Source organism: Terrihabitans aquatilis, from assembly GCF_052542005.1.
The window spans coordinates 400,637-509,655 of record NZ_JBOCUO010000003.1 but is presented as its reverse complement, the minus strand read 5'-3'; the positions used below and the strand labels follow the sequence as shown (position 1 = coordinate 509,655).

General features: G+C 63.6%; 116 protein-coding genes, 2 tRNA genes and 4 pseudogenes (2 of these 122 running past the window's edge). 64 read left to right on the top strand and 58 right to left on the bottom strand.

Features of this window, described 5'->3' with window-relative positions:
- Together ACQ6S1_RS13410 and ACQ6S1_RS13405 are read right to left on the bottom strand one after the other, a co-directional pair.
- Positions 1-52 carry the start of a hypothetical protein gene (locus ACQ6S1_RS13410; RefSeq protein ID WP_445041710.1) on the bottom strand. Its footprint begins 221 nt before the window's first position, so 52 of the gene's 273 nt are visible here — the first part of the coding sequence; its start codon is at positions 50-52; the stop codon falls past the left edge of the window.
- A gap of 38 nt (positions 53-90) precedes the next feature.
- Positions 91-963: a YihY/virulence factor BrkB family protein gene (locus tag ACQ6S1_RS13405; RefSeq protein ID WP_445042026.1), complete on the bottom strand. Its 873-nt coding sequence runs from the start codon at positions 961-963 to the stop codon at positions 91-93.
- Between the two features lie 149 nt (positions 964-1,112).
- Between ACQ6S1_RS13405 and ACQ6S1_RS13400 the strand changes: the two genes are divergently transcribed.
- From ACQ6S1_RS13400 to ACQ6S1_RS13385, 4 genes are all read left to right on the top strand, one after another.
- The gene (locus tag ACQ6S1_RS13400) at positions 1,113-1,619 is read left to right on the top strand and encodes a TspO/MBR family protein (protein WP_445041709.1); all 507 of its coding nucleotides are present in this window, start codon (positions 1,113-1,115) and stop codon (positions 1,617-1,619) included.
- 17 nt (positions 1,620-1,636) lie between these two features.
- Entirely contained in the window at positions 1,637-1,831 is a 195-nt protein-coding gene (locus tag ACQ6S1_RS13395) for a twin transmembrane helix small protein (RefSeq protein WP_445041708.1), read from the top strand.
- A 68-nt stretch (positions 1,832-1,899) separates the two neighbouring features.
- Complete coding sequence (locus ACQ6S1_RS13390) at positions 1,900-2,637, top strand: rhomboid family intramembrane serine protease (RefSeq protein WP_445041707.1); 738 nt, start codon at positions 1,900-1,902, stop codon at positions 2,635-2,637.
- A 94-nt stretch (positions 2,638-2,731) separates the two neighbouring features.
- Positions 2,732-3,613 (top strand): 3-hydroxybutyryl-CoA dehydrogenase, encoded by an 882-nt coding sequence (locus tag ACQ6S1_RS13385; RefSeq protein WP_445041706.1) that lies wholly within the window; start codon positions 2,732-2,734, stop codon positions 3,611-3,613.
- Positions 3,614-3,623: 10 nt separating this feature from the next.
- Here ACQ6S1_RS13385 and tlpA read toward each other — a convergent pair whose 3' ends face one another.
- Positions 3,624-4,274 carry a thiol:disulfide interchange protein TlpA gene (tlpA, locus tag ACQ6S1_RS13380; RefSeq protein WP_445041705.1) on the bottom strand — a complete coding sequence of 217 codons (651 nt, stop codon included), beginning with the start codon at positions 4,272-4,274 and terminating at the stop codon, positions 3,624-3,626.
- A gap of 38 nt (positions 4,275-4,312) precedes the next feature.
- Between tlpA and argH the strand changes: the two genes are divergently transcribed.
- The 4 genes from argH (at position 4,313) to ACQ6S1_RS13360 (ending at position 10,141) form a co-directional block, all read left to right on the top strand.
- Positions 4,313-5,701, top strand: coding sequence for an argininosuccinate lyase (gene argH / locus ACQ6S1_RS13375; protein ID WP_445041704.1), 1,389 nt, complete (start codon positions 4,313-4,315; stop codon positions 5,699-5,701).
- A 97-nt stretch (positions 5,702-5,798) separates the two neighbouring features.
- Complete coding sequence (lptM, locus tag ACQ6S1_RS13370) at positions 5,799-6,137, top strand: LPS translocon maturation chaperone LptM (protein ID WP_445041703.1); 339 nt, start codon at positions 5,799-5,801, stop codon at positions 6,135-6,137.
- Positions 6,138-6,152: 15 nt separating this feature from the next.
- On the top strand, positions 6,153-7,421 hold the full coding sequence (gene lysA / locus ACQ6S1_RS13365) for a diaminopimelate decarboxylase (protein ID WP_445041702.1): 1,269 nt from the start codon (positions 6,153-6,155) through the stop codon (positions 7,419-7,421).
- A 125-nt stretch (positions 7,422-7,546) separates the two neighbouring features.
- On the top strand, positions 7,547-10,141 hold the full coding sequence (locus tag ACQ6S1_RS13360) for a TIGR02302 family protein (RefSeq protein ID WP_445041701.1): 2,595 nt from the start codon (positions 7,547-7,549) through the stop codon (positions 10,139-10,141).
- Between the two features lie 10 nt (positions 10,142-10,151).
- Here the strand turns inward: ACQ6S1_RS13360 and ACQ6S1_RS13355 are convergent, their stop codons facing one another.
- The 4 genes and pseudogenes from ACQ6S1_RS13355 to ACQ6S1_RS13340 all read right to left on the bottom strand — a co-directional run.
- Entirely contained in the window at positions 10,152-10,532 is a 381-nt protein-coding gene (locus tag ACQ6S1_RS13355) for a response regulator (RefSeq protein WP_445041700.1), read from the bottom strand.
- A 1-nt stretch (position 10,533) separates the two neighbouring features.
- Entirely contained in the window at positions 10,534-11,097 is a 564-nt protein-coding gene (hpt, locus tag ACQ6S1_RS13350; RefSeq protein WP_445041699.1) for a hypoxanthine phosphoribosyltransferase, read from the bottom strand.
- Positions 11,094-11,675, bottom strand: a complete 582-nt coding sequence (locus tag ACQ6S1_RS13345; protein WP_445042025.1) for an FxLYD domain-containing protein — start codon at positions 11,673-11,675, stop codon at positions 11,094-11,096. Before ACQ6S1_RS13345 ends, hpt begins: the two co-directional genes overlap by 4 nt.
- Positions 11,676-11,774: pseudogene (locus ACQ6S1_RS13340) on the bottom strand (zinc-ribbon domain-containing protein); the annotation flags it as partial.
- A 142-nt stretch (positions 11,775-11,916) separates the two neighbouring features.
- Between ACQ6S1_RS13340 and ftsE the strand changes: the two are divergent.
- The 4 genes from ftsE to ACQ6S1_RS13320 are packed head-to-tail and all read left to right on the top strand — an operon-like array spanning position 11,917 to position 14,934.
- Positions 11,917-12,576, top strand: a complete 660-nt coding sequence (gene ftsE, locus ACQ6S1_RS13335) for a cell division ATP-binding protein FtsE (protein ID WP_445041698.1) — start codon at positions 11,917-11,919, stop codon at positions 12,574-12,576.
- Positions 12,576-13,520 (top strand): cell division protein FtsX, encoded by a 945-nt coding sequence (locus tag ACQ6S1_RS13330; RefSeq protein WP_445041697.1) that lies wholly within the window; start codon positions 12,576-12,578, stop codon positions 13,518-13,520. The genes ftsE and ACQ6S1_RS13330 overlap by 1 nt, the downstream gene beginning before the upstream one ends.
- The gene (locus ACQ6S1_RS13325) at positions 13,520-14,167 is read left to right on the top strand and encodes a YdcF family protein (protein WP_445041696.1); all 648 of its coding nucleotides are present in this window, start codon (positions 13,520-13,522) and stop codon (positions 14,165-14,167) included. Before ACQ6S1_RS13330 ends, ACQ6S1_RS13325 begins: the two co-directional genes overlap by 1 nt.
- Positions 14,164-14,934: a lysophospholipid acyltransferase family protein gene (locus ACQ6S1_RS13320; protein ID WP_445041695.1), complete on the top strand. Its 771-nt coding sequence runs from the start codon at positions 14,164-14,166 to the stop codon at positions 14,932-14,934. The genes ACQ6S1_RS13325 and ACQ6S1_RS13320 overlap by 4 nt, the downstream gene beginning before the upstream one ends.
- 42 nt (positions 14,935-14,976) lie before the next feature.
- Here the strand turns inward: ACQ6S1_RS13320 and ACQ6S1_RS13315 are convergent, their stop codons facing one another.
- A complete protein-coding gene (locus ACQ6S1_RS13315) occupies positions 14,977-15,723 on the bottom strand; it encodes an SDR family oxidoreductase (protein WP_445041694.1) in 747 nt (248 codons plus the stop codon).
- Between the two features lie 125 nt (positions 15,724-15,848).
- Between ACQ6S1_RS13315 and ACQ6S1_RS13310 the strand changes: the two genes are divergently transcribed.
- The 4 genes from ACQ6S1_RS13310 to ACQ6S1_RS13295 all read left to right on the top strand — a co-directional run bounded on the left by ACQ6S1_RS13310 (position 15,849) and on the right by ACQ6S1_RS13295 (position 18,545).
- Positions 15,849-16,226 (top strand): winged helix-turn-helix transcriptional regulator, encoded by a 378-nt coding sequence (locus tag ACQ6S1_RS13310; RefSeq protein WP_445041693.1) that lies wholly within the window; start codon positions 15,849-15,851, stop codon positions 16,224-16,226.
- A 134-nt stretch (positions 16,227-16,360) separates the two neighbouring features.
- A complete protein-coding gene (locus ACQ6S1_RS13305; protein WP_445041692.1) occupies positions 16,361-17,407 on the top strand; it encodes a hypothetical protein in 1,047 nt (348 codons plus the stop codon).
- Positions 17,404-18,003, top strand: a complete 600-nt coding sequence (locus tag ACQ6S1_RS13300; RefSeq protein WP_445041691.1) for a hypothetical protein — start codon at positions 17,404-17,406, stop codon at positions 18,001-18,003. Before ACQ6S1_RS13305 ends, ACQ6S1_RS13300 begins: the two co-directional genes overlap by 4 nt.
- Positions 18,004-18,020: 17 nt before the next feature.
- Positions 18,021-18,545, top strand: a complete 525-nt coding sequence (locus ACQ6S1_RS13295) for a YcxB family protein (protein WP_445041690.1) — start codon at positions 18,021-18,023, stop codon at positions 18,543-18,545.
- Between the two features lie 6 nt (positions 18,546-18,551).
- Here the strand turns inward: ACQ6S1_RS13295 and ACQ6S1_RS13290 are convergent, their stop codons facing one another.
- Both ACQ6S1_RS13290 and ACQ6S1_RS13285 read right to left on the bottom strand, forming a co-directional pair.
- Positions 18,552-19,823, bottom strand: a complete 1,272-nt coding sequence (locus tag ACQ6S1_RS13290) for an MFS transporter (protein ID WP_445041689.1) — start codon at positions 19,821-19,823, stop codon at positions 18,552-18,554.
- 74 nt (positions 19,824-19,897) lie between these two features.
- The gene (locus tag ACQ6S1_RS13285) at positions 19,898-20,362 is read right to left on the bottom strand and encodes an Lrp/AsnC family transcriptional regulator (RefSeq protein ID WP_445041688.1); all 465 of its coding nucleotides are present in this window, start codon (positions 20,360-20,362) and stop codon (positions 19,898-19,900) included.
- Between the two features lie 111 nt (positions 20,363-20,473).
- Between ACQ6S1_RS13285 and ACQ6S1_RS13280 the strand changes: the two genes are divergently transcribed.
- Complete coding sequence (locus ACQ6S1_RS13280; RefSeq protein WP_445041687.1) at positions 20,474-21,376, top strand: EamA family transporter; 903 nt, start codon at positions 20,474-20,476, stop codon at positions 21,374-21,376.
- A gap of 49 nt (positions 21,377-21,425) precedes the next feature.
- A complete protein-coding gene (locus ACQ6S1_RS13275) occupies positions 21,426-21,857 on the top strand; it encodes a GNAT family acetyltransferase (protein WP_445041686.1) in 432 nt (143 codons plus the stop codon).
- A gap of 4 nt (positions 21,858-21,861) precedes the next feature.
- On the opposite strand, the gene ACQ6S1_RS13270 is transcribed toward ACQ6S1_RS13275, so the two are convergent.
- From ACQ6S1_RS13270 to ACQ6S1_RS13255, 4 genes are all read right to left on the bottom strand, one after another.
- Complete coding sequence (locus ACQ6S1_RS13270) at positions 21,862-22,401, bottom strand: gamma-glutamylcyclotransferase (protein ID WP_445041685.1); 540 nt, start codon at positions 22,399-22,401, stop codon at positions 21,862-21,864.
- A gap of 110 nt (positions 22,402-22,511) precedes the next feature.
- Positions 22,512-23,435, bottom strand: coding sequence for a prephenate/arogenate dehydrogenase family protein (locus ACQ6S1_RS13265; RefSeq protein WP_445041684.1), 924 nt, complete (start codon positions 23,433-23,435; stop codon positions 22,512-22,514).
- Positions 23,428-24,537, bottom strand: coding sequence for a pyridoxal phosphate-dependent aminotransferase (locus ACQ6S1_RS13260; RefSeq protein ID WP_445041683.1), 1,110 nt, complete (start codon positions 24,535-24,537; stop codon positions 23,428-23,430). The genes ACQ6S1_RS13265 and ACQ6S1_RS13260 overlap by 8 nt, the downstream gene beginning before the upstream one ends.
- Positions 24,538-24,545: 8 nt before the next feature.
- Positions 24,546-25,319, bottom strand: coding sequence for a chorismate mutase (locus tag ACQ6S1_RS13255; protein WP_445041682.1), 774 nt, complete (start codon positions 25,317-25,319; stop codon positions 24,546-24,548).
- A gap of 142 nt (positions 25,320-25,461) precedes the next feature.
- Between ACQ6S1_RS13255 and metX the strand changes: the two genes are divergently transcribed.
- Together metX and metW are read left to right on the top strand one after the other, a co-directional pair.
- Positions 25,462-26,637 (top strand): homoserine O-acetyltransferase MetX, encoded by a 1,176-nt coding sequence (gene metX, locus ACQ6S1_RS13250; RefSeq protein ID WP_445041681.1) that lies wholly within the window; start codon positions 25,462-25,464, stop codon positions 26,635-26,637.
- Positions 26,634-27,302 (top strand): methionine biosynthesis protein MetW, encoded by a 669-nt coding sequence (gene metW / locus ACQ6S1_RS13245; RefSeq protein ID WP_445041680.1) that lies wholly within the window; start codon positions 26,634-26,636, stop codon positions 27,300-27,302. The genes metX and metW overlap by 4 nt, the downstream gene beginning before the upstream one ends.
- Before the next feature lie 72 nt (positions 27,303-27,374).
- Here the strand turns inward: metW and ACQ6S1_RS13240 are convergent, their stop codons facing one another.
- Positions 27,375-28,049, bottom strand: coding sequence for a helix-turn-helix transcriptional regulator (locus ACQ6S1_RS13240; RefSeq protein WP_445041679.1), 675 nt, complete (start codon positions 28,047-28,049; stop codon positions 27,375-27,377).
- A gap of 183 nt (positions 28,050-28,232) precedes the next feature.
- Between ACQ6S1_RS13240 and ACQ6S1_RS13235 the strand changes: the two genes are divergently transcribed.
- A complete protein-coding gene (locus ACQ6S1_RS13235) occupies positions 28,233-28,835 on the top strand; it encodes a hypothetical protein (RefSeq protein ID WP_445041677.1) in 603 nt (200 codons plus the stop codon).
- A 26-nt stretch (positions 28,836-28,861) separates the two neighbouring features.
- Here ACQ6S1_RS13235 and ACQ6S1_RS13230 read toward each other — a convergent pair whose 3' ends face one another.
- Positions 28,862-29,740 (bottom strand): aldo/keto reductase family oxidoreductase, encoded by an 879-nt coding sequence (locus tag ACQ6S1_RS13230; RefSeq protein ID WP_445041676.1) that lies wholly within the window; start codon positions 29,738-29,740, stop codon positions 28,862-28,864.
- 94 nt (positions 29,741-29,834) lie between these two features.
- On the opposite strand from ACQ6S1_RS13230, the gene ACQ6S1_RS13225 reads away from it, so the two are divergent.
- Positions 29,835-30,737: a LysR family transcriptional regulator gene (locus ACQ6S1_RS13225; protein ID WP_445041675.1), complete on the top strand. Its 903-nt coding sequence runs from the start codon at positions 29,835-29,837 to the stop codon at positions 30,735-30,737.
- A gap of 20 nt (positions 30,738-30,757) precedes the next feature.
- Here the strand turns inward: ACQ6S1_RS13225 and ACQ6S1_RS13220 are convergent, their stop codons facing one another.
- Complete coding sequence (locus ACQ6S1_RS13220; protein ID WP_445041674.1) at positions 30,758-31,366, bottom strand: class I SAM-dependent methyltransferase; 609 nt, start codon at positions 31,364-31,366, stop codon at positions 30,758-30,760.
- A gap of 129 nt (positions 31,367-31,495) precedes the next feature.
- On the opposite strand from ACQ6S1_RS13220, the gene ACQ6S1_RS13215 reads away from it, so the two are divergent.
- Positions 31,496-32,809: an alpha/beta hydrolase gene (locus ACQ6S1_RS13215; RefSeq protein ID WP_445041673.1), complete on the top strand. Its 1,314-nt coding sequence runs from the start codon at positions 31,496-31,498 to the stop codon at positions 32,807-32,809.
- Between the two features lie 3 nt (positions 32,810-32,812).
- Here ACQ6S1_RS13215 and ACQ6S1_RS13210 read toward each other — a convergent pair whose 3' ends face one another.
- Positions 32,813-34,207: an aminotransferase-like domain-containing protein gene (locus ACQ6S1_RS13210; RefSeq protein WP_445041672.1), complete on the bottom strand. Its 1,395-nt coding sequence runs from the start codon at positions 34,205-34,207 to the stop codon at positions 32,813-32,815.
- A 112-nt stretch (positions 34,208-34,319) separates the two neighbouring features.
- On the opposite strand from ACQ6S1_RS13210, the gene ACQ6S1_RS13205 reads away from it, so the two are divergent.
- The 5 genes and pseudogenes from ACQ6S1_RS13205 (at position 34,320) to ACQ6S1_RS13185 (ending at position 38,073) form a co-directional block, all read left to right on the top strand.
- Positions 34,320-35,180: a DMT family transporter gene (locus ACQ6S1_RS13205; RefSeq protein ID WP_445041671.1), complete on the top strand. Its 861-nt coding sequence runs from the start codon at positions 34,320-34,322 to the stop codon at positions 35,178-35,180.
- 49 nt (positions 35,181-35,229) lie between these two features.
- Complete coding sequence (gene comJ, locus ACQ6S1_RS13200; RefSeq protein ID WP_445041670.1) at positions 35,230-35,730, top strand: competence protein ComJ; 501 nt, start codon at positions 35,230-35,232, stop codon at positions 35,728-35,730.
- A gap of 82 nt (positions 35,731-35,812) precedes the next feature.
- The gene (locus tag ACQ6S1_RS13195) at positions 35,813-36,205 is read left to right on the top strand and encodes a hypothetical protein (RefSeq protein WP_445041669.1); all 393 of its coding nucleotides are present in this window, start codon (positions 35,813-35,815) and stop codon (positions 36,203-36,205) included.
- A 227-nt stretch (positions 36,206-36,432) separates the two neighbouring features.
- A pseudogene (locus tag ACQ6S1_RS13190) lies at positions 36,433-37,008 on the top strand (EAL domain-containing protein); the annotation flags it as partial.
- 78 nt (positions 37,009-37,086) lie between these two features.
- Positions 37,087-38,073, top strand: a complete 987-nt coding sequence (locus ACQ6S1_RS13185; protein WP_445042024.1) for a GGDEF domain-containing protein — start codon at positions 37,087-37,089, stop codon at positions 38,071-38,073.
- 23 nt (positions 38,074-38,096) lie between these two features.
- Here ACQ6S1_RS13185 and ACQ6S1_RS13180 read toward each other — a convergent pair whose 3' ends face one another.
- The 3 genes from ACQ6S1_RS13180 to ACQ6S1_RS13170 form a co-directional block, all read right to left on the bottom strand.
- The gene (locus tag ACQ6S1_RS13180; RefSeq protein WP_445041668.1) at positions 38,097-40,241 is read right to left on the bottom strand and encodes a TonB-dependent siderophore receptor; all 2,145 of its coding nucleotides are present in this window, start codon (positions 40,239-40,241) and stop codon (positions 38,097-38,099) included.
- A gap of 187 nt (positions 40,242-40,428) precedes the next feature.
- Positions 40,429-41,820, bottom strand: a complete 1,392-nt coding sequence (locus ACQ6S1_RS13175) for an NAD-dependent succinate-semialdehyde dehydrogenase (protein WP_445041667.1) — start codon at positions 41,818-41,820, stop codon at positions 40,429-40,431.
- A gap of 294 nt (positions 41,821-42,114) precedes the next feature.
- Positions 42,115-42,423 (bottom strand): alkylphosphonate utilization protein, encoded by a 309-nt coding sequence (locus tag ACQ6S1_RS13170; protein WP_445041666.1) that lies wholly within the window; start codon positions 42,421-42,423, stop codon positions 42,115-42,117.
- Positions 42,424-42,710: 287 nt separating this feature from the next.
- Between ACQ6S1_RS13170 and ACQ6S1_RS13165 the strand changes: the two genes are divergently transcribed.
- A complete protein-coding gene (locus ACQ6S1_RS13165) occupies positions 42,711-44,807 on the top strand; it encodes a TonB-dependent siderophore receptor (RefSeq protein WP_445041665.1) in 2,097 nt (698 codons plus the stop codon).
- Positions 44,808-44,829: 22 nt separating this feature from the next.
- Here ACQ6S1_RS13165 and ACQ6S1_RS13160 read toward each other — a convergent pair whose 3' ends face one another.
- Positions 44,830-47,028 (bottom strand): heavy metal translocating P-type ATPase, encoded by a 2,199-nt coding sequence (locus ACQ6S1_RS13160; RefSeq protein ID WP_445041664.1) that lies wholly within the window; start codon positions 47,026-47,028, stop codon positions 44,830-44,832.
- 61 nt (positions 47,029-47,089) lie between these two features.
- On the opposite strand from ACQ6S1_RS13160, the gene ACQ6S1_RS13155 reads away from it, so the two are divergent.
- Positions 47,090-47,512: a MerR family transcriptional regulator gene (locus tag ACQ6S1_RS13155; protein WP_445041663.1), complete on the top strand. Its 423-nt coding sequence runs from the start codon at positions 47,090-47,092 to the stop codon at positions 47,510-47,512.
- 88 nt (positions 47,513-47,600) lie between these two features.
- Here ACQ6S1_RS13155 and ACQ6S1_RS13150 read toward each other — a convergent pair whose 3' ends face one another.
- Positions 47,601-48,176 carry a cupredoxin domain-containing protein gene (locus tag ACQ6S1_RS13150; RefSeq protein ID WP_445041662.1) on the bottom strand — a complete coding sequence of 192 codons (576 nt, stop codon included), beginning with the start codon at positions 48,174-48,176 and terminating at the stop codon, positions 47,601-47,603.
- Between the two features lie 159 nt (positions 48,177-48,335).
- Between ACQ6S1_RS13150 and ACQ6S1_RS13145 the strand changes: the two genes are divergently transcribed.
- Positions 48,336-49,316 carry a threonine ammonia-lyase gene (locus tag ACQ6S1_RS13145; protein WP_445041661.1) on the top strand — a complete coding sequence of 327 codons (981 nt, stop codon included), beginning with the start codon at positions 48,336-48,338 and terminating at the stop codon, positions 49,314-49,316.
- An 8-nt stretch (positions 49,317-49,324) separates the two neighbouring features.
- Here ACQ6S1_RS13145 and ACQ6S1_RS13140 read toward each other — a convergent pair whose 3' ends face one another.
- Together ACQ6S1_RS13140 and ACQ6S1_RS13135 are read right to left on the bottom strand one after the other, a co-directional pair.
- Positions 49,325-49,618 (bottom strand): hypothetical protein, encoded by a 294-nt coding sequence (locus tag ACQ6S1_RS13140; protein ID WP_445041660.1) that lies wholly within the window; start codon positions 49,616-49,618, stop codon positions 49,325-49,327.
- 132 nt (positions 49,619-49,750) lie between these two features.
- Entirely contained in the window at positions 49,751-50,449 is a 699-nt protein-coding gene (locus ACQ6S1_RS13135; protein WP_445041659.1) for a type 1 glutamine amidotransferase domain-containing protein, read from the bottom strand.
- Positions 50,450-50,611: 162 nt separating this feature from the next.
- Here ACQ6S1_RS13135 and ACQ6S1_RS13130 point away from each other — a divergent pair, with 162 nt between their 5' ends.
- The gene (locus ACQ6S1_RS13130; RefSeq protein ID WP_445041658.1) at positions 50,612-51,517 is read left to right on the top strand and encodes a LysR family transcriptional regulator; all 906 of its coding nucleotides are present in this window, start codon (positions 50,612-50,614) and stop codon (positions 51,515-51,517) included.
- A gap of 19 nt (positions 51,518-51,536) precedes the next feature.
- Here ACQ6S1_RS13130 and ACQ6S1_RS13125 read toward each other — a convergent pair whose 3' ends face one another.
- Positions 51,537-52,313 carry a class I SAM-dependent methyltransferase gene (locus tag ACQ6S1_RS13125; RefSeq protein ID WP_445041657.1) on the bottom strand — a complete coding sequence of 259 codons (777 nt, stop codon included), beginning with the start codon at positions 52,311-52,313 and terminating at the stop codon, positions 51,537-51,539.
- A 56-nt stretch (positions 52,314-52,369) separates the two neighbouring features.
- The gene (locus ACQ6S1_RS13120) at positions 52,370-53,890 is read right to left on the bottom strand and encodes a sensor histidine kinase (RefSeq protein WP_445041656.1); all 1,521 of its coding nucleotides are present in this window, start codon (positions 53,888-53,890) and stop codon (positions 52,370-52,372) included.
- Between the two features lie 121 nt (positions 53,891-54,011).
- Between ACQ6S1_RS13120 and ACQ6S1_RS13115 the strand changes: the two genes are divergently transcribed.
- Positions 54,012-54,668 (top strand): HAD hydrolase-like protein, encoded by a 657-nt coding sequence (locus tag ACQ6S1_RS13115; RefSeq protein ID WP_445041655.1) that lies wholly within the window; start codon positions 54,012-54,014, stop codon positions 54,666-54,668.
- Between the two features lie 387 nt (positions 54,669-55,055).
- On the opposite strand, the gene ACQ6S1_RS13110 is transcribed toward ACQ6S1_RS13115, so the two are convergent.
- The 3 genes from ACQ6S1_RS13110 to ACQ6S1_RS13100 form a co-directional block, all read right to left on the bottom strand.
- Entirely contained in the window at positions 55,056-55,586 is a 531-nt protein-coding gene (locus tag ACQ6S1_RS13110; protein ID WP_445041654.1) for a hypothetical protein, read from the bottom strand.
- Between the two features lie 190 nt (positions 55,587-55,776).
- Entirely contained in the window at positions 55,777-56,655 is an 879-nt protein-coding gene (locus ACQ6S1_RS13105) for an NAD(P)/FAD-dependent oxidoreductase (protein ID WP_445041653.1), read from the bottom strand.
- Positions 56,645-57,094 carry an Rrf2 family transcriptional regulator gene (locus tag ACQ6S1_RS13100; RefSeq protein ID WP_445041652.1) on the bottom strand — a complete coding sequence of 150 codons (450 nt, stop codon included), beginning with the start codon at positions 57,092-57,094 and terminating at the stop codon, positions 56,645-56,647. The genes ACQ6S1_RS13105 and ACQ6S1_RS13100 overlap by 11 nt, the downstream gene beginning before the upstream one ends.
- Before the next feature lie 468 nt (positions 57,095-57,562).
- Between ACQ6S1_RS13100 and ACQ6S1_RS13095 the strand changes: the two genes are divergently transcribed.
- The 7 genes from ACQ6S1_RS13095 to ACQ6S1_RS13065 all read left to right on the top strand — a co-directional run bounded on the left by ACQ6S1_RS13095 (position 57,563) and on the right by ACQ6S1_RS13065 (position 61,399).
- Positions 57,563-58,156, top strand: a complete 594-nt coding sequence (locus tag ACQ6S1_RS13095; protein ID WP_445041651.1) for a hypothetical protein — start codon at positions 57,563-57,565, stop codon at positions 58,154-58,156.
- On the top strand, positions 58,102-58,860 hold the full coding sequence (gene gloB, locus ACQ6S1_RS13090; RefSeq protein ID WP_445041650.1) for a hydroxyacylglutathione hydrolase: 759 nt from the start codon (positions 58,102-58,104) through the stop codon (positions 58,858-58,860). The genes ACQ6S1_RS13095 and gloB overlap by 55 nt, the downstream gene beginning before the upstream one ends.
- A 79-nt stretch (positions 58,861-58,939) precedes the next feature.
- A tRNA-Gly gene (locus ACQ6S1_RS13085) sits at positions 58,940-59,014 on the top strand.
- Positions 59,015-59,162: 148 nt separating this feature from the next.
- Positions 59,163-59,519: a hypothetical protein gene (locus tag ACQ6S1_RS13080; protein WP_445041649.1), complete on the top strand. Its 357-nt coding sequence runs from the start codon at positions 59,163-59,165 to the stop codon at positions 59,517-59,519.
- A gap of 151 nt (positions 59,520-59,670) precedes the next feature.
- On the top strand, positions 59,671-60,228 hold the full coding sequence (locus tag ACQ6S1_RS13075) for a DUF6932 family protein (RefSeq protein ID WP_445041648.1): 558 nt from the start codon (positions 59,671-59,673) through the stop codon (positions 60,226-60,228).
- Complete coding sequence (locus ACQ6S1_RS13070; RefSeq protein WP_445041647.1) at positions 60,221-61,150, top strand: hypothetical protein; 930 nt, start codon at positions 60,221-60,223, stop codon at positions 61,148-61,150. The genes ACQ6S1_RS13075 and ACQ6S1_RS13070 overlap by 8 nt, the downstream gene beginning before the upstream one ends.
- Before the next feature lie 81 nt (positions 61,151-61,231).
- Positions 61,232-61,399, top strand: a complete 168-nt coding sequence (locus ACQ6S1_RS13065) for a hypothetical protein (RefSeq protein ID WP_445041646.1) — start codon at positions 61,232-61,234, stop codon at positions 61,397-61,399.
- Positions 61,400-61,493: 94 nt separating this feature from the next.
- On the opposite strand, the gene ACQ6S1_RS13060 is transcribed toward ACQ6S1_RS13065, so the two are convergent.
- The 3 genes from ACQ6S1_RS13060 to ACQ6S1_RS13050 are packed head-to-tail and all read right to left on the bottom strand — an operon-like array spanning position 61,494 to position 62,634.
- Positions 61,494-61,868, bottom strand: coding sequence for a hypothetical protein (locus ACQ6S1_RS13060; RefSeq protein WP_445041645.1), 375 nt, complete (start codon positions 61,866-61,868; stop codon positions 61,494-61,496).
- A gap of 26 nt (positions 61,869-61,894) precedes the next feature.
- Positions 61,895-62,110, bottom strand: a complete 216-nt coding sequence (locus tag ACQ6S1_RS13055; RefSeq protein ID WP_445041644.1) for a hypothetical protein — start codon at positions 62,108-62,110, stop codon at positions 61,895-61,897.
- Entirely contained in the window at positions 62,107-62,634 is a 528-nt protein-coding gene (locus ACQ6S1_RS13050; RefSeq protein ID WP_445041643.1) for a hypothetical protein, read from the bottom strand. Before ACQ6S1_RS13050 ends, ACQ6S1_RS13055 begins: the two co-directional genes overlap by 4 nt.
- A 179-nt stretch (positions 62,635-62,813) precedes the next feature.
- Here ACQ6S1_RS13050 and ACQ6S1_RS13045 point away from each other — a divergent pair, with 179 nt between their 5' ends.
- A complete protein-coding gene (locus ACQ6S1_RS13045) occupies positions 62,814-63,056 on the top strand; it encodes a helix-turn-helix domain-containing protein (protein ID WP_445041642.1) in 243 nt (80 codons plus the stop codon).
- 221 nt (positions 63,057-63,277) lie between these two features.
- Here the strand turns inward: ACQ6S1_RS13045 and ACQ6S1_RS13040 are convergent, their stop codons facing one another.
- From ACQ6S1_RS13040 to ACQ6S1_RS13030, 3 genes are read right to left on the bottom strand one after another with little or no spacing between them, the layout of a single operon-like run.
- The gene (locus tag ACQ6S1_RS13040; protein ID WP_445041641.1) at positions 63,278-65,722 is read right to left on the bottom strand and encodes a hypothetical protein; all 2,445 of its coding nucleotides are present in this window, start codon (positions 65,720-65,722) and stop codon (positions 63,278-63,280) included.
- Positions 65,719-67,767 (bottom strand): hypothetical protein, encoded by a 2,049-nt coding sequence (locus ACQ6S1_RS13035; protein ID WP_445041640.1) that lies wholly within the window; start codon positions 67,765-67,767, stop codon positions 65,719-65,721. The genes ACQ6S1_RS13040 and ACQ6S1_RS13035 overlap by 4 nt, the downstream gene beginning before the upstream one ends.
- Entirely contained in the window at positions 67,764-70,616 is a 2,853-nt protein-coding gene (locus tag ACQ6S1_RS13030; RefSeq protein ID WP_445041639.1) for a hypothetical protein, read from the bottom strand. Before ACQ6S1_RS13030 ends, ACQ6S1_RS13035 begins: the two co-directional genes overlap by 4 nt.
- Before the next feature lie 388 nt (positions 70,617-71,004).
- On the opposite strand from ACQ6S1_RS13030, the gene ACQ6S1_RS13025 reads away from it, so the two are divergent.
- The 6 genes from ACQ6S1_RS13025 to ACQ6S1_RS13000 all read left to right on the top strand — a co-directional run bounded on the left by ACQ6S1_RS13025 (position 71,005) and on the right by ACQ6S1_RS13000 (position 73,263).
- Positions 71,005-71,283, top strand: coding sequence for a hypothetical protein (locus tag ACQ6S1_RS13025; RefSeq protein WP_445041638.1), 279 nt, complete (start codon positions 71,005-71,007; stop codon positions 71,281-71,283).
- A gap of 172 nt (positions 71,284-71,455) precedes the next feature.
- A complete protein-coding gene (locus ACQ6S1_RS13020; protein ID WP_445041637.1) occupies positions 71,456-71,698 on the top strand; it encodes a hypothetical protein in 243 nt (80 codons plus the stop codon).
- Between the two features lie 68 nt (positions 71,699-71,766).
- Positions 71,767-71,988 carry a hypothetical protein gene (locus ACQ6S1_RS13015; RefSeq protein WP_445041636.1) on the top strand — a complete coding sequence of 74 codons (222 nt, stop codon included), beginning with the start codon at positions 71,767-71,769 and terminating at the stop codon, positions 71,986-71,988.
- 8 nt (positions 71,989-71,996) lie between these two features.
- Entirely contained in the window at positions 71,997-72,497 is a 501-nt protein-coding gene (locus ACQ6S1_RS13010; RefSeq protein WP_445041635.1) for a thermonuclease family protein, read from the top strand.
- A 49-nt stretch (positions 72,498-72,546) separates the two neighbouring features.
- On the top strand, positions 72,547-72,798 hold the full coding sequence (locus ACQ6S1_RS13005) for a hypothetical protein (protein ID WP_445041634.1): 252 nt from the start codon (positions 72,547-72,549) through the stop codon (positions 72,796-72,798).
- Positions 72,799-72,999: 201 nt separating this feature from the next.
- On the top strand, positions 73,000-73,263 hold the full coding sequence (locus ACQ6S1_RS13000) for a hypothetical protein (protein WP_445041633.1): 264 nt from the start codon (positions 73,000-73,002) through the stop codon (positions 73,261-73,263).
- Positions 73,264-73,316: 53 nt separating this feature from the next.
- On the opposite strand, the gene ACQ6S1_RS12995 is transcribed toward ACQ6S1_RS13000, so the two are convergent.
- Positions 73,317-73,393 (bottom strand) — tRNA-Met (locus ACQ6S1_RS12995).
- Positions 73,394-73,544: 151 nt separating this feature from the next.
- Between ACQ6S1_RS12995 and ACQ6S1_RS12990 the strand changes: the two genes are divergently transcribed.
- Positions 73,545-73,751, top strand: coding sequence for a hypothetical protein (locus ACQ6S1_RS12990; RefSeq protein ID WP_445041632.1), 207 nt, complete (start codon positions 73,545-73,547; stop codon positions 73,749-73,751).
- 13 nt (positions 73,752-73,764) lie between these two features.
- On the opposite strand, the gene ACQ6S1_RS12985 is transcribed toward ACQ6S1_RS12990, so the two are convergent.
- The 10 genes and pseudogenes from ACQ6S1_RS12985 to ACQ6S1_RS12940 all read right to left on the bottom strand — a co-directional run bounded on the left by ACQ6S1_RS12985 (position 73,765) and on the right by ACQ6S1_RS12940 (position 82,204).
- The gene (locus ACQ6S1_RS12985; RefSeq protein ID WP_445041631.1) at positions 73,765-74,004 is read right to left on the bottom strand and encodes a hypothetical protein; all 240 of its coding nucleotides are present in this window, start codon (positions 74,002-74,004) and stop codon (positions 73,765-73,767) included.
- 242 nt (positions 74,005-74,246) lie between these two features.
- Entirely contained in the window at positions 74,247-74,822 is a 576-nt protein-coding gene (locus ACQ6S1_RS12980; RefSeq protein ID WP_445041630.1) for a recombinase family protein, read from the bottom strand.
- Between the two features lie 149 nt (positions 74,823-74,971).
- Positions 74,972-75,412 carry a hypothetical protein gene (locus tag ACQ6S1_RS12975; protein ID WP_445041629.1) on the bottom strand — a complete coding sequence of 147 codons (441 nt, stop codon included), beginning with the start codon at positions 75,410-75,412 and terminating at the stop codon, positions 74,972-74,974.
- A 293-nt stretch (positions 75,413-75,705) separates the two neighbouring features.
- Complete coding sequence (locus ACQ6S1_RS12970) at positions 75,706-77,109, bottom strand: phage/plasmid primase, P4 family (protein WP_445041628.1); 1,404 nt, start codon at positions 77,107-77,109, stop codon at positions 75,706-75,708.
- A complete protein-coding gene (locus ACQ6S1_RS12965; protein ID WP_445041627.1) occupies positions 77,106-78,020 on the bottom strand; it encodes a DUF7146 domain-containing protein in 915 nt (304 codons plus the stop codon). Before ACQ6S1_RS12965 ends, ACQ6S1_RS12970 begins: the two co-directional genes overlap by 4 nt.
- Before the next feature lie 767 nt (positions 78,021-78,787).
- Positions 78,788-79,354, bottom strand: coding sequence for a hypothetical protein (locus ACQ6S1_RS12960; RefSeq protein WP_445041626.1), 567 nt, complete (start codon positions 79,352-79,354; stop codon positions 78,788-78,790).
- Positions 79,354-80,250 (bottom strand): tyrosine-type recombinase/integrase, encoded by an 897-nt coding sequence (locus ACQ6S1_RS12955; RefSeq protein ID WP_508162247.1) that lies wholly within the window; start codon positions 80,248-80,250, stop codon positions 79,354-79,356. The genes ACQ6S1_RS12960 and ACQ6S1_RS12955 overlap by 1 nt, the downstream gene beginning before the upstream one ends.
- Before the next feature lie 153 nt (positions 80,251-80,403).
- Positions 80,404-80,562: pseudogene (locus ACQ6S1_RS15405) on the bottom strand (Arm DNA-binding domain-containing protein); the annotation flags it as partial.
- 1,059 nt (positions 80,563-81,621) lie between these two features.
- Positions 81,622-81,810 (bottom strand): annotated as a pseudogene (locus ACQ6S1_RS12945) (helix-turn-helix domain-containing protein); the annotation flags it as partial.
- Positions 81,811-82,024: 214 nt separating this feature from the next.
- Positions 82,025-82,204 (bottom strand): hypothetical protein, encoded by a 180-nt coding sequence (locus ACQ6S1_RS12940; protein WP_445041625.1) that lies wholly within the window; start codon positions 82,202-82,204, stop codon positions 82,025-82,027.
- 6 nt (positions 82,205-82,210) lie between these two features.
- Between ACQ6S1_RS12940 and ACQ6S1_RS12935 the strand changes: the two genes are divergently transcribed.
- Positions 82,211-82,597 carry a hypothetical protein gene (locus tag ACQ6S1_RS12935; RefSeq protein ID WP_445041624.1) on the top strand — a complete coding sequence of 129 codons (387 nt, stop codon included), beginning with the start codon at positions 82,211-82,213 and terminating at the stop codon, positions 82,595-82,597.
- Between the two features lie 52 nt (positions 82,598-82,649).
- Positions 82,650-83,204: a hypothetical protein gene (locus ACQ6S1_RS12930; protein WP_445041623.1), complete on the top strand. Its 555-nt coding sequence runs from the start codon at positions 82,650-82,652 to the stop codon at positions 83,202-83,204.
- 400 nt (positions 83,205-83,604) lie between these two features.
- Here the strand turns inward: ACQ6S1_RS12930 and ACQ6S1_RS12925 are convergent, their stop codons facing one another.
- A complete protein-coding gene (locus tag ACQ6S1_RS12925) occupies positions 83,605-84,333 on the bottom strand; it encodes a FadR/GntR family transcriptional regulator (protein ID WP_445041622.1) in 729 nt (242 codons plus the stop codon).
- Between the two features lie 155 nt (positions 84,334-84,488).
- Here ACQ6S1_RS12925 and ACQ6S1_RS12920 point away from each other — a divergent pair, with 155 nt between their 5' ends.
- The 9 genes from ACQ6S1_RS12920 (at position 84,489) to ACQ6S1_RS12880 (ending at position 93,561) form a co-directional block, all read left to right on the top strand.
- A complete protein-coding gene (locus ACQ6S1_RS12920) occupies positions 84,489-85,442 on the top strand; it encodes a LysR family transcriptional regulator (RefSeq protein WP_445041621.1) in 954 nt (317 codons plus the stop codon).
- Between the two features lie 150 nt (positions 85,443-85,592).
- Positions 85,593-86,708: an ABC transporter substrate-binding protein gene (locus ACQ6S1_RS12915; RefSeq protein ID WP_445041620.1), complete on the top strand. Its 1,116-nt coding sequence runs from the start codon at positions 85,593-85,595 to the stop codon at positions 86,706-86,708.
- Positions 86,709-86,744: 36 nt separating this feature from the next.
- The gene (locus ACQ6S1_RS12910) at positions 86,745-87,659 is read left to right on the top strand and encodes a branched-chain amino acid ABC transporter permease (protein ID WP_445041619.1); all 915 of its coding nucleotides are present in this window, start codon (positions 86,745-86,747) and stop codon (positions 87,657-87,659) included.
- 68 nt (positions 87,660-87,727) lie between these two features.
- Positions 87,728-89,485, top strand: coding sequence for a branched-chain amino acid ABC transporter ATP-binding protein/permease (locus ACQ6S1_RS12905; RefSeq protein WP_445041618.1), 1,758 nt, complete (start codon positions 87,728-87,730; stop codon positions 89,483-89,485).
- Positions 89,482-90,198: an ABC transporter ATP-binding protein gene (locus ACQ6S1_RS12900; protein ID WP_445041617.1), complete on the top strand. Its 717-nt coding sequence runs from the start codon at positions 89,482-89,484 to the stop codon at positions 90,196-90,198. Before ACQ6S1_RS12905 ends, ACQ6S1_RS12900 begins: the two co-directional genes overlap by 4 nt.
- Positions 90,199-90,202: 4 nt before the next feature.
- Entirely contained in the window at positions 90,203-90,964 is a 762-nt protein-coding gene (locus ACQ6S1_RS12895) for a nitroreductase (protein ID WP_445041616.1), read from the top strand.
- Entirely contained in the window at positions 90,951-92,492 is a 1,542-nt protein-coding gene (locus ACQ6S1_RS12890) for a class I adenylate-forming enzyme family protein (protein WP_445041615.1), read from the top strand. The genes ACQ6S1_RS12895 and ACQ6S1_RS12890 overlap by 14 nt, the downstream gene beginning before the upstream one ends.
- 94 nt (positions 92,493-92,586) lie before the next feature.
- Complete coding sequence (locus ACQ6S1_RS12885) at positions 92,587-92,976, top strand: nuclear transport factor 2 family protein (protein WP_445041614.1); 390 nt, start codon at positions 92,587-92,589, stop codon at positions 92,974-92,976.
- Positions 92,977-92,994: 18 nt separating this feature from the next.
- Positions 92,995-93,561 (top strand): gamma carbonic anhydrase family protein, encoded by a 567-nt coding sequence (locus tag ACQ6S1_RS12880; RefSeq protein ID WP_445041613.1) that lies wholly within the window; start codon positions 92,995-92,997, stop codon positions 93,559-93,561.
- Positions 93,562-93,930: 369 nt separating this feature from the next.
- On the opposite strand, the gene ACQ6S1_RS12875 is transcribed toward ACQ6S1_RS12880, so the two are convergent.
- The 5 genes from ACQ6S1_RS12875 to ACQ6S1_RS12855 form a co-directional block, all read right to left on the bottom strand.
- A complete protein-coding gene (locus tag ACQ6S1_RS12875; protein ID WP_445041612.1) occupies positions 93,931-94,416 on the bottom strand; it encodes a tyrosine-type recombinase/integrase in 486 nt (161 codons plus the stop codon).
- The gene (locus ACQ6S1_RS12870; protein WP_445041611.1) at positions 94,352-95,161 is read right to left on the bottom strand and encodes a hypothetical protein; all 810 of its coding nucleotides are present in this window, start codon (positions 95,159-95,161) and stop codon (positions 94,352-94,354) included. The genes ACQ6S1_RS12875 and ACQ6S1_RS12870 overlap by 65 nt, the downstream gene beginning before the upstream one ends.
- 349 nt (positions 95,162-95,510) lie before the next feature.
- Positions 95,511-97,721, bottom strand: coding sequence for a bifunctional DNA primase/polymerase (locus ACQ6S1_RS12865; protein ID WP_445041610.1), 2,211 nt, complete (start codon positions 97,719-97,721; stop codon positions 95,511-95,513).
- Entirely contained in the window at positions 97,718-97,942 is a 225-nt protein-coding gene (locus ACQ6S1_RS12860; protein ID WP_445041609.1) for a hypothetical protein, read from the bottom strand. The genes ACQ6S1_RS12865 and ACQ6S1_RS12860 overlap by 4 nt, the downstream gene beginning before the upstream one ends.
- Before the next feature lie 99 nt (positions 97,943-98,041).
- On the bottom strand, positions 98,042-98,866 hold the full coding sequence (locus ACQ6S1_RS12855) for a hypothetical protein (RefSeq protein ID WP_445041608.1): 825 nt from the start codon (positions 98,864-98,866) through the stop codon (positions 98,042-98,044).
- Positions 98,867-99,435: 569 nt separating this feature from the next.
- On the opposite strand from ACQ6S1_RS12855, the gene bioB reads away from it, so the two are divergent.
- From bioB to ACQ6S1_RS12830, 5 genes are read left to right on the top strand one after another with little or no spacing between them, the layout of a single operon-like run.
- Positions 99,436-100,428 carry a biotin synthase BioB gene (gene bioB, locus ACQ6S1_RS12850; RefSeq protein ID WP_445042022.1) on the top strand — a complete coding sequence of 331 codons (993 nt, stop codon included), beginning with the start codon at positions 99,436-99,438 and terminating at the stop codon, positions 100,426-100,428.
- Positions 100,425-101,567, top strand: a complete 1,143-nt coding sequence (locus ACQ6S1_RS12845; protein ID WP_445041607.1) for an 8-amino-7-oxononanoate synthase — start codon at positions 100,425-100,427, stop codon at positions 101,565-101,567. Before bioB ends, ACQ6S1_RS12845 begins: the two co-directional genes overlap by 4 nt.
- The gene (gene bioD, locus ACQ6S1_RS12840; protein WP_445041606.1) at positions 101,564-102,190 is read left to right on the top strand and encodes a dethiobiotin synthase; all 627 of its coding nucleotides are present in this window, start codon (positions 101,564-101,566) and stop codon (positions 102,188-102,190) included. Before ACQ6S1_RS12845 ends, bioD begins: the two co-directional genes overlap by 4 nt.
- Positions 102,187-103,440 carry an adenosylmethionine--8-amino-7-oxononanoate transaminase gene (locus ACQ6S1_RS12835; RefSeq protein WP_445041605.1) on the top strand — a complete coding sequence of 418 codons (1,254 nt, stop codon included), beginning with the start codon at positions 102,187-102,189 and terminating at the stop codon, positions 103,438-103,440. The genes bioD and ACQ6S1_RS12835 overlap by 4 nt, the downstream gene beginning before the upstream one ends.
- The gene (locus tag ACQ6S1_RS12830) at positions 103,437-104,426 is read left to right on the top strand and encodes a beta-ketoacyl-ACP synthase III (protein WP_445041604.1); all 990 of its coding nucleotides are present in this window, start codon (positions 103,437-103,439) and stop codon (positions 104,424-104,426) included. Before ACQ6S1_RS12835 ends, ACQ6S1_RS12830 begins: the two co-directional genes overlap by 4 nt.
- A gap of 330 nt (positions 104,427-104,756) precedes the next feature.
- Here the strand turns inward: ACQ6S1_RS12830 and ACQ6S1_RS12825 are convergent, their stop codons facing one another.
- The 5 genes from ACQ6S1_RS12825 to ACQ6S1_RS12805 all read right to left on the bottom strand — a co-directional run.
- The gene (locus ACQ6S1_RS12825; protein WP_445041603.1) at positions 104,757-105,656 is read right to left on the bottom strand and encodes a GntR family transcriptional regulator; all 900 of its coding nucleotides are present in this window, start codon (positions 105,654-105,656) and stop codon (positions 104,757-104,759) included.
- A gap of 84 nt (positions 105,657-105,740) precedes the next feature.
- Complete coding sequence (locus tag ACQ6S1_RS12820; RefSeq protein WP_445041602.1) at positions 105,741-107,246, bottom strand: tripartite tricarboxylate transporter permease; 1,506 nt, start codon at positions 107,244-107,246, stop codon at positions 105,741-105,743.
- The gene (locus ACQ6S1_RS12815) at positions 107,234-107,671 is read right to left on the bottom strand and encodes a tripartite tricarboxylate transporter TctB family protein (RefSeq protein ID WP_445041601.1); all 438 of its coding nucleotides are present in this window, start codon (positions 107,669-107,671) and stop codon (positions 107,234-107,236) included. Before ACQ6S1_RS12815 ends, ACQ6S1_RS12820 begins: the two co-directional genes overlap by 13 nt.
- Before the next feature lie 60 nt (positions 107,672-107,731).
- Positions 107,732-108,688 carry a Bug family tripartite tricarboxylate transporter substrate binding protein gene (locus ACQ6S1_RS12810; RefSeq protein WP_445041600.1) on the bottom strand — a complete coding sequence of 319 codons (957 nt, stop codon included), beginning with the start codon at positions 108,686-108,688 and terminating at the stop codon, positions 107,732-107,734.
- A gap of 35 nt (positions 108,689-108,723) precedes the next feature.
- A protein-coding gene (locus ACQ6S1_RS12805) for a hydantoinase B/oxoprolinase family protein (RefSeq protein WP_445041599.1) crosses the window boundary here: on the bottom strand, positions 108,724-109,019 show its 3' end. Its footprint extends 1,267 nt past the window's final position; 296 of the gene's 1,563 nt are visible here — the last part of the coding sequence; its start codon lies off the right edge, out of view; it ends in the stop codon at positions 108,724-108,726.

Genomic DNA, 109,019 nt, shown 5'->3' with positions numbered 1-109,019 from the left:
CGTCGGTGGGGGTCTTCACGGCGTTCGAATCGTGCGGATGCTGGTGGCTCACGATGATGTCTCCCTCTTTGGGGAAAGAACGCTCGTTCCTCAGGCCGGTTCCGCCATTTTCGCATCCGCTTGCCGGGCGGCGTCGCGTTTCTTGCGGAACGCCAGCAGCACGGCGTTCAGCTCTCCGCCAAGGATGAACGAGGCCGAGTTGATGTACAGGAAGAAGATCACGGCCATGATGCCGCCGAGCCCGGCATAGGTGGAGGCATAATTGGCGAAGCCCGCCAGCCAGAATCCGAACACGCTGGCGCTCAGCAGCCACAGGAACAACGTCAGAAGCGTGCCCGGCAGCACGCACACGATGGAGATGCGCTGCGGCGGCAGCCACAGATGCGCAAGGACCAATCCGCCGGCCAGGAAAAGCCCGGTGCCGGCATAGCGCACGCTGTCGGCCGTGCCGGTGATGAGGCGCAGCGGCGGCGTGAACGACGTCGCGAAATCCCAGATCGGCGTCCACAGCACCACCGTCACGGACAGCAGCAGCATGCCGAAGGCGCCCAGCAGCATGAAGCCGATGCTCTGGATGCGGTTCAGCCACCATGCGCGCGTGTCCGGCAGGCCGTAGGCGCGCACAAGGGCGATCCGCATGGCCTCCACGGCCGACGACGCCGTCCACAGCAGCAGGAGCACGCCGATGGTCAGCACGTCGATGCGCCGTCCGGTCAGCACCCGTGTCACCTCGCTCGACAGCGGATCGGCCAGAACTCCCGGCCAGCCCTCGAAGGCAAGGCCCACCACCTCGTTGGCGGCTTCCGGCGTGCCGATGAGACTGGCAAGCGCGGTCACCACGATCAGGAACGGGAAGATCGCCAGCAGCACGCCCAGCGCCACATGGCTGGAAATGGCCCAGGCATCATGCGCCTCGAAGCGCACATAGACCGAATAGAAGATGCTCCAGAGAGATTTCAGCACTTGGGGCAAGGGTGATTCCTGCGGCGCGGCGGGCGGTCGGATTTTACTACAGCTTTAGAGGCGCGGAGGTTCCATGGCCACCTTCGGCTGGATCGATGCCGCGGCGGGGTCTATGTCTTGGCGCCGCCGGGTCAGGATAGGAGATGCGCATGAACGTGACGCGAAGCTTCACCATCGAGCGGCTGCGCTCGCCGCTTGCTCTTCTGGTCAGCGCCCTGGTCTGCTTCGCCGCGTTGCGGCTCGGCTCCATCTTCACGGTGCCCAATATCGGGCCGTGGTATTCGGGCCTCGCCAAGCCGTTCTTCACGCCGCCGAACTGGGCGTTTCCCGTGGTGTGGCCCATCCTGTTCATCCTCATGGCGCTCGCTTTGTGGCGGGTCGTGACGCGCCCCGGCATCCCCCTCACCCGCAACGGCGCGCTCGGCCCGTTCGCCCTTCAGCTCGCGCTTAACGTTCTGTGGTCCTACGCCTTTTTCGCCAGCCGCAGCCCGGCTTTCGGCCTCGTGGTTATCCTGGCGCTCCTCGCCGCCATCGTCTGGACCATCATCGCCTTTCGCCGTCTCGATCGTGTGGCGGCGTGGATGCTTGCTCCCTATCTCGTATGGGTGGGCTATGCGACCGCCCTCAACGCCGCCATTTGGCAGCTCAATTCCTGAGCGCCCGAGGTCCGATCATGCTGTCCTACGTCCTCCTGCCCATTGCGGCCGCCTCGGTCGCCGTCGTGCTCGTGCTCGGCCTCGTCAACATGATGCGCGCCGGCAGCGCCGAACGCTCGCAGAGCCTGATGCGCTGGCGTGTGCTGCTGCAATTCGGCGCCATCGCGGTCGCCATGGCCGCCATCTGGGCCTCGGGGCGCGGCCCGGGCTGATTCGGGTCGGCCAGGCGAATCAGTTACGTAATGGGGAAGGTCGGCCAGACCCGTTCACGAGGCGCGCCTTGGTCTTCATCCCGCTCAGCGACGACAATCCGCGGCTTCTGATCCGCTACCCCTTCGTCACCTGGGGCCTGATCGCGGCCAATCTTCTCGTCTATCTGCTGTTCCAGTCCGGCTTCGTCCTCGAAACGAGTCCGGGCTTTGCCATGTCGTGGGGCATGATTCCCTCCGTCGTGTTCGGCAAAGCGGTGCTGCCGCCCGAGCTGCACTACATGCCCGCCCTCGCCGGCTTCGTCACATCGCTCTTCCTCCATGGCGATCTCGTCCACCTCGTCGGCAATCTGTTGTTCCTGTGGGTGTTCGCCGACAACATCGAGGATTCGATGGGGCATATTCGCTTCACCGCCTTCTATCTCCTGTGCGGGATCGCGGGCGGCGCGGCCCACGCCTTCGTGATGCCGCTGTCGAACGCCCCTCTGATCGGGGCCTCCAGCGCGGTATCGGGCGTCATCGCCGCCTATCTCCTGCTGCACCCGCGCGTGAAGCTGTGGATCCTACTGTTCGGCCGCTTGCCGCTGCGGGTCACCGCCGTGTGGATCATCCTCGTCTGGTTTCTCGTCCAGATCGCCGGCTTTTATTTCGGCGGCGACGAAGCGGTCGGCTGGTGGGCCCACCTCGGCGGATTTGCCGCAGGCGCGGTTCTCACCCTCATTTTCAAGCGTGGAATGGTTCCACTCTTCAGCCATCCGCCCAAGACATTGACGGCACCCGGACCCTCCACTCGCTTGGAAGATGTCTAGTTACCTTTGACGTTTACGTTTGCGTGCTCTTAGGTTTCCACGCCGGGTTTTCGCGTAATGCGAAACGATCCGGCCCTTCCCGGATTGTGGTTGCATGGCAGGTTCAATTCGCACGGTCGGAGTGGTCGGTGCAGGCCAGATGGGCACGGGTATCGCGCAAGTGTGCGCGCTGGCCGGCCTGAACGTCCGTCTCAACGACATCGATCCCCAAAAGCTCGACGCCAGCATCGAGACCATTGCGGCCAAGCTCGACCGTCAGGTTGCGCGCGGCGAGCTTTCGGAGGCCGACAGGACATCGGTCTTCGGCCGCATTCAAAAGGCCGAGACGCTGGAGGCCCTGGCCGATTGCGATCTCGCCATCGAAACGGCGGTGGAAGACGAGGCCGCCAAGCGCACGATCTTCCGCGACCTGTGCGCGGTGCTGGGGCCGCAGGCCATCATCGCCTCGAATTCCTCCTCGCTGTCGATCACCCGCCTTGCCTCCTCGACCGACCGGCCCGAGCAGTTCATCGGCATCCATTTCATGAACCCCGTGCCGAAGATGCAGCTCGTCGAGCTGGTGCGCGGCATCGCCACGGATGAGCCGACCTTCGAGGCGGTGCGCGATTTCGTGGCGCAGCTCGGCAAGACCATCACGGTCGCCGAGGATTTCCCGGCCTTTATCGTCAACCGCATCCTGCTGCCGATGATCAACGAGGCGATCTACACGCTCTACGAGGGCGTGGGCACGGTGGACGCTATCGACACCGCCATGCGGCTCGGCGCCAATCACCCGATGGGCCCGCTCCAGCTCGCCGATTTCATCGGTCTCGACACCTGTCTTCACATCATGCAGGTGCTGCACGACGGGCTGGCGGATTCGAAATACCGGCCCTGCCCGCTGCTGGTGAAATACGTCGAGGCCGGCTGGCTCGGCCGCAAGACCGACCGCGGCTTCTACGATTATCGCGGCGAAAAGCCCGTGCCCACGCGCTGATCCAGGCCGGTCAGCTGCCCGTCGCCGCCCGGATCAATGCCTTGCCATCGTCGGAATCCCATTCCGCCGGTCCGGGCAGATAGCCGATCTCGCAGCCATTGCCGTCGATCAATATCGTGGTCGGCAGGCCCACGGCGCGGCCGGCGCGCTTCAGCGTCTGGAACACGTTGGTGGAGCGGTCGGCATAGAATTTCAGGTGCTCCACCTTCAGCTCGGCCAGGAAGTCGCGCGCCTTCTGCTCGTCCTGGGTGTCGATCGTCACCGCCACCACGTCGAACGCCTCGTTGCTCAGCTCGCCCTGCAGCCGGTCGAGCGCGGGCATCTCCTCGCGGCAGGGTGCGCACCACGTCGCCCAGATGTTCAGCAGCACGGTTCTGCCGGCGAAATCCTTCAGCGTCTTCGGCTGTCCGTCGGTGTCGGTGAAGGCAAGTTCGGGCAGCGGGCGCGGAGCGTCCGGCACCAGCACGCCGGCCACCTCACCCCTCGCCAGGGGCTTCATGCGCGCGAGAACGGCCGGGTCGCCGGCACAGGTTGCCGCGCTCTCGTTGCCTCCGAAGCCGGTTTTCACATATACCGCGCCAACGCCGACAGCCGCACCCAGAACTGCCAGAAGCGCGATCGTGCGCAATGTGTTTCGGGGCCTGTGCGTTTCGTCGGTCATGATGATGTCTGCTGCACTGCGTCGATGGGGGCCGGGGGATGAGCAACAAGATGTGGGGCGGGCGTTTTTCCGCCGGGCCGGATGCCGCCCTTGAGGCAATCAACGCCTCGATCGATTTCGACCGCCGGTTTTATGCGCAGGATATCAGGGGCTCGCAAGCCCATGTGGCCATGCTGGCCAAGCAGGGCATCGTCACGGACGAGGACGCCGCCGCCATCTCCAGGGGGCTGACGGAGATCCTCGCCGAGATCGAGGACGGCACGTTCACATTCTCGCGCGCGCTGGAAGACATCCACCTCAACATCGAATCGCGCCTTGCCGAGAAGATCGGCGCTTCCGCCGGCCGCCTCCACACCGCCCGCTCGCGCAACGACCAGGTCGCCACCGATTTCCGGCTGTGGACGCGCGACACCATCGACGAGATCGACGCCGCTCTGGCCTCCCTCCAGACCGCGCTGGCCGGCAAGGCGCTGCCAAACGCCACCACCGTCATGCCGGGCTTCACCCATCTCCAAAGCGCCCAGCCCGTCACCTTCGGCCACCACCTTCTCGCTTATGTCGAGATGTTCGGCCGCGACCGTGGCCGCTTCAGGGATGCCCGCGCCCGCCTCAACGAGAGCCCGCTCGGCGCGGCGGCCCTGGCCGGCACCGGTTTCCCCATCAATCGCCACGCCACGGCCGAGGCGCTCGGCTTCGCCCGCCCGATGGCGAACTCGCTCGACGCCGTCTCGGCGCGCGATTTCGCCCTCGAAGTCCTGTCCGCCGCCGCCATCGCCGCCACGCACCTCTCACGCCTCGCGGAAGAGATTGTGCTGTGGACCACGGCGCAGTTCGCCTTCGTGAAGCTTTCGGATCGCTTCACCACCGGCTCCTCCATCATGCCGCAGAAGAAAAACCCGGACGCGGCCGAGCTGGTGCGCGGCAAGACGGGCCGCGTCATCGGCGCGCTGGTCGGCCTTCTCACGGTCATCAAGGGCCTGCCGCTCGCCTATTCCAAGGACATGCAGGAGGACAAGGAAGGCACGTTCGACGCTTTGGACACGCTCGGTCTCTGCCTCACGGCCATGACCGGCATGATCGATGATCTGGAGCCGGTGGCCGAGACCATGAAGGCCGCCGCCGGCTCGGGCTATTCCACCGCCACCGACCTTGCCGACTGGCTGGTGCGGGAGCTGAAGCTGCCGTTCCGCGAGGCCCACCACGTCACAGGCCGCATCGTCGCGCGCGCCGTGGAGACCGGCAAAACGCTGGACGCTCTGCCGCTTGCCGACCTTCAGGCCGTCGAGCCACGCATCAGCGAGGCGGTGTTCGACGTGCTCAGCGTCGAGAAGAGCATCACCAGCCGCACCTCGTTCGGCGGCACCGCGCCCGCCAATGTGGAGCGCGAAGCGCGCCGCTGGCTCGATCAACTCGGTGCGAAGTTCTGAACGCGTTGGCCAAGCGGCTTGCGTTCTCCTTCCTCTTCCGGGAAAGTGCGCGGCCATGAACCCCCATGCGTTCCCCGCTCCGAACGGAGATCCGGCCTTGACCCGTCGTGCCATCGTCACCGGTGCAATGGTCGCGCTCGTCCTGATCGCCGTCGCCGGCTGCGGCCGCAAGGGTCCGCTTGAACTGCCGGAGGCGGCAACGCCCGCCCGCGAGCAGGCGGCGCCCGCCGCGCTCATTCCCGCGCCCACGGCCTATTCGTCGCCGCAGGCGTCGTCATCCAGCCTGTTGCCGCCGCCGACCAATACCGCCGCCGGCGCAGCAGAATGGTCCTACCAGCAGCCGCGGGATCCGTTGCCCGTGGCCGAGAAGCCGGCCAAACCCGCGAAACGGACCAAGCCCGATCGGCCGTTCATCCTTGATTCCCTGCTGAACTGACGCAGGCCCTTCGCAATGCATCATTTCGTCCATCGCGACGGCGTGCTTCACGCCGAGGATGTCGCTCTTCCTGCTCTGGCCAACGAGGTGGGCACCCCGCTCTACGTCTATTCCAGCGCTACCCTTGAGCGGCATTACCGCGTCTTTTCCGAAGCCTTCGCCTCGGTGCCCAGCCTCGTCTGCTATGCGGTCAAGGCCAATTCCAACCAGGCCGTGCTCGCCACGCTCGCCCGGCTCGGTGCGGGCATGGACGTCGTCTCTGGCGGCGAGCTGAAGCGGGCGCTTGCCGCCGGCGTTCCCGGCAGCCGCATCACCTTCTCCGGCGTCGGCAAGACCGAGGCCGAGATGGCCGCCGCGCTCGATGCCGGCATCCTGTGCTTCAACGTCGAGTCCGAGCCCGAACTGCACCGCCTGTCGGAAGTCGCATCCGCACGCGGCGCGATTGCCCGCATCGCGCTCCGCGTCAATCCCGACGTGGACGCCCGCACCCACGCCAAGATCTCGACCGGCAAGGCCGAGAACAAGTTCGGCGTGGCCTATGCCGCGGCTCGCGCGCTCTATGCCAAAGCGGCCCACCTGCCCGGCATCAAGGTGTCCGGCGTCGACATGCACATCGGCAGCCAGATCACCGAGATGGCGCCTTTCGACGCCGCCTTCGCATTGCTGGCCGACCTCGTCCGAGACCTGCGCGCCGATGGCCACGAGATCGATCACGTCGATGCCGGCGGTGGCCTCGGCATTCCCTATCGCCATGCCGAGCAGGCGCCGCCGCTGCCCATCGATTACGCCGGGATCGTACTGCGCCATCTCGGGCCGCTCGGCGTCACCATCGTGTTGGAACCCGGACGCCTCATTGCCGGCAATGCGGGCATCCTGCTCACCCGCGTGCTCTACGTAAAGGACGGCGCGAACAAGAGCTTCGTCATCGTCGATGCGGCAATGAACGACCTCATCCGCCCCACTCTGTACGAGGCCCATCACGACATCGTGCCCGTGGCGGCGCCCGCGCCGGGCACGCCGGAAATTGTCGCGGATGTCGTCGGCCCGGTCTGCGAGACCGGCGATTACCTCGCGCTTGGCCGCAATATGCCCCGCCCGCAGCCGGGCGATCTGCTGGCCATCATGACGGCAGGCGCCTATGGCGCTACCCAAAGCTCCACCTACAACACCCGCGCGCTCGTGCCGGAAGTTCTGGTGCGCGGTGGCGAGAGCGCGATCGTCCGTCCCCGCCTCGATGTCGATGCCCTCATCGCGCTCGACCGCCCGGCGCCCTGGCTGGACTGATCGTCAAAGCCGCCGAAGGTTCGCCGCATTCCGGGCCCACGCTGTGCCCGGTGTCACTTCGGCGCGAGCCTGCTGCCAAGCAGCGTCCCGCCTGCTAAGGTCGGGCACATGAAAAGGCAGGCCGCGTGACGGACCACCACATCGCCCCTTCCCCGCCGCCGGATCTCGAGCGTCTGCTTGGCCGCGCCCGGCTGGCGATGCTGTGGGAAGCGGCGTGGCCCCCGCTCGCTTTCTTCGGCACGATCGTCCTCGTCTTTCTCGCGGTCTCCTGGTTCGGCGTGTGGGACATGGTTCCGCCGTGGGGCCGCATTGTCGGCGTCGTGCTGTTCGCGGCGCTGGCCGGGCTCGCTTTGTTCCCGCTCGTTCGGCTGCGCCCACCCAGCCGCGCCGGGCTTCTCGCCCGCGTCGATCGCGCCAGCGGCCGCATTCATCGACCAGCCACCGCTCTGGCCGAGCCGCTTGCCAGCCCCGGCGATGATCCCGTCACACGCGCTTTGTGGGATGCGCACCGCGCCCGCGCGGCACAAGCGGCGCGCAACCTGACCTCCGGCCCCGTCCGGCCCGGCCTGACGGCACGCGATCCACGCGCGTTTCGTTTCCTCGCAATCCTCGTGGCGTTCATCGCCTTCGCACAGGCAGGCGGCGAGCACGGCGCGCGCATTGCCGCCGCCTTCGACTGGCGCTCCCCGGCCGGCGCCACCACCACGCCGCCGCGCCTCGACGCCTGGGTCACGCCGCCGGCCTATACCGGCCGCCCGCCCATCTTCCTCACCAACGCCCAGCCGGCAGACACCGAACGCGCCGCGATCACCGATCAGCCTGCGGCCCTGTCCGTGCCGGCCGGCAGCGTGCTCGTCATCCGCACCAGCGGCGGCGGGGCCGAAATCGAGGCCACGGGCGGCGCGCGCGCGGTCGAGGTCGATGCCGCGCAGACCACATCCGGCGCACCGCCGGTCGCCGCCGGTACCGCCATCGCCGAGCACCGCTTCTCGCTCGATTCCGACGCCCAAATCAGCGCCCGGCCTCGGTCAGGCGACACGCGGCACTGGCGCTTCGCCATCGTGCCCGACCGCGCGCCAGAGATCGCCTTCCAGTCCGTTCCGCGCCTCGATGAGCGCGGCGCGCTCGTGCTCGAAACCCGCATGGAGGACGATTACGGCATCACCGGCGCACAGGCCGAGATCGCCCGCACGGAACCCGTCCCCGCGCGTCGCAAGGCCGATGCCGTCCCGCCGCGTCCGCTCTACGGCGCCCCGGAAATTCGCCTCGCTTTGCCGCAGGGCCGCACCCGTTCCGGGCCGGCCACGACGACCTATCACGGCATCGACCATCCCTGGGCCGGCGCCCGGGTTCTGATCACTCTGGTGGCGCGGGACGAAGCCGGACAGGAAGGCCGCAGCGAGCAGCTCGAAGCCGTGCTTCCCTCGCGCACGTTCAGCCATCCCCTCGCTCGCGCGCTCGTCGAGCAGCGCCGTATTTTGGCGCTCGACGCCCGCTCCCGCGACCGCGTGGCCGAGACGCTCGACGCGCTGGCCCTGTTCCCGGAGAAGTTCACGCCGCAATCGGGCATCTATCTCGGCCTGCGCGCGGCCTATTGGCGGTTGGCCAAGGCGCGCTCCGACGACGATCTGCGCACCGCCGCCGATTACCTGTGGGAAATGGCTCTCCAGCTTGAGGAGGGCAATCTGCCGGGCCTCGGCAAGGATCTGCAGGCGGCCGAGAAGGCGCTGCGCGACGCGCTCGACCGCAATGCGCCCGACGACGAGATCAAACGCCTGATGGACGAGCTGCGCTCGGCGCTCAACCAGTTCATGCAGGAATTCGCCCGTCAGGCGCAGCAGAACCCGCAGCGTCAGGCCCAGATCCCACCCAACGCCCGTGTCCTCACCCCGCAGGACATGAAGGACATGATGGACCGGCTGGAAAATCTGGCGCGCGGCGGCGACAAACAGGCCGCCAAGGACATGCTGTCCGAACTGCGCGACCTTCTGAACAACCTCCAGCAGGGCCAGACCGCGCAGCAGCAAGGCGGCGAGAGCGGGCAGGACCCGCAATCGCAGGCCCTCGACGAGCTCGGCCGCATGATCCGCGAACAGAGCGAGCTGCGCGACAAGACCTTCCAGCAAGGCCAACAGGGCGATGGCCAGCAGGGCCAGGAAAACGGCGAAGGCCAGCAGCAGGGCCAACAGGGTCAGCAGAACGAGCAAGGCCGACAGGGCCAGAACGGCATGGGCCAGCTCGGCCAGCAGCAGGGGGCGCTGCAGAAGCGCCTGCAAGAGCTGATGCGCAGCATGGAAGGCCAGGGCATGGAGGGCGAAGGCGCACTCGGCGAGGCCGGCGAGGCCATGGGCCGCGCGCAGGGCCAGATGGGCGATGGCGATGCCGAGGGCGCGGTGGGCCAGCAGGGCCGCGCGCTCGACGCCCTGCGTCAGGGCGCGCGCAACATGGCCGAGCGCATGCAGCAGGGTCAGGGCCAGGGGCAAGGTCAGGCGCAGGGCCGGCCCGGGCAGCGCGGCCAATCGGCCAATGGCGAAGACACAGATCCGCTCGGCCGCCCCACCCGCGCCCGCCGTTACGATCCGGGCTCCAATGTCCGCGTGCCCGGTGAGATCGAGGCCCAGCGCGCCCGCCGCATCCAGGAGGAGCTGCGCCGCCGCGTGGGCGAGCCGTCACGCCCGCAGGACGAGATCGATTATCTGGAGCGCCTGCTGCGCGAGTAGGCCACCCGGCTCAGGCGGCCGCGCGGCGCGCCTGCAATGCGCCCAGCACCGCGCCGCGAATGTCGGCCAGGCTGAACGGCTTCGACACCACGTCGTGCACCACCCGGTCAAGCTCCTCGCCGCGCTCGCGCTGGAAGGCATAGCCCGTCATCAGCAGGATGGTCAGCGCCGGGCAGTCGCGCGCGGCCGATTTCGCCAGATCGATGCCGTCCATCAGCGGCATGCGGATGTCCGACAGCAGAAGATCGTAGCCGTCCGGATCGGCGCTCAGCGTATCGAACGCTTCGGCCCCGTCGCAGGCGATCTCCACCTTGTGGCCGTCGAGTTGCAAGGCCCGGCTGACGAAGCCGCGGATCGATTCTTCATCATCGACGACAAGAATGCGCGCCATCTCACAATCTCCCCGGATCGTCGGAAGGCTTGGAACTCGTATGGTCGATCACGCCCACGAACGGCAGCTGGCGGTAGGAATGGCCCACGTCCATGCCATAGCCAACGACGAACAGGTCCGGGCATTCAAACCCGACGAAATCGGCATCGAGGTTGACGGCACGCTTGTTCGGCTTGTCGAGCAGCACGCAGGTCAGCACCTTGTTGGCGCCCCGCGCGGCCAGCAGGTCCTTCGCGAAGGCCAGGGTGCGGCCGGATTCGAGAATGTCGTCGATCAGCATCACATCGCGGCCCTCGACGTCGCTGTCGATGTCGCGCACCACTTCCACCTGACCGGACGACACCATCGCCTTGCGATAGCTCGACAGCTGGATGAACTCGATCTCGGGCTCCAGCCCAGCATAATGCAGGGAACGGATCAGATCGGCGGCGAACACGAAGCTGCCGCGCAGCACGGCGATGACCAGGAGGTTGTTGAACGTCTGCCCGGCAATTTCTTGCGCCAGCTCATGATTGCGCTTGGCCAGCACATCGACGTCGAAGAGAACCCGCACGTTCCTGTTCATCGAACCCTCTCATTGGCGGCCAGCAGCGCCTCGCCCTTGTCGGCAAAGCGCACCGCCACCGCCTGCCCGTCCGGCGGGGGTGCCGCCAGCCTGGCCCAGAATCGTTGCGCGTCGCCGGGGGCCAGATGGTCCCGGGCCGGCGCTTCGGCCCACACATAAATCTCGCGGCCTGAAGCTTCTCTTACCGCAAAGCGCAGTTTTGGAACGTTCACAGGCCGTGTCCGCACGTTCTGGATCGTACCGCTGACGATCAGGACAGGCGTCCCGTTTTCGTTCATCTCCACAGTTTTAAGGTCGCGCAGGGCCAGTCCGCGCAGGTTCACGGGCAGGCCGAGGGCTTCGAACAAGCCCGCGCTCACCGGCAAAGCCGCCACCACCCGCTCGCGCTGCAACATTGTGCCGGCCATCACCAGCACGGCCATGAGGCAGATCGCGGCCGCGCCCCAGCGCCCCAACAGGTTGCGCGGCGCGGGGTTCTTGCGCATCGCCTTCGGCACGGGTCCGGGAAGAAGAACGTCCTCGGCCGAATCGGCCCGGATCAGGCGGCGGCCTTTTTCGGGCGCCGACGCATGCCACACCGTCCGGCAGGCTCCGCACCTCACCTTTCGGCCCGACGGCCCCAATGCGGCGGCGTCCACGGAGTGCTCGGACTTGCAGTGAACGCATGTGATCAGCATGGTGGCCGGAATCGAGCCTTCGGGGGTCGCGCGCGTAGACAGCGCCGAGGAAATTTCGCCTCGTTAACCCTCCGCGTTTACGGTTAATGTTCGGTTAACCGGCCTGCGCGATGATCCCCGTCCGCGCATTCAGGATGAGAGTTTGGTCCGTTTCGAGAATGTCGGCCTGCGTTACGGCCCGGGTCAGGAAGTGTTGAGGGACCTGACGTTCCGCATCGACAGCCATTCCTTCCAGTTTCTCACCGGGCCCTCGGGCGCCGGCAAGACGTCGTTGTTGCGTCTGCTCTTCCTGTCGCTGAAACCCACGCGCGGGCTCATCAGCCTGTTCGGGCGCGACGCCACCGCCATCGCTCGCCACGATCTTCCGGACATTCGCCGCCGCATCGGCATCGTGTTCCAGGATTTCCGCCTGCTCGACCATCTCACCACATTCGAGAACGTGGCTTTGCCGCTGCGTGTCGCGGGGCGCGAGGAATCGGTCTACCGCGCCGAGGTCACCGAGCTTCTGCGCTGGGTAGGCCTGGGCGAGCGCATCCATGCCTATCCGCCGGTTCTGTCGGGCGGTGAGAAGCAGCGCGCCGCCATTGCGCGCGCCGTCATCGCACGGCCGGAATTCCTGCTGGCCGACGAGCCGACGGGCAATGTCGATCCCCATCTCGCCCGCCGCCTGCTGCGCCTGTTCGTCGAACTGCACAAAACAGGTACCTCGGTTCTCATCGCAACCCATGATATCGCCCTGATGGATCTGTACGACGCGCGCCGCTTCATGCTCGAAGACGGCCGCCTTACCATTCACGATTGATGGCACACGATACGACCCGCGCGCGCCGCGCCCCCACTTCCGAAGACCCGACGGAGAACCGGCGGCCGCCTTCGCTCGTGCCCAGCGGCTCGCTGGCGGGCAGCGCGCTCATCGTCATCATCGCCATCATGACGTTCCTCGCCTCGCTCGCGGTCGGCGGCGTCGACATCGTGCGCGCGGCGGCCGACAGCTGGCGCAGCGGCGTCCTGCAGGAGGTCACCATCCAGGTCCGCCCGGTCGAGGGCGGCGATCTGGAGGCCGGCATCGCTCGCGCCGTCGAACTTGCGCGGGAGACGCCCGGCATCGCCTCCGCCCAGCCCTATTCGGAAGCCGAGATGGCCGGCCTGCTGGAGCCCTGGCTCGGCACCGGCGTCACGCTCGATCAATTGCCCACGCCGCGCCTCATCGTGGTGCGGATGGAGGAAGGCGCCCAGCCGGATTTCGAGGCCTTGGCCGCGCGCCTCACCGATCAGGTGCCCGGAGCCAGCCTCGACGATCATCGCGCCTGGCTGGAACGCCTGCGCCTCACCGGGCGCACGCTCACGGGCTTCGGCCTTGCCATCCTCGTTCTCGTCGTCTGCGCCACGGCGTTGTCGGTGCTGTTCGCCACGCGCGGCGCGGTCAACGCCAATCGCGACGTGGTGGAGGTGCTTCATCTCGTCGGCGCGCGCGATCGCTACGTGGCCGGCGCCTTCTCGCGTCGTTTCCTCAGCCTCGGCCTGCGCGGCGGGCTCATCGGCGGGGCGGCGGCGCTCGTGCTGTTCGTGCTGGCCGGCATGTTCGGCACCAGCGGCGGCGACCCGGGCTCGGATCTCCTGCTCGGCCGGCTCGACATGACCGTCCGGGGCTATATCGGCATCGTCGGCACGGCCCTGTTCATCGCAGCCCTCACCGCCGTCACGTCGCGGCTCACGGTGATGGCCCATCTGCGGCGGCTCGACTGATGTCGGAGAGGCAAAAGCGCAGACAGGCCGGATGGGGCCTGCGCTTCGTGCGCACCGTGCTGATGTTCGGCATGCTGGCGGTGGTCGGCCTCGCCATCGGCTTCGCCGCCTTCATCGCCGATATCCCGGAACGCGAGCCGACCCCACCCAAGGGCGACGCCATCGTGGTGCTGACCGGCGGCGCCGAGCGCATCGGCGATGCCATCAACCTTCTGGCCGACGGGCGCGCCCGTCGCCTGCTTATCTCGGGCGTCAATCCGGAGACCACGAAGCCCGAGATCGCCCGGCTGCATCCACGCGCCGAGCGCTGGATCGATTGCTGCGTCGATCTGGGCCGCCGCGCGCTGAACACAGCCGGCAACGCCGCAGAGACCCGGCAATGGGTACGCCGCCATGGGTTCGAGACCATCATCGTGGTCACCTCCGGCTGGCACATGCGCCGCTCGCTGCTCGAATTGCAGCGCGCTTTGCCGGAATCGATCCTGCTGCCCTATCCCGTGGTGCCCCGCAACGGAGCAGATAATGAATGGTGGCGCGAGCCCCGGACCATTCGCCTCATCGTCGCGGAATATGTGAAATATCTCGCCGCCATCATCGAAGTGCGGCTGGCGCCCCGCCTGTCGAGCGACGAGGAGGAGATCACGTGATCGCGCTGCGCTCGCTCGTCTTCAATGCCGTCTTCTACGGCAGTTTCCTCGGCCTGGCCGTGCTGGGCCTGCCCATGCTTCTCGTGCCCGACGGCGCGCAGAAGATGGCGCGGGTCTGGGCGCGCATGAACCTCTGGACGCTGCGCCATGTCGCCGGCATCCGCGTCGACTTCCGCGGCCTGGAAAACCTGCCGCGCGAGGGCTGCCTCATCGCCGCCAAGCACCAGTCCGAGCTCGAGACGTTCGGGATGGTGCCTGTCATCGGCCCCTTCGCCTTCATCCTGAAGCAGGAGCTGAACCGCATACCCGTCTTCGGCTGGTACACGACACGCGCCGGCATGATCGGCGTCGATCGCTCGGCCGGCGCCTCGGCCCTGCGCCAGATGGTGGCCGACGGCCGCGCGGCGCTCGACGCCGGCCGCAAGGTCGTCATCTTCCCGGAAGGCACGCGCCGGCCGCCCGGCGCCGAACCCGATTACAAGCCCGGCATCGCCCAGCTCTACACCAAGCTCGGCACGGCCTGCGTGCCGGTCGCGGTCAACACCGGCCTGTTCTGGCCGCGCAGCACGTGGCTGCGCTATCCGGGCACCGCTGTCGTGGAATTCCTGCCGCCGATCGAACCGGGGCTCGATGGCCGCTCCTTCCGCACCGTGCTGCAGGACGTGCTGGAGACCAACACCGATCGTCTTGTGGCCGAAGCCCGGGCGCGCCGCGAAGGCATCCCGGCCGACCGGCTCGACCCCGCCGCCACCGACGCCCTGCCCTGATGCCTGCCGTTGCGCGGCACACACCGCGCAACGGGAGCTTGGTCAATTGGCCGGGTTGAGCTGCGCCAGAACCTGATCGAACGTTCCGCGGACTTCGGCGAAACGAAGACCCCCGACCCGCTCCACCAGGATCTCCGGAGCGTCGGGCTGCCGCTTCATCAGCGCCAGAACCTCGTCGGCAAAATCGTTGAGCGGCAGATAGCCCTCGCGGCTTTCCTGTCCCGGCGTCAGCGTCGTCTGCACGGCAGGCGGTGCAAGCTCGATCACCTCCACCTTTCCCTTCAGCGCCTCGCGCAGCGACACGGTATAGGAGTGCAGCGCGGCCTTGGTCGCGGAATAGGTCGGCGTCGACACCAGCGGCACGAAGGCCAGCCCGGACGTCACGTTGACGATCGCCGCATCCTTTTGAGCGGCGAGGTGCTCCACCAAAGCGTTCGTCAGGCGGATCGGTCCCAGCAGATTGGTATTGATGGTGGCTTCCGCGTCAGCGAGATCGCGGCGGCCTGCCAGCTTCTCGAAGCGCATGATGCCGGCATTGTTGACGACGACGTTCAGCGCCGGATGCTCGGCCAGCACGCGGCGGGCAAAGTCCTCGATACCCTCGGCATTGTCTATATCGAGCGTCACCGGGAAGATGTTCTCGCGCCCCTCCGCCGCCTTCTTCAGCGTCTCCGCGTTACGGCCCGCGACGATGATGGTGTTGCCGAGATCGTGGAGGCGGTGCGCCAGCGCTTCGCCGATGCCCGAGCCGCCGCCGGTAATGAGGATGGTGTTGCCTGTGAGCTTCATGGATCGTCTCCATCGAGGTTGATGCGGGGTTATGTATCCGTGTAGTCTCCAAACGAAAGAAGGCACCTGAAAGAATTATACTTACCTTTTGGAGAGTGTAACCGTTGGACGCGCGAAAGACCCCTTTGCCGAAACCTTGGCCGGACAGCACGCCGGAGGTCGATGCCCTCGTCACCGACGTCATCGGCCGGGTTGCCGACAAATGGACCATGCTGATCCTCGAAGAGCTCGCCGACCACGGCACGCTCCGTTTCAGCCAGATCGGCCGGCAGGTGCCCGGCATCAGCCAGAAAATGCTCACCCAGACGCTGCGCCAGATGGAGCGCGACGGCCTCGTGGACCGCGTCGTCCACCCGGTCATCCCACCGCATGTCGATTATCGCCTCACCGATCTGGGCCTCAGCCTCGGCGCGGCCTTCTGCGGGGTGTGGGCCTGGGCGGAGGAGAATCTGCGCCGCATCCAGACCGCGCGCACGGAATTCGACAGCCGTCAGACGCGCTGACCCATACCCTGCTTGGGTTGACCCCAGGTCAGTTTCAGGCGACTTGGCCTCGTGGGTTTGGGGCAGCACAGATGAGTTCACCGCCGGCAAGGTTCTGGTCCCTCTCGAATTTCAACGTGCGGAACGCCGCCGCAATGGCCGGAACGGTCCTCGTCGTCGCGCTTGGTTCCCGCCTGCCCCTGCCGGGTGTCGATCTCGCGGCGCTGACCTTTAAACTCCCCGATCTGTCGAGCGGCAGCGTCGGCCGCATTTCGATCTTCGCGCTTGGGATCACGCCGTTCTTCACGGCGCTGGCCTATGCGGAAATCCTCAAACTGGCCTTCCCCTCCATTCCGAGACGAATGGCCGCTTCGGCGCGTTACCGGGATGGCGTGAATCTGGCCATCCGCGTCCTTGCTCTCCTCATGGCGGGGTTTCAGGGATGGGCGATCACGATCGCGCTGCAACAGTCCGGATTGGTGGCGGACACCGCCATTGCCTTCGTCCCCGTCGGCATCGCCTGCTTCGTCAGCAGCACGGCTTTTCTGATCTGGCTTGCCGACCGCGTGGAACTGCCGGGTGTCGGCCACGGAGTCTGGCTGCTGGTCTGTCTTCCGCTGCTGACATCGCTTCCCGCTGTGTTCAGCTCCGCAATCGAGCTCATGCAATTCGGAGCGCTGCAGCCCTTCCACCTGCTGATCGCCCTCGCCGCCCTCATCGTCGCGACGGTTTTGATCGTTCTGGTCAACAGGCTTCTGGCCGGGACCGAGGATGGCCGCGCGGCGCCGATCCCAATCACCATCCTGCTCTGGCCGCCGTTCCTCGCCGGCATCGTCGCGGGGCACGTCATCTCGCTGCCACTCATGTTCGTGCCCGACGATTTGTCCCGCGCAGCCTGGAACGTCATCGAAATGTCCGTCCCGGTCCTGAGCGGCCTCCTGATCCCCGTCTTCGTCTACGCCTATTTCCACGTCCTGGGACTCGACCGACTGCCCGCCTCCCGACGCGGCCGGGCGCTCCTCGTCGCCACGCTCGTCGCCTGCGTTCAGATCGTGCTCGCCGTGGGAGCCGAAGCTCTGGAGATCGCCCTGAACATGCCGCTCGGCCTGCACGGCGGGTTGTTGATCGTTTTCGTCACGGTGCTGACGCTGTTTCGCCGGCCCGTCGAAAGCCGCAAAGAAATTGCCGGAGAACACTCATGAACATGTCCGGACGTCTGCTATTCCTCGCGGCCGCCCTGTGTCTGGCCCAGCCTGTCGCCGCCGAACCCATTCAGCCGAACGGAGATCTGGTGATGCGGCTCATCTTCGAGGACTGCCTGGGCTACATCCGCCACGGCCGGCAGCCGTTCACAGGGCTTGAGACGCGCCAAGCCTCGCCGGAGGCTTTGCAGGGCTTGCACTCTCCGGCCACCAGCCGCGCGGGCACGGTGCAACTTCTCTCGCCGCGCTACGTGGCCGATTGGGGCTCGGACGCCAGCGCCAGCTTCTGCATGATCCAGACGGTCCGCGACGACAAAGGCGAGCCGATTTCCCCATCGGGCCATCTCGGCGTCGAGCCGAAGGGCTTCATCGGCCGTGTCACCGAACGCGCGGTGCGGGAGGGCTTCACCGAGCGCGATGTCGGCGAGGAATTGTCGCCCCTTTTTATCAGCACGTGGCGGCAGCCGGATAATGGCCAGGAAATTGGCCCCGAAAGCCCGATCCGGTTCGTGATCATGCCGACCGGCGAGGACGACGCGAACGGCCTCGTGGACGCCGGGCTCATCGTCATGCGCGGCCCGCCGCGGTCGCATTGATCATCCGAGGGCCGACAATGTCCGATATTATCAACACCGCCCAGTTCACCCTGACCGAGGATGATATGGCGGACGCCTCCGATCTCTACATCCGCACCAATCTGATGAACTGGCGCGCCATCGTCGCAATGGTGCTCTGCGTGGGCGGCATCATGACGGCGATGGCCTATATCTCGGACAAGGAGATCGGCCCGTTCGACCTCATCACCTTCTTCGTCTTCGCTCCGATCGGCTGCTTGATCGGGTTGTGGCTCTATCGGTTCGCGGCGCGCGGCGGGGCCCGCAAGCAATTGCGCGAATTCAAGGCGCTGGCCGCACCGACCACGATCTCCTGGACGCCCGATTCCATACGTTTCGACCGGGAGGGCGCCTATGAGGACATGCCTTGGGCCGACGTGCACAAATTCGCCGTGAACGAGCACATGCTCCAGCTTTACCGCACCAGCCGCCTCTACATCCCGATACCGATGCGCGCGCTGTCTCCCGCCCAGCGGGATAGCCTGATAGAAGCGGTCGAGCGCGCCCGGTCAAAGACACGCTGACCCGCCTCACACAGCCGGCTCCGGCACGGTCTCCACCGTCTGGCGCGCGGGCGGCGCATGCCTCTCCTCCACATGGAGCGGCACGCCGGCCGGCGTCGTCGGCGCCTGAACCTGCAGCGTGCTCTGCCGTTCCACGGGAACGCCGGCGGCAACGCGGATGCGCCACAGGCCGAAGCCCAGCACCAGCAGGGCCACGAGGCCGGTGAAGACAAACAATCCTCCGGCACCCATTCCGCTCATCAGGCCGGACGACAGGATCGGGCCGAAGGTCGCGCCCGAGGAATAGGCCAGAACGAGACCGCCGCTGGCCGCCACCCGCTGATCGCGCGCCAGATAATCGTTGGTCAGCGCCACGCACAGCGGATAGAGCACGAAAGCCGCCCCGCCGAACAGCGCGGCCGTAGCCAGCAGCACGAAAAAGCCGAACGGCATCGAGAAGAGCATCGCCCCGCTCGCCAGCGCGATCGCGACGAGAACACCCGCGATAACGCGGCGCCGTTCCAGCCGGTCCGACAGGCGCCCCACCGGCCATTGCAGCGCCACCCCACCCAGAATGGCCACGCCCATGAACAGCGCGGTGCCCGGCACATCCACCCCTTCGGCCGCGGCGAACACGGGGCCGAGCGTGAACAGCGAGCCCAGCACGAGCCCGCTGCCGATGGCCCCAATCACGCCCAGAGGCGAAACCCCGTACAGCCGTTTCAGGCTCATCGAGGCCACGTCGGGCAGCGGCGGCGGAGCCATGCGCGTCAGCGCCACCGGAAGCACAGCCATGGAAAACAGCACCGAGATGACGATGCAGGCGACGAAGCCGGTCGGGTCGGGGATGTTCAAAACGCTCTGGCCCAGCGCCTGCCCCAGATAAAGCGCCGACATATAGAACGCGAGCAGCCGCCCCCGCGTCGCGGGCGTGGCATGGTCGTTCAGCCAGCTCTCCATGCAGATGAACAGGCCCGCCATGCAGAAGCCCTCGATGAAGCGCAGGCCGCCCCAGAGCGCCACCACGTCCGACATCGGATAGACCAGCACGCTGGCCGAGCTCAGCGTGGCGAAGCTGGCGAAGGCGCGGATATGACCGGCCCGCACCACCACGTGGAAGGCCAGCAGCGCGCCCGCCACCAGCCCCGCAAAATAGGCGGCCGAGACCAGTCCCACCACCAGCGGCGGCGCGATCGCGCTCAGCCGCAGCGCCAGAAGCGAGAGCAGCGCGCCGCTGGCCGCGTTGATGAGAAAGGCGGCGGCAAGCAGCACAGAGGCGGAGCGGAGGGAGCCGGGCATTTCGAAAAACCAGCGAGGGACAGATTGCCACCGGGCAGATGGCGCACCGGCATGGTCAAACAATGGCGTAAATCTCAGGAAGAAAGCCCGTCCGGGATCGGCGCCATCCGCTTCGGCTGCTGCAGGACGACGAGGGTCTGGAAGCTGCGAACATGCTCTTCGGCATGGAGCGTTTCGCGCGTCACGCGGTTATAGGCCTCCATGTCGCGCGCGATCATGTGCAGCACCAGATCGTGGTCGCCCGTCACTGACCAGATGTCGATCACTTCCGGCGTGCGCCGCAGGCGGGCCACCACCTCGTCGACGATGTGCCCCCGGTCTCGTTCCAAAGTCACCAGAACGATCATCGAGATGGGCCAGCCCATCGTCTTCGGCGCAACGACGGCGATCTCGCGCTGGATCGCGCCCGATTCCCGCAGAGCCCGCACCCGGCGATAGCAGGCCGGTGCCGACAGGCCCACCCGCTCGGCCAGCTTGGCCATCGGAATCTGCGCGTCCTCCTGCATCAGGCGAAGGATCGCCCTGTCGAACCGGTCCATTGCGTGCCCCTCCCTCAGTGACGATAAAGTTTATCACTCATCGGCAATCTGAGACCGCTTTTATCGCGTCGTCTTGATAATTCCTGCCGCGTCTTCTCCCCGGTTCGGATCATGGCAAGCCCGTCGCTCTCCCTTCCCTCCCGCGATCTCGAATTCGCACCCATGGGGGCCATGCTGCTCGGCATGGTTTCGATCACGTCGGGCGCGAGTTTCGCCAAGACCCTGTTTCCGCTCGTCGGGCCGGTCGGCGTCACCACGCTCCGGGTCGTCATGGCGGCCCTCATCCTGGCGGTCATCCAGCGGGTCTGGCGCGCACGCATCACCCGCGCAAACCTGCCCGCGGCCCTGGCCTATGGTTGTGCCATGGGCGGCATGAACCTGCTGTTCTACATGGCCATCGCCCGCATTCCGCTGGGCATCGCCCTCGCCTTTGAGTTCGTCGGCCCGCTCACCATCGCTGTCGCCTTCTCGCGCAGGGCATCCGACATCGCCTGGGTGGTTCTGGCGGTCGCGGGTCTGTTGCTGCTCCTGCCCCTGCAGCACAACGACATCGCGCTGGACCCGATCGGCATCGCCCTGGCGCTCGCGGCGGGCGCGTGCTGGGGCGCCTATATTCTCGCCGGCAAGCGCGCGGGCGCGGCGTTCGGGCCGCAGGCCGCGGCGCTGGGCATGGCCATCGCGGCCTGCCTCACGCTGCCCTTCGGCATCGTGTTCGCCGGTTCCTCGCTGCTCCAGCCCTCCATTCTCCTGGCCGGTCTCGTCGTCGCCGTTCTGTCGAGCGCCATCCCGCAATCTTTGGCCATGTTCGCCCTGAAGCGCCTCCCGTCGAAAAGCTTCAGCGTGCTCACCAGCGGCGAGCCGGCCGTCGGCGCCGTGATGGGCATGCTGCTGCTGGGCGAGCATTTGCCGCTCACGAAATGGCTGGGCATCGCGGCCATCGTCGCGGCCTCGCTCGGCACCACGCTGAGCGGACGTTCCCGCCCCGCCCGGACCGAGGACGCACAGCAATCGTAAGGCATGCTAGGGGGCGGCTCTTGCGCCCCGCAACGGAACCGACGCACCCATGTCCTTCAACATTCGCCCCGCATCGCCGCAGGATGAAGCAGAGGTCGTCGCGCTGTGGCGTGCCTGCGACCTCGTCGTCGCCTACAACGATCCCGGCGCCGATTTTCGCTTCGCCCTCGCCGGCCCCTCGTCCACCGTTCTCGTCGGCACCGATGAAGCGATAAACCGCATCGCGGGCAGCGTCATGGCAGGGCATGACGGCCATCGCGGCTGGCTCTATTACGTGGCCTCGGCGCCGGATGCGCGCGGCGCAAAAATCGGGCGCCGCATGGTGGAAGCAGGAGAGGACTGGCTGCGCCAAAAGAGCGTTGCGAAGGTCCAGCTTCTGGTGCGCGAGACGAATACGGGCGTCATCGGCTTCTACGAGCATCTCGGCTACGAAACCGCGCCGCGAATCATCATGAGCAAATGGCTGGTAGACCCGGCTTGACGCCTCAGGCCGCGGCCGCCACCAGCCGCTCGGCCATCCATTCCAGTTCCTCGTCGTGCACGCCCAGCTGGCGCAGATGCGCCACCGTGTTCAGCACGTAATCGAGGTTGGAGCCGGCGGTGCCGTGGCTGCGCGTGATCATGGCCAGCCGCTCTTCCGGCAGCAGCGCACCGGCATATTGCACATGGGTCGCGTCGGCCACATAGGCCAGGGCCTCGGCCGTGTCGCCGCTCTCGCAGAAGGTCACCTTCTGCCGGGTCTCGTGATAGACGCGGTTGCGCAGCTCGCGCTCATGCAGATAGGCGAGGGTCTCGTCCACCCGCTCGCGCGCCACGCGGAAGGCCACACCGTGGCAGGTGTCGCCCGCATCCAGCCCGAGAACGAGGCCCGGCGCTTCCGGCGTGCCGCGCCAGTGCTGCGAGTAAATGCACAATGCGCGATGATAGCCCGAGAGCACCGCCGGGCGCGCCTCGTCGAACACGAAGCCCGGCCGCCACATCAGCGAGCCATAGCCAAAGACCCAGAGATCCGAAGAGGTGTCCATCGTCCTGCGGCTGACGGGGGGTGCGCGGCTCCCGTCACCGAATCAAGTCAACCAATGACCTGCGGCAAGAGCAAGGCAAATAATATTACACCCACCGAAAAAATGTGGTTTCAGACCCGGCCGCGCTGCCGTCCGAAATCCGGCTCGGCCGTGTCCTGGCCCTGCTGCACGATCCCGCGTCTGATGTCGCGCGTGCGGCTGAACTGATCGAACAGGGCATCGCCATCGCCGCGCCGGATCGCGCGCTGAAGCGCGGTGAGGTCCTCGGTGAAGCGTCCGAGCATTTCCAGCACGGCGGTCTTGTTGTGCAGGAAGATGTCGCGCCACATCGTCGGGTCCGACGCTGCGATGCGGGTGAAATCGCGAAAGCCCGAGGCCGAGAACTTGATGACCTCGGAGCGCACGCTCTCCTCCATGTCGGCGGCGGTGCCGACGATGTTGTAGGCGATGAGATGCGGGATGTGGCTCGTGATCGCCAGCACCAGATCGTGATGCTCGGGCGTCATCACCTCCACATTAGCGCCGATGCCCTGCCAGAAAAGCTGCAGCCGCTCCACCGCCGCCGCATCCGTTTCCGCAGGCGGCGTCAAGATGCACCAGCGATTGCGGAACAGCTCGGCGAAGCCGGCATCCGGCCCGGAATGCTCGGTGCCCGCGATCGGATGCGCCGGCACGAAATGCGCGCCCTTCGGCAGATGGGGCTGCATCTGCCGCACCACGGAGGTCTTCACCGAGCCGACGTCGGACACGATGGCGCCCGGCTTCAGTGCAGGCGCGATGGCTTTCGCCACGGCCTCGGAGGCGCCCACCGGCACGCAGGCGATGACGAGATCGGCGCCCCCCGCCGCCTCCGCCATGTCGAGCGTGTAGGCATCGCCCAGCCCCAGTTCCCGCGCGCGCTCCAGTGTCTCGGGGCGGCGCGTCTGCACCACGATCTCGCGCACCAACCCGAACTCGCGGGCCGCGCGCGCGATCGAGGAGCCGATCAGGCCTATGCCGATCAGCGCCAGCCGTTCGAAAACGGGTTCAGCCATGGCTGGGGCTCATGAACTCTCGGAGCACGTCGACCACAAGGCGGTTGGCCTCCTCAGAGCCGATCGACAGGCGCAGCGCGTGCGGCAAGCCGTAATTCTCCAGCCGCCGCAGGATAAGCCCGCGCGACGTCAGGAAATCGTCGGCCTCGGCGGCGGTGCGGCCGGCCTCTTCCGGGAAATGGATCAGCAGGAAGTTCGCCACGCTCGGCGTCACATGCAGGCCGAGCTCGGCGATCTCGAGTTCCAGCCAGCTGCGCCATGCGGCGTTGAATTCCACCGATTGTTCCAGAAACTCCCGGTCCTCGGCTGCCGCGACACCCGCCGCGATCGCCGCGCCGCTGACGTTGAACGGTCCGCGGATGCGGTTCACCACATCCACCACGGCCTCGGGGCCATACATCCAGCCGATGCGCAGATTGGCGAGGCCGAACACCTTCGAGAAGGTGTGAGTCACCACCACGTTCGTCGCCGCATCCACGAGCTCGCGCCCGTCGTCGTAATCGTTGCGGCCGACATATTCGGAATAGGCGGCGTCGAGCACCAACAGCACATGGCCCGGCAGGCCGGCATGCAGGCGGCGCACCTCTTCCACCGGCAGATAGGTGCCGGTCGGGTTGTTCGGATTGGCCAGGAACACGATCTTCGTGCGCTCGGTCACGCAGGAGAGGATGGCGTCGACGTCGGCCGTGAACGAGGTTTCCGGCACGGAGACGGGCACACCACCGCGCCCCATGATGGCGATCTTGTAGACCAGGAAGCCGTGCTCGGTGAAAATGCCTTCATCGCCCGGCCCCACATAAGCGTGCGCCAGCAAATTGAGGATCTCGTCCGATCCCGCCCCGCAGACGATACGCGCCGGGTCGAGCCCCTGAGCCCGTCCGATGGCTTCGCGCAGCAGGTGCGAGGAACCGTCGGGATAGGCGGCCAGCTTGGCCGCGGTCCTGGCATAAGCCTCGATGGCGCGCGGGCTCGGGCCCAGCGGCGTCTCGTTCGAGGACAGCTTGAAGACCCGCGCCACGCCCGGCGCTCCGGACTTGCCGGGAACGTAGGGGTCGATGTCGAGAATGCCCGGACGCGGCTGCGGCCCGGAAGAGTTCGTCATGTTCGTGCTCATAGACGTGCACCGTTTGCGTCCAGGCCGATGGGCTGGGCGTAGGAGCCGGCCTTGCGCGCGCCGTCCGGCACCCGCATCGCCTCCAGCGCCACCAGTCCCCGCCAGCGGTCGGACAGATTGTAGGCCAGCACCTCGAACGCGCCATCGGGCGGCGGCGCGGCCAGATCGAGGAACACCACCGCCATTTCATCGACCGCCGCGTCGCCGAGCGGCTTGGCGATCACCACGGCGTCGGCCCCCGCCGGCCGGTTCGGATAAATGAGGAAAGGCAGCCGCGCCATCACCTGGGGCTGGCCTTCCTGGCCGAGATCGGTCCACCACACGTCCGGGCTCGCGCCGATGCCGATCAGGCCAAGATCGCCCGGTGAGGCCGACACCGCGTCGATCACCGCCCGCGCGCTGTCATGCATCACCAGCGGCACGTCGAAGCCCATCTGGAAGCGTGCCAGATCGCGCATCGCGCCCATATCGCCCGAGCCGTCGACATGCACCGTGTAAGGCGCCTGCACGTGCGTGAAACCGGAAATGATCGTGCGCCAGATGTGCTCCACCGCCGAAAAAGGCAGCCGCCCGCTATGGCGCGCCACGAGGCGGCGCATCATATCGGCCTCGCGTCCCGGCCGGAACGCGGAGCCGGTCTCGCCGGTGCGCTTCACCCGCACCAATTCGTCGATGATCGCGCCGCGCTCGATCAGGAGGCGGTGCATGGCCTCGTCGAGGCGGTCGATCTCGGTGCGCAGTTCGTCGAGCGTGTTCGGTTGGTCGGTCATCGTCCGGGCAGGTCTGGCGCGGCATGGCGCGGGCGCCCCTTGATAAAGCGCCCTTCGCCGATGTCAAAGAAACGTTGACTTCGTCGGGAGGCGGTATCTAGCTGTCCGCCCCGTGAGGGATGGCAGGAATACAGGCAGGTTTATGCAGTCGATCAAGGACGTGGCGCGTCTTGAGGCGGATCATCCGAGCAGCGAGATCGTGCGTTTCGGAGCGGATCGTCCGCTCGCGCTCGATTGCGGGATGTCGTTCTCGCCGCTGCAGATCGGCTACCAGACCTATGGCCGCCTCAACGCCGACCGCTCCAACGCCATCCTTATCTGTCACGCGCTGACGGGCGATCAGCACGCGGCCAACACCAACCCCGTCACCGGGCGCGGCGGCTGGTGGCAGACCATGATCGGCCCCGGCCGGCCGATCGACACCACCCGCTATTTCGTCATCTGCTCCAACGTGCTGGGCGGCTGCATGGGCACGTCCGGCCCGGCCTCGCTCAATCCCGACACTGGCCATGCGTGGGGTCTCGATTTCCCCGTCGTCACCATCGCCGACATCGTGCGCGCCCAGGCCATGCTGGTCGATCATCTGGGCATCGACCAGCTGTTCGCGGTCATCGGCGGCTCCATGGGCGGCCTTCAGGTGCTGCAATGGGCAGCGGCCTATCCCGAGCGTGTGTTCGCGGCCATCCCCATGGCCTGCGCGGCCAAGCATTCGGCCCAGAACATTGCCTTCAACGAGGTTGGCCGCCAGGCCATCATGGCCGACCCAGACTGGTCCGGCGGCCGCTATCTCGACGAGGGTCAGCTGCCGCGCAAAGGCCTCGCGGTGGCCCGCATGGCCGCGCACATCACCTATCTGTCGGAGCCCGCATTGCAGCGGAAGTTCGGTCGCGAATTGCAGGACCGCGAACGCCCTACCTTCACCTTCGACGCCGATTTCCAGATCGAGAGCTATCTGCGCCATCAGGGCTCGACCTTCGTCGAGCGGTTCGACGCCAATTCCTATCTCTATTGCACCCGCGCGATGGATTATTTCGACCTCGCGGCGGATCATGACGGCGTCTTGTCGCGCGCGTTCCAGGGCTCGAAGACGCGCTTCTGCCTCATCAGCTTCTCGTCGGACTGGCTGTTTCCCACCGCCGACACCCGCGCCATCGTCAAGGCGCTCAACGCCGCTGCCGCCAACGTGTCGTTCGTCGAGATCGCCTCCGACAAGGGGCATGACGCCTTTCTGCTGGACGAGCCGGAATTGTTCGCCACCACACGCGGCTTCCTCGCCGGCGCGGCGCGGGCGCGCGGCCTGCCGGAGGCCGAGGCATGAGCCCCACCAAGCGCGAAGGCGCGCCGCTCGCCGCGGGTCCCGTCAAATCGGCTTTGCCGGATGCCGTCCGCCCGGACCACCTCCTCATCGCCGATATGGTGCGTGAGGGCGCCCGCGTGCTCGATGTCGGCTCCGGCGACGGCCAATTGCTGCGCCTGTTGATCGAGAAGAAGAACGTCGACGGCCGCGGCATCGAGCTCAGCCGCGCGGGCGTCAACGCCGCCGTGGCCCACGGCCTGTCCGTCATAGAAGGCGACGCCGACACCGACCTCGACGATTACCCGGACGACAGCTTCGACTACGTCATCCTCTCGCAGACCTTGCAGGCCACGCGCCAGCCGAAGCGCGTTATGGAAAACCTTCTGCGCATCGGCCGCAAGGCCATTGTCTCGGTGCCGAATTTCGGCCATTGGCGCATGCGCTCGCAGCTCATCTTCCTCGGCCGCATGCCCGTCACGCCGACCCTGCCGGCCACCTGGTACGACACGCCCAACATCCACCTCTGCACGATCCGCGATTTCGTGGATCTATGCGACGCCACGGGCGCCCGCATGGTCCGCGCCGTGGCGCTCGACAGCCACGGCCAGCCTGTGCGCGTCAACGCTCCGTGGTGGTTCTGGAACCTGTTCGGCGCCCAGGCGGTGTTCCTGCTCTCGCGGCAATAGGCAGAGTATACCGCCTTTTCGGCCATGCCGGGGGTTGCATTTTGCAAGCTAGCGTCGCGGAAAAGGCGGCTGCTATTCAGGGGTCAGCAACCCCAGTGATGCCGCCTTCACGAGAGCCGACGAGATGGAGCGGGCTCCCAATCTCCTGCGCGCGGCATGAAGATGAGAGCGAACCATGGCCCCCGAAATACCAAGCTCTGCCGCGATCTGTTTTGCCGTGTTTCCGTTGGCCAGACACTCAAAACATCGCTTCTGCCGCGCGGTCAGTATCGGCTGGCCCTCGACCAAAATCGACGATCGCTGCAGGCGGAACACGACATCGTGGATATACGGCCCCAGAACGCTGCCTATCCCTCGACACATCCATTCACCCCGCTCCCATTCTCGCGCAGACTGGAAAGTGGTGAGTGAGAGCACCCCAGCGGTGCCCAGACCGCCTCGCACAGGAATACTGACGCCCTGCCGGCCCACGCCATAACTTTCGGCTTCCCGGAAAAGCCACGAGATTGTGGGGCAGCCTTGCGGGAAGGCGGTCCAGGAGATGGGCGACGTCCGGAAAGGATCGAAGCGGGCCACAGGATCGATCCGATCGTATTCCTTGCTCACATAGCGCTCTGCCCACTCGCTCGCATACGTGAAGACGGAATTGGCGGCACCTAGTTCCAGTCCTGATATTCCGGGGACGCAAAATGAAAGGTTTGCCACCCCAAGTCTTTCCCGAGCACCGAGAAGATATGATTCCAACATTTCGTAAGAAATTATCTTATCGATTTCTGAAATCTCATTCTTTGCTGAATGAAAAGATAGGTCGATTTCAATTTTATCTTCCTAATACTTCTGACCCATTGCGTTGATGAGATCGGCAACGCGTCGGCATGTGGATCGCCATCGTCTGCCCGCTGGGGCACCCTCAAACTAAAGGAACAAGTTATGTCGAGAACTGCACGAAAATATGGTCTCGCCCTCGTGCTCGTACTCTGGTTGCAGCCGGCATCGGCCGAAACAGGCCTCTCGAAACTGGATGGTGAATGGGTGTCCGATTGCGTGTCGATCGGTAAGGGCGGCCGGCACGGCACGATCGTGCGCCTTGCTATACGCAATGGCTCGCTGCAGGCAGACGCTCAATTGTACGCTCGCAATACATGTCAGCAACCCACCGTCCGGTCGGTGTTCGCGGGCGATTTGACCTCGGGTGGCAGCAGCGACAACCCGCATCTGCAGATCGACATGGTCGTCGGCAAAATGCTGACCACCGCGAACGCTGTCGATGTCGTGGCCCATTACAATATGCCGACCAAGGACCAGGCCGGCTGCGGCCTGACCAATTGGGAACTGAACGTCCCAAAATCTACCGCCGGCCTGAAATGTGGTGCATTCCAGTGGCCGGCTTCGGGGGCAAAAATGTATGAGAGCGTCTGGATAAGCGGCAACGAGCTCCGCTTCGGCGCGCTTCCATTCATCTGGAACAACACGTCCCCCGAGGCACGCCCGGAGCGCCCCTCGGAGGTTATCTTCTACAGAACGGGGTTCTGAAAAAGCCTCAAATCGTTGCGCCGCCCTCAGCCCGCGCCCGTCCCGATCCCGTTCAGGGCTTCCATCGCATCCTCCGGCAGGTCGAGCGCGGCGGCGGCGATGTTCTCCCGCAGATGCGCCACTGACGAGGTTCCGGGGATCAGCAGAATGTTCGGCGCGCGGCGCAGCAGCCAGGCCAGGGCCACCTGCATGGGCGTTCGGTCCAGCCGGCGCGCGACATCGGAAAGCGCGGCTGATTGCAGCGGCGCAAACCCGCCGAGCGGGAAGAACGGCACGTAGGCAATGCCCACCTCCGCAAGCGTGTCGATCAGGGCATCGTCGTTCCGGTGCGCCAGATTGTACTGGTTCTGCACACACACGATCTCGCAGATGCCGCGCGCCTCATCAACCTGAGCGGCGGTGACGTTGCTCAGCCCGATCTGCCGCACGAGGCCCTGCTCCTGAAGCTCCGCCAGCACGTCAAGCTGCGGCGCGACCGTTCCCTCGGCCGGGCTGCGGCCCTCATCGCCCCAGAAGCGCATGTTCACCACGTCGAGGGCCTCGACGCCCAGATTGCGTAGATTGTCGTGCACCGCCTGCCGCAATTCGTCGGGAGCCGGAGCCGGCAGCCAGGACGCATCGTCACCCCGGCGGGCGCCGATTTTAGTCACGATCACGAGGTCGTCGGGATAGGGCGACAGCGCTTCGCGGATCAGCTGGTTGGTGACGTGCGGGCCGTAGAAATCGCTGGTGTCGATGTGGTCGACGCCCTGTTCGACCGCCTCGCGCAGAACGGCGATCGCAGCGTCCCGGTCGCGTGGCGGCCCGAACACGCCGGGTCCGGCGAGCTGCATCGCACCATAGCCGAGGCGCTTCACGACATGGCCGCCAAGATGAAACGTACCGGCCTGATCGATGATGGACATGGGGAATTCTCCTGTTGATGTCCTCTCACCTAAACACTGGAAGCCCGTACGATTAGCCGCCACAATCCGCACGGCCTGTGCGGAAACCTGAACAATGCGTGTCAACCTCCCCGATCTGAACGCCTTCCTCGCTGTCGCCCGTGCAAGGGGCTTTCGCGAAGGGGCGCGCACCAGCGGCATCAGCGCCTCGGGGCTCAGCGAGGCGGTGCGGCGGCTGGAAGCCGATCTCGGCGTGCGCCTCCTCAACCGCACCACCCGCAGTGTCGTTCCGACCGAGGCCGGCGAACGATTGCTGGCCCGACTCCAGCCCGCCCTGCTCGAAGTCGATGCCGCGCTCGATGTCGTCAACGGCTTTCGGGAGCGGCCGGCCGGCACGCTGCGGCTCAACGTACCCGTCAGCGTCGCCCGGCTGGTGCTGCCCGCCATCGTGCCGCGCTTCCTCGCGGCCTATCCCGACATCCGGCTGGAACTGGTCGCGGAAGACAGCTTCGTCGATGTGCTCGCGGCCGGCTGCGACGCCGGCATCCGCTATGACGAGCGGCTGGAACAGGACATGATCGCCGTGCCCATCGGCCCGCACCGGCAGCGCTTCGCCACGGCCGCCGCCCCGTCCTATCTCGACGCCCGAGGCCGGCCCGGCCATCCCCGCGATCTCCTGAACCATGCCTGCCTGCGCGGCCGCTTCGCCAGCGGCGCCCTGCTTCCGTGGGAATTCGTGCGCGACGGAGAGGTGGTGCGGGTCGATCCGCCGAGCCCGCTCGTGGTCAGCCCCAGCGCCGCGATCGATCTCGCCGTGGAGGCCGCCATCGCCGGCCTCGGCATCGTCCATCTGTTCGAGGACTGGCTGCGCCCTCATCTCGACAGCGGCGCGCTGGAGCCGGTGCTGGAACCCTGGTGGGAAGCCTTCTCCGGCCCTTTTCTGTATTATCCGGGTCGGCGGCTCGTCCCGGCCCCGCTCCGCGCCTTTCTCGATTTCATCAAGACCGCGCCGGGCTGAACCTTCCACAGCTCGCGGCGTCAGGGCTCTTTCCGCAAGGCAAGCCACGTCCAGCTTACGCCCATCGCCCTGTTGCCCGGCTGGACGGATTCCACGTCGGTCCGCCGCACGAGGCGGAAGCCGGATAAACCCGCCTCCGCAATCGTGCGATCCGCCGAAACCGGAAACGCATGCCGACCGGGTGCGCCCGGCCCGTGGCGCAGCGACATCACCAACAGCCCGCCAGCCGCCATCATCCGGCCGAGCTGCACGATCGCAACGGATCGCGCCGCATCGTCGATGTGCTGCCACACCCCGCACAGGGTCACGAGATCGAACGGCCCATGCCCCACGGTCGCTGAAAGATCCGGAAGCCGGTCGTCCAGCCAGGCGATCGCCTCGCCCGCATGCAGCGCCATTCCCGCTTCGCGCAGCTCCCTCACGGGCTCCACCGCCAAAACCTCATGGCCCCTCGCCGCGAACCAGGCGGCGTCCCGGCCGGTCCCGGCGCCTATATCGGCCGCACGCACGGGGCGCGCGGGCATGAGATCGAGCACGCAGGCATAGAGGGCTTCCGGCTCGAAGGCCTCATAGGCTGCGATCAGCGAGGGTGTGGCCGCTTCCGCATAGCCTTCCAGAATGTCGTTCACTGCTTGTTTGCCCTGTCCGTGCCTTGATTACATGTCACTCGATCATTTCAGATTCTTTCCCGAGATCGGACCGGCTTCGTTTCACCCGGCCCTTTGGTGCGCTTCATGTTTGCAGTTCCGGTCCCAGCCATGGCCCGTTCCTTTCGTCGCCTGTGCGCCGTCACGCTCCTCGCGGCGGGTGTCGCGGGCTGCGCGGGAATGGACAACAGCAACATCAATCCCGCCAATTATCCCTCCGATGTCGGCGCCGGCAGCGACGTCGTCGTCGTCACCACGCGCAAGGCCATTGCCCAGCCCTTGAAGGACCCGTGGTTCGGCCCGCAGAGGGCGGACGCCAGCATGGCCCGGGTGAAGCTGTCCTCGCCCCATCTCGCGGGGCGCTTCTCGATGGCGGCGGCTGGCCTGCGCGACTGGAAGATCGAGAACGTCGAGCCCATAGGATCGACGCAATTGCCCAATGGCGGCACGCGCGACGTGCTGGTCTATATCCACGGCTACAACGAGACGTTCGAGAGCGCGGTGCTGGACGCCGCCCGCCTGTCCGACGCCTTGGCCTATCGGGGCCGCACCGTGGCCTTCAGCTGGCCCTCGCGCAATTCGGTGTTCGACTACATGGCCGACCGGGAGAGCGCGGTGTGGTCGCGCGATGCGCTGGAGGACACCCTCAACAATCTGCTCGCGGATCCGGGCGTCGGCCGCGTCCACATCGTGGCGCACAGCATGGGCAGCATGCTCACGGTCGAGGCGCTGCGGCAGGTCTACGGAGCCAACAGAGGCGCGGCCAACCGCTTCGGCGCCGTGGTCTTCGCCTCGCCGGATATCGACGTCGACAGCTTCTCGTCGTCCGTGCGCCGCCTCGGCAGCCTGCACCGCCAGATGACGGTTATCACCTCCATGGACGATCGCGCATTGGCGGTCTCGGCCCGTCTCGCCGGGGGCAAGCGCGTCGGGCGCGCCGAGAGCGCCGCGCTCGAAAAGCTCGGCATCAAGGTGGTGGACACGTCCGGCATGTCGGGCGGCCTCCTCAAGCACGCCACCTTCCTCCGCGACAAGGAGGTGCAGAAGCTCATTGCGCAGGCCATCGCCGATGCCCGCGTGGGCACGACGCGCTCCGGCCCCTCGCCCTTCCCGGTGTTCGAGCCCAACGCCGCCGTCACGCAGCAGCCGCTCGCCTCGGTCCCCGCACCCGCCGCCACCACGCCGCCGCCGGCGGCTTCCCCGGCCCCGGCAAGCGCGCCGGCCATCGCGCCCGCTCCGGTCGCGGCTTCCATGGCGGCGCCGCCGGCCGCCGCGCCGGCCCCCGCGATCATCGTGCCGGCACCTGCCGAACCCGCGGCCGCAGCACCGCCCGCCGAAGCGCCTCCCGCCGCCCCACCCCCGGTGTTGATGTCGCCCGAACCGCTGCCCTCCGACGGCTTCGTGCCGGCAGCGCCCGCGCAATAAGGCTCAGGCGCGCGCCGCCTTCAGGGCGCGTTCCAGCACGTCGAAGGCGCGCGCATCCATCTGCGCCACGTTGAAGCGCATGAAGCCGGACGCGGTCTGCGACACGCTGAACACGTCGCCCGGCGCCAACACCACGTTCTCCCGCAGAGCCGCACGCGCCACATCGGACGCATCGCAGCCGTCCGGCAGAGCGCACCACAGCGTGAAACCGCCGCGCGGCATCAGCCAGGGCCGAACGCCCATCCCTTCCAGCCGAGCCGCCACATCGCGCCGCGCACGCGCCAGCCGGCGGCGCAGCGCCTCCAGATGCTTGCGATAGCCGCCATCGCTCATCGCCGCGAACACCAGTTCCGACGCCATCGGGCTCACGCCGCTGAAGCTCGTCGCCACCTGCAGATCGATCAGGCCATCGATCCAGTCGGCCCGCGCCGCCACATAGCCGCAGCGGACGGACGCCGATAAAGTCTTCGAGAAGCTGCCGATACGGATCACCCGGTCGAGGCCGTCCAGCACGGCCAGGCGCGGCGAGGGCTCGGGCTCCAGATCGGAGAAAATCTCGTCCTCCACGATGGTCACGTCATGCGCCGCCGCCACGTTCAGCAGGCGGTGCGCCGTCTGCGCGCTCATGGTCGCGCCGGTCGGGTTGTGCAGGGCGGCATTGGTGATGTAGAGGGGCGGCCGGTTGGCCTCCGCCAGTTCGGCGAACCGCACCACGTCCGGCCCGTGCGGCGTGTAAGGCACGCCCAGAACCGTCACGTCGTGCGCCCGCAGCAGGGCCCGAAAGTTGAAATAGCAGGGATCGTCCACCAGCACGCAATCGCCCGGCCGCAGCAGGAAGCGGCAGATCAGGTCGAGCGCCTGTGTGTCCGATCCGGTCAGCAGAATGCGGTCGGGTCCCGCGTCGAGCCCTTCCCCGGCGAGGTTCCGCGCCAGCAGACGCCGGAGCGCAAGCGACCCCCGCGTCGGCCCGTAATCGCACAAGAGGGCGTCGTCGGCCTTGGCCAGACCGCGCAGTGCGCGCCGGATCGCCGCATTCGGCATCCACTCGGCCGGCAGCCAGCCGCAGCCGGGCTTTGCGATGTCGTCATCGCTGTCGAGCGCCTGCCGCGTCACCCAGAACGGGTCGATCGCACGGTCGAGCTTCGGCCCACGCTCCGCCAAAGCGAGAGGCGGCGGCGCGCTCGCCACGTAGAAGCCCGAGCCCGGTCGCGCCCGGATCAGTCCCTCGGCGGCCAGCCGGTCATAAGCCTCCACAACGGTCGATGGCGACACGCCCATCGCCCCGGCGAATCTGCGGATCGACGGCAGCCGGTCGCCATATGTCAGCGCCCGCGATGCCAGTCGGGCGCGGATCGCCCCCATGACGTCCGCCGTGCGCGTGCCGCCCCGTTCCGTCACCCCGTGCTCCGTATCGAAGTCCGAACCCATACAGTTCTGACCGATCGTATGGGATTGTTTCTGGCTGCGCCATCACCCAGCGCCTAGCGTCCAGGCTCAAAGGCAGGGCCGAATGAAATCGAATACGGACGGCGTGGGCAGCGGGCTCATGGGAGTGCTCATCTTCAGCGGATCCCTGCCGGCGACCCGCGTGGCGGTCGGCGGCTTCACGCCGCTGTTCCTTACCTCCGCGCGTGCCGTCATCGCGGCCCTGCTCGGTCTCGCTCTCGTCTGGCTGCTGCGGGAGAAGCGCCCCGCGCGCGAGGATCTTCCCGCATTGGCCATCACGGCGCTCGGCGTCGTCGTCGGCTTTCCGCTGTTCACCGCGCTCGCGCTCCAGCACATCACCTCGGCGCATTCGGTCGTCTTCATCGGCCTGCTGCCGCTCGCGACGTCGGTGTTCGGCGTGCTGCGCGGCGGCGAGCGCCCGAAGCCGGCCTTCTGGATCTTCTCCATCCTGGGCAGCCTGCTCGTCGCCGGCTTCGCACTGTCGCAAAGCGGGCCGGCCTCTCTCACGGGCGATCTTCTGATGCTCGCGGCCATCCTCGTCTGCGGGCTGGGCTATGCCGAAGGTGCCCGGCTGTCGCGCCGGCTCGGCGGCTGGCAGGTCATCTCGTGGGCGCTGGCCATCGCCCTGCCCGTCATGGCGCCGCTCGCGCTGCTGACGCCGCCCGGCGAATGGAGCGGCATCGGCCTGCCCGCCTGGCTCGGCCTGTTCTACGTCTCCGTCTTCAGCATGCTGGTCGGCTTCATCTTCTGGTATCGCGGCCTCGCGCTCGGTGGCATCGCCGGCATTTCCCAGCTTCAGCTGCTCCAGCCCTTCTTCGGCCTTGCGCTTGCCGGCCTCCTGCTCGGCGAGCCGGTGGCCTGGAGCATGGTCGCGGTCACGGCCCTCGTCGTGTTCTGCGTCGCAGGCGCAAAGCGGTTCGCCTGAACACGCCAAGCCTGTAGGATGCCGCGCAATTTCTCGGGGAAGAGAAACGATGCTGGCGACCTTCCTGCTCTACGTCTTCTACACCCAGATCCTCATCGAGGTGCCGGGCGCACCGCTCGAATCTCCCTTCTGGACCGACGACCATGTCGCGCAGGGCTTCGCCTGGTCGCCGAAATCCATCAGCTTCGGCCTGCCGGATTCGGACGGGCAATCGAAGATCATCGTCCGGCGCTCGGAGAGCTTCCAACCCTCCGAGGAGACGTTGTGGGCCGTACAGACCCCGCTCGACGTCCCGGCCTCGCCCATCAGGATCAGCTCACCCACCACGGAGGAACATGAGGTCGCGGTTGCGCCCGGGCGCTACAATCTCGTGTTCGAGGCGCAGGCATCGCACGCACCGCCGGAAGCGGACATCGCCTATGTCATCCATCTCCACCTCATCCCGACCGAAACGCCCGCCTTCGCCATCCTCAAACAGGGCCAATTGGGCAGCGACCGCATCCTGCGCGAAACCACCGAGATGATCCCAGTGCCGGTCCAAACGCCCTGATGCCATTCCAAGTTTGGATGCCGTGCGCAGAAGAAGCCCAGATCGGAGAACGGCCTTGAGATGCGTTAGGAAAATAATTTTCGTGATCTCTCTGTGCCTCCCCGCCAGCGCACTTTCGGCTCCGGCTCCAACCGTCGTGAAGCTCGCTTATGCGATAGTTCGGGTGGATGCCACTCCAGAACAGGCCGTCACCGGCGAAATACAATGTTCAATCGGCAGAACGTGCGTGCTTGAAGAAGATGGCATAAGAGCCGAAATCGTTCTGAACTCCGACGTCAATGAATTGAGCGACGTCCGAATTTCCTGCTTCAAGCAGCCTCACTGCTCATTCCCCAGCGGGCGAACCTCAGCGCAATTTGGCTCCAAAGCCACCCTTGATCTGTACGAAGGCGCGGAAGGCTCTGGTCTTGAGCAGAAGCTGGTGATGAGGAGCAGGACGTCGTTTGGCAAACTGTATCTGGCAATCGATCGCTGACTAAACTTCACGCCGCTATATGACGCTTATGTTGCAGCCCGGCTAACCCCTCCTTCACCGTCGCTTGGCACAAGGCGCGCGAGGAGAGGACCCCCGTGTCATGAATGTTTTGCCGGAAGATCCACCGGGCTCCTGGCTCGCCACCCAGTTCGCCGCGATGGATTTCGCCTACCAGCCCATCATCAGCACGTCGTCGCTGAAGGTTCACGGCTTCGAGGCGCTGGCCCGGCCGCAGAACGGCGCCGATCTGCGCGCTGCTCGATCAGGCGGCCGACGCCGACATCCTCAGCCGCATGGATCTGCAGCTCGTCCAGAACGCCATCCGCAAATTCTCCCGCTTCGAGGGCGCGGGCTCGGTGCGCCTGTTCTGCAATGTCGACAATCGCAGCTATCGGGCGCCCGCGCTCAGCACCCGCTCCATCACCGATCTCGTCGAACAATGCGGCCTGAGGCCCGGCGATCTCTGCCTTGAAATCTCGGAGCGATTGCCCGTCCGTTCCTCGGCCGATCTCCTCCACACCATCGAGCTTCTCAAGGGCATGGGCGCGCACATCGCGCTGGATGATTTCGGCATCGGCACGTCCGGCCTGCACATGCTGATGATGATCGAGCCGCATTACGTCAAATTCGACGGCGTCTTCATCAAGGACATCGCCGGAAACACCCGCAAGCAGGCCATCATCTCCAAGCTGTGCGGCCTCGCCCATGCGCTGGGCTTCTTCACGGTCGCCGAGGGCGTGGAGACCGATGCCGATTTCCGCATGGTGCGCGACCTCGGTTGCGATCTCGCCCAGGGCTATTGCATCGCCCGCCCGACCACGCGGATCGAAGACCTTGCCCTTGCCTATGGCGGCACGCTCGCCAACACCGTCGAGCCGCGAATGGCGCCCACCGTCGCCAGCCGTCTCGCCCCCGTCACGCCTCTCCTGATCGACGAGCCCCTGTCGGCGGCCGCCCATATCTTCCAGTCCAGCCGCGGCCTCAGCGTTCTTCCCGTCACCGACAGTTCCGGCGTGGTGATGGGGGCGCTGCTGGAAGAGGATGTCCGCCGTTTCCAGCTCAGCGATTTCGGCCCGGCTCTTCTGGCCAACAAGGGAGCCGCACCGCGCCTCGCGAAGCTCGTCCGCCGCTTCCCCATCGCCGACGCCCATGGCAGCGTGGAAGCCATCATCAACAGCTACGTCGCGGCCGACAACGCGCACGGCATCATCCTCACCACGGAGGATCGCTATGCCGGCTATCTCAGCAATCATTCGGTGCTGAAACTGGCGGCCGAGCGCGAATTGTTCCTGGCGCGCGAGCAGAACCCGCTCACCCATCTGCGCGGAAACCGCAGCGTCCTGCGCCACATCGAGGAGGTGCTGGCGCGCCACGGCACCCAGACCCTGGCATTCCTCGATTTCGATAATTTCAAGGCCTTCAACGACAGCTACGGCTTCGCCGCCGGCGACCGCGCCATCCTCATGTTCGCCGAGATGCTGCGCAAGCTCGAGGTCGCGCGCGACATCTTCGTCGGTCACATCGGCGGCGACGATTTCTTCATCAGCCTCGCCATGGACGATTCCGAGAGCGCCGCCCTCATCCGCGAGCTGTGCCTCAAATTCGCGAGCGACGTCGAAAGCCTCTATTCGCCAACCGATCGTGCCGCCGGCGGCATCACCGCCCACGACCGTTTCGGCGCCGAGCGCTTCTTCCCCCTTATGCGCGTCTCCGCGAGCCTGCTTCACCTGCCGGTCTCGCGCGCCCATCTCGACGTCGAGATGGTCAACAACCAGCTCTCGGCGGGCAAGCTCGCGGCCAAGAGCTCGCCCACCGGCTTCGCCATCAAGCGGCTGCCGGAAAGCGGCGTGCCCCGGCTTCACGCCTGAGGGGGCAGGCGCTCGCCGCCCGCCTAAAGCCGCGCCTTGAGCTGAACCAGAACGGACCGCGGCTCGCCGTAATAATGGCCGGACGTCGCCAGCGTCTCGTAATATTCGGCATCCAGCAGGTTCGAGACCTTCAGCGACAGGTCGACCTGGTCGGTCACGGAATAGGACACCGCCGCATCGAGCCGCAGATAGCCCGGCGCCCTCACGGCATTGCTGAAATCCACGAAATGGCTCACCGCCATCCCGCCCGCGCCCAGCGTCAGGCCGCGCAGCCGGGGATGCTGCAGGTCATAGCTCGTCCAGAAGCTGAATTTGTGCCGGGGCGTGTTGGCCGAGGTCAGCCCAACGCGGCTCGCATCGCGGGATTCCGTCACCTCGTAATCGGTGAATGTATAGCCCGCGAACACCTTCCAGGCATCGGTCACACGGCCTGTCAGCTCCACCTCGAAGCCCTGGCTTTTCGTCTCGCCGTCGGTCTCGAACGCGCGCGGCGGTCCGCGATCCACCAGAAACGCCTCGTTGTTGCGGGTGATGTCGAACATCGCGAACGTCGCCTGCAGCCGCCCGTCGAGCAGCGCGCCCTTGATGCCGGCCTCATATTGCGTTCCGGTCATCGGCGGCAGCGCGGCGCCGGCGCGGTCGCGCTGGAATTGCGGCTCGAAGATATCCGCATAGCTTGCATACACCGACAATGCGGGGTTGATCGTGTAGACGAGCCCCAGCAGCGGGGTCGCGAATGCCTTCTCCTCGTAATCCTGGATGAACGGGCCGGTCATGTCGGATTGGAGGCTCGCCCAATTGAGTCGGCCACCGACAATGCCGGTAAGCGCATCGGTCAGTTTCGCGTTGAGCTGGCCGTACACGCCGTATTGCAGATAATCGCGATCCTGTCGGATTCCGTCATCGGCCGATCCGGGCACCGGCAGGTTCGGGTTTGGATCATAGATGTTGTCCGGAAACTCGTCGTAACCCCAGCGTTCGTCCACCTTCAGGTTGGAGCGGATAAGGCTCGCACCCAAAGTCGCATCGTGCTGGCGGCCGAACAGGTTGAAGCTGCCGCTGAGGGACGCGTCCAGATTCTGCCCGGTCTCGCTGTCGCGGTTGACGTTGAGCGAGGTGAAATATTCCCCCGTGTCGCGGTCGGCCCCCGGAAACAGCATGAGGTCGGCATTGTCGAGCTTCTGGCTGAAATGGCTGCCAGCGATGCGCGCCTTGAGCCCGCTCGTGAACTCGTGGATCACTTCCCCGGTCACGAGCAGATAATCGACGTTGAACCGGCCGAACCGTGATCCCAGAAAAGTCGAACGGTCGAGGTCGATCAGCCTGTCGTCCGTGTCGGCGGGCAAACCCCAGAACGGGGTCCGGTCGTCCTTCTGGTAGATGGCCGTGACGCGCGCAATGGTCGCGTCGCCGAGATCGGCTTCGAGGCTGCCCAGCAGCGCGATCTTCTGCTGGTCCGCCACGTCATAGAAGAAGTCGCGGTCGGTCAGCGCTGCGGCGAAGCGGCCACGCACATCGCCATCCGCGGCGACGGGCGCCGCGATGTCGAATTCCGCACGCCGGAAATCATGGCTGCCATAGGTCAGGGACGCTTCGGCCCCGAAGCCCTGGATCGGCCTCTTCAGCCGCCGGTTGGCGACGCCGCCCGGCTCACCCGCGCCCTCGAGCAGGCCCGCCGGCCCGCGCAGCACCTCGATGCGCTCCAGAAGGAAAGCGTCGATCACGGGCGTGAAATTGCCGTCCTCGCTCATGATGCGAAGGCCGTCCACATTGTTCAGCGTCGAAAAGCCCCGCGAACTGATGAATTGCGCGTGCGGTGATCCGCTGACATTGACGCCCGTGGTCCGGGCCAGCGCGTCCGCGTCCGAAAACAAAAGCTCATCGTCGAGGCGGCGCCGCGTCACCACGCTCACCGATTGCGGCGTCTCGCGGATCGACATGGGCAGGCGGCTGGCCACGCTCGCCTGATCGGCCGCATAGGTGTCGGCCTTCTCGTCGTCTCCGCCCCCGACTTCGATGACCTCGAGCGCGATCTCCATCGCATCCGGAGCCGCCTCCTGCGCGAAACCGGGCGTCGCCGCGCCCAGAGCAAGCACGCATGACGTCACGAACCAGCGCGCCGGCCCAGCCGGCATCCCCGCCGGCAGCCGGCTTTCGGCATTCCTCATCACAGACCCCCAATTCCCAAAACGGGGGCCTGTGTAGTGTATTGTTATAACATTTAATAGTTCGACGATTGGGTGCCCGGGGGCATTTTCTTCGAACTCAGTGATGGCCAAAAACGCTGCAGTTACCGCACCGTCGGCTCTCCGCGCGCCCCTCTGGCAGGCACGCGGAGAAACCTTGGCTCTGCGATCAGAAGGGCGCGTCGATGTCGACGACGTCGATCAGCTTGTGGTTGACGAATTCCTTGATGCCGAGGCCCAGCAATTCGCGGCCATAGCCGGAGCGCCGTACGCCGCCGAACGGCAGATCGGCCTTCACCATGGTGGGGTGGTTCACGAACACCATGCCGGTCGAGATCTTGCGGGCCACTTCCGCGCCGCGCTTGGTGTCCTGCGTGAACACCGAGCCGCCCAGCCCGAACGGGCTGTCATTGGCGATGCGCACGGCATCCTCCTCGTCCCTGGCGCGGAACACCATGGAGACGGGGCCGAAGAACTCCCAGTAGCGCGCCGGATTGTCCTCGCCGATGTCGGTCAGGATCGTCGGGCGCACGAACGCACCCTGGTTCGGCGCCTCCGGTCCCACTTCGGTCGCGGTCGCGCCGTGCTCAACCGCCTGCCGGATCATGTCCTTGATGTCGTCGGCCGCCTTCTGCGACGACAATGGAGCAAGCGTCGTCTCGGCGTCGAAGGGGTCGCCCATCTTCAGCTCGGACACGCCCTTGGTGTAGCTCTCCAGGAACTGGTCGTAGATCTCGTCGGCCACGATCATCCGCTTGGACGAGACGCAGACCTGCCCGCCGTTCCAATGCCGGCCGAACACCGCCCATTTCACCGTCTTGGCAAGGTCGGCGTCCTTCAGCACCACGAAGGCATCCGCACCGCCGAGCTCCATCGTCGATTTCTTCAGCGCCTTGCCGGCCGTGGCCGCCACCGCCGCACCGGCCGCTTCCGAGCCGGTCAGCGCCACGCCGTGCACGCGCGGATCGCTGAGGATCAGCTCGATCTGGCCATGGGTGCAGAACAGATTGATGAAGGCGCCGTCCGGCAGCCCGGCCTCGGCCATCAGCTTCTCGAAAGCCTGCGCGCTCTGCGGCACGTTGGCCGCGTGCTTCAGCAGCATCGTGTTGCCGGCCGATAGCTGCGGCGCGATGATGCGGGCGATCTGGTAATAAGGGAAGTTCCACGGCTCGATGGCGAGCAGCACGCCCAGCGGGTCGCACACCAGCACGGCTTCGCCCTCGGTCGGATCGGCCACGGACAGCTTTTCGGGCTTCAGCAAGCTTTCGGCGTTCTTGGCGTAATATTCGAAGATCGCGGCAGAGAGTTCCACCTCGGCCCGCGCCTCACCGATCAGCTTGCCCATTTCCAGCGTCAGGATCGGCGCATAGGTGTCGATGTCGCGGCGCAGGATGTCGGCCGCGGCCTGCATCACCTTCGCGCGTTCCGCAAACCCGGTTTCGCGCCAGGTCTTGAACGTCGCGTCCGCCTTTGCGATCGCGGCCTTGATCTCGTCGTCGCTTGCGGTCGGGAAGGTCTTCACGACCTCGCCGGTGTAGGGGTTCGTGGTTGCAAACGCCATGCTGTCGTCCTTCGCTCTTGGTCGGAAGGGTGGGTTTCGCGGTGATCGAAACCGGCCGCCGAATGCGGCCTGCGGGTCCACCGTGCCGTCCGCGAAGGTCCTTCACAGACGGTGCGGGCGTATCATCAACACTGCGCCCGCCGGCGAATACTGGGAATACTACGTAAGGCTAAGCAGCCGCCCCTTTCGTCGCCAGATGTCGAGGCATCACATCTTCTCGACCAGGCGCGGCACAGCACCCCGCGCCCGGTCCGATTCTACAGCGGCAGCCATGAGCGGGATGCCGCGACAGGCTCAGCGCTTGCGGACGAATTCCGTGCGCAGAACGAGGCCCTTGATCGCATCGTGGCGGCAATCGATCTCCTCGGGATTGTCGGTCAGGCGGATCGAGCGGATCACCGTGCCCTGCTTCAGGGTCTGGCCCGCGCCCTTCACCTTGAGATCCTTCACGAGAACGACCGAATCCCCGTCGGCCAGCACATTGCCGGACGCATCGCGCACCTCGGCCCGCCCCGCGTCGGCGGCGGCTGCCGCCATCTCGGAGGCCGGGCGCCATTCGCCCGTCGCTTCGTCATAGACGTAATCGTCGTTCTGATCGCTCATCCCTTGCCCTTGTCGCTCCTCGTGCTGCCGCGCATAGCGGTGTGGGCCATCTATAGCAGCCGAAATCGCGCTTTGAACCGCCACCCGTCGCAATTGCCTTTCGCGCCTCGACGTTTTCTCGACATGCCTGCCTTGCCAGAGGCAGTCCACATCGCTAAAGGCATTTGTAATGTTATTACATTAAATGAGTAGCGACGATGGTGCGGACAGGGAAGAAGACATCTCGTTGGCAGCGGATATCGGGCACCCTGCTTGCGGGAGGGAGCTGCGCAATTATCGGCCTCAACATGGCCTGCGCCCAGGAGAGCGCCGCCTCCGCGGCATCCGGCGCCACCGACGACATCGAGCTGGAAACGATCGTCGTCCACGGCTCGCCCGCCTCCGGAAAGGGCGCCGCGACCGAAAACACCAATTCCTACACGGCGGAAAAAAGCACGATCGGCGGCAAGCTCGTCCTGCCGGTGAAGGACACGCCTCGCTCGCTCTCCGTGCTCACGCGCAAGCGGCTCGACGACGAAAACATCACCAGCGTCACCGAGGCGGTGGAACGCGCCCCGGGCGTCTACAATCGCGATCAAGGAGACATGAGCGACGGGCCATTCTTCTACTCGCGCGGCTTCCAGATGTCGGTGTCCGAAGACGGCGTGCCGCTCGACACCTCCAATTATGGACCGGGCCTCGACACCGCCATCTATGATCGCGTCGAAGTGCTGCGCGGCCCGGACGGCCTCATGCAGGGACAGGGGCAATTGGGCGGCTCGGTCAATCTCGTCCGCAAGGCCCCGCTTGCCGCGCCCCGGTTCCAGACGGAGCTGTCCGCCGGGCAATGGGACAAGTTCCGCGGCGTCTTCGACCTGTCGGCTCCCCTCGTGGAGTCCGGCGCGTTGCGGGGCCGCGCCGTCGGCGTCGTCGAGACCCGGGATCATCATCTCGATTTCGTCGGCCAGGACCGCTTCATCGGCTACGGCACGCTCGAGGCCGACATCACGGACAGCACCACGATCACCCTCAGCGGCCTCGCCCAGCAAAGCTGGATCAATCCCTATATGGGCGGGCTCCATTATCCGGGCACCGACCGATGGACGCCGCGCGATCGCTATATCGGCGCGCGCTGGAGCAATTACGATCTGCAGAGAACCGAAGGCACGGTGAAGGCCGAGCACCGTTTCAACGACGATTGGACGCTGACCGCCACGACGACTTACCGCGTCTATGACAACGCCAAGAGATTCGCGTTCCACAATCCCAATCCGGGCTTCTCCGACACGGGCCTGTCGCCGCTCATCAACCGCGCCACCTGGTTCGAGGGCGAGCAATGGACCGGCGACGCGCATGTGAACGGGCGCGTGCACGCCTTCGGCCGCACCCATGAACTTGCGTTCGGCGCGAATTTCGAGAGTTTCGATTACGAGAGCTGGACGCGGAACGCCGCATCGGTCGGCCTCTGGCCCGTGGGCGATCCCGACGTGCCCTACCAGCACCTTGAACGCGGCGCATCGAGCGGGACGGGCATCGAGCAGCGCGGGATCTACGCGCAGGCCCGCCTCGAAATCATGAACCGCCTGCACGCTCATCTTGGCGGCCGGCTCAGCGATTACTTCTCCGACCGCGTCAGCACGCAAGGCGTGAGATCGGTCGCCTATGATGAGGACAACGTCTTCACGCCCTATGGCGCGCTCGTCCTCGGGCTCACCGAATCCGTCAATGTCTATGTCAGCTATGCCGACATCTTCCGCACCCAATCGGTCGACACGCTCGATGCCGGCGACAACGTGCTGCCGCCGATCGTCGGAGAGCAATACGAAGCCGGGATCAAGGCCGCCTTGTTCGACGGGCGCCTCACGCCCAGCTTATCCATCTTCCGTGCGCGCGACACCAACCGCGCGGTCTACGATGGCGGCAGCGATGCCTATGTCGCCGCCGGCGAAGTGGAGAGCCGGGGCTTCGAAATCGAACTCAACGGCCGCATCCTCCCGAACTGGGAGGTCGCCGCCGGCTACACCTTCACCAAAACGGAATTCCTGGCCGGCCAGCCGGCCGAGATCGGCCAGCGTTTCAACGCCTTCTTCCCGGAGCAGAGCTTCAAGCTCTGGACCAATTACACCATCGAGCACGGCACCGTTTTCGACGGGCTGGAGCTCGGCCTCGGCATCCGCGCCTACAGTGAAAGCACCTCATCGATCGCCGCGCCCTATGCCGCGACCTTCACGCAGCCGGCCTATGCCGTGGTCGACGCCCGCCTCGCTTATCGGGTGAACGACAGCACCGATCTGTCGCTCAACGTCTTCAACATCTTCGACGAGAACTATCTCGCCTATCCGAGCGTGCGCGCCTTCTATGACGAACCGCGCCGGGCCGAGGTCAAGGCCGTCATGCGCTGGTAGGAGCGGCCTGAATGCGGCCCTCTCACCGTGGCCGCCAGCGCAGCAGCCGCATGGCGTTGGCAGTGACGAGCACGGTCGCGCCGGTATCGGCCAGGATCGCCGGCCACAGCCCCGTCACACCGATGATGGTCGTCACCAGAAACACCGCCTTCAGGCCCAGCGCCATGGCGATGTTCTGGCGGATATTGCCCATCACCGTCTTCGACAGCCGGATCATGTCGGGCACGTCGCGCACCCGCCCGTGCAGGATGGCGGCGTCGGCGGTTTCCAGCGCCACGTCGGTGCCGCCGCCCATGGCGATGCCGATATCGGCCGCCGCCAGCGCCGGCGCATCGTTGATGCCGTCGCCCACCTTCGCCACCACGCGGCCCTCGGCCTGCAATTCGGTCACGATGCGCTGCTTGTCCTGCGGCAGCAATTCGGCGCGCGCCTCGATGCCCAGTCCCGCCGCCACCGCCTCGGCCGTGGTGCGGTTGTCGCCCGTCAGCATCAGCGGGCGCACCCCGGCCGACGCCAGTTCGGCGATAGCCTCAGCCGCGTCGGGCCGCGCCTCGTCGCGCATCGCGATGAAGCCCGCCACGCCGCCACGCGCCAGAACCACCGACACCGTCTTTCCCTGCGCGTTCAGCACGGCAATGGCGGACATCTGCTCGGCATCGAGCGGCACGCGACGTCCTGCCGCCTGAGGCGATCCGAGGAACACGCTCTCGCCGCCGACATTGCCCTCCACGCCCTCGCCGGGCACGGCCGAGGCGTCGAAGGCCGGCGGCACCGGCACGTTGTCGGCCTTCGCCCGCTCCAGGATCGCCACGGCCAAGGGATGGCTCGACCCCCGCTCCAGCGCGGCGGCCAGCGACAGCACGTCCCGCACCGAGCGGCCGCCCGCCAATATCTCCGTCACCACGGGCCGGCCTGCCGTCAGTGTGCCGGTCTTGTCGAAGGCCACGGCATCGATCCGGCCCAGCGTTTCGAGCACGATGCCGCCCTTCATCAGCAGGCCGCGCCGCGCACCGGCCGACAGCCCTGCCGCAATCGCGGCCGGCGTCGAGATCACCAGCGCGCAGGGGCAACCGATCAGCAGGATCGCGAGCCCCTTGTAGACCCACTCGCCCCAATCCGCCCCCATCACCAGCGGCGGCAAGGTCGCCACCAGGGCACCGACGACCAGCACACCGGGTGTGTAGACCTTCGAAAACCGGTCGATGAAGCGCTCGGTCGGCGATTTCGATTCCTGCGCCTCCTCCACCAGCCGCACGATGCGGGCGATGGTGTTGTCGGCGGCGGCCGCGCTCACCCGCACCCGCAGCACGGAGCCGGCATTCACCGTGCCGGCGAACACCGCATCGCCCACCGCCTTGCGCTTGGGCACGCTTTCCCCCGTCACCGGCGCCTCGTCGATCTCGCCCGCGCCTTCCACGATGGTGCCGTCGGCCGGCAGCCGGTCGCCCGGACGCACCAGAATGGTCTGCCCGATCTCGAGGTTTTCAGCCGGGATCTCGATGGTCGCGCCCTCGCGCTCCACCAGAGCCGTCTTCGGAACGAGCGCGGTCAGCCCCTGAATGCTGCTGCGGGCCCGGCTGGCGGCCAGGCCCTCCAGCATCTCGCCGATGAGGAACAACAGCAGCACCATCGCCGCCTCCTCTTCGGCCCCGATGATGACGGCGCCGATCGCGGCGATGCTCATCAGCGTCTCGATCGAGAACGGCGTGCCGAACCGCGCGGCGCTGATGGCGCGCCAGCCGACCGGCCCCAGCCCCACGATCAACGCGGCAATAAAGGCCGGGCGCTCCAGCGCCGGAAAAAGATGGCCCAGCACATAGGCGGCCACCAGCGCCGCACCGCACAGCGCGGTCAGCCGGGCCTTTTTGGTCCGCCACCACACCGTCTCGCCGTCGTCCGCCCCGTGCGAATGTCCGGAATGGCTGTGATCGTGGCCGGCATGGTCGTGGTCCCCGTGGTCGCGGCCGGGGGGCACCTGCACCGCCGCGCGTCCCATTGCCGGTTCCGCGCCATAACCGAGATTGCGTACCTGCCGCACGATGTCCGCGCGGTCGATGCCCTCGCCATGGCTGACGCGCATCGTCCCGGCAGCCACCGAAACCTGCACATCGTCCACGCCCGGCAAACGCCGCACGGCCGTGTCGATCTTGTTGGCGCAGGCCGCGCAATCCATTCCGGTCACGCGGTAGCGGCTTTCGGTCTTGGCGGCGTCCACAGCCATCTCCTTGCATCTCGTGACGGCAGGCTTAATTCCTCTAGTGACTAGAGGAGCAAGCGCCAAAATGAAAAAATCCGTGCCGATCGGGCAGGCCTCGCGCGAAAGCGGCATCAAGGTGCCTACCATCCGCTATTACGAGCAGATCGGCCTCCTGCCCTCTCTGCCGCGGACGGAGGGCAACAGGCGCCTCTACGATGCCGACGATCTGCGCCGCCTCCGCTTCATCCGCCACGCGCGGGAACTGGGCTTCGAGATCGAGCCGATCCGCGATCTCATGGCGCTCGCCGAAGATCCGGATCGTCCGTGCGAACGGGCCGACCGCATCGCACAGGCGCATCTCGCCGACATCGACCACAAGATCGCCCGGCTCACCGCCCTGCGGGCGGAAGTGGCCCGGATGGCGGCCTGCTCACACAGCTCCGCCGGCGATTGCAAGGTGCTCGAAGTCCTCGGCGATCACGGCGAATGCCTGTCCGACCGCCATTAGCCGAACGGCCGCGCACACCCAACCAACTGCCGCTGGCATGCCCGAAGCAACCCGCCGATCCGGCGCGGCGGTGAGTTAGAACGACAGATCAGTCGACGGGCTCCGCCGACACGCGGCACAGATCCGCAAGGCGCGCCCGGTCCACCAGTTCGCCCGCCACGAAGCGCAAGCGCACGGACGAGGAGCCGCCGCGATGGCGCTCCAGCACCCCCACGATGCTGTCCTCGGCCTCCGGAGCATCGATCCGAACCTCGTTGATGCGCCCGGGCACGAGATCGACGGCGATGTTCCGCGCCGGAACGCGCAGGGTGTAGATCTCGTCGCCCGACGTCACCAGAAGCCGGACAGGTTCGCCGGCCGGCAATGCGATCACACCCCGGCTGGCGCATTCCCTTTGGTGAGGTCCGTTCGGATTGTCGATCGTGTAGTCCAGCGCGAACACACCGCCCGCCGCCATCACCCGCACCGAAAGTTTGGACTCGGATTCATCTGGCATGCGCATCAGCAATTCGGCCCCGGCCTCGCAATCCTTGCGGCTGTCGGGCGGAAGCTCGCGGCAGAAATCCAGCGGCGTCACGGCGTCCTGCGCCGCGGCGCCTGCCGCCGACAGCCCGTTCGCTGCGAGGCTCACGGCGATGAGGATGGCGCTCGGTCTGACAGCCATGGCGAATGTCCCTGTTGCTCGGTTCTCATCCGCTGTTCGCAATCTCGGCGGCAACACGCAAGGGCAGCTCGGGGAAAAATCCCCGGCTCTTGATGGGCCGGGCGTCAACGGGCATGCACATGCGGGATCCACCCTCCGTCCGTCCTCGAAGGACACCGCATGACCGAGCTCGCCATTTCCGCCGCCGACATCCGCGATGCCGCCGCCCGCCTGAAGGGCGCGGCCGTTCGCACCCCGCTCCTGGAATTCGCACCGCTCAACGAGCGCGCGGGGCGGCGCGTTCTCGTGAAGTTCGAGGGCGCGCAGCACACGGGCTCGTTCAAGTTCCGGGGCGCCTACAATCGGCTGTCGCGCATTCCCGAGCACCAGAAGGCGGCGGGCGTGCTGGCGTGGTCGTCGGGCAATCACGCGCAGGGCGTGGCGGCTGCTGCGCGCAGGCTCGGCCTGCCGGCGATTATCGTCATGCCGGCCGATGCGCCCGCCATCAAGATCGCCAACACGCGGGCGCTCGGCGCCGAAGTGGTGCTGTACGACCGTTACACGCAGGATCGCGAGCGGATCGGCACCGCCCTCGCCGAAGAGCGCGGCGCGCTCATCGTTCCGCCCTTCGACGACCCGTTCATCATCGCGGGCCAGGGCACGGCCGGGCTCGAAATCCTCGAACAGGCGCGCGAGGCCGGCGTCGAGATCGGCACACTCCTCGCACCCTGCGGTGGCGGCGGCCTCGTCTCGGGCATCGCCACGGCCATCAAGGACGCCGCCCCCCACGTCGCGGTGCACAGCGTGGAGCCCGAGGCGTTCGACGACACCGCCCGCTCTCTCGTCAGCGGCCAGCGCGAACACGTTTCGGCGGATGCCCGCTCCATCTGCGATGCGCTTTTGTCGCCAAGTCCGGGCCGCCTCACCTTCCCCATCAATCAGGCGCTGCTGTCGGGCGGGCTAACGGTCAGCGACGATCAGGTGCGCGCAGCCATGCGCTTCGCGTTCGAGAAGATGAAGCTCGTCATCGAGCCCGGCGGTGCGGTCGCGCTCACGGCGGCGTTGGAGGGCCTCGCCCCGCCGGCCGAGGGCGCTCTCGTCGTCGTCGCCTCGGGCGCCAATGTGGACCCGGCCCTCTATGCCGGTATCCTCACCGCCTGAACATCGTCCTAGAGAGGCGGCACACGCTGGGCGGCCGAGCCCAGGATGCCCAGCACGCTGACGATGAAGGCGATCCAGCTCAGCTTCGAATTCGTATAGCTGGCAAGAGCGTCCCGCCCCCGCACGAGCCGCGTGCCGTAATAGATCACCGAATGCACGAGGTAGAAGACCACCAGCGGCGCGAACACCAGCTGGCCGACGGCCTCGCCCCAATTGCCATCGGATGCCATCCGGGCTGCCAGCGGCGCATTGCACAGCGCCGAGACGGCAAGGATAATGGCGATGCAGATGATCTGACGCATGACGCCGCTGATACAGGATTCGATGTTCCCGCACAGCCTTCCTGAGCCCGGCCTCATCATTCTGCGGCGCCACGAAGATTCGTCATGGCGCTGCGTCGGCTGTCACCGCGAATACGATGACAGCCTGCCGGATCACTCTCCCTGCGGGCGCGCCGGGTCCAGAGCCGCCAGGAGAACCTCTGCCGTTCGGGTCGACGAAGACGGGTTCTGGCCAGTGATGAGCTGGCCATCCACGACGGTGTGAACGCCCCAGTCCTTCACCCGCGAGAACATTGCGCCCTGACCGACAAGCTCGTCCTCAACCAGGAACGGCACGATCTTCGTCAGGCCGACGCCCTCCTCCTCGCTGTTGGTGAACCCCGTGACATGGCGGCCCTTCACCAGCGGCGAGCCATCGGGATTGGTCACATGGCGCAGCACGCCCGGCGCGTGGCAGACCAGCGCCACGTTCTTGCCAGCCGCCAGAAAAGCCTCGATCAGGCGGATCGAATCCCGATCTTCCGCCAGATCCCAGAGCGGACCGTGGCCGCCGGGATAGAACACCGCGTCGAAATCATCCTGCACGACGCTGTCGAGACGGACGGTATCCGTCAATTGGGCCTTTGCGTCCTCATCGGCAGAGAAGCGCCGCGTCGCATCGGTCTGGAAATCCGGCTCATCGCTCTTCGGGTCGAGCGGCGGCTGGCCTCCCTTGGGCGACGCGAGAACGATGTCCGCGCCCGCATCCTTGAAGACATAATAGGGCGCGGCGAGCTCCTCCAGCCAGAAGCCGGTCTTGCGGCCGGTGTCTCCAAGCGTGTCGTGGGACGTGAGCACGATCAGAACCTTCATCGTCATATCTCCTGCGGATGGCGCATCCGGCGCGAAAGACCGGGATTGCGCTGACATCGATGAAACCCATCGGCGTCTTCCTGAGACCCAAGATGATGCGTCGGTATCTATTCGAGAAATTTATTTCTTGTATTCCAGATATTGTTATTGATTTTGATCTGGATGAAAGTCGACCTGAACCTGCTGCCCGTGTTTCTCGCATTGATGGAGGAACGCAACGTCACGCGGGCCGCCGATCGCCTCGGCATCACGCAGCCCGCACTCTCGAATGCGCTCAACCGCCTGCGCGACATGCTGCGCGATCCCCTGTTCGTCCGCGAGCGCTATGGCATCCGGCCAACCCAGCTGGCCGAGGAGATCGCGCCATCCATCGAAGCGACGCTGGCGCGCTTGAACGATCTGATCGCACAGCAGCAGGTGTTCGACCCCGCCAAGGCGGACCGCCTGTTTCTCATCGCACCCAACAGCTATGCGGAACTGGTTCTGATGCCGGCGCTGATCGCCCGGCTCGGCAGGCTCGCACCGGGCATCCGGGTCCGCATGACGCCGTTCGGCAACGATCTCGCCGAGACGGGGCTGATGTCCGGCACGACATCCATGGCCCTCGGGCGGATCGTCGACCCGCCCGACAACCTCGTCATCCAGCATCTGATGGACGACGGTCTCGCCTGCATCGTGCGTAAAGACCATCCGGACGTGGGCGACAGCCTGACCCGCGCTCAATATGAGCGGCTGAAGCATGTGAACGTTCTGCCACCGGGGCGCATCCGGGCCGGCCTATTCCAGGCGCTGGAACAGCAGAACGTCCGGCGCGAGGTGGCGGTGTCGGTCACGCATTTCCTGACGGTCCCGGAGATGGTCGCCGTCACCGATTATTGCGCGACCCTGCCGCGCCTCATCTGCCGTCACCTCAAGCAGGACTCCCGACTCAAGGTTCTGCCCTCACCGGTCGATCTCGGCACCTTTCCGGTCGAGATGGCCTGGCACGTGCGCTACCGCAACGATCCCGCGCATCTTTGGCTGCGCACCACGATCGCAGACGTCGCCCGCGAGCTCGTGGCGGGCTGATCCATCCGCGCTTGCGGCCTCAGCCGCGCTTCGCCGGCACGCCCACGCCCGGCACTTCGGGCCGCCCCACCTCCGGCACCAAGCCCTTGGCGAAGCGCCGCACCCGCCGCACGCGCGAGGCACGCTTCTTCACCCGCACAGGGCGCGGGTCCTGCTTGATCGCCTCCACCATGTGCACGCCCGCGAACGGCGCCCAGAAGCGCACGCCCAGCCGCTCCAGCGCGATGGCCGAGCGCAGAACGATGGCCCGCTCGATCGGCGGAAACATCAGGGCCTCGGCCCATTCCACCGGCTGGAATTGCAGCCGCCGCAGCAGCCCGGTCAGCTGGCTGCGGCTGTAGGGCCGGCCATGGCCGAACGGATTGTTCTCGAAGGCCGACCACGGCGCACGGCGATTGGCGACCACAGCCAGCAGCCGCCCGCCGGGGGCCAGGCAGCGCCAGCATTCGCGCAGCACCTCGTCGGGGTCTTCCGCGTTCTCCAGCGCGTGCACCAGCACGATGCGGTCGACGGCCGAATCCGGCAGCGGCCACATTTCGCCGTCGGCCAGCACGCTCGCCACGCCGCGCGCCGAGCGCCAGTCGATCACGCCCTGCTCGGCCGGCATGAACGCCATCACCCGTTCCGCCTCGTCGCGGAACGCGCCGAGAAACGGCGTCACGAAGCCGAAACCCAGCACGCGCTGGCCCGCCACGTCGGCGAACCGCGCCCGCAGCTTGGCCCGCAGCACACGCCGCGCCACCTGGCCAAGGGGGGAATGGTAGAAATCGCGCAGTTCGGTGATGTCGAGCGACATGGCTCAAGTGTGGCGCTCAACGCCCCCGGCGGCAAGCGGCAGCTCTATGGCTCCGCTCAGGCGTCGTCGTGGTCGCCGCGCAGCCGGCGCGGCAAGGTCACGTGGAAGGTCGTGCCCTCGCCGATCGTGGACGTCAGCGTCACGTCGCCGCCGAGCCGCCGCACATAGGCCCGCACATAGGCAAGGCCGATGCCCTCGCCCGGCTGGTCCTGACGCCCGGCGCGGCGGAACAGCTCGAACACGCGCTCGGCCTCGTTCTCGCCGATGCCGCGGCCATTGTCCGTCACGTCGATCTGCACGTTGCGGCCGGCGTTCTTCGCGCTCAGCACGATGCGCGGCGGGCGCTCGGGATGGGCGTATTTCACCGCATTGTCGAGCAGATTGCCGAAGATCTGCTCCAGCGAGAACTTGTCGGAGACGATGGTCGGGAAATTGCCTTCCACCCGCACCTCGCCGTCGCGCTCGCCCACGCGGTGGCGGATGTTGACCGCGGCGTCCTCGACCAGCTTGCCGATCTCGATCTTCTCGGGCGTCAGCGGCCTCTTGCCCTCGCGCGAAAGCTTGAGGATGGCGTTGATCAGCCCGTCCATCTTCGTGGTCGAGGTGCGGATGAAGCGGATGGATTCGTCGAAATCCTTCTCCAGCTCCACCTCGTAGGCGCTGGCCTCCACGCCGGCCTTCTCGCGAAGGCCGCGCACCATGTCGAAGATCTCCTTGCCAAACTCCGTCAGCTCGCTCGTGAAGCCCATCACGTTGACGAGCGGCGAGCGCAGATCGTGACCCACGATGTAGGCGAAACGCTGTAGCTCGGAATTGGCGCGGTTCAGCTCGGCGGTGCGGTCGGCCACGCGCTGCTCCAGCCCCTCGTTCAGGGCCGAGAGCTCGGTGCGCGCGGCGATCAGTTCGCGGGTGTAGCGCAGCGCCATGAAGGTGCACGCGCCCACCACCAGGAGGATAAGCAGCGTCGCCGCGAACACCGCGCGCTGCAGGTTGGTGATGCTGTCGGATTGCGCGTGGGTGCTGACCTCGAGGCTCTGCTCCACGCGCATCACCAGCGCGTCGAACATCGCCCGCGCCTCGTCCATCAGCACCTTGCCGCGGTCGGCGCGCACCAAAGCCAGCGCCTCGTCGCGCTGCCCAGTCTGCGCCAGGGCGATGGTCTCGGCCAGCTCGGCCATCTTGGCGTCGATCACCTCCTGCAGGCGGCTGATCGGATAATCCTCGGAATTCGGCGCCAACTCCCGCAGCCGCGCCGTCACCTGCGGGATGCGCGCTTTGGCGGCCTCATAGGGCGCAAGATAGGAGGCATCGGACGTCAGCAGGAAGCCGCGCTGCCCGGTCTCGGCATCTTGCAGCAGGCTGCGCAGCGCCACGGCGGAGGCGCGCGTCTGGCGCGAGCGCAGAACCTCCTCGGCGATGGTCTCGGTGCGCACCGACAGCCAGAACGTCACCCCCACGATGGCGAGAAGGGCGGCCAGCCCCACCAGCAGGAGCACGGCGGTGGTGCGGATGAAATTGACGTTCGAGAGCGACATGGGCCGGGATGCACCGATGTCCGGAAGCGGACCCGCGCTCATACATCGCCCATGCGCGGCGCGCTATGGCCAGCAGTGCACAATCCGTGAACATTTTGGGCGCCGCGCACCGCTTTTCACGCGCGCCATTGACGCGGCCGCGCCGGACGGTCATGCCTTGGTGATGTCAGCGTCCGCGATCCGCCTCGTCATCTTCGATGCCGACGGCACCCTCGTCGATTCCTTCCCCTGGTTCTGCACCATCGTGAACGAGGTGGCGCGCCGCCACGGTTTCCGCGAAGCCCGGGAGGACGAGGTCGACAAGCTGCGCGGCATGCGCACCCGCGATCTGCTGAAAGAGCTGCGCGTGCCGTTGTGGAAGGTGCCCGCCATCGCGCGCGACATGCGGGCCCTGAAGCTCGCGGCCTCGGGCGATCTGCGCCCCTTCCCCGGCGTGTTCGAGGCCCTGTCGGCGCTGCAGGCGCGCGGCATCCTGCTGGCCATCGTCTCGTCCGACGGCGAGGAAAGCATCCGCCGCACGCTAGGCCCGGAAATCTCGGCCCTGTTCAGCCATTTCCGCTGCGACGCCTCCCTGTTCGGCAAGGCCCCCCGCCTCAAGGAAACCCTCAAGGCCCTGAAGATCCCGGCCGAGGAAGCCATCTACATCGGCGACGAAACCCGGGACGCCTCCGCCGCCAAGAAAGCGGGGCTCAGGTTCGGCGCGTCGACATGGGGCTACGCCACGGAAGAAGCCTTGCGCGGCGCGGAGCCGGACTGGGTGTTCAAGGGGATCGGCGACGTGGCGGAGTTAAGAATGATATCCGAGATACCAGGTTCTTAGTTCCCCTAAAGGAATGAGAGAACAGGTCGCCTTGGTAATTAAAGATTAAGACGCAATTTCATTGACTTGTTAGCAGTATGGAAAGCATCTTTTAACCTCGTAATCTGCGAGGGCCATCATGACTAGAACGACAGAGGCAGAGATCGGGAAAGCTGTAATTAAAATACTTTCCAGCAAGCCCAATAGGTCGGCTTCTATAGACGATTTAAAGAAGGAAATTCCGAATTATATCTCCCTATCTGTAGAGGATCGAGCCCCGTCTACAACTTGAAATGGTGAAGAGATGTGGGAGCAGCAAGTGCGAAATCTTGTCTCGCACCGCAATACAGTAGGAAATATTATATATGAAGGCAGGGTGGTTTACGGTCCCAATCAGCTATCTCTGCCTTAAGCGTGACGTGCTTTGTAGCCGGGCTTGAACCACTTTAGTTCAGTTCTACTGGGCGCATCCTTATCCCAAACAAACCAAGCGTAGGCTGTTGTTCCACTGCCCTGCTGCACGGCACCGGCAGGATAAAATGTAATTCGTTCGCTGAATACCCAGACACGACTAGGAGGCATCTGCGAGAAAATTGTATTTGCCCGATTAGCACCTTCAAGAAAAGCAAGGCGCAACAAAAGAGCAAATTTGTGCCTTGCTGAATGAATGCCTGAGCGCACAAATCCTTCAGCGGCATTATAAGGTGGATTTGTCACGATATTGTCTGCGGTACGGGAGGATCGCAAGAAATCCACGCCAGCTTCGCCGAAGCCTCGATCATAGAGATCTGAACTTTCGACGCTTGGTGAGGCCTCCATCAACACCTTCGACATGGCACCGTTGCCACACGCACTTTCCCAGATGTTTCCCTCGAAACTTTCATTATCGATAAGCGCGTATGTGGCCCCAAGCTGGCGTAGGAAAGAAGTCTGGACCATTTAGATCAGCGAACCGCTTCGCCGTTGGCTTAAAGCCGCCGTTTAAGTTGTAAGTTGGATCCATCGACGCTCTCTCCCGGCTGACGCATTACCCGCTCAATATGGTTAACGCCGCATTAACATCCACTAGGTGTGGCCGCTCCAAGGCACACAAATAGGATGTTTGTCTCAAGCGCTCTTGGTACCCCCCTCAAAACACCAAAGACCGGTGCACGAACGCCCCGGTCAGCGCCCCATTCCCCACCGCGATGGACACCGAATGCGGCACATGGGCCGCATCCCCGCAGGCGAACACGCCGGGCACGCTCGTCTCGTGGGCCTTCGTCAGGATATGCGTGCCGAACGGCGTCTCCTCCAGTTCGCAGCCCAGCGCGTCGGCAATGGGCGTCGAGGGCGCGTTCTCGGCCTTCGTGAACAGGCCGGCGAAGGGCAGAACGCGTCCATCCTCCAGCCGCACATCGGCATGCCCCTCGATGTCCGCGATGCGGTCCGGCTCGATGGTGATGCCGCGCTCCACGGCCTGCTCCCATTCCGCCGCCTCGGGCTTGAAGCTGCGGTTCAGGAACAGGGTCACCTCGCCCCATTCCGTCAGCAACGCCGCCTGATGAAGCGCCATCGGCCCGGTCGCGATCACGCCGATCCGGCCCATGTCGAGTTCATAGCCATGGCAATAGGGGCACAGAAACACGCTCCGGCCCCAGCGCTCGGCCAGCCCGTCGATCTCGGGCAGTTGGTCGCTGACGCCCAGCGCCAGGATGAGCCGCGCGCCGTGGTGCACCTCGCCGTCGGCGGTCGTCACCGCGAAACCGCCCTTTTCCGCCGCCGCGCCCGTCGCCAGCCCCTCGCGCCAGCTCAGCGTCGGATAGGCCATCAATTGCTCGCGGGCCTTGCGGGCGATCTCCGCCGGGTCCTCGCCATCATGGCCGATGAAGCCGTGGGAATGGGCGGCAAAGCGGTTGCGCCTCTGTCCGGCATCGATGACGAGCACCTTGCGTCGCGCCCGCACCAATTGAAGGGTCGCGGCCATACCGGCATAGCTGCCCCCGATGACGATCACGTCATGGCGCATGATGATGTCCTTTGTGATGTGCCGCGCGCCGCGAGAATTCGTCGGCAAGATCGGCCAGGGTGACGGAGGCGAAACGGGCCAGCAGCAGGGCCTCGGCCTCGGCGAAGACGCCGTCCAGCGCCGCGTTCACGGATTGCTCGACCAGGCACTGCGGGTTCTCTGAGCGGTTGCCCATCGCGAAGAAGGCCGGCTCGCCCAGGGCCTCGTGCAATTGGCGCAAGGTCACCGCGCCGAGATCGACCGCAAGCGACCACCCTCCCGCATGCCCCTTGGCGGAGGTCACGTATCCGGCCTCGCGCAGCAGCCCCATGGTGCGGCGCACCACCACCGGGTTGGTGGTCATGCACCGCGCCAGCACGTCAGAAGTCACCGGCTGGCCCATATCGGCCATGTGCAGCAAAGCGTGGAGAACGGAGGAAAGGCGGCTGTCCAATTTCATGTAACTTCGTTTATTACGAATAAGCCTGGATAACAAGGCGCACACAAATCTTGACAATATTCCTATTCTCTGCTACACGTATTGGCATCCTCACCCTGCGAGGAGCGTCGGCCGGGTACCAGGCGGGCGGCGTGGGATGAGGAGCGGCGCCTGCGCCCGTGGTCTGGTCGCCACGGTCCCGGGAGGCTGGAGGTTAGGGCGTGCAGAGATGCGCGCCTGACGAGCGGGCCCGTCGGGCACCATGACCCGTCTGCGACGATTGGATCGCTGGGGACGGTTCGGGTGGCCGGGGCCGACAAGGCTTCGGCGGCCCGTGCCGTGGAAGCGCCCGCCGCCTCCGGACAGAAATCGCCGCGCGTGGGGACGCAGATTGCGTCAACACTTTTGCTTTCGAGGACGCCGTCTGCGTCCCCCGCTCCTCGTGAGGGAGCACCTTCCGGACATCGCGACAGACGAGGAGACGCGAGGATGAATCACGCCCCTGCTCCGCAGCACCCTGCCCCGCCCGGAGACACGGACCGCCTGCGCCGCGCCCATGAGCGCGATCCCGCCAGCGTGCGTCTGCTGAAAGCCCTGTCGGGTGCCGCCGGCTTTCTCGATCATTGCCCGCACCGCGCCTGTCGCCGCGCCAAGGCCTGCACCTGGCATTGGCCCAGCTGCTATGCCCGAGACGAGGCCGGGTTCAAGGCCGTGCTGCACCCGTTCGCCTGGGCGCTCGGCCTGTCCGCCGGGGCGCTTCCTTCCGACGACACCGAAACATCCCGCATCAATGCCGATCTGCGGCTCGGCCTCATGCTGCTTCAGGCGGCGCGGCTGGAGGGCATGCTCGTCCTGCCCCGGGAAGGCGGCTCGCCCGAGGCCATCCATGCCCTCATGCGCGATATCCGCACCATCGTCGTGGAGGATGCGGAAAAATCGCTGCCTCCGGACACGATTACCGGCGCTGCCCCAGTTGACGACACCCCTCCCGATGGCCAGTTTCGAGCCTACCCCAGAAGGAAAGCCCGATGCCCGAGATCCGCCTCGTCCCCTGCCTCGCCGACAATTACGCCGTCATCGTGAAGGAGGGCGAGACCGTCTTTCTCGTCGATGCGCCGGAGGCGGCCCCGATCCGCGCCCAGCTCGACGCCGATGGCTGGCGGCTCACCCACATCCTCATCACCCACAAGCACGACGACCACATCGCCGGGATCGCCGAGCTTGCGGCGGCCGACAATCCGGAGGTGATCGGCCCGGCGGCCGAGGCCGACAAGATCCCCGGCCTGACGAAAACCGTGCGCGAGGGCGACGTGGTGGAGGTCGGCCCGCTGCGCGCCGATGTCTACGACACGCCCGGCCACACCCTGGGCCACATCGTCTATCATTTCGCCGATCTCGGCCTGCTGTTCTCGGGCGACACCATGTTCGCGCTCGGCTGCGGCCGCCTGTTCGAGGGCACGCCGGCGCAGATGTGGGATTCGCTGAAGAAGCTGCGCCGCCTGCCGGACGACACCATCGTCTATTGCGGCCACGAATACACGCTCTCCAATGCCCGTTTCGGACTGGCGCTCGACCCGGAGAACGAGGCGCTGCAGACGCGCGCGGCCGAGATCGAGCAGGCCCGCGCCGATGGCGTGCCCACCGTGCCCTTCCGCCTCGGCCTCGAAAAGCAGACGAGCCCCTTCCTGCGCGCCGACGATGCGCTGCTCGCGGGCCGTCTCGGCAAGGTGGGCGCCAGCGGCGCGGAGGTGTTCGCCGAGATCCGCGGCCGAAAAGATCGTTCATAACCCCGTTGCAATAGCCGAGAATCTGGGGCATAGAACCGCCCACACCGAGGCGGCAACGCCCCGGCATTGAACTGGACACGCGGGCGTAGCTCAGGGGTAGAGCACAACCTTGCCAAGGTTGGGGTCGAGGGTTCGAATCCCTTCGCCCGCTCCAGTTTTCTCCTCAGAAATGAGCAAGTTTAAAAGCGCGGCGTCGAAAGACACCGCGCTTTCTTTCTGGTCGGTCAACACCTGGTCAACACGCGGAGTGGATCGGCGCATCGATATCTCCCGCACCTACTCGGGACGGATGGAGAAGCCCAATGGCTGATAATCCCATTGAAGAAGGAAGCGGCAAGTCCTCTATCGCGCCAAAACGCAGTCGCGGCCGCACGCCTAAGACGGACGCGGAGATCCCACTCTTTCCGACCGAAGCCCACATTGCACGTCTCGTTCTAGGACCCGGGCAACCGAACTATTGGCGCGGCATCGCTGGCATTCTTGAGTCGCATGGCCTACCCAAGATTGATCCCATGATGGGCGGACGCTACTGGCCGGCGGTGAAGATGTTCTTCGACCAGTGGGCTGGGATTGCTACCCAGCCCACTCTGCCTGTGCGCGACGGAGTCGAGAACTGGCCAGTGAGCAGCCGCCGGTTGGTTCGCCCGGGAAAGAACTGATGGTGTGGAAAAAGGATTGGTGGCTGGGCGAGGCCGACAGCATCCCGGGCCACGCCTGTGACGCTGCACTCGGGCGCCTGAAAAAGCGGGTGCGCTGTAAAGCTCCCGCACGGGCCTCTGGGCTCAACCGCGCACGTGAGCGATAGTCGGCATGATCCCCCCGTTCAACATATCAGGTGTCCTGCCTCCCTTTGTGGGAGAGAACTCAACGAACAAGGCTGCGATGTCGCCATACAAGGGTGACTTCAGTGACCTAGCCATTAGCCTCGGAACGACGCCCCAACGAGTTGCGCTGCTGCAGGGTTTAGCCGCCTACCGGACAGCTCTTCGTAAAGCAGGTTTTGCAGAGGGATTTCAGTGGATCGACGGCAGCTTCGTGGAGGACGTTGAGACCTTGAAAAAACGTCCTCCGAACGACATCGACGTGGTAACATTCGCTGCCCTGCCTTCTAGCCCAACTGAGCAAGCGGAGATCTTCGAGAAGCATGGCATGTTGTTCGATCCCGGTGAGACAAAGCGGATCTTTCAATGCGACGCGTACTTCGTCGACCTTGCAAAGCCGCCAGCGCTCCTGGTCAAGGACACTTGCTACTGGTTTGGCCTCTTCGGACACCAGAGGGTAACTTCTCTCTGGAAAGGTATGATCGAAGTCCCTCTTAGCTCGGACGACGAGCTTCTCCAGTTCGTAGTGGAAGTCCCAAATGCTTAAACTTCTCGAGAAGCAAGCGCTCCGGGCCGACCTAGCAAGCGTCGAGGGGCTGCTAAGTGAACGCACATCTGCACAGGACCCGATCGGCTGGATGCAATTCAGCAAACGCGCCGAGAGGCTCCGCGGCGAGTTGGAACGGTTAGAGGCAATTCAGCAGACCTCGGCCGCTGTTGGCCTTTTCTTTGGCGGCAAGCCGGTCCTGGGCTCCAAGGGCATTCAGGCTGACTTCGGCAGCGAAGCGATCATTAAGTTCCAAGAAGTCGTGACCACCAAAATGGCATCCACGCAGGGACCGTTGGCCATGCGCGGACCGATCCCTCAGCGGGACCGAGCACAGCTCATGATCACGGATGTCGCTCGGGGGTCGTTCGGGTTCGTCCTTGAGGAAGCTGCCGCCGATCATCTCGTAGACAGCTCCCTAAAGAAGGTCGTGGATGAGACCGTTGACCTCTTGTATCGCATGTCCGCTCCAGATCACGAGGCATTCGAACTAGCCCTAGAAACGGTTGACGACCGTCTCCTTCATTCCTTGCAGCACTTCTTCCGACTTCTAGATGAGGCCGGCGCAACTTTACGTCTGGTTGAAGGCGATCGGGAGTTCTCTTTGCTCAGCGACGCTATAGATCGTGGGCGGCAGCGAACCGACGCATTGTCGGTGTCCGAGGAATCCGTTCAGGAAGCTGGCAAGCTATACATCCTTCCCGAAGGCCGAAGGTTCGAGCTCCACGGATCCACTGGTGAAATCCTCCGCGGGTCTATTCCACGAGAGAAGGCGCTCTCTGCTCCGAGCAAAAGCTGGGATGAATTCATAGGCAAAGAGTGGATCGTGCTGCTGACCAAGAGGGTGGTTCAGATGAGGTCGCAAACCCCGCGCACCTCCTATTTCCTTGAAGACATTCTGGACGATTTTGCCGGAAACTAGCGTGCACTTTCTGCGTGTTTGCAGGGCTCTGCGGATCGCTGCATTGCAGAACAAGGCTCACGGCCTCGTGCTCACTCCCGAGTGCCAGACCAGCTCATAGAATTGGTCATCCAGCTCCAGCTCCTGCACTGCCCCGCGCTGCTCAACGAGCAGGAACTGCAGAGCTTCGGCCTCATCGGCGCCGAGCATTACGGGACCACGCTGGATCAACTGATCGCCAACCAACACACTGATCGCGGTCTGCCGTGACTTCAGTCTTGAAGATCCGTCTCGCTCTCCATAACCCTGTTCCGCGCGAAATTCCGTTCGCTTCCCGGCTGCTCGCAGACGTTAGATGCAGTGGTCATAGGTTGGGCTCCAGCGCCCACTTGCGAGCACATTCCTCGGCGCCTCCCATGCAGCCCGCGAGGTGTTCGCCTCGCCGTGCCTCGAAGTCCATTAGCAGCGCGAGGCATTCGCCGGCCTCATCATCATCAGGTGCCGCGTTCCGGACCACCCCCGCAATGGCACCCATAAGGTCATCCATGTACTCGGATAGCTGGTTGGCGATGCCTTCAGCGTGCCTATCGCACTCGATCCGAGGCATGTTAATTGCGCCTACGAAAACCCACTGAGCAGCGCCCATTGCCTTGTAGAGGCCCAAGAGCGCGCCGAGGCGGATTCCTGAGAAGTCGGGCACGGGTAAGCTGGTGGCGCCGGCCGGAATATTGCTTGTCATCGTTAGTCTCCCGCAAAGGAAGGGGATCAGGCCAGGGCGGGCGCTGCGCAGAGACGCTGGATCAGCATGGCCACGAACAACTGAGACGCGAGTTCCTGGGCTTCGAAGGAATGGGAGCCGTCGATGTAGGCAGCCTTCGCGAGTGCCTCAGATTCGTTGAGCGGCCGATAGGTGAGAAGATCGGCGCGCGCCTCGACTTCGACCACGTGCGCAGCGTCTGCCTCACGCCCAGCCTCGATCACGCCCGAGGCTTGCTCACGGGCATCGTATGCTGTGCAGGAGCGCTCCAACCCTCCAGTGCCTTTGTCTCAGACCGATCGATGGCGACCTTCATCTTGGCCGCTCCATCCGGAGACATCAGGCTGGCCGATGGCCCGCAATGGATCCGGCGTAGCTCATCGTGGCGGCGCTGGATGGCCTCCCGAATCTGGTAACTGAGATATCGCGAGCGCTCATAGCCGTCGCCCTCGGGCTCACTGCCTCGATATGCGATCGGCACGAATTCATTGCGCGCGTCCTCCGCCGCTTGGAACCGATCCTTAATCGCCTCCAGGTACGCGGATGCAGCTCTATCTGCCTGCACAGCGTTCTCGTGCTTCTCAAGCAGAGCCAGAAACTGAGGGCTCATCTTGAGGGCAGGCTGGGCAGCCATGGCTGTGCCAGCAGTGGCGACGGGGAGAGAGGCGGCCGCGCCGGCCAGCAAAGCTCGACGGGACAGCTTTGCGGAAGGCATAGCTTCACCGGCAGCCGAAACGGTGTTCGTCATGGGGAGCGCTCCAGATGATTGCGTCTAAACGATCATGACAGAACCCATACCAATCGGGCGCTGCACTGTGTTTTAATCACAGTATGGAGTTAACTATCCATAGTATGATCTGTCAATGCTAAAACGTGTTTTAGACACAGTGTGACGTGTGATAGCCCTATTTAAAAGCAGAGGATCGCATGCTCATAACGGGAAATCAGCTAAAGGCCGCTCGCGCGCTTGTCGGTATGGATCAGTCCACGCTTGCTGAGAAAGCCGGCGTCCACCTGAACACAGTGGGCGCGATGGAAAAGCGGCGCGAACAAGCGCTGATCAGCGGGATGCCGACCATTCGTGCCGTCATGAACGTGCTGGAGGCAGCAGGCGTCGAGTTCTTGAACCATGGGCGCCCAGGTGTGCGACTTCGCGAGCGCGAGCAATGATAAGGTGGGCCCAAGGCCCAGTGATCAGAGCAGATATTGCGAGTTGATCAGCAGACCAGCGCCCAACATAATAGCTCCACCAAGAAGCGCGCCCCAAAGGCTGTACAGCAGACGAGTTGACCCTCGTCTGGATCGCTCTTGCCCCTTGCCCCAGCCGATGAGGCCACCCCAGGCCACGCCGACTAGCAACCACGTCAGCAGCGTTGTGGCCATCCCCGCCCTCACTCGCTAAACGCCGGCGCCCGTTGCGGGCTCGTTGTGCCCGGGGCGAACCAATAACTCTGCCCGAACTCCTTCTCAGCATACTGCTGCATTCGGCTGAAGCTCTGCCGATAGTCTGGATCCACGGCCGTCTGCACCTGATCAAAGATCAGCCGGTCAATTCCCAGCCGCGCCCACCAGATGTTGGCTCCAGGCGTCCATCGCTTCGCGGCCCGCAACAGTGAACGTCCAGGGTTACCCTGCTCTTCACCTACTATGCCGCCAGCAGCGTCTCGGAGGGCTTGATAGGTGTTCACTGCCTCTCCGATCACTGGGCCTACAACAGTCTCGAACGGGCCTAGGCCTGTTCTCGTGATCGTTGACGAGAGAAGGTCACCATAGATGCCCAGCGCGCCACCTGAGAGCGTGGCCGAAGCCCAGAACTTGGGATCATCCATTGGCCTCGGATCTTTGCCGGACAGGAGGCTCTTTGCCTGCACCACCAGCGCACCCGCGGCTGTAGATGCGACCATGAATGACACCGCCTGAGCGGCGCCTTGAGGGGTACCGGCGTTGAGCCACAGGCGCATCCCGTGCGTCATGATCATGGTCAGCGGGAAGCTCTTGAATTGCAGGCTCGATCGCATGAACTCGCCGGTCAGCGTGCCGCGCTTGGCCATCGCAAGTTGGGCTGTCCGAGCGCCGCTCTCGATCACCGCGTAGCGCCGCTCGTCGAAAATGGCAGCCAGCATCCGGTCGGATAGCGCACGATCCTCGACCGCATCAGCGTCCCAGAATTTGGCGCCATCAACGTCGAACAGAGAGGCAGAGCGAAGAGTCTCCCAGTCGGCTTCTCTGAAGCGGTGCCGCTCCAGAAAACCACGGAACTTCGGGTCGATTTCTGCGAACCCTTTGCCTGACTGATCGGCGATCAGCCCGAGAAACTCCATCTCGAAGGCCCGCTTGATGCTGTTAGTCCATCGGTTCAGCCCCTGAAGACGCATCACCGCATCCGCGGCCCGGCCGGCGACATTCCGCGGCAACACCTCGTCATCGAAGCGCTGAGCGCCGAGTACGTGGTCCATCAGTGCGTGCGATGTGACATTCAACCGGGCGGCGGTGGCGCGCGTGTCCGCGTTCTCGGTGACGATCTCTTGCATCGCTCGCGAGATAACCCGCGCCATCGGCAGGCCATTGTGGTTCGCAGCGAAGGCCGCAGTCACGGTATCACCAGGCACGGCCGACACCACAGCGCTGCCCAGATTCGCAGCACTGGAGAGGGTACGTGCGGTGCCGAAGATGGTGGCTACCGTTGAGCTCTCTACTGCGTTGAGCTCGCCCGTCAGGTATCGATACATACGATCGAAGGCTCCGGCGCCAGAGAACCAGTGAGCCGGGTTGAGCGGACGAAGCCCGCTCTTCTTCATGTCGCCTTCTGAGACGATCCTCTTGAGCATTGCAGCCGTAGCCGCATGGTCAGGGCCCATGATCTGCACCAGCGCGACCTCACGTGCCGCTCCCTTGAGGTGGCCGATCATCATGTCGAGATAACCGCCGGTGCCGGGACCGTACTTGTCCATCAGCCTGAAGAAGGCAACGTTGCCCGCCTCATTGTCCTGGAAGCGGAAGACACGAGTCGCGGTGCCGAAGCCCGGTGCCGCTCCGCTTGTGCCGCCGCGTTCGAACTGGATCGCATCACGAGCCGCGCGGACGATGTCCGGGATCTTATCGGCCGGCGCAGGTGCATAGGTCTTCTTATCCCATATGCGCAGCGCTCCCTGCGAGACGGCATCCAGGATGTCGCGCTCGAAGTCGTCACCAAATTCCCGCACCCGTGCCGAGTCCCAGAACTGCGGCGACCGCCAGTCGCCCAACTCGTGAAGCAGACCACCATTGGCGCGGTAAAGCTTCACCGCCTCCTCATTAGCCGTCCTGAAACCAACGGCAGCCCGCTTCGCGACGTCATCGCCGGTGTCAACGCCGCGCAGTTCCTGGATCGTCTTCCTGCCGCCTGCAGAATCAGCCACTGCACCAGGCAGGCGAGACTTGTAGGCCTCCAAAGCTTCGCTGAGATGCTTGAATAACCGCCGTTCGACAACCTGGATCTGGCTTTCCACGTTGCGCACGCCACTCTCGAACGGATCGCCCGCCAGAACGGCGGAGGCGCCCCAGCCCACTCCCTTGGGATGGGCAAGAACCTCGTCGCGGATTCTCGCCTGCTGCGTCGCCTGGATCGAGACCTTCAGCTTCCGCTGCCTGGCCTGATCCAGCATGACGTTCGCCACCTCAATCGCGGCAACGGCATCAGCTGGTGCGCGGCCAAGCGCGTCGGCTGATCCTTCGACCAAGCTGCGGTGGAATTCCTTCGCCCGCTCGCCGAGCTCAGGCTTGATCTGCCGCGCTTCGACAAGGCGATCAATGCAACCGGAGACGTCGCTGGCACCCTTGGACTTGACCGCCTTCATGCCATGCCTCCTGTCGCGCAACCCCGGATCATCTCCGCTGCAGCGATCTCGTCATCGATCTCATCAAGCACTTCGTTGAGATTGCGCTGTGCTGTGACCGTCGAGCCGTCGGCCGCTTCCGAACTGAGCTCCACAACGAAGGCTGGATCATCCGTCCTTAGACGATCGGCTCCTCGAAGAGCTGCCTCGATCGCTTCCGGAGTTGTGGCGTCATCTGGAGTGCTGAGCCTCGCGGAGCCGATTCGCTGCGCCAAGGCAGGATCAGATGGGAGGATAGCTTCCGGCGGTTCGATCAACCTCGGCAGCTGAGGGTTCTCCAGGAAGGTAGCCGGCCTGGCGCGGAACTCATCGAGCATGCGGGCCGCCGCATCGTCATCAGCATCGACGATCATCCGCGCGAGCTTGCCCGCCTCGTCCTCTGTCAGGTCGTGACCTGCGCGCGCTGCCAGCTGCTGCAGCTGGCCGATGATCGGTGCCGGAGCCGGGGGACTGCTTGCAGGGGCCGCCGGCGTGAACAGGCGTTTCAGGCGGCCTGCCACATCCTCGGCCATGTAGGTCGCGTCATCAGGATCTCCGAAGCGCGCAGCGTAGGCACCGCCGGCATCCTTGATGACATCCTCCACGTCTCCACCAAGGCGCTGCACCTCCGAGATCAGGACCTGCATGCGTGCGACTGACAGTCGCCCATCCAGATCGAGGTTCGTTGGATTTTCGGGAAGGCCACGGAACGCGACGGAGAACTCTCGCACTGCATCATCCAGCGTGTCCACGGGCTGAAGAGCATCGGCAATCCGGTTGAGGCTTTCCTGGTCCGTGGGAGCATCGCCGTAGAACAGGAACTTGCGCTCGGCAGCGGTGAGGCTGTCCGGATCCGCGTAGTCCATGTCTCCGAGTTCGGAGACCCGCCGCTTCCCGTACTTCTTCAGGATCGCGGCCTCAGTCGCCCGCGCATTGGTGCGCAACTGGTCGAGCTCATCGAAGACACTTCGCGGATCCTGGGACCATCGCTGTGCAAGAGCGACAGGATCATTGAAGCCTTCGGCGGCCATGAGCGTCGCATCGAGGCCTTCGACATCAGAGGGCTGTGAACGCGAGCCCGATCGCGCTGAGAGAATGGCTGAAGACCCGTCGTCGAAGTCGAGCAACGCCTGCTCTGACAAACGTGGCGCAATCGGCTCGCCCCGCTCTAACGCGGACACCGTGTCCTCCAGTCCCTTCCGCAGCTCCAGCCCTGCCTCGCTAGTGGAGAACGGGTTAGAGCGCTGGAGAGCATCCTCCGCCTCGATGACATTGCCCGCGTCGCGAACCGAAGTTGGCCAGGAAGACTGCTTCACATGGCGCCAGGCAACCGCAGCGCCCTTGATGCCAGCGCCTAGGATCGCGCCGCCGGCTGCGGCGGTGGCGATGTTTCCTGCGATGTCGGAGGCGCCGTATTTCGGGTCAACGCTCTGCTTAAAGTCGGAGCTGGCGACTTCAACAGCGGCCTGAGATGCCATGCCGATGCCGCCTTCTACCAAGGCGGTTTTCAGGATGCCGGTTGCTGCTCCGGCGCCGAAAACCATGGAGCCCAGGTTGATCGGGTCACGAAGAGCTCCGCCCACACTGCCGATGAACTGCCCGATTGATCCTCCAAGGGTCTGCGGCCGCTTCTGAAGGTCCGTGAGGCCTTTCCTTGCGGCGCCGGACCGCTTGCGCACCTCGTCCCCAACTTCAGCGCTGGTAAGCCCCGGGAGGCTGACATGGCTGAACCGCTCCCGAAGGCCGGGCATCTCGTCGTCAGCCCATTCGGTGATCGCCTCGGCCGTAGAGGCGGGACCGAACAGGTTGAACGGTAGAGGCACGCTCTCGCCTGTGGCTCGCTCGAACTCCTCCATGCGTTCGCTGACGATCTCGAGCCGCAGGATGTCCTGGGCGTTCGACGCCGAAAACTCCGTGGCTTCCCGCCAGGCAACCGACAGGCCTTCGCCGAGCTCTACGGGGGGACCTGCAACTTCCGGCGTTCCCGACGGGTCGAGCAGCTGGGCATTGTAGAGATCGAGCATCATTGTCCGACGACCTCCTGCCAGGGGGTTCGCATGAGCCTCTGCGTGGTCGCTTTAGATCGCGGAGATGCAGACGAAGGCGGCTGCGCAAGATCCACTGCAGTCAGGTCCAGGACGAACGGGCGGCCGATCTGGAAGGCGTCGCCCGAGCCGCTGTTGGTCACCGCCACCGCACCATCGAACGAGACCCAGTACTTGCCGTCTCCGACGGACATCAGAGTGGCGCGCCGCCGGATGACCTCACCTGTGAGAGGTGTGCCGTCGGCGTAGAACGCACCGGGCACGGGACCAGAGCCGAGCGCCATCAACCGCTGATCGAACTTGGCCTGGCTCTCACCGGGCACTGCCGTCGCTATGCGGCTGCCATTGTGGAGCACGACACCGCCGGTGACCGTGTTTACGGCTTGAGCAAGGCGGGTGGTGTTCAGCTTGCCGGACCTGTCATTCGCCGTGAATGATAGGTCGGCGTAGACGGCCTCAACGACCTTTTGCAGCTGAGCTTGAACTGGCGCGGCCGCAGCCGGCATCTGGGGTAAAGCAGCGACAACGGTAGAAGAGGCTGTGCCTTCCTTGGACCAGCCAAGTTTCTGCTCCGCCTGCAGAGCCTGTTCTCCTCGCAGGATCTGCTCGGCGGCAGCTGGACTGGAGCGGGCCAAGCCACCAGCCCAAGCGAGCGCCGCGGTTTCATCCTTGCCGGCCAGCTTCGCCAGTGTCGCTCGCAATGTGGCAGACGGCAGAGTCTCAGCGAGATCCTGCACAATGCGAGTGCGGCCAGCGAGGTCGGAACGGGTCCATACAGCCTGCAGTGCCTCGGCCTCGCCTGGACGAAAAGCTGCGACACTGGAGGTCTCTTGCGTAATCTCTACAAACGGCGCTCCGGCAGCCCGCTTCTGCAGTTCGGCACGAAATGCTTCAGGATCGGAAGCGTCTAGGCGACCCAGCCGCTCCTCTGGACGACTGGGCGATCGCGTCACGTCGTAGAAGTAGAGGGGATCGTCCCGAAGCTTGCTCTCAAGGCGCTCCGCACGCTCTCGCTTTATACGCCAGATATCGACAGCTGCTGGGTTAGCACCAGTCGCCTGCATGGCAGCCCCTTCAGCGTCCACCGCAGCACGCTGTACCGCCACGGGAACGGCAGGCGATGTCTCCTCGAAGGCGACGCCGTAAGCTTTCAGCCCATCACGTACTTTCGCGACGGCATCAGGGCTGTCTGCGAGACGCGCATAGCGGCCGAGCTCGACGAGCGTTTCCTCATTCGGGCGGATGCCGTCCTTGAGCCCGCGTTCCACATCGGTCCACGTCTCGTTGAGGAACCCGGTGGCGTCTTTGCGGTAGGCCTTTAGCTCCTCGGAGCTTACCTGAGTGGCGACACCGCCCATCTTGCGATCAGCCCAGGCGATCACCTCACCGACGGTTTCGCCGCCGACGAACTTCCCCGTCCGTTTGTTGATGTTCGCCCTGTAGACTTTCTCCCCGAGCACCTCCCGGACAGGGGCGCTTGGATCTGCACGCAGAAGAGAAGTCGCTCCGCCGGCACCGGCGAAGTGAGCGAGATACTTGGTACCAGGGGTCACGGGCAGGCCAGCGGCAGACAGTGCCGCACTGTTCTCTTCCTCGTAACGGGCGGTCATCTCCCGCGAAAGCGCCGGGTCATTGCGAAGTGCGAGGATCTCGCTTTCCGTCCTGCCGGCCGCAACATCGGGGCGATTGCGGCGGATTACATCCAGCCACGTGCTCTCGATGAACTGCCCCGCACCGGTCGCGGTGGAATCTGGGTTCTTCGCGGTGGCGACACCGTTGCTCTCTGCGCTGATAATGCGGTCGGTGATGCTGCCCCCAGCATCAACGGTAGCCAAACGCTTCTTTCGAATCTCCGGCAGCTGAGCCAGATAGCTGTCAGACTTAGCGCCGAAGCGTGCTGACCTCAGGGCGCCCGCCTTCACGTGCGCGCCGGCACCGCGCAGCTGGGCGTAAACCCGATCATATTCAGGGGAATCCGCGCCAGCGGCATTGCTCTTCAGGTCCTCGATGAGCGCGTCTGCCTCCTCCAGAATTGCCACCTTGGCTTGAGCGCTTTCTCCCGCTTTACCGGCAATGAAGGCGCGCGCTTGCTTGATGGCCGCCGGCTTGTCCGCAATGTCGCTGGCGTTGATCGCCGCCTCGGTTTTCTCGAATACAGCAGCCGCCTTCGAACGAGGATCGCCAGGCGTCTTGTCCCATCCGCGCTCAATGGCCCCGAGCAGGCTTTCCGAGACCGCCTCGTCCTCGAAGACCTTCATGTCTAGATCAGCATGCTCTTGGCTGTAAGGTGACAGGGGCGTGGAGACGCGGCGGCCGCGGATCGCACGGATCTCTCCGACCTTCTCGGTGTACTCTGGATCGTTGACCCGGCCCGCGCGAGCCAAGCTCTTGGCTTCGGTCGAGAGCACTTCAAGGCGCGACTTGTCAGCGTCCTCCGCCCGCGCCATCGTCACCTTCATCTGCTGATCGGCAACGCGGTCGATGGCTCGAACGCTCTGCTGATCGACGTACACGCCAAGAGCGTCGGCAGACCGAGCGTTCGGGGCGCCTTTGATGATCGTGGATCGAAACGCGCTCATGGCCGTCTTCAGCCCTTGTGGGTCGGTCGGGAACTGTCGCTCCAGATCGCCCCGCTTAAGATCGATGGCGTTCTTTTTCTCATTCAGCCATGCGTCGGTGGTCCGATCCTCCAGCTCTTGGAAGAACCCGCCGACGGATGCGACACCTTCCGCGATTGAATTGATCGGTCGAACGAGATCGGCGCCCGACAGGCTCGACTTTGCTGCCTGGGTCGTCGAGTTCCTGCGAGGGACACTGGGTAGATCGGCCATGCTTTCTGTCTCCGGTGAATGGGAGACTGAGCCGTCGGTGATATTCTGCAACGCACAGAACTGCGGCGATGATGATGGAGTGCGTGCGGGGCAGTTGAGTGCGTTGCAGGCGTCCTGCGATGCGGCATGCTTCTCGCAATGAGGAGAGCCGCAATGACCCCCGCCCAATGCAGAGGCGCTCGCGCTATCGCGAGGATGACGCAGGACGAGCTAGCTGCTCAGGCCCAGCTCAGCCCGCGAGCCCTCCAGAAGTTCGAGGCCGCAGAGACACGGCCTCACCGCACCAGTATCGCCTCACTTCGCGCCGCTCTTGAGAGAAGCGGCGTCGAATTCCTTGAGGGCGGCTGGGTGCGTTGCCAAGCGAGCAACCATACACACGGAGAGTGATATGAACGCGCCCGTAACGACTGACGTCCACTCGCACTCGATCGCCGCCCTCTGCGCAGCTATCGCGACCGTAGTTCGAGCGCTGGATGCTCAGCAGGTTCTTGATCGCGTTGTGATCTCGGACGCGATGAAATCCGCGCTGCCTGCCATGAGAGCGGAGGAGACGGATAAAAACCTACCGCCCATGGGCTCGTTCATAACGACGCAGATCATCAAGATGATTGATGAGCCTGGGTACGGCTTCACACCGGTGATTATTGAAGGTGGGAAAACAGACTGAAGAGGACCTGCCCGGCGGCGGTAGAGGCGTTCAACGAGAAGCAAGGCATCCGCAACTCAGGCGGCAACAGGACCGCGAAGCAGCTGAGCAAGGCGACCCACAACTCCCCTGATTTACAGACAGAGATCGCGCAGCATACACCACGGCTCATCCAAGCAGCCTAGAGGGCGCCATGTTCTTCACATCAATAGGTCGAGTGCTCGCTTACATCCTGTTTGCTCTTGGAGCGATGCGCACTGGTATGGGCCTATACGTCGCCATTAATGGTACGGCCGCGGATGTGCAGCGTTACATTGGCTCGGGGACAACCGGCGAAGCAATCGATCAAGGGCTGATGTACCTGATGGCAGGCGTCGTCCTTGGCGTCATCACCGAGATCAGCCGAAGCGTCTCAACGGCCAATGCAGTTCGCTGAGCTTACGACGGCGCTGTACGCGAGCAAGACAAGCCGTCAGACTAGGATGCTTTAAGCAGGAGAGGACTATGGCCATTCACATCAACGATCTCATTGAAGACAAGGCGCGCGGCGGTGATGGCCTTTACGCGATAGCTTACGCGCTGCTCCAGCTTACCGTTCAGCAGAAGGCGACTGCCAAGGCCCTTCAGGAGATTGGGGTGTCAGAGTCCATCGACCATCCTGGGGCCCTTGAGAAGATCGCGATCGAACTTACGGCATTGACCCAGACACTTGCAGAGCGGGATTAGGAGCTTCGGTGAAGCCCGTCCTGTTGGCTGTGGCGCTGCTGGCGATTTTGTCTGCAGGAGTGCCCAGCGCCGGCAATTCCGCTCCCATCACGGGCCGCGCCTCGGTCATCGACGGCGACACGATCGAGATCCACGGCCAGCACATCCGGCTTTGGGGCGTGGATGCCCCCGAAGGGCAGCAGACCTGCCAGAACGCGGCGGGCAAAGCCTATCGCTGTGGGAAACGCGCAGCGGATGCGCTGGACAAGCTGCTGGCTGAAGCGCGCCCTACGAGCTGCGAGCCGGTCGATGTCGATCGATACGGGCGCGTTGTGGCGCGCTGCACGGCCGGTGGGCGGGATGTCGCCGAGGCGCTGGTTCTTCGCGGTCTTGCCGTCGATTATCCCATGTTCAGCCGCGGCGCCTATTCGGCAGCGGAACGAGAGGCCCGATCAGCGCGGCGTGGTCTCTGGCGTGGATCGTTCGTCAAACCGTGGGAATGGAGGCGGGCCGAGCACCACCGGCGATAGATCGTCAGTCCGATTGACCGCCTTCTCAGTCCGTGAACAGACTAAGAACATGCCTCGCTTCGTCAACAATCCCCGCACCGTCCAAGACTTCATCGATATGGAAATGGGCCTGTTCGGCTGGTGCGATGTCTGCCAATCGTCCGTCAATATCGACCTGCACCGCCTAGGCACGCTGAAGGGCTTCGACCTCGATCTCTACCAGCGCCAACTGCCCATCAAATGCGCGCGCTGCGACACGCGCGTTACGCAGTTCCGTGTCAAGGCGAATCCGCTGTCGTGGCGGCGCGAGGAGGATGGCTAGTCGCTTTCTCTCACCGGCTCGCGGATATGCTTTTGTGGTTCGCCAACATCAGCAGCACAGCGGCATGGTACGATTGGTTTAAGCCCCAGCACGCAGGACCGATGATCTCAACATTGCACATCGCCATGGCGCCACCTCTCGTTCAGAGGCAGACTGGCGGGTGCAGAGAATGCGGCAACGCACAGCGGATAAGGAGTTGAGATGCCCAATCATTTGCTTTACGGCAGCGCCGTTCTCATCTGGCTGCCTCCAGATGCTGATCCTCGTCAGCCGGATTTCAGTATGGATGTTGCGAGCGCCCCACCAGACCCGAATCCTGAGCCATGGTGGCGGTTATCCGACGCCGTCAGATATGCTTGCACCCTCGACCACGACACAGGGAAGATCCCTTGGATCAAGGCGGGTGAAGATCTTCTCGGGCCAAAGGAAATCCGAGAGATGTTCGAAGGTATTGGGAGCATCTGAAGATACCCGCACATAAGAGCTGCGGATGCTTGAATGCACCGGCGGCTCCGAATTGGTTGCAGGGGCAGGATTTGAACCTGCGACCTCCAGGGTATGAACCTGGCGAGCTACCGAGCTGCTCCACCCTACGTCAAACTGGCGGGCCGGGCGCTACTCCAGCTATCCGGCTTCAACGCTTGGCCGGCACCGTCCGTCGATGGCTGCGTGTCTGCTTTCCACGCCGCCGCCAGTGATGAGAGGATGGCGCGAGGACCGAGAACCCACAACGCACTGGAGCCGTCGTGACAATCCACCAGAAGATCGCCCGTTGGTGGGATGGAGAGTACAAGCATGCGGAATACCCGCTGATCGGGATCCGCCGGCATCGGCACTGGACATCAACCTGGGCCAACCGGATGTCGGGTTGGTTGCTGACGAACGCCTGGCAACTCGCAGGTACCTTGATCGCTGCGGCCGGCGTCTGGGTGGCCTACCTCGCCATCACGTGACTGCGATCGTCATTCATTCAACGCTGATCAGGCCGCTACGCACCTCTTCAGTGATGTCGATAGCTGGATCACTCTTGTCCGGAGGGTCCAAGTAATACCTCGCACGCTCTTCCAAATCGCTCCCAACTCCTATCCTCACCTGCCGCACGCGGCCCCAGTACTCGCCAGGCTCTAGGGTTTGACCGTCGGTCAGGATAACCGGCATTAAAGTGTGGAAACGGATGATGTCGCCTTCGGGGATCTCTGGCAGCACAGGTGAGCCTCCATTGTAGACACAGCCAACCATGAAGATGTGAAGGCTGTCGAGGCCTGCAGTTTGCAGCGAAAGAAAATTTGGGCGACTGAGCTTACCCGAAAGTCTCTCGCGGGCAGACTAGGAAATCCACGACCCGCGCCAAATTTTGCACCCCCCACCCCCTAGTGACGGTCCGCTACAACAAGGGAGGTGGGTGCCGGGCCTTCCGGCGCCTGGTGCCGTGCAGACCGGGTGGATACCTATGCGGGGGGTGTAGTGTTTGCGGTCTCAATGATCCGGTAGACAGAGCCCCGGCCGATCCCAACACTCCTCGCGATCTGGGTAGGCGTCTTCCCCTCGCCGAGCAGCCGCAGCACCTCGTCGCTCTTTGCACGCGCCGTCGGCTTGCGGCCCTTGTACTTGCCCTCAGCCTTGGCCTTCTCGATCCCCTCGCGCTGGCGCTCCAGCATCATCTCCCGCTCAAACTGAGCAAAGCCTGCGAAGATGGTCAGCACAAGCTTGCCGGTGGCCGACTTCGTGTCGACGACATCGCCACCCAGGTTCAGAACTCGCAGACCAACACCCTTGGCATCAAGATCTTTGACGATCGCCCAGAGGCTCGACGTGTCGCGCGCCAGGCGATCCACCTTCGTCACCACCAGCGTGTCACCTTTGCGAGCAAACGACATTGCCTTGGCCAGTGCATCGCGCTGCGCGACTGAGGACACCCGTTCAGAGAACATCTCCTCGCAACCTGCGGCTCCGAGATCCCGCTGTTGGGCCTCCATGCCTGCTTCCTGCTCCGTTGTAGAGGTCCGTGCGTACCCGATCAGCATGTTCGCTTTCCGTCCAATAGATTCTAGACCATTGAGGCGGATGGCGTCCGGATTGTCAATCGGCTCTATTGGACACATTTGGTCTCTCATGTGGACGCGTCCGGTAGATCAGGCTCTATGGGACGATGCTCACAGCTGAAGGATGACATTCACTCCGAACATCGCTCACCGAGCGGAGGGAGAACTTTGTAACCTGCGTCGGCAGGTGGTCCGATCGGCGCCTGTGGTGCCGGTTCCGCGCGGCCGCCAGCTCTGGGGAAATCCGGCGGCGCCAAGACGTAGCCGGCCGTGACCTGCACGCCGACACCAATGCTGACCTGCGTCCGAGCAACTTCTGCCGCAGGCTCCAGCCCTTTGATTGCTTGCACAGCCGCGGTGAGATTCGCGTCCTGGTCTCTGATCTGTGCCAGTCGGCGAATGTTCTTGCCACGCTCACCGTCGCGCATCTCTTGCAGAACTCGGTTGTAGTGCTGCTTGGCCAAGGGATGCGCCGCATATTTCAGGGCCGTCGATACCGCGATGCCCATATGAGCTGCGGCCTCCCGGACATTCATGGGCCCCTTCTCGCCGTCCAAGGTTCCGATCGCCATCAGCTCGCAGAGCTGTTGAGCGCGAGGAGACATCTTCGGCGGCCGCCTCATCCGATCCAAGCTTGGGGTCAACGATCTGGCCATTCCGCGTCCTTCCTATCCGTTTTTCGGCCCGTCCTCTTGGCCAGAGCACCACCATTGCGCGACCTCATCAACGCACTGTCTGTTTCTCTTGAGCTGAAGCTATGCGGCAGGAAGGCTAGGTGGCAGCAGGTGGCAGGTGGGACTGTTTACTCACACACGCGTGCGCACGCGTATCAGTGTAGACCTCTGCTCGTGCCACCTCGTGCCACCTAGTCATTAGCGCTCCTCGACCGGCCGTTTGGCTTCAGGCGCACACCGCTAAAGGCGCGGGCGCCTTGGGCCTTCTTCCTTCTCTGGAAACCTTGCCGCTGCATCCGTTCAGCGAATTCCTTGGCGCCGCCAGAGCGCTCACCAGCCCGCGCTGCGAAATCCGCCCATGATGAAAACAGGAGGGAGGAGAGTTCCCATTTGTGCTCGTTACCGGGTTCAGCGTCACAGAGCTCATCGATCCACTGACCAAAGACATCCTGAGCGTCGAAATACTCATCAGTAGCGTGCTGCACGCTGGCCGGCCGGCTGAGGCCATTGGCTTGCCAATCCAAGCAACCATCGATCATCCATCGAAGGATCCCCGGATGTTCTGCCTGGAGTTTCGTCTCGAGCTCGGGATCGGGCCGCTGGGGCTTTAGCGTGAAAGGAACGATGTTGAAGCGACGACGGGCTGCATCATCCACGCTGTGGAGAGCAGGCTTGTGGTTGCCCACGATCATGAGCTTGAAGGTCGGGGTGAAGGTGAAGAAGTCTTGGCGCATAAATCGAGCAGTGATCGGGTCGCCGCCGGTCAGCTGCTTGATGCGAGCCTCAGCCCAGGCTTTTCCCTCCTCCGTCTCAGAAGCAGTGACAAGGCGTGCTCCACGCAGCATCGCAAGTTCGGTTGGGTGCCTGTCACCATGAGCCGCAGTGAAGGTGTCCATGCTCGCCGTCGTCGCATAGTCGGCAAGGATGCCCGTCAGCACGTTCAGGAACACGCTTTTCCCGTTCCCGCCTGGCCCATGAATGAAGAGCAACGCGTGCTCTCGTGTATTGCCGGTGAGGCTGTACCCCGCCCACTGCTGCAGAAAGCGGATGAGCTCCTGATCACCACCAGTAGACTCCTGCAAAAACTGCAGCCAGCGGGGGCAAGTGGGGCCAGCAGCAGGAGCTACTGCCAGTAGCCGAGTGATCCTGTCAGAAGGATCTGGGCGTCGCAGCCTTCCGGTCTTCAGGTCCACGGTCCCGCCGGGTGTTGCGATGAGAAATGGATCAGTGTCCCAGCACTCCGCCGTGACCGCGAAAACTGGATCGGTGCGTGCGAACCGTTCCACGCCAGCAGCGAAGGCAGTCTTCGAAGCAACAAACCGAACCTTGTCCGGAGCTTTGATCGCTAGCTCTCTCGCAAGCTCACGTGCCTGATGGAAGGCGATACCACGTCGCTCCTTCTCCCAACGCTGGCCTGACCAGACGAACCATGAACCGGTGCTGTGGCAGTACAGCAGCTCGCCAGCGTGCTCACGAGCAAAGGCTAAAGCCACCCCATCTTCGGTGATGAGTTTGTCGAGCGGAGCCTTCTTCGGTTTCATCTCTCGGACAGTAATTCTGCCCTGCAGCCGCGGGTCCGTGATCGGAAGGTTCAAGAGGCGAGCTCCTTCCATACGTCAGCGAAGTCGCCGCGGGTGGTTGGCGTGACGAGATTGACCTCTGCGTCTGCAACAAGCCACCGCTGGCCACACTGATCTGAGGCACGCTCATTGGCGCCGGAGTCGTCTGTCTCGCCCAAAATGGTCAGCGCTTCGATGCCTTGCAGCACCGGGAAGTTCTGGATGCCTCCAGCTGATCCTAAGGCCCAGGTGGGGCGGAAGCCGGCTAAGCGAGCCGCCAAGCAGGTCTCCATGCCTTCGCCTACCGTCAAGCCGGTTGTGACATGTTCATCCGCATCGAGCTTTATGGCGGCGCCCTTGGCCCTGCCCAGCATCAGACGATCGATCTTCGTGCCATCGGCCTTGAGGATGGTTCGCTGGATGCCGCAAGGTTCGTCTGTCCGGACGTCCCGCATCAGGCACACCATTCCGGAACATCTGCTGCCGGCGTAGCTCAGTGCGGGGCGGAAGCGGATCACCTGCCCGGTAATCGTGTCTTCTAAGCCGACTGCTCGGGATCGCAGATAGACCTCTACAACGGTGCCTCGAGGATCACTCGCGCTATTCCAGATCGCCAAAGCTCGAGCGACGCGGCGGGCCTGTTCCGCATCAGTGATTGCTGATGGGGAAGACTGGGGAGGCGGCGAGGAGCTCGCTGAGCTCGGCCACTCCGGCGATGCCTTCCAGTCGCCAAGCCCCAATCGCTGTCGCACGTAGTCGCGGCACTGGATAGGGTCGTCACCGGCATAGGAGTGCACGATGAAGCCATCCTTGCCAGGCGGTGTGTTGGTGCTGAACAGGACCGATAAGCTGCGGTCGGCCGGTGAGTGACCAGGCCCGGGTGCTAAAATGGACTGGGCGCCAGCAACGCGTCCGCCAAGTGCCTTGGCATATGCACGCAGGTTCATGGAGTTTCCTCCACCGCTACTTGCGACCAGGATCCTGTGACAGTGAAGCCCGGGAGGAAGGGACAGTGCAGCTCATCAGCGCGTGCTTCAGCGTCGCTTAGAGCCGAGGCCAGCTTCCGGTGGAGGCGCGAGATCGAGTCCCATGTGCCATCAGGCTGAATGAGAACGATCTGGTACCGCATGCCAGCGCCGCGAACGCTTGGGCTTGTTGCCCAAACCTCGACGAAAGTCACAGGTGCGGCGGAAAAGGGAAGGCTGGCCTTCATGGCGTGCCCTCCACGCCGACCCAGGCGGTAGGCAGGTCGACCTGGTCCAGCATGGCAGGCAGAATCAGCCGACCGAGGGGAAGCCAATCGCCAACTTGCGAGAGGCTCTCACAGGCGCTATTTTCTCGAGGTGTAGTCTGCTCGCCAGCGACGACATTCCCGAGCCCGGCACGACCGCCCGTCGTGGCCGGGTTCATGTTTTCAGGCATTAGGCCGCAGCCTTCCCCTGATCCGAGGTGGACGTGCGAGCTCGACCCGCAAGCCAAGCCTCCACAACGGTGATGTCGTAGAGAACTCGGGCTCCACACTTGATGAAAGCTGGGCCGGCGCCTTTGAGCCGCCACTTCGGTGGGGTTCCAGGCGCTACCTTTACGAAGGCAGCAAACTCGTCGCTTGTTAGGTAGCGTTGATCGCGGTGCATGCTTGTCGTCCTTGATGCACGCCGACTCATTCGGCGGAACGACAAGCAATGTTCAGCGCATTTAACCCCGATAATAACGCTTAGTTTTCGGGTGACTTGGCCCGATGCGATTGCACCCTGTTGGCCAGCGTCTTTGCCAACTGATCAAGCTCGTTTCGACCTTCTTCGTCTAATCGGTGCTCGCCACCTGGGTGAATGGAGATTGCTAGCGCCTTGGCAGCCTCTTCTTTCGTGAATGAACGGGCTTCTAGCACCTGCATCGCAGCCGCAAGCATCCCATCGCTCCACCCCGCAAGGTGTGGGCTCGAACCCTTTGGCCTTCCCTGCGGCTTGGGAGCGGTACGCATCGAGGCGGCGAGATCTGGAAACGACTGCGAAGCTGGACCTTCTAGAGCAAGCTGGAAGCCCGGAACCGTATCGCAAGCGAGTGCAAGCACCAGTGCAGGCCAAGACGACTCGGAAGGAGACAATCCATAATGATCGAACAGCAGTGGGAGCTTGCCTAAGCGCTCATGAAAAATGCTCTCGGACCATTTGGCATGCCTCTGCTCGTTCTCAGCAGCCTCAAGCACCAGCGAATACGCGGGCAGGTCTCGCTCGATAGGAGCGGCTAGGCTCCCGCTGAAGCCCGCTTTCTTTGCGTTCATCAGGAAACTCCCTGCCGTATCTCGTGCCCCTTCCTGAGAGCAGCCTCGATCCGCTCTGATACTCGATCGGCGGCCAGCCGAGCTGGATCCTTGTCAACGTGGGCGTAGAGCGCTGTGGACCTCGCGTTGGCGTGACCGAGGATTGCACCCGTTAGAAGAATTGCTTCTCCTGAGGAGGACGCGACGCTGCCGAGGGTGTGTCGGAGGGTGTGCGGCGTTATGCCCGGTAGATCAGCCCGCGCTACGATCTTTGGCCAGATGCGCTTGGTTCCTTGGTAAGGTCTGTCGGGGGTGCCGTCCGCCGGAAACACGAAGCCCTGGCCCGTGTTCTTGACCGAAGCGAGGAGGACCCTCGCAGCTGTTCCAAGAGGCCGCACACTTCGACCAGTTTTGCTATCAGCAAGCCTCAGGAAGCCAGCCTGCAAGTCAACTTCAGACCAGCGCAGCGTGGCAATCTCATCGCGACGGCACCCGGTCAGCGCCCATAAACGGGCAATGTTGAGCGCCTTTGGGTTGATGCCCTCCGCCTCAAGTTCACTAAACGCCCGACCCAAACGCTCAATCTCCTCCAGCGAGAGGAAGCGATCCCGTCGATTGTCAGTCTTGCGGATCGCGGCGCGATCGACTGGATTCTCGCTGACAATGCTTCGGCGTCTGGCAAATGAGAAAACAGCAGATAGATCTCGGACGGTCTTTCTTGCGGCGCCTTCACCACCGCGGACCACTATACGGGCGCGCCCCTGTTTGATGTCCTTGGCAGTTCTGCCTGCGGTGACATCGCGGACGAACCGTTCAATCTCACCGGCGCCTATCTCGTCGACGCGCTTTGATCCCAAGAGCGGGATCACGTGGTGACGTAGGCGGGCCAGAGTGTAGGCCTTCGTACGGTCTTTCATGGGTTGCCCCTGAAGACGACCTCGCTGAATGAAGCACCCTTCTTCCGCATAGAGGTCTATCAGCTGCCGGACGGTAAGTTCCTTACGTCTTGTGGAGCGCTCCCCAGCAGGGTCCTGCCCCGCAGCCACCGACCCCAGTAGCACGCGCGCACGCTTACGAGCTTCATCGGGCGTGAGCTGGCCATGCCTACCAATGGTCATCAGCTTCTGGGGAGCGGTGCGACCGCCACCATTCGCCCTGTACCGGATGAAATAGGTTTTTACGCCGGACGGCTCAATCCTCAATCCGAAGCCAGAGAGATCATCGTCCATCAGCGTGAAGCGACGCTCAGCAGGCATAGCGCCATCCACCACGCGCTTGCTGATGCGTACTTTTCTTTCCAAAAGATCATTCCCGAATGGATGCAGGTCAACACCAAGTCAACACCCTAAGGGGAATATGGAGGAAAGTCACGGAACTTCAATCAATGGAAAAGAGGTTTTATGTCAAAGCCTTATCTATGCACGGGAATCTAGTGGAACCCGAAGGAATAGGATCGAACAACCTTGCCAAGGTTGGGGTCGAGGGTTCGAATCCCTTCGCCCGCTCCAGTTTCAAAGACGCAAAAAGCCGCGGGAAACCGCGGCTTTTGTCGTTTCTGGGGGTTGCGGCTGAAAGCGGCCGGAGATGGCGCGGAAAGGCGCGGGTTACCGCGTGGTTACCAGAGCTTCGAAGCCTAGCAAGCATCGAACACCTGAAGCGCCCCTGGTGCATAGAATGGCTTAAGAGGGCTCGAAGAGTGGATCGTGCCGAACGCAGCGATAAAGCTGAACGTTGAAACTTGCTTCGAGGCGGGGTTGGGCGGCTTTGTATCAGTTGGCTGCTCACAGAGCCTACCGCCGTAGGCCTCACCTTCTTCGATCAGCGCTTTGCTCCAGCCCGCTAAATGGCGTCGCCCACAGGTCGCAAGCAGAAGCTTCACGAGGCCGCCTAATTCATATCCTGGCCCGCAGGCGCAACAGCTAGTCGATCGAGACAGTGCAGTCGTGCCCGGGCCCCTACCGGTACTTGCAAGCGAGACTTACTCGTGAGCAGAACAACCTTCGTCCACGTCGACCCTGCCAACGACGCAGGGGGATCCCAGGTGGGCTATCATGTGACCAGTGGGAATAAATCTGAGGTGCGAGAATCAACAGGATACCCACACGTCTTCCACCGGCTTCTCGGCCGCTTATGCAGGGATCGTTTGATGCCAAGGTTGCGGTGCCGCGCGTAGAATGAAACGGTGCCCAAAATTTGGGTAAAGTGGCGACGGACAGGACGTTGGTCGCTGCCACGATCCGTAGCTTGGCCGCAGCATAGCTTTCGTCGGCCTCTACAGGGCCAAAGGATAGAAGCTCATCTGGCGAGGTCTCAAGCACTGCCGCAATGCGGACCAAAGTCGCGAGATCGGGTTCCCGCCGGCCGCTTACGTAGTTTCCGTACCGTCGTTCGCTAAGACCAACTCGACGCGCCGCTTCAGCATTGGAAATCCCTAGCTCTTCGGCACGCTTCCTGAGGTTCGATGCGAAAGGCTCCATAGGAACATTTTGTTCCTGACATACCCCACGGGTCCATGTACGTTCCGGCACCACGATGGCGAACGGAGCGTGGTGGTGAAAGAGCAATACGTCGGGGACATCAGCGACTATCGGAAATACGCGCTTCTGAGGGCATTGAGCGCCGAGGGCAGCAACCGCATCGGTGTGTGTTGGATGCTGACGCCTCCGGACGGCCGCAGTGATGGACGCAAGATCAGCTATCTAGAAACAGCCGCATCGCTACAGGTGCTTCGATCCGGAACTCTTCGACCTGCTTGCACAAGCTGCTGCCCAGCCTGATCGACGTCGGCTGCATTCGATAGAAGACAGCGGAGCCATTCCGGGTGCCCTCTACTTCAACCAAATTCTGGAAGACAGTGTCGTCGAGCGCCACTCCTTCATGCAGGCATGCCGATCGGCGTTAGCCTCTGCCGATCTGGTGTTCTTTGATCCGGATAACGGTCTAGAGATTTCCCTACGGAAAGGCCGCAAGAACTCGTCGAAGTTTGTGTACCTCGATGAGATCGCCGCATTCTACGCTGCCGGCCAATCAATCCTCATCTACCAGCATTTCCCGAGGATCGAACGCGAAGCATTCATTGCTCGATGTGCTGAGCGTCTGCGCGCCATAGCACCCAACGCCGATGTCTGGGCGTTTCGCACAAAGCACGTCGTCTTCCTTCTGCTGATCAATCCACGCACCACAGCAGCCATCGAGCCTGCGGCGCACTCGGCCACTTCACGCTGGCCGGCCGACTTCATCCGTGGGCATCGGATCGAACGATAATTGTTCCGACTATTTTCACTATGTTTTTTTGGGGTTTTGGGGAGGGTTTGTGATGACGTTCAAGATGATAGCGACCGCGGGTGCAGCCGCTTTGATGGCAAGCGCCTGCACGCCGGTTGAGAGGAGGACTGAGCTGACCAGCGCGGTTGCAGGACGCGAACTAACGGCCGGTCCGGGCGACGTTGTGATGGAATTCAAGGCCACGAAGCCTTTGCCGAATGCGTTCGGAAGCGCGGACATCTTCGGCCGCACGACAGATGCGGGACGTACGATTGTGCGTTTCGTTGGGAGCCAAGGGCGAAGTGCGATCTTCGAACGCTCCGACATCTCGGTCGAGAGCAATGCCACGACCATGAATCAGACGCCGCTGGTTATGCCTCAAACCTCGCACACAAACGTTCAGGGCATGGTCGGCGGGACGCCTGTCACAGCCACCTCAACGTCGACCTCTTATTCCGTTGTCGGTCCTCGGCCGACATCCAGTTACGCGACAGCGTCCGCACCGATCATGATCTCTCTGGCTGAGGGACAGAGTGCACCGATCCAAGGCCGCGTTCTGAAGGTGATCCAGGTCTCCGCGACTTCGATTGTGTACAGCGTGAACTAACACCCAGCCGGTTGGGTAACGTTCCCCGGATAGGTCGCAGCCGGTTTCGGGTCCCTTGAGCCATCGCTAAAATAACCAGATATAGGGGGAGGTTTGAATGCCTCCCCGGCTGAAGCTGGTGGGCGCGCTAGGGCGGCACGAGGGGCACTGGGCCCCTCCGCCCCCGCCGCCATGCAGCGGCCGTCCGCGTACGGCCCCTGCCCCGCCGCGTACACGCCACGCCGGCAGCTCACCCATAGGCGGCGTCTAGCGCGGCCACCGCAGCCGCGAATGGCCAGCATTGAACCAACGCCAATTTGCGCTCGTCATCATCTCGCATCGGCGAAAAGAACACGTTGGACGCTAAAGTAGTCTGATCTACATTTGTTGATAAATATCCGATCCAATATTTCTGCTGACCTTAAAGTAAATGTGTGCAAATTTCGTCGGAAAGTATCATTTTCTGGCGCACGTCAGTATCGACGAAGTTGTCCTCCACGGCCCGCATGGCCATCGCCGGATCCTGCTGACGGATTGCCCGTATCAGATCATCATGAAAGTGCAGCATCTGCCGAAGCGGCCCCAATCCCAGCATGACGCTGACATGGGTGATGAAGTCCGAATGGATCGACCGATATGCGTTGATCATAAATGGGTTCTCGGTCGCTTCGATGATTGACAGATGAAACCGATGATCAAAGTCGGCGAATTCCGCCACATCGCCGTTCAGCGCGGCATTGTAGCACTTCTGCCAAGCGTCCTCGATCGCGGCGAGCGCAATGGCTGATCGTCTCTCGGCCGCAAGACGCGCGGCCGGGACTTCGATCGTCCGGCGGAATTCGAAAAATTGCAGTATCGCACCTGCAGAGCCGATCTCTCCGGTCTGCCGCTCAGGGAAGTCACGCCCTGTTACGAAAGTTCCGAGCCCGCTTCGCGACTGCACAAGGCCGAGATGTCCCAGCACCCGCAAAGCCTCGCGAACTGTGGAGCGGCCGACGCCAAGCTGAATGCTGAGTTGCTGTTCGGAGGGAAGCCTTGCGCCTGTGCTCCATCCTTCTTCCTGAAGCATGACGCGGATTGCTTCGATTACCTCATCGACCAAAGACGTGCGTGCAACTTTTTTCAGCGACTTCGGCACAAGAGACTTCATCCTTACCCCTTTGCTTGCCTCTTCATAGCGGCTTTGCCTATGCGCTGGGCGGCGTATGGCGAACATATCATCATGCTACCAGCTTGTCTGACAGCTATCATCATGGTCTGCTTTCAAAAGGATCCTCGTTGGCCGGCTGTATTATGAGGTAGGCGATGGAATTGAAGCAATTGTTTTATTTCCGAGGCATCGCAGAGGCTGGAAGCTTTGCGCGTGCTTCTGAGCGCCTGAATGTCGTGCAGCCAGCACTCAGCAATCAGATCAGTAAATTGGAGTGCCAACTTAGGACGCAATTGTTCAAGCGGCACGCGCGGGGCGTCTGGCTGACGGAGGCGGGAAGCCTGCTGCTCGACCATGCGGTGCGGATATTGGATGCGGCCGACGAGGCTCGACGGTCGGTGGAAGAGTTCGGCCTGAAGGACCCAGAGGGTAATGTCACCATCGTGATGCCGACCACGCTGGCCCTGGTGATCGCACAGCCTTTGCTGGATCGCATCCGTGCCTTGTTTCCAGGTCTGAACGTGCAGATCGTCGAGGCTCTAAGCGGTGAAATCAACCAATGGTATGCGCGGGATCGCTTCGATCTTTCGGTTCTCTACGAGAGCAGGAGCAAGGTTGCAGACGATGCAGTCCCGCTGTGCCGAGAGGATCTCTATCTGCTTAGGCCAGCTGGGGGCACCGCAGATTCCGTGCCGACAATTAGCTTTTCGGAAATTGCCGGCTATCCCCTTTATCACACCTCGCGCATCCATTCCTGCCGCCAACTGCTCGACGAGACCAGCGAACGGATGGGAATTGCATTGAATTATGCCGCGGAGGTCAATTCCATCCAGATCCTCCAGGAAATGATAAGCCAGGGTGGGGGCTTTTCTGTCTTTCCCTGCGTTGCTCCACCTCAGCCGTCTCGCAATGGAATCAGCTACCAGCGCATCGTTGATCCGGGCATGAGCCTCAAAAGCTATATTGCCCCCGCTCGCAACAGGTGCGTATCGCGCGCGCAAAGAGTGGTTATGGACCTTCTCCCAAAGCTCGTTCGTGGGCTTGCTACTGGCGAGCCCTCGCGAGAACCGCGGGACAGCGCGGAATTCGTGAGCCTCAAATCCGCGTAGACCCTTCGCATATCGCGATACCTCGCGTAATGAAAAAATATTGGAAAATAAATATCCAATAAAATAACACTGAAAACACAGATACTGTCTTTCTGAATCGATCAAGATTGAAATATTGATCGGTTTAACCGAAGTGATGCGGGGAAATACATGCGCAATGCGTTTTCTATTATCTTCGCATCTCTTGTGTTTTTTTCGCCTGCTTTTGCGCAGGATGTTCAGATCCCGGTGATCGCTCCGCTGACGGGGCCGATCGCCTTGGAAGGAACATCGCAACGCAACGGCGCTGTTCTCGCCATCGAAAGTGCTGCTTCGCTCAAGATCGGCACGAATGTGCTCGACACGGCCGGCGCGGCGGAGGGCGGGGCGAATGCGCTTGAGCGCGTCGCCGGAGCGAAAGGAGTCGTTGCGGCAGTCGCGCCGATGTTTGGCACGCAAGTATTGCCAATGATTCCGCTTGCTGACGAATACGAAATCCCGCTTTTGACCACGGCGGGAACTGCAGCCATCACGGAAAAGGGAAGTAAGTTCGTCTTTCGCTTCTTTCCTTCCGACTTGGTGGCGAAGCGCGCACACGCACGATACGTTCTGGAGGATCTCGGAAAGAAGCGTATCGCAATACTCTACAATTCCACAGCATACGGGCAAAGTGGATACGAGACGTTGTCCTCCTACATCAAGCAGGGCGGCGGTGATGTCGTATATTCAGACGGAATTGAACTTACGATCAAGGATATGATGCCGACGTTCGCCAAGATGCGAGCGGCCAATCCCGATGTTGTTCTTATTCAAATGCACACAGCGTCCATGGCGTTGCTGCTGCGTCAATATCGACAGGCCGGCTTTAATTTGCCGGTCGTGGCTAACACCATGCTCACCATGCCGTCCACCGCCGCGCTCCTGGATCCCGCCGAGTTGAAAGGCCTGTGCGCTGAAACCTCTGCCTGGATCGGCAAGGGTTTGTCGCCGGAGCTCGACAAGTTCATCGACGATTACACAGCCAAGTATAAAGCCGCGCCGGATTTCTTCGCCCTGCAGCAATATGACGGGGTGAACATGGCGATCGCTGCGTTGAAAGCCGGCGCGCAAACGTCGGCTGACGTCCAGGCATTTCTTGCGACCGAGGAATACGCCGGCGCCGCTATGACATACAAATCTGACGGCAAGGGCAATATGGCCCATTCATCCGTCATTGTCTGCTTCGACGGCACCTCTCGGACGCCCGTCATGATCAAGAGCTACGCCGGGAAGCCGGACGGCCTCTGATCTTCTTTCCGCAGAGCCAGATACAGGCAATCGACAATGTTGCAGCTTGCTGTGAATACCGTTGCGCTCGGCTGCGCCTATGCGCTCGTGGCACTGGGGCTTGTCTTGGTGCTGAACGCCACCAACGCCGTCAACTTCGCGCATGGGTCGCTGGTGATGCTCGGCAGCTATCTGGCATTTGCGATAGGTGCGGCTGTGCCTGCCATGGGCATCGTCATTCTTCCGCTGGTGCTGCTGTCAGCCGCTGCTTTCGGTCTCGTTCTGGCGCTCGTCGCCTATTTCCCGCTCCGAAATAAGCCTGTGGTCGCGGTGTTTATCTCAACCGTCTCCGCGGGCTCCATCTTCGAGAACCTCGTTCTGCTCACCTTCGGACCGGAACCGCGCAGCGTGGTGCCGATCTTCGGTTCCGGGATCGTGTCTCTCGGAGATGTCGTCATCAGCCAGCAATCGGTGGCGGTGATCTGCACCGCCACCGTGCTGATCCTCGGACAATATCTGTTGTTCACGCGGACACGGTTCGGGCAACGGATGCGCGCCGTGGCGCAGGACCCCGAGATGGCGGCGGCAGCGGGCATCAACGTTCACATGATGATCGCCTTCACCTTCATGCTCGCCGCTGCGCTTGCTGGTGCTGCCGGCATGTTCCTGTCGGCGACCTATTACGCTTCGCCGACCGATGGCGGAAATTACATGATGAAGGCCTACCTCGCGGTAACCATCGGCGGATGGGGCAGCATTCCCGGGACCGTCATCGGTGCCTTCATGGTCGCGCTGTTCGAGGTTCTGATTCCCGCCATCCCGGCGCTGATCCCCGGCCTTGAGGCCGTATTGCCGACCCACATCCTGTTCTCGATGACGTCGTCCACCATCGCGCTCTTCCTAACCTTCCTCGCAGTTCTCCTGCTGCGGCCGCAGGGCTTGTTCGGCGAAGCGATCAAGAAAAGGGCCTGACGGTGCATAGCCTCAATCCTCGTATCGCGGTCGGGCTTGCTGGCCTGCTGGCGCTCTGCGCGTGGCCAATGATTTTCTCGACGCCCTTCGAATTGCGTATCTTCACGCTGGTCGGCGTGTTCGCGCTGATGGTGATCGGCTATCAATTCATCTTCGGGCATGTTGGCGCGCTTGCGCTCTCGCAGGCAACCTTCTTCGGTATCGGTGCCTATGTGACGGCCATCCTGGCCGTGCGCCTGGACTTCACCTTCCCGGTGACCCTTGCCGCGTCCATCGTGTTCGCGCTGCTGATCGCCTTTTTCATCGCCATCCCGGTGTTGCGCCTCAGCTCGCATTATTTCGCGCTGGCAACGCTCGGTATCAGCCAGATCGCCACTCTCCTCGCGCTGGAATGGGTTTCGCTGACCGGCGGCGGAAACGGGCTTCCAGGTGTGCCGTTGCCGTCGATCGGCGGGATTTCGATCCCACGCGGATGGCCCATGCTGTTGCTGGTATGGGGATTTGTCGCAATCGGCGCGTTTTTCGCCTGGCAGATGATGCGCGGGCTCTATGGCAAAGCCTGCCATATGCTGCGCGAGGACGAGGTTGCGGCCCGCTCGCTCGGCATCGACATCGATCGAATCCGGCTGACCATGCTGCTGCTGAGCGCCGGTTACGGCGGCGCCGCCGGCGCGCTCTTCGCTCATGTGAATCGCATCGCCTCCCCCGAGGCGCTCGAATTCAAAACGATGGTCCTGTGCCTGACTATGGCTGTCGTCGGCGGCCGGACCCGCGTCTCGGGTGCGATCATCGGGGCCTTCATCATCGTCCATCTGCCCGAATGGTTTCGTGTGTTCGAGCAGGCCTACGTGATGATCAACGCGATCATCCTCATCACCCTGCTGATTCTGGCTCCTGAAGGCATCGCCGGCCTGATCGCGCGGCTTCTGCCGAAAGGGAAAGGTGTCGATCGGCAGAAGATGCTGTCAATGAGCAGTCGTCCCGGCGCGAGCCCGGAGCCGCGCGGCGCGCTCCTGCCGTCGAGCACGCCCATCCTCGAAGTACATGGGCTCGTCAAATCCTTCGGTGGCGTGCGGGCGCTCGACAACGTCTCGTTTCGGCTCCAGAGAGGTACCATAACGGCCGTCATCGGGCCCAACGGTTCTGGCAAGACGACGCTCGTCAACTGCATCACCGGGCTGGAAAAGCCGGACGACGGCGCGATCACCCTCGGCGGCGCCGAGATCACGGGTGGCATGCCGCACGACATCGCCCGGCGTGGCATCGCGCGGACGTTCCAGAATCTGCGTCTCGTCGACGACATGAACGTCCTCGATAATGTAGCCGTCGCACGTTTTGAGGCGGAGAAGATTTCGCCGCTCGCCGCTCTGCGGGTGGGGCGCGAGGACGCAAGCCTCCAGCGGGCCCATTCCTATGCATTGCACCTGCTGCACCGCCTTGGCGTCGAGGAGGTGGATCGACCCTGCGGTTCGCTCGCCTATGGAGTGAAGCGGCGGGTGGAGATCGCGCGGGCGCTGGCGCTCGATCCGCAGGTCATCCTGCTCGACGAGCCGGCTGCGGGGCTCAACGAATCCGAGCAGAACGACCTTGCAAATCGCCTCCAGGACCTCGCGGCAAGCGGCGTCACGCTGCTCATCATCGAGCACAACATGCCGTTCCTGCGTTCGCTGGCAACGTACATGATCTGCCTTGACCAAGGTCGCCTGATCGCGGAAGGGCGCCCTAGGGAGATCTATGAACATCCCCTGGTTCTTGATGCATATCTCGGGCGCGGCGCGGCCGGCCGTGAACATTCCGCAGATGACGGGATCGCGGTGCAGTCATGAACGAAGCAGCCCTTCTCGAAGTAAAATCGGTCCGCGTTTCCTATGGGCAGATCACCGCGCTCGATGGCGTCAGCCTGTCGATCAATCGCGGTGAGGTCGTCGCTCTGGTCGGTTCTAACGGCGCGGGCAAGACCACTCTGATGAAGGCCATCGTCGGGCTTCTGCCGCTGGCGTCCGGTAACCTCTTCCTTGACGGACGTGATATCGCGTCCGTGGCAACGCATCGGCGAGTTCGCGGAGGCATCGGCTATTCCCCAGAGGGACGGCGGGTGTTCCCGGGGCTCTCGGTGCGCGAGAATCTCGAAGTGGCCTCCCGCGACGACGCCCGTGCCACGGCCGCGCTGATCGAGCGGATATACGCAATCTTCCCCGCGCTTGAGCAAAAGGAGCGGGCATTAGGCTGGATGCTCTCCGGCGGCCAGCAGCAGATGCTTGCGATCGGTCGCGCGCTGATGCTGCGGCCCTCGCTGCTGCTGCTGGACGAACCCTCACTCGGTCTTTCTCCCAAGCTGACGGACGAGGTGCTCAATCATGTTCCGAATCTGGTCAAGGACGGGACCGCCGTGCTGATCGCTGAGCAGAACATGCTCAAGGCACTGGAGATCGCGGGACGCGCCTACGTTCTGCGAAACGGCCGCATCGTCCAATCCGGCGCCGCTGCCGACCTCAGAGTCGATAGATCGGTGCGCGACGCATTTCTTGGAGGCCATTGATAAAATGATGCCTGACCGTGAGTACACGCAAGCTCTGATAGCCGGGCGCCGCTCTATCCGAGCGTTCCAGCCCACGCCGGTGCCGCGCGATGTCTTGGAGCGCATTCTCGCCACAGCCGCACGGTCACCGAGCGGCACCAACATGCAGCCGTGGCATGTCTATGTACTGACGGGGGACGCCCGCGACGAACTAGTGGCACGCGCCAGTCGCATGCGCCTGGCCGAACCCGAGCGCGAACGAGGCCCAAAACCCTTCGGCGAATATGATTACAACCCCGAACCGCTCGCGGATCCCTACCGGACCCGCAGGCGGGAGGTGGGCTGGGGTCTTTATAACCTGCTCGGCATCACCAAGGGCGATCGTGCCGCGAGTTGGACTGCGGCCGGCCGTAACTTCGAGTTCTTTGGCGCGCCGGTCGGCCTCATCTTCACGCTGGACCGCGAACTTGGCCTGGGAAGCTGGCTGGATCTCGGCATCTTCATGCAGTCCGTCATGCTGGCCGCGCGCGGCGAGGCACTCGACACCTGCTGCCAGGCTGCCTGGCGCCATTACCACGATGTGGTTCGCGACGTGGCCGGCGTTCCAGACGCCGAGCTCATCGTTTGCGGCATGTCTCTCGGCTATGCGGATCCGCAGGCCGTCGCCAACTGCCTCCGGTCCGAGCGCGAGCCGGTCGAGGCGTTCACCCGCTTTGTGAGTACGGTTGCCGCGGGCGGAGCGGACCGAGATCCGATTTGTGCGGAGCAATGCGATGCGACTTCCTGATTTCTTTGACAAGGCTGCGCTGGCATCGCCCAATGCCCCGGCCGTATGGTTCGAGGGTGAGACTTGGAGCTATGCGCGGCTCCGCGAGCTCAGCCTGCGCCTTGCCAACGCGCTGGCCGATCTCCGCCTTGTTCCCGGCGCCCGGATTGCCAGCTGGCTGCCGAACCATCCCGCAACGTTCGCGGTGCAGCTCGCTGTTCAGCGCCTGCCGCTCCAGGCGCTGCCACTCAACCCGCGCGCCACGGCCGATGAATGTGTCGATGCAATGCGCATGTTCGCACCGGAATGGCTGTTCATCCATGTCGACTTTGCGAAGGCCGTGGAGCAGATACGCACCGCGATTCCGAGCCTGCGGGGCATCGTCGTGATCGATGGCACCGCGGATGGCTGCATGACGATGGACGAATTCGTCCGCAACGCGGATACCAGCGCAATCGATACGGATGTCGGATCAGAGGATGTCGTTACCCTGTTGACAACGGGGGGCTCGACGGGCCTGCCGAAGGGTGTCATGCGGGCGAGCCGAAACTGGTCGACCCTCATATCGAACTACCGTCTCGCTCTGCCGATGGACGAGCCGCCGGTCAATCTGGCGGTGACGCCGCTGACGCATGTGGCCGGCGATGTTGCCCTGTCCATCTTCGCCCAGGGCGGGCTCAACGTCATCCTGTCAAAGCCCCGCCCGCGCGACATTCTCGAGGCGATCGGCCGCCACCGGATCACGCACATCTTCGTGCCGCCCACCCTGCTCTACATGATGCTGACCGAGCCGGACGTGCGCTCATTCGACTTTTCGTCCCTCAGATACTTCATGTACGGAGCGGCTCCCATTTCGGTTGAGAAGCTGAGGGAAGCCTGGTCAGTCTTCGGCCCGGTAATGACCCAACTCTACGGGCTGATCGAGGCGACCAGCACCGTTTCGATCATGTCGCCGCGCGAACACGCGGCAGCGCTTGCGGAGAATCCGGCCCGGTTTGGCAGCATCGGCCGCGGCAGTCCCCTGACGATGATCGACGTCGTCAGCGAAAACGGCGAGGCGGTGGCGGATGGAATCACGGGTGAGGTGGTCTGCCGCGGCTCGAACCTGTTCAAGGGCTATGCCGCCAATGACGAGGCAACGCGCAAGGCGCTGCGCGGAGGCTGGTTCCGCACCGGGGATCTCGGCGTGAGGGACGAGCGCGGATATGTGCGCCTCGTCGACCGCAGCAAGGACATCATCATCAGCGGCGGCTTCAACGTCTTCCCTGGAGAGGTGGAGCAGGTGATCTGGCGTCATCCCGCCGTCCAGGACTGCGCCGTGATCGGCACGCCGGATGAGAAATGGGGCGAGGCCGTCACCGCCGTAATCGAACTGAAGCCGGGCGAAACCATATCCGAGGATGAGATCATCGCCCTGTGCAAGAAACAGCTCGGAAGCATCAAAACACCGAAAAAAGTAATCGTTTGGTCGGAACTGCCACGCAGCAATGTCGGAAAAGTCCTCAAGCGCGAAATACGTGCCCGTTACTGGAGCGGACGCAACATCTGAAACGAATGAACGTGGCATCACCGCCCCCGCTTATCCCTAGGCGGCCGGCAGTTTCCGGCCGACGCTCTCGACAACAAAAGAAGGAACTACAGGCATGACCGAAGCGAGCAGCGCCGATCAGATGGGCGCAGTCCGCGCCGTGATCGAGCGCTATCTGGATGCGGTGCGCAATTGGGACGAAGCGGGCTTTCGTGCCACTTTCGATCCCAAGGCAAACATCGCGCATTACTACGTAAAAGGCGACGAGATCCGGACGCTGACCCTCAACGAGTTCGTCGAGACCATCGGCGCCCTCCACAGCAAGTTCGACAACGCTGAGGAAAAAGCGAAAGAGATCGACATCCGCATTGTCGATCACATCGCCAGCGTGCGCGTTCCGTTTGCCTTCGTCATGGGAGAACGGACGCTCGAAGGTCAGGATCTTTTCAACCTTGCGCTTTGCAAGGGCGAATGGAAGATCATGCACAAGTCCTACTATCTGTAAGCGGAAAGAAAGTATTCCATGGACAACCTGGCTGCTACTGCTCCGTCAACTTTCTATCGTCTCGGCGACCATGCCCCCCGGACGGCGCCGTCCGCCTGGGTCGCACCCACCGCCACCATCATTGGAGACGTAGAGATCGGCCCCGAATCGGGAATCTGGTTCAATTGCGTTTTACGCGGTGATGCCAACAGTATCCGCATCGGTGCCCGGACAAATGTTCAGGACAATACGATAATCCACGTCGATCCAGGCCCCTTCGCCACCTTCATTGGCAACGATGTCACCGTCGGTCATTCCTGTCTCATTCATGGCTGTACGCTGGAAGACGGAGCATTCGTGGGGATGGCTTCCACTATCCTGAATGGCGCGGTGGTGGAAGGAGGCGGCATCGTCGGCGCGGGCGCACTCCTTACCGCGGGCAAACGAGTCAAACGAGGCGAGTTGTGGACCGGTGCGCCAGCCCAACTACGTCGCGTTTTAAGCGAGGAAGAACTCCGGGAATTCCTGGAGGTGTCCGCGCTCTACGCACGCAATGCTGAGCGCTTCAAAAATGAACTTGCCCCCGTCGGCAGGTCCGATCTTTGAGAACATGCAACCACTTTATGCCGCGTCAGTCTTAGGACGAGATGTCTTTCACGCCACCGACTCCTCTTGCCCCTCGACAAACGCGGCATGGATTCTCTCTTGCTCCTTTTTTTTTGCGCCGACGCCACACACTTCCCTATGTGGCAACGCCGACTCGCTGAAGTACCTTCACCCACGGCACATTCCAGATCCTGATGCTGTGGCAGAAGTGTCCGTTACTTTGACCGACATCCGGCAACGCGAGCAAAGGCGAGTTTGTTGCCAGCTCCGAGTCCCTTCGGCCTCGCTGGAGCAGGAAGGTATGAGAAGATTGACAGGCCGTCCGCGTACGTCCCTGCTCCGCTGCGTGCGCCCGGCCTGCACCTCACCTCACCCATAGGCGGCGTCCAGCGCGGCCACCGCCGCAGCGCCACCTCGAACAGCCTGCGTGTAATGGCCGAGCGTCACCGTCGGATTGGCATGGCCGGCGATCTGCGCCACTAGACCGACCTCGATGCCCTGAGCCTGGAGCGTCGAGATGAACGAGTGCCGGGCAGAGTGCGGCGTGACATAGGGCAGCTTCAGCCGTTCAAAGGCTGGTTCCCAATAGCGGCGGCGGAAGTTCTGGTAGAGCAGCGGCCCGCCGCCTCCGATGCGGGGCTTGGGCCAAGGCTGAAGCCGGCCGGGGCCAGGAAAGACACGATAAAGCCCCTTGCCCTTGCGGGGACAGCGGACCCGCCATTCCAGCAGCATCTCGCGAAGGATTGCGCCCATCGGAATCTCGCGAGTGCCTGCCTCCGTCTTCGTCATTTCAGTGAACGTGCCGTCCCGCTCCTGAATTCGTCGAATGCGGATGACATTCTTGTCGAAGTCCACATCCTCCCAAAGCAGGCCGAGTTGTTCGCTTGGGCGCGTGCCTGCCAAGAACGGGAGGGCATAATAGATCCCGTGTTCCCCGTCGTCCTTCGCTGCGACGACGATGGCCCGGAATGTCTTCGGTGCTCAGGATGGCCTTCTTAGCCTTGTGACGAGCCCGGCTCAGGCCTGTCGGCATAGACGGCGCCCGGATGTTGAAATCCTCCTCTGCCAGCGCCAAGACCGACTTGAGGTGCGCCTTTGCGCGGTTGGCGGTGTACTGCCCGCACTGCTCAACCAGCGTGCGATGCCAAGGCCGGATCATCGCCGTGGTCAGCTCATTCAGCTTCACGTCGCCCAGCATCTTGAGAAAGGTGGCGTTCTTCGGCTTCGCCTTCGTCGCCGTGTATTCCGCCCTCTCCCGCCGCGTGCCGACCAGAAGCGGTCCGACAATGCATTTCGTCACGACCTTGTAGCCGGCCAGAGTGGTGGCCTTCACCTTGCCCTCACGGTCGGCCAGCCAGTGCTTCACCGCGTCTTCCACGGTGGGCACCGCGCGCTGGTCCACGTAAGCATTGTCCGCCACTTGGTTCTGCAGCTCGCGCTGGCGGGCTTCAGCCTCTTTCTTCCGCTCAAAGAACTCCTGACGGCGCAGGCCGCTGTTGGGATCTCGGTAGTTCAGGACGTAGCGATCGTGGAGAACCACCTGTCCTGTTTTCAGCTTGCGTTTGCGCGTCCGCTTCGTGAGTTTGACTGAAAAATCCATTTTGTGAGCCCATCACCTACAGGCATGAAAAAGGAAAATGGAAACACGCCGCTGTAACCCGCACAAGTAATCGCAATAAATTTTTTGGAGATCGGACAGCTGCTCTCGCTGTAACCACGGGAGTAACCGGCAGAACCAGAAATAACGAGAGCCGAAGAGACGTCTAGCCTCGTTGTATTTCGAATCTCTACTTCATCAAGGTTGAAATCGCGGCAACAGACGGTGTTCTGTGTGGGTGTGGCGGCTGTGACGGCGCCCCACGGGGTACGGGGGGGCCCTGGGGGGAGTACCCCTCCCCAGGGCTGACGGGGATGATGGTGAATCGTCGTCACCCTCGTCACGCGTCACGCTAGAACTTCGGGACGCCGCCCTCCGTCGGATCCGACCAGATCTTCAGCGGACGTCCGCGGCGATCCCGCGCCATGAACTCGACGTACACGCCCGCTTTTGCCATGGCGGGACGCATGCGATCGAGTGCGTTGGATAGACGCGACGGCGACCGGGGGAGACCCTGGTCGGAAAGATCGAATGTCGCGAAGAGGTCCGCCACATATCCGGTGAAAGTTCCGTGCCGGGTTATGGCGCGGAGTTTGATGACGAGTGGCTCATCGCTGATGCGATCAACGATGAAGTTGTGTTGCGCAGCGGTGATGGCATTGATGATGGCGCCAGGCTCGTCGAAAGCCGCGTCGGCCGCATGGATAAAGCGAGCAGAGTCCGCCATGCGGATATGACGAGGGAAGTCCGCCTGGTGATAGTTGCGGAGCGCTGCCGCAACAGCATCGTAAAGCGCGCCCAGGACACCAGGAAGGATGCTTTCGAACTCCGCTAGCATTTCTGCTTCCGTCTTGCGGCTGCCCTCCTGCATAGGGGGCAGCTTGATCGGAATGGCACGTTCCATAAGGTCCGCGCGGTTCGCATAACCAGCAATGCCGTTGATGACGAACGGGCGAGCGTAGGTCATGACGTGCAGATCGCCGTTGGTGTACAGCTTACGAACTGCAATGCCGCTCCCGGTGGCGAGAGCGCATAGGACGTCGGACATATCCCCACGCATGCCGGAGGCGTTATCGAAGTTGAGAAGGCGATAATCCTTGGCCTGGATCATCAGGTCCTTCTCGTTGTCCGGCAGACGGAGGCGGGACGCCTTATTGGGGTCGATGACGCGTTTGATGACCTCGCAGAAGAAGCTTTTGCCGGAGCCCTGCTCTCCTTCCACGAGAAGGATGAAGTACGGACCCGTTGGCTTCAGCGCATTCAGCAAGAAGGCAATCAGAAGGTTGTAGTTCTGATCGTCCAGCCCCAGGAAGGTTTGGAGGACACGCAGTGAACCACCCCGAGCAGGTTCAGGCAGAACGTCGAACCCGGCACCGCGCACGAACTTGTGCAGAGAGGTGGGATTAACTTTCCACCCATCACTCGTAATCGCGACGGTACGCCCGTCGCGTGTGCCGAGATCGATCTCGATCTTCTGGTCATCGCCCGCCACGCGAATATCGATGCGACGAGTAGCGCCTTCGAAAAGGGCCAGTGCCTCGATGGTTCCCAGTGCCTCCGTCAGAGGGCCGGCGCCCACGGCTTTGCCAAGCGTGACATGCGCCTGATGGCGCAGCCAAAGAGCGAAGTCCTCCGAAAGCACCCGATAAGTTGCGATGCCCTCTTGCATCGGCACCGAAGCAAAAGCCGTCCGGTCACCATCATTGAAGAGCTCAGCGGAGCTGCTCGTAACGAGGCCAACGAGAGCCGCAGTTAGGCTCTTCTTATCGGAGCGTTCAGTGCCGAACCCTTTTTCCCGAGCCGAAGCGACCCAGCCGGGAAGCTCCTCCAGTGTGTCGCCGTTGTAGTCGTCCGGAAGAAGGGCCTCGAAGAGGGAGCGGATCTCTTCATCGGTGGCACCCGAAGCGACAAGCTGGGCCGATAGGCCGACACCAGCCTCGTGAGTTGTCTTTCCGCCGATGATGGCAGCGGTGTAATCCGACCCGATCACAACCTTGATCAGAGCCATTTCGTGGCCCGTGACCACAGGAAGGCTATCGTAGCTCACCTCAAGGATCGCCTTGCCCACGGCCTCGTAAGCCATGCCGGTGTCTGGATGGACCGAAGGCGGCATCACCGTCATCCTACCCGATCCAAGCACGTCCACGTCGCCCAGCCCATCGCCACCTTCAAGCTTCTGGGACTTGAAACCGCCCGCCATCGGAGCGCGAACGAAGATCGTAATGCCCTTCTTGCCACGCTTGCCCGAGAGCACGTTCGTTGGGGCCTCGCCGACGAGACCCAGAAATTTAAGGAAGAATGCGGTGAGCTTGTCATCATCGACATCCAGAGCGCTGAGAAGGAAGCCCTGCACGGCTTCGGTTCCCAGAAGGAGGCCGATTCCATGATCGGCAAACAGATTAAGCCATTGCCCGCGGGTCTTTTCACTGGGAGGCGAGGCAAGGTAAGCCTGCCAGCTCTTGAGCCCCTTTGCCGGCCGCTTTGAGTTCGGCTCAAGAGGGATGACGCGGAGGTCCCGATCCCAGAAGGTGGGTGCGTTGTCTGCGAATATGTTGCCGCTCATGCCGCACCCCCAACTTTGGAGGCGTCGATTGCCGCGACCACTTCCGACAAGCGGACAAGGCGACGGCTGTTAAACGGGGTGTAAGCGGGGACGAAGCCGCGCTTGATGGCACGGCGAAGCGCCCATTCATGGACACCCAGTGCCTGGGCGGCAGCCTTGATCGTGCAGAGTTTCTCGTCAGCAAGCCGTGCAGCCTGCTGCCCTTGGATAAAAGAAGTCATGTTGCAGCGCTCCGCAAAATAGGGAGGTTTCGGAAGAAGCGCCGATGGCCACCAGCAATGCGAAGATGGGGAAACTCGGGAGGGTGACTTCCCCCCGACCTAAGGTTCCGGGATTTGAAGGTCCAGTGGTGGGATCTCATCTGGCGGCTGAAGGATGAGGCGTTTCATTTCAGCTACGGAGAGCTGATCGCCACGGTAAGCCTCTGCTAAATGGCCATACCGGGAGTTCGATGCTTTATTGTCACGAAGGTCCAAGAAGCGCTCAAACCACTCAACGTCCCAGCGAGACGGAACAGCAATTTCGCCGTCGACGATGGCATTGATTAGCCGCTCAAGTGCTAGCTCAGCGCGATCGCGTTTTCCGCGGCCTTCGTACACCTGCAAGAAGTAATGGGCGAACCAGCGGCGCTGCCCCGCGGTCGAGACGGCGTCGCCGCCCGCTTTACCTTTCCTGGCGGCGCTTACCTCAGTCTCTGAAAGATAGACCAGCTGTACAGCACCTGCGGAGGTGCAGAACGCACCCCATTCATTCATGAACTCTGGAGTCAGCTGCCTTGCGGCGAAGCGCTGCTTCAAAGAAGGAACGAGCCGTGCGGCGTGGTCGATGCGGGCCTGAATATCTACTTGGTTGATAGCGCCGACGTAAGGAATGAGGTTCCACGCGCGGACTTCCATGTCTACCTGACGATCATACGCGACCGGAGCTTGACTCCGCCACTCAGCCTTCCGCGCCGGTGTTCCTTTCCTCAGCCTCTCGCCTCGAGCTGCTTGTTCAGTTTCAAGGCGCACTCCGATGACGAGTTCTTGAAGCTCCGAGAACCGGCCCTCGAGCTCCGCCCAAACTTCGCCGCCCCACCACGCTGAAGTTCGAGGCGGAGTTTCGGCTTCGGTCCGCTCCGGCAAATCGTCGGAAGAGTCTTGCATAGCGCGATCCTTTAGGTGCCATCCCTGTGGGGGCCTACCCCTCCCCCTATACGGCCAGGTTGGGCGCTCCTAAAGTGCCGTCACGCACGTCACGCCGTCACGTTCCACCCGCTGTGACGGTGTGGCGGCGGTGACGGTACCTTGACGGGCCTCGTGCAGGGCTGCGGCAGGGGTGGGGGCTGCCCTCACGCGCCCGCGTGCGTAGCCACCCCCATGATGAGCACTTGGGAAGGTTTGGGAGGAATGAGGATTAAGGGTATGCGCGTACTCAGGCGGCGTAACTCTCCGATGCATATTAGAACCAGCTCCCCGCACAACGTCCTTCCCCTCCGTAAGTACGACCATTTCGAAATGAAAGTCGGAACGCGGCCGTGTTAGGCTCCAACTTGGGGATCGTCATTCGAACTCCGATTGCCTTCGAGAGGCCTTTTTGACTAGGAAGCGCTCTAGCCGCTCGCACCTCGGAGTTCACGCCTCTTCCGCATACTCATGAACTTCGGATAAAGACAGGCATCTCAAAAACGCCGTCCTGATGTTGTGTTCGAATGGAAGGGAAGCCAGCTATGTCCATGACTATAGCCCGCCCTTACGGGGAAAGGTTTCCCGCTGACTCAGGAGCACTTTCCGAGGCAGAAGCGCAGGCCATATACAATCTACCCTTCAACGACCTCCTATTTCGAGCCCAGTCGGTCCACCGCCAGTTTTTCGATCCGAACGCGGTTCAGGTCAGTCGATTGCTGTCGATCAAGACGGGAGGATGCCCGGAGGATTGTGGCTATTGCAGCCAGTCGGCGCACAATCCGACAGGCTTGAAGGCCTCCAAGCTGATGGAGGTCGAGCGGGTTCTTGCCGAAGCACGCAAGGCTCGTGAGGGCGGCGCCACGCGGTATTGCATGGGTGCCGCCTGGCGCAGCCCCAAGGATCGCGACATGGATGTCATCGTGGCGATGGTCGAAGGCGTAAAAGCTCTCGGCATGGAGACATGCATGACGCTCGGCATGCTGAGCCCGCAACAGGCCCAGACGCTCGCCCACGCCGGTCTCGATTATTACAACCATAACATCGATACATCGGAACGTTTCTACGGCGAGATCATCACAACGCGCACCTTTGCCGACCGCATTGAGACCCTCAATCATGTCCGGGAGGCCGGCATGAAAGTCTGCGCCGGGGGAATCGTCGGCATGGGCGAAGGGGCGGCCGATCGCGTGTCCATGCTGGTGACGCTCGCCAACCTGCCGGAGCCGCCCGAGAGTGTGCCGATCAACATGCTCATCCCCATCGAGGGATCACCGCTCGGCGAGGCTAAACAACTTGATCCGATCGAGTTCGTGCGCACTATCGCGCTGGCCCGCATCCTGATGCCGCGTTCTTACGTGCGTCTGTCCGCTGGCCGGAACGACATGACGGACGAGATGCAGGCCCTGTGCTTCTTTGCCGGTGCCAATTCGATCTTCATCGGTGAGACCTTGCTGACCGCCGAAAATCCCGGCGAAGACCGTGACCAGGCCTTGTTTCGTCGGCTCGGCATCATGCCGATGGAACTGGACGCCGCCGAATGAACCTTCCCGCGCTGGCACGGTTCGGGCGCACATTGGAGGGTCTTAGGCGAAAAGGGCGGCGGCGCAGCCTCTCGTTAGGCACTGGGCTGGACTTTACATCCAACGATTATCTCGGGATCGCCGGTTCCGGATGTCTTGCCCCCGCTATCTGCGAGGCGCTTGATCGAGGGGTGCCCGTGGGCGCCGGCGGATCACGCCTTTTGCGCGGCAATCATTCGGAATTCGAGGCGCTGGAGGCGGAAGCCGCCGCCTTCTTCGGAGCGCGGAAGGTGCTGTTCTTCGGCAGCGGGTACGCAGCCAACGTGGCGGTGTTGTCGACGCTTCCACAGCGCGGCGACCTCATTGTTCATGACGAGCTCATTCACGCCAGCGCACATGAGGGCATCGCCCTCAGCCGTGCGACGGCACAGACCGTTCGGCATAACAGCGCAGAGGCCATGGACCGCGCGATCTGCGCATGGCGCGCGGCAGGCGGTAGCGGGACGCCCTGGATCGTCGTGGAAAGCCTGTATTCAATGGATGGCGACCGGGCACCACTCGCCGATCTGGCAAGCCTTGCCGAGCGCCATGAAGCTTTCCTGATCGTGGATGAGGCACATGCCACGGGCGTGTTTGGAGAGAATGGACGTGGTCTCTCTGCCGATGTTGAAGGTGATGAGAACGTCGTTGTGGTGCACACCTGTGGCAAGGCGCTGGGCGTCTCTGGCGCATTGGTAACCGCCGATCCCATGCTGTGCGATTACCTCGTCAATCGGGCCCGCCCTTTCATCTATGCCACTTCGCCTAGTCCATTAGTGGCGGCTGCGATTCGCGCTGCGCTGCGTCTGGTCGCTGAGGACGCGGAACGTCGTGCTCGGTTGCAGGCCTTGGTCGAATTCGCCGGCGAACGCTTGCACACACTTGGACTGCCCTGGAGCGGTTCACAAATTCTGCCCGTCATCGTCGGCAGCAATGCCCGCGCGATCGCTCTTGCCGACTGTCTTCAATCCGCCGGCTTCGATGTCCGCGCCATCCGCCCGCCAACCGTCCCGGAGGGAACGGCCAGGCTTCGCATCGCCATCACGCTGAATGTCGATGAAACGGCGATCCGCGCGCTCATGGATACGCTCGGCAACGCCCTTCGGGACGAGATGGCATGACACGAGTTCTGGTCACGGGAACGGACACGGGGATCGGAAAGACAGTGTTCGCGGCAGCGCTCGCAGGCGCAATGGGTGCAAGCTATTGGAAACCCGTGCAGGCTGGTCTGCAGGAGGAAACCGACAGTGAAATCGTGGCTCGGCTTTCTGGATGTCGCGTCCTGTCGGAAGCATGGCGGCTGAGCACCCCAGTCTCTCCGCACCTTGCCGCGGAACTGGACGACGTCCAAATCGATCCAGCCGCCCTTGAGCTCCCCGCTGTGGACGGGCCGTTGGTCATCGAAGGCGCCGGCGGGCTGATGGTGCCGTTGACCCGAGGGATCGTGTTCGCCGATGTCTTCACGCGCTGGAAATTGCCCGCGGTGCTTTGCGCCCGCACCGCCCTTGGGACCATCAATCACACGCTCCTTTCGCTCGAGGCGCTCCGGGCCCGCTCCATCCCGGTGCATGGAATAGCCTTCATTGGCGATCCGATGGAGGACAGCGAGCGCACCATTCAGGAACTCAGCGGGGTGCGGCGGCTCGGCCGGCTGCCTTGGCTCAACGTGCTGAACCGCGACACTCTCGCGAGAGCCTTTGCCGATAACTTCGACATTCGAACATTTCAGGAGCCTTTTCGGTGACTCGTTCTCCCGTCTGGCATCCCTTCACCCAGCACGCTGTTGAGCCCCCTTTCCCGCGTGCCCTGCGTGCCCACGGCGCGTTCATCGAGACCTCGGACAGTCGCAATGTTCTGGACGCTATCTCGTCGTGGTGGGTCATCACCCATGGGCACAGCCATCCTGCGATCATGGCGGCGATTGCCCAGGCGACGCAGACCTTGGATCAGGTGATCTTCGCGGAGTTCACCCACGGCGCGGCGGAAGACCTGGCCCGCGGCCTGCTGCGCCTCGCGCCGGGAGGGCTGGCGCATGTGTTCTATTCCGACAGCGGCTCTACGGCCGTGGAGGTGGCGCTGAAGATGGCGTTGGGCTTCCACCACAATCAAAACACCGGCCGGCGGCGCATTGTGGTAATGGAGCACAGCTATCACGGCGACACCGTGGGCGCGATGTCGGTCGGAGCCCGCTCCGTCTTTACGAACGCCTACGAGCCCTTGCTGTTTGAAGTGGCTCGCATTCCTTTTCCCGGTTCGAATCCACAGCCCACACTGGATGAATTCGAGCGGCTGTGCCATGCGGGCGATATCGCAGCGTTGCTGATCGAGCCGCTGGTGCTGGGGGCCGGCGGGATGATGATGTTCGCGCCCGAGGTGCTGACGGAACTGCGCCGCATCGCAACCCGCCACGACGTGCTGTTCATCGCCGACGAGGTGATGACCGGCTGGGGTCGGACGGGTACGCTTTTCGCCTGCGAACAGGCCAATGTGCAACCGGACATCCTGTGCACCTCCAAGGGACTGACCGGCGGCTCCCTTCCGCTGGCGGCGACGCTGTGCACGAGCGCGATCTACGAGGCCTTCTTCTCTTCGCAACGCAGCCGGACTTTTTTCCATTCCAGTTCCTACACGGCCAACCCGATTGCCTGCGCGGCGGCGGTAGCCAATCTGTCGGTCTGGGAGACGGAGCCGGTGTACGAGCGAATTGCGACGCTCACCGCACGGCAGGCAGACTGGCTCAAGAGGCTGTCCCACGATGCGCGCTTCGACAACATCCGCCAGTGCGGGACCATCGCAGCCCTAGATCTTCGGGTGAAAGATGACGGTTATCTAGCGGCCATCGGCCCGAGGCTACGAGCCTTCTTCCGCGAGCGCGATATCCTGCTGCGCCCGCTCGGCAATGTCGTCTACCTGATGATGCCCTATTGCACGATCGGCGAGGAAGTAGACCTTGCGTTCACCGCCATCATAGACGCCGCAGAGGCATTGTCATGAGCCGAGCGCGGACCAGCCGGCTTGTGGGGCTTGGCCATTACGCACCTGCGCGGATCGTGCCAAACGCAGAGATCGAGGAGCGGCTGGGGCTGGAGCCCGGATGGATTCTGCGCCGCACCGGAATCAGCAATCGACGCTGGGCGGCAGACGACGAAGCCATGAGCGACATGGCTGTCCTCGCCGGCGAGCGGCCCCTTCAGAATGCAGGGATTGCCCGTGATGAGATTGGCCTCGTTCTCCTCGCAACCTCGACGCCTGACCACCTGCTTCCCCCTACGGCACCTCTCGTCGCGTACCGGCTCGGCCTAACACAGGCCGGAGCGGTGGATCTTGCCGGTGCGTGCTCCGGCTTCCTTTACGCTCTTACGCTGGCTGACGGCTACGTTAGGACGCATCGCCGCGCCGCTCTCGTTATCGCCGGCAACATCCTTAGTCGCCGCATCAACCCCGAAGAACGGGCCAGCGCCGTTATCTTTGCCGATGCTGCGGGCGCCGCGCTTCTCGCACCCTCCGAAGATCCCGCGACCGGCGTGCTCGGCGTCGATCTCGCTTCGTCAGGCGCTCATTATGATCTGATCTCGATCCCTGCCGGGGGCAGCCGCAAGCCGTATACCGAGGCGCCCGATCCAAGGGAAACATTGATGACGCTTCGCGATGGGCGAGAGGTCTTCTTGCAGGCCGTGGATATGATGGCGTGCTGTTCGGAACGCGCCCTCGACCATGCTGGGCTTAAGATTACCGAGATAGATTATTTCGTCCCTCATCAGGCAAACGCCCGGATCTCCGAGGCCGTGTCAAACAAGCTTGGCCTCACCAAGGACCGCCTCATCGAAACGATCGGTGAGTATGGCAACTCGTCAGCCGGCACAATCGCGCTGTCTCTTTCGATAGCGGAGGCAGAAGGCCGCCTCCGTCGTGGAGACCGGTTGCTTCTGGCAGCCGCGGGCGCTGGGCTTACCGGTGGCGCCCTAGCCCTCGGCTTCTAACCCGGTTCGAGCGGATAGAGATTTGATAGGAAGAGCAGCGGAAACGCCCAATGGCGTTTCGGCCGAGGCAGTCAGACGTTAGGAGCGTAACACACAAGGTTCCTCGCGGGTTACTGTCAGTTGCCTTTCGTTAGCTTTGAAGAAGTTCATCAAGATTCAACAGCATACAAACAGACAGCCGCATCTGAAGCATACCTGGAGATCTTGCCACAGAGTGCCTAGTTGCTACCAGCCTGCGCCAAGCGGGATCAAGTCATGTTTAACCTCGACAAAGCCCGCATTTGTCTGGCCCAACACGTATTGGCTGAGGCCGCAGGGGAGAGTGTTTCTTCATATCGTGCTGCGAAACGGCGGAGGACGGCGCTTCGCGATCTCCAGGTGGCGGCGGAGCAACGTCGATGCCCACACGAGATCTCCGGAGACGACAGCGTCCATAATTTCGAAATGCTCGCGGACCAGTTCACCTACCCGGCTTCCGTCGGCGTAAGAGAAATACTCACTTAGCCGCCGCAACCGGTTTTGCTGCTGGACTCCCTGAAGGATGAAGGGATTTCCCGACATTGACGCCAAAGCCTCATGAAATTCCCCGTTCACGTCAAACAGATCTCTTCCGTAAAAGTCCTTCTTCTCTGACAGCCTCAAGATTTGCTCATGAGCGCGGCGGCTGCGTTCTAGAGCCGCCTTGTTGAGCTTGAAGGTCGGCTCAAGCAGGCCGGCCGGCTCAATCAACATCCGGAAGCGATAACTAGCATCATATGCATCGTCGGAATTCAGCACCGCCATGAACGCCCACCCATTGCCAATGCCACGGCGAAGAAGACCGTCCTGGGCGAGGCGATTCAAGGTTCTCACGAGCTGCGTCCGGGACACGCAATAACGCCGCATAAAGCTCGCCTCCGTGAACTGTTCCGGAACGTTATCGCGCATCCGATCCATGGCGATCCGCTCATAGAGCGCAACGTCAGATGCCGACGTTTCGGCTTCGGAGTCCTCAGGCATGGCTTCGGCGTGCTGGGCCAGATAATGGCCCCGGTTTGCCGCGGCGACTACGACCCCCCGTTCTGCCAAGACCTTGAGAGCGACGCGGACCGGTGACCGCGACACCCCGAACTCTTCCGCGAGTTCAGATTCCGTGAGGTGATAAGCGGCCGGAAGATTATTTCGCCGAATGAAGTCGGTGATCTTCGCCACCATCTCCTGCTGCACGCGACTGAGTTCTCTCTCGCGCATAGGATCACCAAACTCGACCGGGGCGTAAGCGTGAGCGTGACTCCCTGCCCGGCTCCAGAGAGGAGGCTCTGATCGTCTTACGCATCAATCTTCTGCCGCCAAAGCGCTATTTCTTGCCCTTCGAGTGCTTGGGAGAGCGATAAGCAAGACGAAAATGGCCGTCAATATGAGGAGCCCCAAGGCAATGGGATGCTCGACGAAGGTCATCCAGTCGCCATCAGCGAGAAGAAGCGCGCGTCTAAGCTGTTCGTCGAATTCCCGGCCGAGAACAAGTCCCAGAAGAAGAGGCGCCGCCGGGAAATCCAGCTTCTTCAACATGTAACCCAGCAGAGCAAACACGATCAGAATGTAGACATCGAATATTCGGTTGGACTCGGAGAACGCGCCTATCGCTGTCAGGACCAGGATCCCGGGGAACAGATAACTGTACTTGATACGAAGCAGCGATACCCATACGCCGATCATCGGCAGGTTCAAAATGACAAGAATAACATTGCCGATCCACATGCTGGCGATCAGGCCCCAGAACAGGTCCGGCTGCTTGATCATAACTTGAGGACCGGGAGTAATCCCATGCGTGATCATGGCTCCCAACATAAGGGCCATCAGAGCATTAGGAGGAATTCCAAGGCTGAGCATCGGAATAAAATTCGCCTGAGCCGCGGCGTTGTTCGCGGCTTCCGGACCAGCGACGCCCTCGACGGCGCCATTGCCGAAATCCTGAGGCCGCCGCGAGAGCTTTCGCTCGAGGCTGTAGGCTCCGAATGCTGCCATGGTGCCGCCTCCCCCAGGCAGGATCCCAAGCACCGTTCCAAGCGCGGTGCCGCGGAGCACAGGCTTTATCGACCGATGGGCATCCTCACGAGTCGGCCAAAGTCGGGTGATCTTTTCGATGACCCGCCCCCTCCCGCCGGTTTCCTCGATACTTGTCGCGATCTCCGCGATTCCGAAAAGGCCAATCGATACGGCCGTGAAACCGATGCCGTCGGAGAGTTCGAGAAGCCCGAACGTAAAACGGTCGGTTCCCGTATTAACGTCCATGCCCACCAGGCTGAGAAGCAGGCCGATCAAGGCCATTGCAACGGCCTTGACCATGGACCCTCCGGAAAGGAGCACCGAGGAGACGAGTCCGAGAGTCAGCAACGCGACATATTCTTCGGGTCCGAAGAGTAGTGCCACTTTGACCAGAGTGGGCCCGGCAATGGCCACGACAAGCGTTACGACACATCCGGCGAAGAGAGAGGCAAGAGCAGCCACGGCCAAGGCAGCCCCCGCGCGTCCTTGCAACGCCATCTTATGGCCGTCCAGGCAGGTCACCACGGTCGAGGCCTCGCCTGGAATGTTCACGAGGATTGAGGTGATCGAACCGCCATATTGCGCACCATAATAGACGCCGGCGAGCATAATGATGGCGCCCACCGCCGGCATGTAGAACGAAATAGGCAGAAGAATAGCAAAAGTCGCGAGAGGGCCAATTCCCGGAAGGACGCCAATCAGGGTTCCCAGTGTCGCGCCAAGAAGACAATAGCCAATATTATCAAAAGCCAGCGCAACGCTCATGCCGTAAACGAGGTTGTTTAAGAGATCCATGTCGGCCACACGCTGAAGTTAAGCTGCAGGAACACCTTGAAGACGACGACCGCCAGGGCTGTGATGACGCCGACGGTCACTAGCCTTTGCTTGAAACCCGTAAAAGGGGCCGCGTAGGTCCCGATCAAGGCGCAACAGGCCGCTGCCAGGACAAGGCCGCCCGAGCCGATAAGGATACTGAAGGCAAAGATGCCGACGAGGAGCATTCCGATCGGGCGGAGCCGCCATTCCGGTATCTTCTCTCTCGTCAAAAGAGCCTGCGCAAAGATCAGCGCTCCAGTTCCGCAGATCATCCAGCCGACAAGCCGCGGGAAATAGGCCGAACTGGCCGGCCCCTCCCCATCCGCAGGGAATCGAGACGCGAGAAGAATGGCCGATGCCCCCACCAGAAGGACGAACGACCCGGCGATCATATCGCGGTTCATCGCAATATCCTTTCATCCGCCGGAAAACGCATGCTGCGCGAGGCAGGCGCGTCCTTGTGGTCAGCGCGTCAGGGCGGCTCGAACGCGGTCAAGCTGCTCCGTCTGGGAGCGCGCGAAGTCGGCGGAGTTCTGATAGTTCGTCGGCTCTCCAACCCGCTCGGCAAATGCCTTCCACACGTCCTTCTCCATCGCTGCATGGAATTTATCGTGGAGGTACTTCACCGCCTCGGGCGGAAGGTTTGCCGGGCCGACCAAACCCTTCATGTTCGTGGCGATAACATCGTAGCCGAGCTCTTTCAGCGTGGGCGCATCGGGACAATGGCTCGACCGCTGTTCGGCGCTTCCGGCGAGGATGCGCACGGTTCCAGCCTCGATCTGTCCCTGGATTTCTTCAGTGGCGCCCATGGCGATATCGAGCTGACCGCCAAGCAGCGCCTGCATGACCGGGGCGCCACCCTGGAACGGCACGTCCTTGAGATCAATTCCGGCAGCCTTCTCCATCATGAGTGCAATCGAATGAGGGAGGCTTCCGATGCCGGTGTTACCAACTGAGATCTTGCCCGGCCGCTCCTTTGCCGCAGCAACAAAGTCACCAATCGTCTTGAATGGAGAATCCGATTTCACGATGAAGAAGAACGGGTTGTTCGTGAGGCGGATGATCGATGTGAAGTCCTTCGCGGGATCGTAGGGCACAGCCCGGTGCGCCGGCACCGATGTCGATTCCGAACCGCCTGCCACGAGCAGAACATAGCCGTCGGGCCTCGCATGGGCGACATTCTGCGCCGCGAGAACGCCTGCCGCCCCTGGTTTATTCTCCACCACGAGCGGCACGGGGATGTCACCCTGAGCCGCCGCAATGATGGTGCGTGCGGCTTGGTCACTTCCACCGCCCGGCGCGAAACCTACGACAATCTCGATCGGCTGCTTGGGAGTCCAGTCTTCGGCCTGCGCCACGGAAATCGAAGCTGTGACGGTTGCCGCGACGACGGCTGCAAATTTCATGATCTGCATTTCCATTCTCCTTGCATGATGATGGATTGTCTACGCGTGCCTCAGATGGATGGACCTCGCTGAGAGGTGCCGAAGCCGCCCGCGCCAGGAGTTTCGAGGCTCAGGCGCGAGCCCGGCTGAATGGTTATAATTTCGCGCGGATCGATGGGTGAGCCATCCAGCAGGACACGTCCCACCGCGCCGGCGCCGCCACCAAGAAGGCCAGGTGCCGGGGTTTTGAGGCGATCGGCCATGAACGAGGCGGTGACGGGCTCAGCGCCGATCATCAATATTTCGAAGACCTGGCCATCGCCGCCTTTGTGGAGGCCGGTTCCGCCGGTGCCCCTGCGCAAGGCAC

Coding starts and splice junctions, on each gene's coding strand:
- ACQ6S1_RS13005 (WP_445041634.1), top strand. CDS start 72,547: ATGCCTCGCTTCGTCAACAATCCCCGCACCGTCCAAGACTTCATCGAT.
- ACQ6S1_RS13175 (WP_445041667.1), bottom strand. CDS start 41,820: ATGGCGTTTGCAACCACGAACCCCTACACCGGCGAGGTCGTGAAGACC.
- ACQ6S1_RS12975 (WP_445041629.1), bottom strand. CDS start 75,412: ATGGCGATCGGAACCTTGGACGGCGAGAAGGGGCCCATGAATGTCCGG.
- ACQ6S1_RS13205 (WP_445041671.1), top strand. CDS start 34,320: ATGAAATCGAATACGGACGGCGTGGGCAGCGGGCTCATGGGAGTGCTC.
- ACQ6S1_RS13315 (WP_445041694.1), bottom strand. CDS start 15,723: ATGAAGCTCACAGGCAACACCATCCTCATTACCGGCGGCGGCTCGGGC.
- ACQ6S1_RS12845 (WP_445041607.1), top strand. CDS start 100,425: ATGAACCTTCCCGCGCTGGCACGGTTCGGGCGCACATTGGAGGGTCTT.
- ACQ6S1_RS12925 (WP_445041622.1), bottom strand. CDS start 84,333: ATGAAGTCTCTTGTGCCGAAGTCGCTGAAAAAAGTTGCACGCACGTCT.
- ACQ6S1_RS12865 (WP_445041610.1), bottom strand. CDS start 97,721: ATGAGCGGCAACATATTCGCAGACAACGCACCCACCTTCTGGGATCGG.
- ACQ6S1_RS12890 (WP_445041615.1), top strand. CDS start 90,951: ATGCGACTTCCTGATTTCTTTGACAAGGCTGCGCTGGCATCGCCCAAT.
- lysA (WP_445041702.1), top strand. CDS start 6,153: ATGCATCATTTCGTCCATCGCGACGGCGTGCTTCACGCCGAGGATGTC.
- ACQ6S1_RS13385 (WP_445041706.1), top strand. CDS start 2,732: ATGGCAGGTTCAATTCGCACGGTCGGAGTGGTCGGTGCAGGCCAGATG.
- ACQ6S1_RS12810 (WP_445041600.1), bottom strand. CDS start 108,688: ATGGAAATGCAGATCATGAAATTTGCAGCCGTCGTCGCGGCAACCGTC.
- ACQ6S1_RS13030 (WP_445041639.1), bottom strand. CDS start 70,616: ATGGCCGATCTACCCAGTGTCCCTCGCAGGAACTCGACGACCCAGGCA.
- ACQ6S1_RS12920 (WP_445041621.1), top strand. CDS start 84,489: ATGGAATTGAAGCAATTGTTTTATTTCCGAGGCATCGCAGAGGCTGGA.
- ACQ6S1_RS13040 (WP_445041641.1), bottom strand. CDS start 65,722: ATGAAGGCGGTCAAGTCCAAGGGTGCCAGCGACGTCTCCGGTTGCATT.
- ACQ6S1_RS13045 (WP_445041642.1), top strand. CDS start 62,814: ATGCTCATAACGGGAAATCAGCTAAAGGCCGCTCGCGCGCTTGTCGGT.
- ACQ6S1_RS13185 (WP_445042024.1), top strand. CDS start 37,087: ATGGCGCCCACCGTCGCCAGCCGTCTCGCCCCCGTCACGCCTCTCCTG.
- ACQ6S1_RS13095 (WP_445041651.1), top strand. CDS start 57,563: ATGAATCACGCCCCTGCTCCGCAGCACCCTGCCCCGCCCGGAGACACG.
- metX (WP_445041681.1), top strand. CDS start 25,462: ATGCAGTCGATCAAGGACGTGGCGCGTCTTGAGGCGGATCATCCGAGC.
- ACQ6S1_RS12870 (WP_445041611.1), bottom strand. CDS start 95,161: ATGGATTTTTCAGTCAAACTCACGAAGCGGACGCGCAAACGCAAGCTG.
- ACQ6S1_RS13025 (WP_445041638.1), top strand. CDS start 71,005: ATGAACGCGCCCGTAACGACTGACGTCCACTCGCACTCGATCGCCGCC.
- ACQ6S1_RS12965 (WP_445041627.1), bottom strand. CDS start 78,020: ATGAACCTGCGTGCATATGCCAAGGCACTTGGCGGACGCGTTGCTGGC.
- ACQ6S1_RS13140 (WP_445041660.1), bottom strand. CDS start 49,618: ATGCGTCAGATCATCTGCATCGCCATTATCCTTGCCGTCTCGGCGCTG.
- ACQ6S1_RS12880 (WP_445041613.1), top strand. CDS start 92,995: ATGGACAACCTGGCTGCTACTGCTCCGTCAACTTTCTATCGTCTCGGC.
- ACQ6S1_RS13130 (WP_445041658.1), top strand. CDS start 50,612: ATGAAAGTCGACCTGAACCTGCTGCCCGTGTTTCTCGCATTGATGGAG.
- ACQ6S1_RS12825 (WP_445041603.1), bottom strand. CDS start 105,656: ATGCGCGAGAGAGAACTCAGTCGCGTGCAGCAGGAGATGGTGGCGAAG.
- ACQ6S1_RS13300 (WP_445041691.1), top strand. CDS start 17,404: ATGAACATGTCCGGACGTCTGCTATTCCTCGCGGCCGCCCTGTGTCTG.
- ACQ6S1_RS13035 (WP_445041640.1), bottom strand. CDS start 67,767: ATGATGCTCGATCTCTACAATGCCCAGCTGCTCGACCCGTCGGGAACG.
- ACQ6S1_RS13265 (WP_445041684.1), bottom strand. CDS start 23,435: ATGGCTGAACCCGTTTTCGAACGGCTGGCGCTGATCGGCATAGGCCTG.
- ACQ6S1_RS13100 (WP_445041652.1), bottom strand. CDS start 57,094: ATGAAATTGGACAGCCGCCTTTCCTCCGTTCTCCACGCTTTGCTGCAC.
- ACQ6S1_RS13115 (WP_445041655.1), top strand. CDS start 54,012: ATGTCAGCGTCCGCGATCCGCCTCGTCATCTTCGATGCCGACGGCACC.
- ACQ6S1_RS13230 (WP_445041676.1), bottom strand. CDS start 29,740: ATGTCCATCATCGATCAGGCCGGTACGTTTCATCTTGGCGGCCATGTC.
- ACQ6S1_RS13125 (WP_445041657.1), bottom strand. CDS start 52,313: ATGTCGCTCGACATCACCGAACTGCGCGATTTCTACCATTCCCCCCTT.
- ACQ6S1_RS12820 (WP_445041602.1), bottom strand. CDS start 107,246: ATGGATCTCTTAAACAACCTCGTTTACGGCATGAGCGTTGCGCTGGCT.
- ACQ6S1_RS12860 (WP_445041609.1), bottom strand. CDS start 97,942: ATGACTTCTTTTATCCAAGGGCAGCAGGCTGCACGGCTTGCTGACGAG.
- ACQ6S1_RS12895 (WP_445041616.1), top strand. CDS start 90,203: ATGATGCCTGACCGTGAGTACACGCAAGCTCTGATAGCCGGGCGCCGC.
- ACQ6S1_RS12905 (WP_445041618.1), top strand. CDS start 87,728: ATGATTTTCTCGACGCCCTTCGAATTGCGTATCTTCACGCTGGTCGGC.
- ACQ6S1_RS12855 (WP_445041608.1), bottom strand. CDS start 98,866: ATGCAAGACTCTTCCGACGATTTGCCGGAGCGGACCGAAGCCGAAACT.
- ACQ6S1_RS13060 (WP_445041645.1), bottom strand. CDS start 61,868: ATGACAAGCAATATTCCGGCCGGCGCCACCAGCTTACCCGTGCCCGAC.
- ACQ6S1_RS12935 (WP_445041624.1), top strand. CDS start 82,211: ATGCAGGCATGCCGATCGGCGTTAGCCTCTGCCGATCTGGTGTTCTTT.
- ACQ6S1_RS13075 (WP_445041648.1), top strand. CDS start 59,671: ATGATCCCCCCGTTCAACATATCAGGTGTCCTGCCTCCCTTTGTGGGA.
- ACQ6S1_RS13150 (WP_445041662.1), bottom strand. CDS start 48,176: ATGGCTGTCAGACCGAGCGCCATCCTCATCGCCGTGAGCCTCGCAGCG.
- ACQ6S1_RS13255 (WP_445041682.1), bottom strand. CDS start 25,319: ATGACCGACCAACCGAACACGCTCGACGAACTGCGCACCGAGATCGAC.
- ACQ6S1_RS13050 (WP_445041643.1), bottom strand. CDS start 62,634: ATGACGAACACCGTTTCGGCTGCCGGTGAAGCTATGCCTTCCGCAAAG.
- ACQ6S1_RS13285 (WP_445041688.1), bottom strand. CDS start 20,362: ATGGACCGGTTCGACAGGGCGATCCTTCGCCTGATGCAGGAGGACGCG.
- ACQ6S1_RS13400 (WP_445041709.1), top strand. CDS start 1,113: ATGAACGTGACGCGAAGCTTCACCATCGAGCGGCTGCGCTCGCCGCTT.
- ACQ6S1_RS13325 (WP_445041696.1), top strand. CDS start 13,520: ATGTCGGAGAGGCAAAAGCGCAGACAGGCCGGATGGGGCCTGCGCTTC.
- ACQ6S1_RS13330 (WP_445041697.1), top strand. CDS start 12,576: ATGGCACACGATACGACCCGCGCGCGCCGCGCCCCCACTTCCGAAGAC.
- gloB (WP_445041650.1), top strand. CDS start 58,102: ATGCCCGAGATCCGCCTCGTCCCCTGCCTCGCCGACAATTACGCCGTC.
- ACQ6S1_RS13295 (WP_445041690.1), top strand. CDS start 18,021: ATGTCCGATATTATCAACACCGCCCAGTTCACCCTGACCGAGGATGAT.
- ACQ6S1_RS13135 (WP_445041659.1), bottom strand. CDS start 50,449: ATGAAGGTTCTGATCGTGCTCACGTCCCACGACACGCTTGGAGACACC.
- ACQ6S1_RS13070 (WP_445041647.1), top strand. CDS start 60,221: ATGCTTAAACTTCTCGAGAAGCAAGCGCTCCGGGCCGACCTAGCAAGC.
- ACQ6S1_RS13355 (WP_445041700.1), bottom strand. CDS start 10,532: ATGGCGCGCATTCTTGTCGTCGATGATGAAGAATCGATCCGCGGCTTC.
- ACQ6S1_RS13020 (WP_445041637.1), top strand. CDS start 71,456: ATGTTCTTCACATCAATAGGTCGAGTGCTCGCTTACATCCTGTTTGCT.
- bioB (WP_445042022.1), top strand. CDS start 99,436: ATGACTATAGCCCGCCCTTACGGGGAAAGGTTTCCCGCTGACTCAGGA.
- ACQ6S1_RS13280 (WP_445041687.1), top strand. CDS start 20,474: ATGGCAAGCCCGTCGCTCTCCCTTCCCTCCCGCGATCTCGAATTCGCA.
- ACQ6S1_RS13105 (WP_445041653.1), bottom strand. CDS start 56,655: ATGCGCCATGACGTGATCGTCATCGGGGGCAGCTATGCCGGTATGGCC.
- ACQ6S1_RS12930 (WP_445041623.1), top strand. CDS start 82,650: ATGACGTTCAAGATGATAGCGACCGCGGGTGCAGCCGCTTTGATGGCA.
- ACQ6S1_RS12955 (WP_508162247.1), bottom strand. CDS start 80,250: ATGAAAGACCGTACGAAGGCCTACACTCTGGCCCGCCTACGTCACCAC.
- ACQ6S1_RS13305 (WP_445041692.1), top strand. CDS start 16,361: ATGGCCGGAACGGTCCTCGTCGTCGCGCTTGGTTCCCGCCTGCCCCTG.
- ACQ6S1_RS13000 (WP_445041633.1), top strand. CDS start 73,000: ATGCCCAATCATTTGCTTTACGGCAGCGCCGTTCTCATCTGGCTGCCT.
- ACQ6S1_RS13215 (WP_445041673.1), top strand. CDS start 31,496: ATGGCCCGTTCCTTTCGTCGCCTGTGCGCCGTCACGCTCCTCGCGGCG.
- ACQ6S1_RS13260 (WP_445041683.1), bottom strand. CDS start 24,537: ATGACGAACTCTTCCGGGCCGCAGCCGCGTCCGGGCATTCTCGACATC.
- ACQ6S1_RS13015 (WP_445041636.1), top strand. CDS start 71,767: ATGGCCATTCACATCAACGATCTCATTGAAGACAAGGCGCGCGGCGGT.
- ACQ6S1_RS12910 (WP_445041619.1), top strand. CDS start 86,745: ATGTTGCAGCTTGCTGTGAATACCGTTGCGCTCGGCTGCGCCTATGCG.
- tlpA (WP_445041705.1), bottom strand. CDS start 4,274: ATGACCGACGAAACGCACAGGCCCCGAAACACATTGCGCACGATCGCG.
- ACQ6S1_RS13395 (WP_445041708.1), top strand. CDS start 1,637: ATGCTGTCCTACGTCCTCCTGCCCATTGCGGCCGCCTCGGTCGCCGTC.
- ACQ6S1_RS12885 (WP_445041614.1), top strand. CDS start 92,587: ATGACCGAAGCGAGCAGCGCCGATCAGATGGGCGCAGTCCGCGCCGTG.
- ACQ6S1_RS13290 (WP_445041689.1), bottom strand. CDS start 19,823: ATGCCCGGCTCCCTCCGCTCCGCCTCTGTGCTGCTTGCCGCCGCCTTT.
- metW (WP_445041680.1), top strand. CDS start 26,634: ATGAGCCCCACCAAGCGCGAAGGCGCGCCGCTCGCCGCGGGTCCCGTC.
- ACQ6S1_RS13110 (WP_445041654.1), bottom strand. CDS start 55,586: ATGGTCCAGACTTCTTTCCTACGCCAGCTTGGGGCCACATACGCGCTT.
- ACQ6S1_RS13160 (WP_445041664.1), bottom strand. CDS start 47,028: ATGGCTGTGGACGCCGCCAAGACCGAAAGCCGCTACCGCGTGACCGGA.
- ACQ6S1_RS13235 (WP_445041677.1), top strand. CDS start 28,233: ATGTCGAGAACTGCACGAAAATATGGTCTCGCCCTCGTGCTCGTACTC.
- ACQ6S1_RS12915 (WP_445041620.1), top strand. CDS start 85,593: ATGCGCAATGCGTTTTCTATTATCTTCGCATCTCTTGTGTTTTTTTCG.
- argH (WP_445041704.1), top strand. CDS start 4,313: ATGAGCAACAAGATGTGGGGCGGGCGTTTTTCCGCCGGGCCGGATGCC.
- ACQ6S1_RS13120 (WP_445041656.1), bottom strand. CDS start 53,890: ATGAGCGCGGGTCCGCTTCCGGACATCGGTGCATCCCGGCCCATGTCG.
- ACQ6S1_RS12900 (WP_445041617.1), top strand. CDS start 89,482: ATGAACGAAGCAGCCCTTCTCGAAGTAAAATCGGTCCGCGTTTCCTAT.
- ACQ6S1_RS13225 (WP_445041675.1), top strand. CDS start 29,835: ATGCGTGTCAACCTCCCCGATCTGAACGCCTTCCTCGCTGTCGCCCGT.
- ACQ6S1_RS13080 (WP_445041649.1), top strand. CDS start 59,163: ATGGCTGATAATCCCATTGAAGAAGGAAGCGGCAAGTCCTCTATCGCG.
- ACQ6S1_RS12815 (WP_445041601.1), bottom strand. CDS start 107,671: ATGAACCGCGATATGATCGCCGGGTCGTTCGTCCTTCTGGTGGGGGCA.
- ACQ6S1_RS13155 (WP_445041663.1), top strand. CDS start 47,090: ATGAAAAAATCCGTGCCGATCGGGCAGGCCTCGCGCGAAAGCGGCATC.
- ACQ6S1_RS13165 (WP_445041665.1), top strand. CDS start 42,711: ATGGCCTGCGCCCAGGAGAGCGCCGCCTCCGCGGCATCCGGCGCCACC.
- hpt (WP_445041699.1), bottom strand. CDS start 11,097: ATGAACAGGAACGTGCGGGTTCTCTTCGACGTCGATGTGCTGGCCAAG.
- ACQ6S1_RS12960 (WP_445041626.1), bottom strand. CDS start 79,354: ATGAACGCAAAGAAAGCGGGCTTCAGCGGGAGCCTAGCCGCTCCTATC.
- ACQ6S1_RS13275 (WP_445041686.1), top strand. CDS start 21,426: ATGTCCTTCAACATTCGCCCCGCATCGCCGCAGGATGAAGCAGAGGTC.
- ACQ6S1_RS13270 (WP_445041685.1), bottom strand. CDS start 22,401: ATGGACACCTCTTCGGATCTCTGGGTCTTTGGCTATGGCTCGCTGATG.
- ACQ6S1_RS13145 (WP_445041661.1), top strand. CDS start 48,336: ATGACCGAGCTCGCCATTTCCGCCGCCGACATCCGCGATGCCGCCGCC.
- ACQ6S1_RS13240 (WP_445041679.1), bottom strand. CDS start 28,049: ATGTTGGAATCATATCTTCTCGGTGCTCGGGAAAGACTTGGGGTGGCA.
- bioD (WP_445041606.1), top strand. CDS start 101,564: ATGACACGAGTTCTGGTCACGGGAACGGACACGGGGATCGGAAAGACA.
- ACQ6S1_RS12980 (WP_445041630.1), bottom strand. CDS start 74,822: ATGCTGATCGGGTACGCACGGACCTCTACAACGGAGCAGGAAGCAGGC.
- ACQ6S1_RS13180 (WP_445041668.1), bottom strand. CDS start 40,241: ATGAGGAATGCCGAAAGCCGGCTGCCGGCGGGGATGCCGGCTGGGCCG.
- ACQ6S1_RS12830 (WP_445041604.1), top strand. CDS start 103,437: ATGAGCCGAGCGCGGACCAGCCGGCTTGTGGGGCTTGGCCATTACGCA.
- comJ (WP_445041670.1), top strand. CDS start 35,230: ATGCTGGCGACCTTCCTGCTCTACGTCTTCTACACCCAGATCCTCATC.
- ACQ6S1_RS13170 (WP_445041666.1), bottom strand. CDS start 42,423: ATGAGCGATCAGAACGACGATTACGTCTATGACGAAGCGACGGGCGAA.